Origin of the sequence: Rhodoferax mekongensis (genome assembly GCF_032191775.1) — a bacterium.
In the GTDB taxonomy this organism is placed as follows: Bacteria; Pseudomonadota; Gammaproteobacteria; order Burkholderiales; family Burkholderiaceae_C; genus Allorhodoferax; species Allorhodoferax mekongensis.
In genome coordinates this window covers 2916941-3032283 of the sequence record NZ_CP132507.1, presented here as the reverse complement: position 1 = coordinate 3032283, position 115343 = coordinate 2916941, and the positions used below count along the sequence as shown (strand labels likewise).

The following is a 115343-nucleotide window of genomic DNA, read 5'->3' as shown; positions in this document are numbered from 1 at the left end:
AACAGGTTGATGCCTTCTTCGGCCAAAAGAATGGTGCCTTTGAGCTGCAGGGCCTGTGCCCGGGCCAGCAAAACCTCGCGCAAGGCCGCAGCATCCGGAAGTGGGACGAATTTGTAGGAGGAAATGTTCAGTACGGTGTTCACCGTCTGATTTTAATTGCCTGCGTCCGGGCCAGCGACATCCGGCAATTGCAGCTGGGTCTGTATCCAATCCTTGGCGCTTTGGCTGTCGGTAAAAACGCGGGAGGCGATCACGCCATCCAACAGGGTGTCAAACCGGCTGCGCAGTAATGAGGCTCCTTCCACGTGCGGTGCGATCACAAAGGCCACCGCTTTGAGGCGGGAGCCGGCCGGGCGGTTGGCGTAGTCCGCACGGGTCTGGGCATAGATATCCGGCCCATAGACCAGCGTGTCATGCATGTGGTTGATGATGCCCCAAGGACCTGCGGCGTTCAGCGCGGCCACCTTTTCCCGCATTTGAGCGGCAATGAGGGCCCGCATCTCGGCATTCCAGTCTCCGTGCATGTGCGCGATCAGCATGCCGGGCGCGAGCTCGACCAGGGCGGATCCATGCGGATTGAATAAATGGCTTGTCACGGGGTTCGAAGAGCTTTTTTCAGCGTACCAATGCAGTGCTTCCATTGTGGCGCAGAAGCAGACCCTTCCCCAAGGTCTGCCGTCAATCGAAAACTACAATGACCGGATGTTTGTACACCTGCGCCTTCACACTGAGTTTTCTGTCGTCGACGGAACCACCCGGATCGACGATGTCATCAAGATGGCGGCCAAAGACGGCCAGCCTGCGTTGGCCATCACGGATCTGAACAACCTGTTCGGAGCGATCAAGTTCTACAAAGGCGGCCGCGGCAAGGGCGTCAAGCCGGTCATAGGCGCAGAAATTATTCTCGAAGGCTTGGGCGGCGATGCCACAGCCGTCACCCGCATCATTTTGCTGGTGCAAAACAAACAGGGCTACCTGAACATCTCGGAGCTCATTGCCCGCGCTTTCACGCAAAACGTGGTGAAGAACCAGGCCGTCATCAAGATGGCGTGGCTCAAAGAGCTGCATGAAGGCCTGATCGTGCTCTCGGGTGCGCAAGCCGGGCCGGTGGGGCAGGCTCTGGTTCAGGGCGACACCGCCCGCGCGCACGATGTGGCGTTGCAATTGGCGGGTGTTTTCCCGCATCGTTTTTATATCGAGCTGCAGCGCGCAGGCCGCGCCGACGATGAGGCGCATGTGGTCGCCGCAGTAAAGCTGGCCGCCCGCATGAAGCTGCCGGTGGTGGCAACGCACCCCATCCAGTTTGCGGAGCAGGACGACTTCGAGGCCCATGAGGCCCGCATCTGCATTGCCGATGGCGAGATTCTGAGCAACCCCAAGCGCGTGCGCCGCTTCACCCGGGAGCAGTACTTCAAGAGCGCAGCCCAGATGGAGGCGCTGTTTGCTGACATTCCGTCTGCCATTGCCAACACCATCGAGATTGCCAAGCGCTGCAGCCTGACGCTGGTGCTGGGCAAGCCGCAGTTGCCCGCCTTCCCCACGCCCTTGGTCAACGGCCAGCGCATGACGCCGGAAGAATACTTCCGCTACGCGTCCTTCGAAGGGCTCAAAGAGCGCATGGTGCACCTCTACCCCAACGAACAGGAGCGTGATGCCGAAATGCCGCGCTATGTGGAACGCTTGGAGTTTGAGCTGGGCACCATTTTGAAAATGGGCTTTCCGGGCTACTTTTTGATCGTGGGCGACTTCATCAACTGGGCCAAAAACAATGGCTGTCCGGTAGGTCCAGGGCGCGGCTCCGGTGCCGGCTCGCTGGTAGCCTATGCGCTCAAGATTACCGACTTGGACCCCCTGCGCTACAACCTGCTGTTTGAGCGATTCTTGAATCCCGAGCGGGTCTCCATGCCCGACTTCGACATCGACTTTTGCCAGACCAACCGGAACCTGGTGATCGACTATGTGAAGGACAAATACGGCAAAGACGCAGTGAGCCAGATTGCCACCTTCGGTACCATGGCCGCGCGCGGTGTGGTGCGCGATGTGGGCCGTGTGCTGGACATGAGCTACACCTTCTGTGATGGCATCAGCAAGCTCATCCCCAACAAGCCGGGCACCAACGTGACCTTGCAGTTGCCGCCCACGGACGGGAAGAAAAGCGACAAATACGTTTACGCCACCGAGGCTGAGCCGATTTTGGCAGAGCGCGAGGCCAAGGAAGAAGACGTCAAAACCCTGCTGGAGATGGCCCGCAAGTTGGAGGGTATGACCCGCAACATCGGCATGCACGCCGGGGGCGTGTTGATCGCGCCGGGCAAGCTCACCGATTTCTGCCCCCTCTACCAGCAACCCGGCAGCGAGTCTGCGGTCAGCCAGTATGACAAGGACGATGTGGAAGCCATTGGCCTGGTGAAGTTCGACTTTTTGGGCTTGGCCACCCTCACCATTCTGGAAATTGCCGCCGAGTTCATCCGCAAGCGCCATCCGGGGCAGGAGAAATTTGCCTACGAGAACCTGCCGCTGGACGACCCAAAGGTCTACAAACTGTTCAGTGAAGGCAAAACTGAGGCGGTGTTCCAGTTTGAAAGTCGTGGCATGCAGGGCATGTTGCGCGATGCCAAGCCCAGCCGCCTCGAAGACCTGATTGCCCTGAACGCCTTGTACCGACCTGGTCCCATGGACCTGATTCCGAGCTTCGTGGCACGCAAGCACGGGCGCGAGCAGGTGGAGTACCCGCACCCTGCGGTGGCCGAGATGCTGTCCGAGACCTACGGGATCATGGTGTATCAGGAGCAGGTGATGCAGACGGCCCAGATTCTGGGTGGCTATTCACTCGGTGGCGCCGACTTGCTGCGCCGCGCCATGGGCAAGAAAAAGAAAGAGGAGATGGACCAGCACCGGGACATCTTCCGGGCAGGTGCTTTCAAAACCCATGGCATTTCCCAAGACAAGGCCGATGAGGTCTTTGACTTGATGGAGAAGTTCGCTGGCTACGGTTTCAACAAGTCGCACGCTGCCGCCTATTCATTGCTGGCGTACCACACGGCCTGGATCAAGGTGCACTACACCGCCGAGTTCTTCTGCGCGAACATGACGGTGGAAATGGACGACACCGACAAGCTCAAGGTCTTGTTCGAGGATGCTGAAAAGATGGGCCTGAGCTTTGAGCCGCCCAACATCAACCGCGGCAACTACCGCTTTGAGCCGATCTCCAACAAGGAAATCCGTTACGGCTTGGGCGCCATCAAAGGCACGGGCGAGCAGGCAATTCTGGCCATCGTGGCCGCGCGCGAGGGCAGGGGACCGACCGAGGAGGCCGGGCCGTTCAAAAGCCTGTTTGACTTCGCCCGCCGGGTGGACCGTACCCGCCTCAACAAGCGTTGCGTGGAAGCACTGATCAAGGCGGGCGCGTTCGACACGGTGCACCTGAACCGGGCCGAGCTGGTGGCTTCCATGGACCGGGCGTTTGAATTTGCGGCTGCGTCTGCGGCGAATGCCAATCAGGTCGGCTTGTTTGACATGGGCGGGGATGATGACCATGGCTCCAGCACGCAGGAGCCTGATCTGGTGGAAGTCATGCCGTGGGGCGTCAAGGAACGCCTCACGCAGGAAAAGACTGCGGTGGGCTTTTACCTGTCAGGCCATTTGTTTGACGAAGTGGCGACTGAAGTCCGCAAGTTTGCCAAGCGTCCGATTGAAGAGTTGCAGGACTCGCGCGAGCCGCAGTTGCTGGCCGGCATCGTGACCGAGCTGCGGGTGATCAACGGGCAGCGCGGCAAGCTCGCCCTGTTCAAGCTGGATGACAAGTCCGCCATGATCGAGGCACGCGCCAGCGAAGCTTTGCTCAACACCTACAAAGACCTGCTCAAGGACGACGAACTCATCATCGTCGAGGGCAAGGCGATGCCGGACCGCTTCTCGGGCGGCATGCAACTCACGGTGCAGCAGATCTGGAGCCTGGAGCAGGCCCGCTGCCGCTTCGGCAAGTATCTGCGCGTACCTGTGCAGTTGGATAGCAAGAACCGCACGCCGGATGTGGCGGCTTTGGTGCGCGAGTTTCCGGCCGTGCGCGAGCAAACCGAACATGGCGAGCTCGTGAGGGGCTTGTCGGTCCGTTTGCAGTTGCTCTGTCAGGCCGGTGAAGACGCCGCCGTCCAGCAGGCGGCGGCTGAATTGCACTTGGGCGAAAGTGCCAAGTTCTACCCCACGGATGCGGCTCTTGCGAGCTGGCGCGCACAAGCGTCCGGGGGCGCCGCAGTCATTGCTTACGACTGAAGCTTGCCAATCTAAATGAAATACAATCTCATTTAGATTGGTCCCGGTACAACCCTGCAGGGTTGGCGGATACTTCAAAGGTCTTCCATGTTTTTGTCAGAACTGACTCACGGCCAGCGCGCCGTGGTGCGGGGGCTAGTGGCTGCCAGCCCGGATATCCACGCGTCGATATTGCGGCGACTTGCCGATATCGGTTTCATTGCCGGAGAGTCCCTGCAGTTACTGCGTCGGGGCCCCGGCGGACGAGAACCCCTGGCTGTGCAAATCGGTGAAACCATGTTTGCGTTGCGGCTGGTTGAAGCTCGCTGCATCCGGGTTGAATTGCAATGAGTGCGAACTGACTCCATGAGCGCTATCACCTACAAGACCATTGCCTTGGTCGGCAACCCGAATTGCGGCAAAACCGCCTTGTTCAACCTGATGACCGGTGCCAGACAGAAGGTGGCCAACTACGCCGGTGTGACGGTGGAGCGCAAGGTGGGCAGCCTGCGCCTGAAGAATGGCCAAACCTTGTCTGTCGTCGACCTGCCGGGTGCCTACAGCCTGAGCCCCGCTACGCCTGATGAAGAAGTGACCTTGCAGGTGATTGAAGGCCGCCGCCCCGGCGAAGCGGCTCCCGACGTGATCGTGGCGGTAGTCGACGCGACCAACCTGCGCATGAACCTGCGCCTGGTATTGGAGCTATTGCGCATGGGCCGTCCGGTGGTCGTCGCCGTCAACATGGCAGACGTCGCCCGAGCCCAAGGACTCAAGCTGGACTTGCAACGCCTGGAGCTGGAGTTGGGTTGCCCCGTGGTGGAAACCATCGCGGTGCAGCAGAAAGGCCATTTGCAATTGGTAGAGCTGCTCGAAGCCCGCTTTGAGGCCTACCTGTCCATCCAGCGGCCATCTTTGGGGATGCCTGCGCCCGCATCGCCGGAAGCTTTGCAACGGGACGTGCGTCGCATCCTGGCAGCGGTGCTCAGTGGCAATGAAAATCGTGGCCGCTTTCAGCACCGACTGGATGCGGTGGTCATGCATCCGGTCTGGGGTCTGCTGGTTCTCGCCACGGTGTTGTTTTTGATCTTCCAGGCCGTCTTCAGCTGGGCCGCCTATCCCATGGACGCGATCAAGGATCTGATGGCCGCCACGGGCGAGTGGACCCTTACCCAAATGCCGGAGGGGCCCTTGCGCAGCCTGCTGGTGGACGGTGTGATTGCCGGCGTAGGCGGTGTGCTGGTGTTCCTGCCGCAGATTCTGATTTTGTTTTTCTTCATTCTTCTGCTGGAAGACTCCGGCTACTTGCCCCGGGCCGCCTTTTTGTTGGACAACGTGATGGGCAAGGTCGGCCTTTCCGGGCGCGCCTTTATTCCCTTGCTCTCCAGCTTCGCGTGTGCGATCCCCGGCATCATGGCGACCCGCACCATTGCCAACTGGAAAGACCGGCTGGCCACCATCATGGTGGCGCCCTTGATGACATGCTCGGCACGTTTGCCTGTGTACGCGCTGCTCATCGGCGCCTTTGTGCCGGAGCGCACGGTGGGCTGGTTTGACCTGCGGGGCCTGACCCTGTTTGGTTTGTATGTCGCCGGCGTGCTCTCGGCCATGGCGGTAGCCTGGGTATTCAAGCGGGTGTGGATGAAGAGTAGCTACCAACCCTTGATGCTGGAACTGCCACCCTATCGCGTGCCGAGCATGCGCAACCTGGGCTTGGGCTTGTGGGAGCGGGCACGCATATTCATGCGCCGCGTGGGCGGCATCATCTTCACGCTGATGGTCCTGCTCTGGTTCCTCTCCACCTATCCGGCTCCTCCTGCAGGCTGGACCGAAGCACAGGGACCGGCCATTTTGTACAGCGCGGCCGGCATGATGGGCCAAGCCTTGCAGCACGTGTTTTCCCCCTTAGGCTTCAACTGGCAGATTTCCATTGCGCTGGTACCCGGCATGGCAGCGCGAGAAGTGGCCGTGGGTGCATTGGGTACGGTGTATTCGCTCTCGGCCGCTGACAACGCGATGGCGGATGCGCTCTCGCCGGTGATCGCGCAGGGGTGGTCACTGGCTACGGCCTACTCGCTGCTGGCTTGGTTTGTGTTCGCGCCTCAGTGTTTGTCGACTTTGGCTGTGGTGCGCCGTGAGACCAACTCCTGGCGCTACCCGCTGCTGATGGCGGCGTATCTGTTTGCGTTGGCTTATGCCGCAGCCTTTGTGACCTACCGCACCACGTTGTGGTTGGGAGTCTGAGGGCATGCTGTGGCAAAACTTGGTGGTGGCGTTGGTGGTGATCGTGGCATTTGTCCACACACTGCGGACCTTGTTGCCTGCGGGATGGCGCAGCCGGTGGTCTTTACTGATGCTGCGTTTGCCCTTGCCGGCGGGCGTACGTCGTTGGTTGCAGACCAGTGCTTCCAGCTCAGGGTGCGGAGGCGGCTGCAGTGGATGCGGGCCCGCAACGCCGGCCACCCCGGCTGAGAGGCCAGTTACTTTCTATCGCCGGACAAAGCGCTGATCCACTCTCGGGTATGTGTGAAAAGTGCCTCTGGCGCATGTGCAATATGCGCGAGCAGCTATAAAATTTATAGCAATTTCGAAGCTTATTGCCCGACCAAGGTCTGGGGCGAAATGACGATGATCATCGGCGACCAGACCTTGCCATCATCCAGGGGAAGTTTGCGGGTCTTGTCGATGGCGTTTTCAGCTGCGTCATCCCATGCTTTGTTGCCACTGCGCTTGGTAATCCGCTTGCTCAAAATTTCGCCGTTCGAGGCGAGCGTAACTTCTATTTCGGTTTTGGGGTTCCCGACGATGGTATCGGTGAAGGTGATGTTGGGCTTCACTGCCGCCTGAATCCGACCACTATAGTTCGCACCCGGCCCCGAGCTCTTGGCTGCGGTGCCACTTGAGCTGGCCGATCCGCTACCTGCTGCGACGGCCAAGCCGGCCAGGCGGTTGAGTTGTTGCTGGCGTTCCAGCTCTGCCCGTTTGGCTTCTTCTTTGGCGGCCTTCTCCGCCTTTTGCTTGGCGGCTTCGGCCGCTTTGGCTTTGTCCGCAGCTTCCGCCTTCCTGGCCTTCTCGGCCCTGTCCGCCTTCTCTTTGGCTTCGCGCGCGGCTTTGTCCTTGGCGAGTTTGTCTTTTTCCTGCTGTTCCTTCAGCTTGGCCTGCGCGGCGCGCTCTTTGTCGAGCTTGTCTTTGGCGGCCTGTTCCAGCTTGCGCTTTTCCAGTGCCTTGCGCTCCAGTTCCTGCTTGGCCTGCAGCTCCTTGGCTTTTTGCTCTTCGAGCAGGCGCTCTTTTTCCTTGGCTAAAGCGATGTCGGCTTTGCTCGGGGCCTCAGGCACTGCTTGCTTGACCACGGGTGGTGGCGGTGCGGGCGGCTCAGGCAAGGGTTTGACTTCGGGCTGAGGCGCAGTTTCAGGTTCGGGTGGTGTTTCTTCCAACGGCGGAGGCGCGGCCTCCTGGGGAATGGCGGACCACAATTCAGCTTCAACAGTGGCAGGGGGGAGCTCCCGCTTCCAAGCCACGCCGATGGCCAGTACTCCTACCAAGGCCGCATGGGCCAGCAATGCCAGCACCAACGCACGCAACATCCCCGGTGTATGGGGAGGAGCGAATTCCTGTCGGGTGTCTGCGGTCAGCATGGCGGTGTGCGTGATGGCGTCAGTTCGCCAACTGGACCGAGAGGCCCACACGCTGGATACCGGCGCGCTGCAAGGTGTCCATGACCTTGACCACGCTCTCGTATTTCACGTTCTTGTCTGCGCTGATGACCACGGCAGAGTTGGCGGCCGCCACACTGTCTTTGGCGCCTTGCGCTTGTTTGACGGTCGCTGCCAAGTCTTTGAGTTGCACCGTAGAGGTTTGCTCTTTGACCTTGACCTCGAGTGCCTCGGTCTTGGTCAGCACCACCTGGATGATCTGATCGGGCTGGCGTGCAGCTTTACCTACGCTGGGCAGGTCGATCATGCTCGGAGTGATCAGCGGGGCGGTCACCATGAAGATGATCAGCAGCACCAACATCACATCGATGAAAGGCACCATGTTGATCTCATTGATGGTGCGACGACCCCGTCCACGACCTGCGACTGCTGGCATGTTGCTTCCTCGGTCTGCTTAGCGGGCCGCGGGTGCGGGTTGGGCACTGACGTTGCGCTGCAGGATGTTGGAGAACTCTTCGATGAAGGTTTCCTGCTGGATGGCAATGCGGTCCAGATCGCGCGCAAACCGGTTGTAGGCAACGACTGCAGGAATGGCGGCAAACAGGCCGATGGCCGTAGCCACCAGCGCCTCAGCGATGCCGGGGGCCACGGTAGACAAAGTCACCTGCTGCAAAGACGCCAATCCGGTGAAGGCGTGCATGATGCCCCACACAGTGCCGAACAAGCCCACATAGGGCGACACAGAGCCGACCGATGCCAGGAAAGACAGGTTGCTCTCCACCTCGTCCATTTCGCGCTGGAAGCTGGCGCGCATGGCGCGGCGGGCGCCGTCCATCAAGGTGCCCACATCACTCACACGGCGTTCACGCAGCTTCTGGAATTCGCGCATGCCGCTGGCAAAAATGCGTTCCATCGGTCCACAGGTTTGGGCATTGCGGCTTGCGGCGTTGAACAGGTCGTTCAGGCTGGAGCCGGACCAGAACTCACGCTCAAAGGCCTCGTTCTGGGTTTTGACCCGTTTGAGCGAAAACAATTTGCGGAAGATGGCAGCCCAGCTGGCAATGGAGACCAGCATCAGTAGCGCCATCACGGCTTGCACCACGATGCTTGCGTTCAGAACCAGGTGCAGGATGGAAAGGTCTTGATTCATGGTGTTTTTGCTAAACGGTTGACAGCATCGCACGCAAACGCTGCACGGCTGTTTCCAATTGTTTCATGGAGCTTGCGGTGGAAAAACGCACAAACTGTGCCGTTTGTGCTGTGCCGAAATCGCGCCCGGGAGTCATCGCTACATGGGTGCGGTTCATCACTTCAAACGCGAACTCCCAGCTGCTCTTGAGCTCCAGTTTGGCACAAAGTTCCGAACAATCGGCCCACACGTAAAACGCGCCATCCGGCTCCACCGGCACGCCAAAACCCAGCTCGCGCAGGGCAGGGATGAAGTAATCGCGGCGGGCCTTGAATTCAGCGCGGCGGGCCTCGTAAAGCGCAATACTTTCGGGCTCAAAACAAGCGAGTGCTGCATGCTGCGCAATCGTGCTGGGGCAGATGAAGAGGTTCTGGGCCAGGCGTTCGATCACGGGCACCAGCGAGGGGGGCACCACCATCCAGCCCAGGCGCCAGCCGGTCATGTTGAAGTATTTGCTGAAGCTGTTGATGCTGATGATCTGGTCATCAATCGCCAGCGCGGTGTGCCCGAACTGGTCGTCGTGGCTGAGGGCCAGGTAAATCTCGTCGATCAGCGTCATGCCGCCTTTGGCCCGCACCACCGCATGAATGCGACGCAGCTCGTCCGGGTGAATAGACGTGCCGGTGGGGTTGGAGGGGGAAGCCAGCAACACGCCACGGGTACGCGGACCCCATGCGCTCTCAACTTTGGCGGCGCTGAGCTGAAAGCGTTCTTGTGCGCTGGTTTCCAGCAACACGGCCTTGCCCTCGGCAGCGCTCACAAAGTGGCGGTTGCACGGGTAGCTGGGGTCGGGCATGAGCACTTCATCGCCGGGCTCGATCAGCGCCAGGCAAGCGAGGTGCAAGGCGGCTGAGGCTCCGGCGGTCACCACAATGCGGTCTGCCGCAATGTCTACCCCAAAGCGGTTCCCGTACCAAGCGCTGATGCGCTCGCGCAATGCGGGCAGGCCGGTGGCTGCGGTGTATTGGGTGACGCCATCCCGTATGGCCTTGTCCGCAGCGGCCTGCACCAGAGGCGGCGCAGTGAAGTCCGGTTCACCGATATTGAGAAACACCATGGGCGCATCGGTGTGCGCCACTTGTGCGGCCAGGGCAGAAGCTGCCTTGGCAACCTCCATCACATAAAACGGCTCAATGTTCTGTGCGCGTGAGGAAATGTGCATGCGGGCAGTTCTGCGGATCAGGCGGGTTTTTTGTTACGTTCTGCTTCAATTTCGATAGCGCGCAGCTGCGGTGCAATGCCGTTGAGCACGCCGTTGACGTATTTGTGTCCGTCTGTGCCACCGAACTCTTTGGCTAGTTCGATGCATTCGTTCAGTACCACGCGCCATGGCACGTCCAGGCAATGCTTCATCTCGTAGGCGCCTATCCACATGACGGCGTGCTCGATGGGCGAGATCTCGCTCATGGGGCGATCCAGCGCCGGGGTGATGAGGGCATCCAGGGCTTCTGCTTCGGCTACACAGCCATGCAGCAGAGCGTCAAAGTGCACGGCGTCCGCCTTGCTGAAGCCGGCGAGATCTCGGGTGAAGGGATCAATGTCGTCTACCGCGTTACGACCTACCAGGCTCTGGTAAAGACCCTGCAACGCAAATTCGCGCGCACGGGTGCGATTGGACTTGCTGGCGGCCTTGCGTGCGCCGGTGGAGGTCAGGCCGGTACGGCTCTGACGGGGAGGGCGCTTGGCCGCAGAGTTGCTAGGGGTATCACTCATCAGATGCTCTCCAGCAGATTGGCCATTTCGACAGCGACTTGTGCCGCATCGCGGCCTTTTTCGGTCTGGCGGGCAATGGCCTGTTCCATGTTTTCGGTGGTCAGGATGGCGTTGGCCACGGGTAACTGGTAGTCCAGCGAAATGCGGGTCACACCAGCGCCGGATTCATTGGCTACCAGTTCGAAGTGGTAGGTCTCGCCGCGGATGATGCAACCCAGTGCGATCAATGCGTCGTACTTGCCTTTTTCCGCCATGGCTTGCAAAGCCACAGGCACTTCCAGCGCGCCGGGTACGGTGACGTGGTCGATGTCTTTGTCAGACACCCCCAAGGCCAGCAGTTCGGTCTTGCAGGCCTTGGCCAGCGCATCGGTGATGTCCGCATTGAAGCGGGCCTGCACGATGCCGATGTTGAGTTTTTTTCCGTTCAAACGGTCGGAGGCTGCGGTGCCTTTGTCTGCGCCAAACATGGGTGGTTCCTTGATTCGAATTATTTGCTGATGTAGCCGGTGATTTCCAGGCCGTAGCCGGTCATGCTGGGCATGCGACGGGGGCTGCCCATCAATTGCATTTTTTGCACACCGCACTTGAGCAGGATCTGCGCGCCGATACCGTAGGTGCGCAGGTCCATGCGACCGCGTTCGGGTGCCTGGGATGCGCGGGCCGTGCCCTCAAACTGGTCCAGAAGCTGAGCACCGCTTTCGCCGCAGTTGAGCAAGACCACGACACCCTTGCCTTCTCGGGCAATATGGGCCAATGCCGCATCCAGGCTCCAGGAGTGCATGCTGCGGTTGACTTCCAAAGCGTCCAGGACTGAGAGGGGCTCGTGTACGCGGGCCGGCACCACGGTCTCAGCGGTCCACTCGCCTTTGACCAAGGCCAAATGAACGCCCTGGCCGGTGCTGTCTTTGAACGCATGGGCAGTGAACTCGCCATAAGCGGTTTTCAAGGGGCGTGTACCCACCTGTTCGATCAGCGACTCCATTTGGCTGCGGTGCTGAATCAGATCCGCAATCGTGCCGATCTTCAGGCCGTGCTCTGCAGCGAACAGCTGCAAGTCGGGCAGGCGGGCCATGGTGCCATCGTCTTTCATGATCTCGCAGATCACCGCTGCAGGGCTGCAGCCGGCCATGGCCGACAGATCACAGCCCGCTTCGGTATGGCCGGCGCGCATGAGTACACCGCCGTCCACCGCTTGCAGGGGGAAAATGTGACCGGGTTGCACCAGGTCCGTGGCTACTGCGTTTTTGGCTACGGCTGCCTGCACGGTCTTGGCGCGGTCGGCTGCCGAGATGCCGGTGGTCACGCCTTCCGCGGCCTCAATCGATACCGTGAAGGCGGTGCTGTACACAGTGCCATTGCGTGCTGCCATGGGAGGCAGCTTCAAGTGTTCACAGCGCTCACGGGTGAGAGTCAGGCAAATCAGGCCACGACCGAACTTGGCCATGAAGTTGATGGCTTCTGGAGTGACATGGTCTGCCGCCAACACCAGATCGCCCTCGTTTTCACGGTCTTCCTCGTCCACCAGAATGACCATGCGCCCGGCGCGCATGTCGGCAACGATGTCTTCAACGGGGGAAATGGGCACGGGGGAGAGGGAGGTCATGCAGAAGGGCTTTCCAAAACTCGTTCTAAGGCGGGGCCCTGAGGATGCGGCGCTCCTGCAGGATGCACGGTACCTCAGTAGTAACCCCCGATTATCGCCGCTTTCACCCTTCTGCCGGCGCCGGCCTGTAGTGAGCCGACTGCAATAGGGGTATCAGTCCAGCGAGGCGCTCCAGCGCTCGTTCCAACCGGTTTGCAAGGCGCGCCGGTCCCGTTTGGTGGGGCGTCCGCCCGCAATCGCGTGTGCGGGCTCCGGACTCAGGCGCTGCTGCTCTGCGGCGGCCAGGCGTTGTTGAATGCTCTCCGGGGTTTCGGCATACATCAACTGCGCCACCGGTGCCGGCCCGCGTTGCTCACTGATCAGCAGAACTTCAACCGTCCGCTTGACTTTGCCCTGCCAGATGGTGAGGGTGTCGCCGGCTTTGACCTCTTTGGCAGGCTTGACATCCCGGCCTTCCCATTGCACCCGTCCCAGATTGACTTCATCGGTGGCGAGGGAACGGGTTTTGAAGAAGCGGGCCGCCCACAGCCATTTGTCGATCCGGGTGTTTTGCATGCAGGTGTTGTTCAGGACAGGTGGATGGGCAATCGTACACAAGCATCCAGACCTGTGCAGGCGTCACCGGAATACCGGTTGTTGAGCTGGATGGTGCCGCCCAATGCAATCACCATTTCGCGGGTGATGGTGAGGCCCAACCCCGAGCCGGAATGGGTGCTGCCGGCTGCAAAGGGCTGGAACAGGCGCATGCGCAGTGCGTCCGAGATGCCGGGGCCGCTGTCCGAAATGGTCAATTCGGCATGGCTGTCCTCCTGCTGCAGGTGGATGTGCAAACGGCCGCCCTCCGGGGTCAGTCGGATCGCGTTGTGGATCAGATTTCTGGCCATTTCCCGGAGCATCCACTCATGGGCAAGGACCGGACAGGGCTCGGTAACCAGTTCAAAGTCCAGGTTTTTTTCGGCGATCAAGGCGGAAAGGTCGAGTGCGATGGCCCGGACGGGTTCGGCCCAGTCCATGGCGGCGAAGTCTTGCTGCTGGCGCACTTGCTCGACCTTGGCGAGTGACAACATCTGGTTGGCCAGCTGGGTGGCTCGGTCTACGGTGGCTTCTATTTCTTCCAAGCCCTGGCGGGCGGGCACGTCGCCCCGCAAGGCGGATTGCACTTGCACCTTGAGCACAGCCAGTGGCGTGCGCAGCTGGTGGGCAGCGTCGCGCACAAAGCGTTTCTGGTGGTCCAGCAAATGCTGCAGCTTGTGCATGACATGGTTGGTGGCCACAGCCAAAGGCTGGATCTCGAGGGGGAGTTCTGCTGCGGGAAGGGCCGTCAGGTCGTCTTCGCTGCGTTGCTCCAGCTCTTCACTTAACTGGCGCACAGGTCGGGTTGCCCGGTCCACCATAAAAAGCACGACACCAGTGATGACGGTGATGAGGATCAACTGCCGCTGCAAGGTGTCCAAGAGGATCTGCCGTGCGAGTGTGTGGCGCAGCTCCAGGGTTTCCGCAACCTGCACCATGGCCATGGTGCGTTCCCGCCCGCTGGCAACCGGCTGCAACAACACCGCCACACGCACAGCATCGCCGCGGAAAGTGTCGTCATAGAAGTCCACCAGGGCCGCATAGGGCCCCTGCGAAGGTATCTTGCCGGTCCAGATGGCCAGGTCTTGCTCGCCATCAACCCATTGCCCTTGGGCGTTGGAAACGCGGTAACTCATTCGGCTGCGGTTATCTGCTTCAAAGGCTTCCAGTGCCGAGTAGGGCACCTGTGCTCGCAGGCGTGCATCGCTACCGTGGCCTTCAATGTCGAGCAGCTCACCAATCGCTTTGGCCGATGCGAGCAGGGTCCGGTCATAGGCCGTGTTGACAGCAGACAGGGCTTGCCGGTAAAGGCTGATGGTGTCAACCGCCACAAAAAGCAGGATGGGGATCAGAATGCCCAGCAACAGGCTTTTGCGCAGCGACGGTGTGGTGCCGGTGGCTGCCATGTCACTCCGCCTTGAGCAGGTAGCCCAGCCCGCGCAAGGTGACCAGGCTCACCCTGGTGGCGGTTAACTTTTTGCGCAGGCGGTAGACCACGACTTCGATTGCTTCGAACTGCACATCGGCCTGCCCGGGAAATACCACTTCAAACAGGCGTTCCTTGCTGACCGCATGGCCGGGACGGGACATGAGCGCGCCCATCAGTGCCAATTCTTTGGGTGTGAGGTCCATTACTTGGTGCCGGTGGTAGATGGCGCCGCTGGTCCGATCCAGACGCAGTTCGCCCACCTGCAGGTCGCTGCTTTGGGGGGGCGGGTTGTCAGCGTTGCGACGGTGCAAGGCCCGGATACGGGCTTCCAGCTCATCGAGGTCAAATGGCTTGGGCAGATAGTCATCCGCGCCGGCATTCAGGCCCAGCACCTTGTCCCCCACGGTGCCACGCGCGGTAAGGATGAGCACCGGCGTGCGCAGGCCGCTCTGGCGGGCTTGCTTGAGCACATCGAGACCGTCGACCCCCGGCAAGCTCAGGTCCAGCACCACCACATCCGGTTGCAGTTCGGTCCATCGCTGCAGGGCCACCGAGCCATTGCTGCAAACGTCTACCCGCATCTGCGCGCGCACCAGACTGCGCTGCAGCGTGATGTGCAAAGCGGGGTCGTCTTCAATCAAAAGAAGGTGCATGGAATGAAGCAGGGCGCGGGTTTTACGGGTTTCCCCTAGGGTTTTTGGACAGCCGATTGACAGCCACGGCCCGCATCATAGGGCTTGCAATCAACCATAGGAGACTCCTCATGCGTCGCGATACCTTCCTCAAATCAATGGCCGTGATGGCCGCAGCCGGTGCATTGCCCCTGACGGCACGCGCCAGTGTCAATCTGAAAATGATGATTCCTGCCAACCCCGGTGGCGGTTGGGATGGAACAGGCCGCGCCCTGGGCAAAGCCTTGATTGACGCCAAATTGGCCGAAACCGTGCAGTACGACAACAAGGGTGGTGCTGCCGGCGTGATCGGTTTGGCGCAGTTCGTCAACTCTTCCAAGGGTGACCCGAACGCCTTGATGGTGATGGGCGCCGTGATGTTGGGCGGCATCATTACCGGCAAGCCAGCGATTTCCCTGGACAAGGCAACGCCGATTGCCCGCCTGACCAGCGAGTACAACGTGTTCGTGGTGCCCGCGGACTCCCCCTTCAAGACCATGAAGGACGTGGTCGCCCAGATGCAAAAAGACCCCGGCAGCGTGAAGTGGGGCGGCGGTTCTCGCGGATCCACCGAGCACATCTGCGCATCCATGCTGGCAACCAAGGTCAACGTGGACCCCAAGAAGGTCAACTACGTGGCTTTCCGTGGCGGCGGCGAAGCAACAGCAGCCATTTTGGGTGGCAACGTGTCAGTCGGTGGCAGCGGCTACAGCGAGTTTGCCGAGTACATCGCCGCGGGCAAGATGCGTCCTATTGGCGTGACTTCCGAAAAGCGCCTGCCCGGCATCAATATCCCCACCATGAAAGAACAGGGTTATGACGTGGTTCTGGGCAACTGGCGCGGTGTGTACGGCGCGCCCGGTATCACTGCTGAGCAGCGTGCCGCCCTTACCGACCTGATCGTCAAGGTCAGCAAAACCAAGGGATGGGCAGAGGCCCTGGAGAAAAACGGCTGGACCCCTGCGCTGCTGACGGGCAAGGCATTTGACGATTTCGTCGATTCCGATTTCGCCAGTCTGCGCGGCATCATGCACCTGTCGGGAATGTTGTCATGACCCACACGCTGAAAGCGCGGCAGGAAGCTGCCGTTGCGATCGGCGTGCTGCTCCTGGCCCTCGGGCTGGGGGCAGGCGCTTGGATCATTCCCTCGGAAGCTGGCTATGCAGGCGTTGGCCCTGATTTTTTGCCTTGGGTGGTTTCTGTCTCTCTGCTACTGTGCGGTGCTGTCATGTTGTGGGAAGTGCGTACCGGTGGTTTCCGTGATCTCGAAGAGGGCGACGATGGCGAACAGCCTTATTGGCCCGGTTTTGTCTGGATGTCGGTTGGCCTGCTGGTGAATGCCGCATTGATTACCACCATCGGATTCATCTTCAGTTGCGCCTTGTGTTTTGTGTTGGCCGCTCGCGGAGCGCGTCTTTCGCAAGGCCAGGCCGCAGGCGGTGCCCGTACCTGGGTTCTGGACAGCGTGGTGGGCTTGTTGATCGCAGCACCGGTGTATTGGATGTTTACGAAGTTTTTGGCCATCGGCTTGCCGGGTCTGACTCAAAGCGGGTGGTTGTAAATGGATATCTGGAATCAGCTTTTACAGGGCTTCATCACAGCGGGTACGCCCGTCAACTTGTTGTGGGCATTCGTAGGTTGCGCGTTGGGTACCGCCGTCGGTGTGTTGCCCGGCATCGGCCCCGCGACCGCAGTGGCCATGTTGTTGCCCATCACCACCAAGGTAGACGCCACGGCCTCCATGATTTTCTTTGCCGGTATTTACTACGGCGCGATGTACGGAGGATCGACTACGTCCATCCTGCTGAATACGCCCGGCGAGACATCCAGCATGGTCACTGCCATGGAGGGCAACAAGATGGCCAAGAGCGGGCGCGCGGGCGCAGCGTTGGCAACATCGGCTATCGGATCGTTCTTTGCCGGAACAATTGCCACCATTGTGGTGACCTTGTTCGCGCCGGTGGTGGCAGAGTATGCAGTCAAGCTTGGTCCGCCTGAGTACTTTTGCCTGATGTTGCTCGCGTTCACGACAGTGAGCGCGGTGTTGGGCCAAAGCACTTTGCGTGGTTTGACCGCCTTGTTCATCGGCTTGGCGATAGGCCTTGTCGGCATGGACCAGATCACCGGTCAGGCGCGCTACACCGGCAACATGCCTGAATTGCTGGACGGCATTGAAATTGTGTTGGTGGCGGTGGGCTTGTTTGCGGTGGCTGAGGCGCTTCACTTTGTGCTGTTTGAAGGCAAGGTGGTGGAGTCTGAAAACAAGATGAGCCGCGTGACGATGACGGCCAGTGACTGGAAACGCTCGATTCCGGCTTGGATCCGTGGCACGGCTATCGGAGCACCTTTCGGTTGCATTCCGGCGGGCGGCACTGAGATACCCACCTTCCTGAGTTATGCCACTGAGAAGAAGCTGGCCAAGGGCGAGAATCTGGCCGAGTTCGGTACCAAGGGCGCCATCGAAGGTGTGGCCGGTCCCGAAGCTGCCAACAATGCCACGGTGACCACTGCCTTGATCCCGCTGTTGACCTTGGGTATTCCGGTGTCCAACACCACGGCTGTTTTGCTGGGTGCTTTCCAGAACTACGGTATCCAAGCCGGTCCGCAGTTGTTCAGCAGCTCCTCGGCTTTGGTATGGGCATTGATCGCCTCGCTCTACATTGGCAACGTCATGTTGCTGGTGTTGAACCTGCCCATGGTGGGTCTTTGGGTGAAACTGCTCAAAGTGCCCAAGGCCCAGCTGTATGCCGGCATCCTGATCTTCGCCACTGTGGGTACCTACGGCATGCGCCAAAGTGCGTTTGACCTGGTCTTGCTGTACGCCGTGGGGGTGTTGGGTCTGGTAATGCGTCGCTTCAGCTTCCCGACTGCGCCGGTGATTGTGGGCATGATCCTGGGGCCCTTGGCCGAAGCGCAGCTGCGCAACGCCATGTCCATTGGTGAAGGCAGTGCCATGATCTTCTTGCAGCGTCCGATGTCGGTGTTCTTGCTGCTGGTGGTGTTGACCGTGCTGGTGTTGCCACGCGTGCTCAAACGCTTCCAGAGCAAGGTAGTCTGAAGACCGATTTCATGCTCAATTAGGCCTTTGGCGCCCGTGCAATATGTGCGGGCAGCTATCAAATTAGTAGCAATCAAACGGGGCGCCTTGGTGCCCCGTTTTCTTTGGGCCTGAGCCAAGGAGGCTTGTTGACGGTACCTTCGCAAATTGTGCCCGCAGGATGCTAACCTCGGCCCATGGCAATGAAATGGATTTCCGCTTGGCTGCGCGTGGCGCTTGTTGCCACATGGGGCGTGACGGCCTTGGGCGCGCGCGCTGATACCGTGACGGTTGCGGTGGCTGCGAGTTTCAGCGGCACAGCGCAAAAGGTTGCTGCAGACTTCACACGCGCTTCGGGACACGAGGTCAAGCTAGTGCCAGGTGCCACCGGCAAGCTGTATGCGCAAATCAAGAACGGTGCGCCTTTCCAGGTCTTCTTGTCTGCGGATGATGAAACACCTTCGCGCTTGGTCAAAGAGGGCGGGGCGCTGGCCTCCAGCCAGTTCACCTATGCCACGGGGCGTTTGGTACTCTGGAGTGCACAGCCCGGCTTGGTAGACCACCAGGGCCAGGTGCTGAGCACCGCTTTCACGCGTTTGGCTATTGCCGACCCGAAGCTGGCGCCCTACGGCGCCGCTGCGATGGAGGTGCTTGCCAAACGGGGTCTGCTGCCGTCGGTGCAGACCCGCCTCGTGCAGGGCGAGAGTATCGCGCAGGCCTACCAGTTTGTGGCCACAGGGAATGCCCCGCTGGGCTTTGTTGCGCTCTCCCAGGTCATGCGCAATGGCCAGATAGAACAAGGTTCCGCCTGGCGCGTTCCCGCAGAGTTGCACCAGCCCTTGCGCCAGGATGCGGTGTTGTTGCAGGCAGGTGTCGGCCAGGCTGCCGCTGTCGCATTCCTCGACTACTTGCGCAGCGACGCCGCCCGCAAGGTCATGCAAAGCGCCGGCTACGAATAGGCCTCCGCGATGCCCGAATTTCCACTGACGCTGGACGATGCGCACGCCATTTGGCTGACGCTCAAACTGGCCACGGTCACGACAATCCTGTTATTGGTGTTGGCGACCCCGCTGGCCTGGTGGTTGGCCCGTTCCGGCTCGCGCTGGAGCGGCTTGGTGGGGGCCGTGGTGGCTTTGCCGCTGGTGTTGCCGCCCACCGTGCTGGGCTTCTACTTGCTGATCAGCATGGGGCCACAGGGTTGGGTGGGGCAGTTCACGCAGTGGTTGGGTGTAGGACTGCTGCCTTTTACCTTTGCGGGACTGGTTGTGGGCTCCGTGCTGTATTCGCTGCCGTTTGCGGTGCAGCCTCTGCAGAATGCGTTTGAGGCTTTGGGAGACCGTCCCTTGGAAGTCGCCGCCACATTGCGTGCCTCACCGTGGGATACCTTCTGGCATGTGGTGTTGCCCTTGTGCAAACCGGGTTTTCTGACCGCCGCGGTATTGAGCTTTGCGCATACGGTCGGGGAGTTCGGGGTGGTCTTGATGTTGGGTGGCAATATCCCCGAATCCACCCGCGTGGTGTCCACGCAAATTTACGGGCATGTGGAAGCTCTGGAATACACCCAAGCCCATTGGCTGTCCGGCGGCATGGTGGTGTTCTCCTTGGCTGTCCTGCTGCTGCTGGGCTGGCTCAATCCGCGCGGGAGCAGGTTGCGCACATGAACGTCATGCCTCACCGCATCGCGCTGCAGATGCACAAACCCGGCTTCCAACTGGACGTGGATGTGCAGCTGCCAGCCCAAGGCATCAGTGTTCTCTATGGGCCTTCCGGGTCGGGCAAGACTACGCTGTTGCGTTGTATTGCTGGGCTGGAACGTGCCAGCCAGGCGAGGGTCCACATACAGGGTCAGGCGTGGCAAGACGATGCCCAAGGCCTTTTTCTGCCGACCTGGAAGCGTCCACTGGGCTATGTATTCCAGGAGGCCAGCCTGTTTGCCCATCTCGATGTGGCCGGCAACCTGGAGTTTGCACGCCGCAGGGCCGCACCGCCGCGCCAGGGTAGCGCCCTGCTGACGACGGAGTTCGCCGTCCGCACGCTCGGGCTGGAGCATTTGCTGCATCGACGGACCCCTGAGCTTTCGGGTGGCGAACGTCAGCGTGTGGCCATCGCCCGCGCACTGGCCACCAATCCGCAACTGTTGTTGCTGGATGAACCCTTGGCATCACTGGACGAGGCGCGCCGCCTCGAAGTACTGCCGTGGCTGGAACGCTTGCGGGATGAGTTGCAGATACCCATGGTCTATGTGTCTCACGCAGCGGACGAAGTGGTTCGATTGGCCGATACCTTGGTAGTGCTGGAGCAGGGCCGGGTTCGGGCGTGCGGCCCATTGCAAGAGGTTTTGGCGCGCACCGAACCTTTGATTCGCATGGGAGGTGACGTGTCCAGCCTGGTGGTGGGACGGGTGGCCGGCCACGACAAAGCTTGGCATTTGACAGAAGTGCGCCTCACCGGTGGCAGCTTCTGGTTGCCGGATACCGGCCTTGGTATGGGGGAGACCGTGCGCCTGCGGGTGCTGGCGCGCGACGTCAGCATTGCCACGCGTAGACCCACCGACACGAGCATCCAAAACGTGGTGTCCTGTACCGTGGCTGCGGTGTTGCCTGACCAGCACCCGGCCCAAGCGCTGGTGCAGCTGGACTGCGCCGGTACACCCCTGTGGGCGCGCTTGACCCGGCGGGCCATGGACCAATTGGAACTGCAGCCTGGCCAGACTGTGTGGGCACAAATCAAGGCAATGGCTTTGGTGCGGTAAGGCCCTTCGCTTGCAAACTTTTGCAAAATTCACCCGTTTGGGGGATGACAGTTCGGGCTCGTGGACCTACGCTGTCCGGTTGACCGTTCAATAGTCTCCCAATGTCCCCTGCCGACCCTGCTCCGCTCGAAGCCCCACACAGTACCTTGTTGCACCAAGCGCAAGTGGCTTTGCAACGGGGCGATGTGGACTACAGCCAGGCCTTGTCCAAAAGCGCTTTGCTGCATGCGCAGCGACGAGGCGACGTGGGCGGGCAAGCCAGAGCTTTGCTCTATCTGGCGCAAGGGGACCGGCAGATGTCGCGCATGCGCCGTGCGCGTGAGACCGCACAGCGCGCGGTCTACCTTTTTCAAACGCAGGCCGATGCCACCGGAGAGGCCGAAGCACTGACCACCTTGTCTCATGTGCTCAGCACCATGGGCCACAGTGGTGAGGGCGTGGAGGCGGCTCTGTTGGCCATCAAACTTTGCGAGGGTCGTGATCCGATTGGGGAAGCCTTGGCGCGCAATTACCTGGGTGTGGCCTATGCCCACAGCCAGAGTTTCGACAAGGCAGCTGACGCCTTGCTCCACTCCATCCGGCTTATGGAGGCTGAGGCGTTGTGGCCTGAAAGCTGTTTGCCGCGCTTCCATTTGCGGGCTGCAGAGATACAGCGCTGTTTTTTTGACCGCTACTATCACGGAACGTTTTTGACCTTGGAGCGCTTGCAGTCCACCCGGGACTTGCCGGAGCTGGCGACTTCCTTGGGCGGCAAGGTGCGTGCCCTGCAATGCCCGTACCTGAAAACCCGTGCACTCCTGGAGTTGAGCTTCGGATTCGAGAGTTGCTGGTCTGGCGATACGGAGGACGCAGTTCGGCGCGCGGATGCTGTATGCGCCAGCGCTGAGAAAGGGGCGGACCAACCCTCTGTGCGATTGATGGAAATCTGGCTGCGCGCCGAGATTGCATGGGCGCGGCAAGACTGGCTGTCTGCTGAGGCCCATGCGCAGCGCCTGCAGCAGTTGGCTTTACGGGCTGAGAACGAGCACCTTCGCGCAACCTCACACCTGCTGTTGGCCCAGCTTTATTCGGCGCAAGGCAAGGACGCACTTGCGCAAACCCAGCTACGCCTGTTGAAGATGCAAGAGACCCATTTGCATAACGAGAACCTGCACAGCCGGGAAGAACGTGTGGATTGGCAACTGCGTACCCGTGCTATCCATGTAGCCAGTCAGCAACTTGAGCAGGAGGCGCGGCGCCTCGAGCAACTGGCTTCGCAAGATGCATTGACAGGTCTCTACAACCGCCGCCATCTGGAACAGAGGGTGCCCGGCATTCTGGCGCGCGCGCATGATCGGGGTCAGACGCCTGCGATGGTCTTTCTGGATGTGGACCACTTCAAGCGGGTGAATGACCGCTTTTCACACCGCGTAGGGGATGAGGTTTTGAAGGCTTTGGCCCATATCCTCAGCAGCTTCGTGCGCGAGGGCGACATACCGGTGCGCCTGGGCGGGGATGAATTTGTGGTGGTTTTCACCCATGTGGATGCCTACAGTGGGCAAGCCTTGGTCGCCCGCATCCACAAAGCGGTGAATGAATTCGATTGGGGTGGTCTGCATGATGACCTGGAAGTGACCGCCAGTTGCGGATTGGCTTTGGCCGAGCCCCAGGACACGCTGGAATCCTGGTTGCACCGATGCGATCTGTCGATGTACGTGGAAAAAGACTCCCGGCATCAGGACTTGGCCTGACGCCTACTCCGCATGTCGGCTCAGCTTTTGGCGGCCGCCATCAGGGCTGCAAATCCCACAAACACACCACCGGTCAGCCGGTTAAAGGCGCGCATCACGGTGGCTCGGCGCAGGTAGTTGGCCAGCTTTTGTCCGCTGGCGGCATAGACAAAGTACCAGGCCACTTCCACCACCGCAAAGGTGCTCAGCAGTATCCCGAACTGGGGCAACTGAGCCGCTTCGGGGTTCAAAAACTGCGGAAAGAATGCGGCTGCAAACAAAATGGCTTTGGGGTTGCTCGCTGCCACCAAGACGCCTTGCCGGTATTGCGCCCAAAAACTGCTGGGGCCTGTGGTTGCCGTCGCAGGCACCGTAGAGCCCACGGGCTGGTCCTGCACGGGGGAGCGCCAGCACTGCACACCCAGGTAGGCCAGGTAGGCGGCGCCCAGCAAACGCAAGGCTTCAAACACGGCCGGAAACGCCTGCAACAGCGCCCCCAGTCCGGCCGCAGACAGGCTGAGCATCAACATCAATGATGTCATGCAGCCCGCCATGTTGACGACGGCGGCGCGCATCCCGTCACGCGCGCTGGTGCTCATGATCAACAGCATGTTGGGGCCGGGCGTGGCAGACACCACAAACGTCATCATGACAAACAACCACCAGGTGTGAAGCGACATGGGGAAACTCCTATTTCAATAATGCGGGGGCAACTCATCGCGCAGGTTGCGCGCGGTGCCGGGTTCGGGTGCCTGCTGCCGCAGGTGCGTGAGCTCCCGGATCAGCAGATCGATCTGCTCCTGCTGTCGGATGATGATCTTGTCCAGCTGGTCCAGCGTGTCTTCGAGGTAGCTCGCCTTGATCTCCAGATCGTTCAGGCGTTGTTCGTGGCGGTCGTTCGGTTCCATGGAAGTATTGGACACCAAGTCTGAGGGGCTGCCGCGATTCACCTGAATGAATCGCTTTGCTCCTGATTTGATAGTGCCTTGTGCATATTCCACGGGCGCTATAGGCCAAAAATGCCTTAAATCTCCGGGCTGGTGCACCCGGGCCATTTCCGCTTTTACTGCTTGGCGCCCAATTCCAGCGCGGCCTTGCGTGAAAGCTCCCGCTCTACCGGGTCCTGCCGCTCCTGGGTGGGCCAGCCACTGAGGTGGGTTTCGGTGATCTTGCACAGGGCGGTGATCCACTCGGGGTCATCGTTGAGGCAGGGGATGTAGTGGAACTCTTTGCCGCCTGCGTGCAAAAAAGCTTCGCGGGCTTCCATGTTGATTTCTTCCAGCGTCTCCAGGCAATCGCTGGTGAAGCCGGGGCAGATCACGTCCACACGCTCCACACCGGCTTTGCCCATCTCGATCAAGGTGGGCTCGGTGTAGGGCTCCAGCCATTTGGCACGGCCCAGGCGGGACTGGAAGGTCACCTTGAACTCGTCCTTGCGCAGGCCCAGCGCCTCAGAAACCAGGCGCGCTGTCTTGAAGCATTCACAGTGGTAGATGTCGCCCTGGTGCAGGGTGCGCTCGGGCACGCCGTGAAAGCTCATCACCAGCTTGTCAGGGCGACCATGGGCCTTCCAGTGGCGCTGCACGCTGGCCGCCAAGGCGGCGATGTAGCCGGGGTGGTCGTGGTAGTGGTTCACAAAACGCAGCTCGGGGATGGAGCGGGTTTGTTGACCCCACTGGTACACCGCGTCAAACACGCTGGCGGTAGTGGTGGCGCTGTACTGCGGATAGGCCGGAACGATGAGTACGCGGGTAAAGCCTTCCGCCTTCAATGCGCTTAGCTGGGAGGGGATGTTGGTGCTGCCGTAGCGCATGGCCCAGCGCACTTTGACCTGATGGTTACGCTGGCCCAGCCAGCCTTGCAGCAGCTTGGCCTGTTTCTCAGTCCAGACCTTGAGGGGCGATCCTTCGGGCGTCCAGATGCTGGCGTATTTGGCTGCCGACTTGGCGGGCCGGAAGCGCAGGATGATGCCGTGCAGGATCAGTAGCCATAGCAGGCGTGGAATCTCCACCACGCGGTGGTCGCTCAAAAACTCGGCCAGGTAGCGGCGCACGGCCGGGGTCGTGGGCTCGTCCGGGGTGCCCAGGTTGCACAGCAGCACCGCGGTGCGGGCTTCCTGACCATGGGTGTAGGCGGGTTCGGGAGAAAAAGGAGAAGGGAGTGCCATGGGATGATTGTCCGGTAGCGGGGGGTTTCAGGCAGCGTCGGGGCTTTTGCCGGCGTCGGGTGCCTGGGGCTCTCTGGTCACCAGTTGCAAGGTCGGGTGCTGGCCGGTGAGCAGCAAAAACATGGCGAACACCGGTCCTTGCATGTTGCGATCATCGGTGGGACTTTCCAGCGCCTGCCAGGTGCGCGACTGCACACCACCCCGGCTGCCTGTTTGCAGCGAGTAGCCCATCAATTCGGCGGCCTGTGCCTGGTTCAGACCGGCGGCCAGCCGCGCGGCTTTGAGCTGTTCGCCGGAGGGAACCGGCATCGAAAGTGGAATCAACGGGGTTGTTGTGGGCATGGTGGGCAAAAGCGGGAAAGGCACAATGGGATGAATGACACTCCCGATAGTAGCTGCCTCACGCCTAGTCGTACCATGCTGAACCTGAGCCTTATCCGCGCCATTACCCTCGACCTGGACGACACCTTGTGGCCGGTCTGGCCCGCCATTCACCGGGCGGAAGACATTCTTCACCATTGGTTGTTGGCGCATGCGCCGCTCACTGCCGCGCTCTATGCCGACCCGCACCAGCGCCGCATCTTGCGGACGGATACGGAGGCCCAGTGGGCCGACCACGCGCATGACCTGAGCGTGCTGCGGCGTGAGTCCATCCGCCTGGCCTTGCAGCGCGCGGGCGAGAACGCTGCGCTGGCGGAGCCGGCGTTCGAGGTGTTTTTCGATGCGCGCATGCAGGTCGAGTTGTTTGAAGATGCCATTCCTCTGTTGCAGGCCATGTCTGAGCGCTGGCCGGTGGTGGCGGTGTCCAATGGCAACGCAGATGTGAATCGCGTAGGCATAGGGCAGTACTTTGCGGCCAGTGTGAGCGCGCGCGATGCGGGGGTGGGCAAGCCCGATCCGAAAATTTTCCACGCTGCCTGTGATGTGGTGGGCGTACAGCCCTCGCAGGTGCTGCACATCGGCGACGACGCTGCACTTGACGTGCTGGGCGCTCTGGGCGTCGGCATGCAGACGGTGTGGGTGAACCGCGAAGAGCACGTCTGGACCTACGAACAGCACCCGCACATGACTGTGGGCAGCCTGCAGGAACTGCAGGACTTGCTCAGCGGCGACGGTTTTTAAGAAGTCACATCAGCGCGCCGGGCGCAGCACCAGCGTGCTTTCGGTGTGGGCGGCGATGTCTGCTTCGTCCAGCCACATGCGCACGTATTCGCCCTTGACGTATTTCTCCGCCTGGTCCGCGTAGTGTTGGTCGGGCCACACGCCGCTCTGGCCCAGCGGATTGATGCCCACAGCTTTGCCGGAATCTGCAAAGTCAATCACCCGCCGCGTCGAAGGCCCATAGGTCACCGCCCAGGGGGCAGGGCCGATGGAGCCTGACAGGTTATTGGGAGTTTCGCGTCCGCCGGGTACCGGGAAAGGCCCCACGTTAAAAATCTTGTCCAGGGGCTTTTGGCGACCCAGAGGGTGGCCGTGCGTGAGCGTGTGGGCGGAGCCCCACCGCCAATCGAGCAGGCTGGTGCCATACAGGCCTTGCAAATGCTTGAGCGTGTTGGACCAGGCAATACGCACCGTCTCGAAATGGCTCTCTTTGGCGGGCGTGCTCACGTCGTCCCACCAGGGCGATGCGGGATCTGCCACCAGCAAAGGCAAGGCGTGGTCCAGCGCGCGGGACTGGCGCAGGTTCTCAAATTGCACCGGGCCCAGCTCATCGGCAAATGCTGCTTTGGACAGCTCGTACATCATCTGGGTGAACAGGGTGGCAGCAATGCTGTCTTCGGTGTAGGCGCCATCCCATTTGGTCAGGGGCTCCATGAAAGCCTTGTCGTTGGGGTCGGTGACCACCGCAGCCATTACGGGCAACAGATCGCGCAGAATGCGCGGTCCGTAGTTGTTGGTTACATCGAGCTGCAGCTTGCGGGCCTCTGCGCTGTTCCACTTGAGATCCGGTGTTTGGAGCAAGGCGTCCAGGCGTTGGGCGCGATCAGGCAGGTTGTAGTAGCCGGCCACCGGCACCCCGCTCTTGGGTTGGGGCTGGTGGTTGGCCGACATGATGTAGCCGCGCGCCGGGTTTTCCTCTTGCGGGTTGAACTGGAACGCGTAAAACCCGGGCTTTTGGTCTTCGCCCTTGGTGGCATCCAGGACAAAGGTGGGGTTCACCCCCTGCGGGCGCTGGGGCAGCAGGCCGGCAGCCCACCAAGCGATGTCGCCTTTGGCATTGGCCCACACAATGTTCAGGCCGGGCGCGTGGATCTTGCTGGCCGCGTTGCGGGCCTTCTCCAGCGTATCGGCGCGGTTGAGTTCATAAAACGCCTGTTGCACCGGATTCTCGGTGGACAGAAAAGCCCACCACATCGAGATGGGTGTGGCGCCCAGGCTGTCTTTGAATGCGTCGTTGATGACCGGGCCATTCGGTGTGCTGCGCAGGCTGATGCGCACCGGAGGTTCCCCCTTGACCTGGATAAGTTCGGACCGGGTACCCATGTCGACCCACCGGCCTTGGTGCCAGACCTGCTGCGGGTTTTCGGGATTGACTTTTTCGGCAATCAAATCGATGTCGTCGTTCTGGAACATGGTCAGGCTCCAGCCGAAATCCTGGTTGTGACCCAGGAGGGCCGTGGGGTTGAGCGCCTGAAAGTGGCCGAACAACTCAAACCCCGGACTGCTCAGGTGCGCCTCGTACCAGACGGCGGGTGCGGAGAAGGCAATGTGCGGGTCCCCCGCCAGCAGCGGGCTGCCGGACTCGGTGCGCTTGCCCGAAATGGCCCAGGCGTTGCTGCCTTCCAGAAGGGGAATGCCCCCCAGTTCGGTGGCTTGCAGGCTGACGGCGGCGATGCGGTTCAGGCTGTTCCAGTCGCTGTCGTTCAGGCGCGCACTACCTGCAGTGAGTGGGGTAATTACCCCCTCGGGGTGCCATTCAATATCAAAGGCACGCAGATAGTCGGGGCCCAGCTTGTCACGGATAAAAGTCATCACCGGTTCATTGCGGAAGGCGGCGGCAAAGCTGTAGGCCAGGTAGCCCCCCACGGCATAGGTGTCTTCCGGGGTGAAGGGGTGCGGGGTGATACCCAGAATGTCAAATTCCAGGGGAACGCGGTGCTTGTCCTGGTACTGGTTGATGCCGTCCAGGTAGTTCAACAAAGCCTGGTTGGCCGGCGTGCTGCGGTCCATGGCTGCCACTATTTTTTTCGCGTGCTCGCGCAAGCCCAGCGTGCGGAACAGCTTGTCCACCTCCAGCAACTTGGGGCCCAGCACCTCGGCCAATTCGCCGTTGGCAAGGCGGCGCACCATCTCGAGCTGGAACAGGCGGTCCTGGGCGTGTACGTAGCCCAGCGCGCGGTAGAGGTCGGCCTCGTTCTGGGCGCTGATGTGGGGCACGCCGCGCTCGTCATAACGTACCGTGACCTTGTTGCCCAGGTCAGTCAGCTCGATGACACCGCTGCGTACCGGTTGTTTTTGGTACAGATACCACCCGCCCAAGCCGCCTGCGGCTAGCAGCAAAAGGGCCAGCAGCAGGCCCACCAGTTTCAATGCCAGTTTCACAATCAGACTCCAGATGCTGTGGCTGCCAGTCTAGCGCGCCAAGCATTGCCCCCAGAAGAGGGTTGTCGCCCATGTGGCGGCCCCCCTGTGTTGGATCAAGCGGTGCCCAGGGACTCTGCGGCTGCCATGCCACTGCGGGTGGCACCTTCCAGCGTGGCGGGGTAGGGACCGGCTATGTAGTCACCGCAGGCCCAAAGGCCCGGGGCTACAGCTTGACCGGGGCGTTGCAGCGCCGGTGTGCAGGCAAAAGTGGCGCGTTTTTCGATCACCGTTTGTACAGGTGCGAGTTCCAGCCCCAGCTGCGTGCGGGCCTGGGCCAACACCCGACGCTCCAGCGTCTCTTTGTCGCCGTCGCTGGCGCTGACCACAAAAGCGAGCAGGCCACGGGTGCCGTCGAGCTGGCCGCGGTCAAACACAAACTGGGCCGGGTGGTCCGCGTCATCGCGCAGCGCCACCATGGGTCGGCTTAGGGCGGCGTCGGGGGCGTAGGAATAGACGGTGGCAATGGCTTCGAACCGCAAGGCTTCGGCCGTAGTTGACCACTGCCGCAAGCTATCTGCTATGGTTTCAGGAGCTGCTTGCGCAGATTCCATGAGCGCGGAGGCCGCATTGGACGATGACGTGGCCCAAATGACGGCGTCAAATGCTTCACCGTTCACCAGCCAGGTGTTGCCGTGTTGAAGGCTTGTCACCCGCACGCCGGTGCGCAGTTCTCCACCCCGGTTGACCAGCCACTCTGCCGCGGCGGCTGGAAACAGGCTGGAGAGATCGCGCGTGGGCAGCAGCAGGTTGGAGCTGCCGCGCCCGCCGAACAGCGAGTCGCGCAGCACGGTCAAAAAGACCTGGCCACAAGCCCGCTCCGCGGGGGTGTTGAGGGCCGAGACGCACAGCGGAGCTATCAACGTGGATTGGATGGTGGGGCTGAGGGTGCGGCACAGTTCCGCCACGCTGGTGCCCGGTGCGCATTGGAAGCCCGCAAGTTGCCAGCCCACCGAAGCCCGGAGCAGGCTCCAGCGGTCGGCCCAGGTCCAGCCACGGGCGGTGGCGATGCCCGCCAGCGCGTCCAAGGGGCTGGGCCACATTGGCAAGGCCAGGCCTTCACCGTCGCCAAAGCGCAAGTCCAAGGGCAGGCGCTTCAGGTGGGTGGCGGGGTCCACCCCCACGGTGCGCATCAGCTCTAGGGTGCGGGTGTAGGCGCCAATCAGTATGTGCTGGCCGTTGTCCAGCACCACGGGCGTGCCGTCAGGCAATGTGCCGCTCAGGGCTCTAGCGCGCCCGCCGACTGCGCGGGCTGCTTCAAAAACGATAGCGCGGTGCCCAGCAAGTGTCGCCGTCACTGCAGCCGCCATCCCCGCCCAGCCGGCGCCGACGATGGCGATTCTCATAATCTTCCGAGCGCCTGCACCTTCCACGCCAGCCAGAACTTGCGCAGCGGGGTGAGGCTGACGCGCTGGTGCAGCACCTGGAAGTTGTCGCGCTCAATCTCGGTGAGCAAGGCGCGGTAAATGCTGGCCATCATCAGGCCGGGCTTCTGCGTGCGGCGGTCGGCGGCAGGCAGCAAGGCCAGTGCCTCGTCATACAAGCCTTGGGCGCGCTGGGCCTGAAACTTCATCAGCGCCACAAAGCGGTCGGAGTAGCTGCGTTTGAGGATTTCATGCGCCTTCACATCGAACTGCTGAAGCTCATTGACCGGCAGGTAGATGCGGCCGCGCATGGCGTCTTCCCCCACATCACGCAGGATGTTGGTGAGCTGCAGGGCCTGACCCAGCTTGTGGGCATATTGGGTGGTCTGCGGGTCAGTCTGGCCGAAGATGCCGGCCGCCACCTCACCCACCACGCCAGCCACCAGGTGGCAATAGCGTTGCAGGCCGGGGTAGTCGAGGTAGCGGGTTTGCTCCAGGTCCATTTGGCAGCCATCAATCACGGCCAGCAAGTGGCGGGCTTCGATGTGGTAGGCAGCGGCGTGCGGCATGAGGGCTTTCATTACCGGGTGGGTAACCGTGCCGTTGAAGGATTGCTGCACTTCAGAGCGCCACCAGGCGAGTTTGGTGGCAGCCACTCCGGCGTCGACCATGTCGTCCACCACATCGTCCACCTCGCGGCAGAAGGCATAAAAGGCGGTGATGGCGGCGCGGCGCGGGGCAGGCAGGAAAAGAAAGGCGTAGTAAAAGCTGCTGCCGGACGCAGCGGCTTTTTCCTGGACGTATTGCTCTGGGGTCATGGTGGGTATTGTCGTTGAGGCCACGCGCAAACTTTTGGACGCGTCGAGTGCCCTTCTCAGGCGTATGTGGTGGCGCAGACAAGAGGCGGGCTGTGCGCTTTGCTCCGTGTCCCCCGCCCGCTGCGCGGGCTCCTCCTTGACCTACGCAAAACGCACAGCCCGCCTCTTGTCAGCATGGGCACTCATGGGTGGCAGTCAGCAGCTGAAACAGTGCCTTGCATTCACATCCACAAAGCCCGCCACACCATCACCCCGTAATCCCACGCATACAGCTTGGGGCGGCGTTCCAGGGTGCGGTAGTTCATGGAGGCGATCTTGTTCAGAATGCGCAGGCCGCCTTGCACCACTAGGCGCAACTCCCAGCCGGCGCGGCCGGGCAGGCGGTGTACCAAAGGAGCACCTTTTTGCATGCTGGCCCTGGCCTGCTGTGCGCAAGCAGCTATCAATTTGGTAACGTTTGGGGTCTGCTTGCGCGCCAGAATATCCGCCTGGTTCACGCCAAAGCGCTCACAGGCTTCCTGCGGCAGGTAATAGCGGCCACGGGGAATGTCCACACTCAGGTCCTGCCAGAAGTTGATAAGTTGCAAGGCGGAGCAGATGGCGTCGCTCATTTCCAGGGACTCCCCGTCCTGCACGCCATAAAGGTGCAGCAGCAGGCGGCCCACCGGGTCGGCGGAGCGGCTGCAGTAGTCCAGCAATTCGGCGTGGTCGCGGTAGCCGGTGCCGTCACGGGTTTTCTCGGTGTCTTGCACAAAGGCGTCCAGCAGGGCGTGCAGCAGAGGGGCGGGCAGGCCGTGGGCGTCGCGCTGGGCACGCAGCGGGCCGAAGACCTGGGGCCAGCGGGCCAGTGCCTCGGGCGCGTCATCCAGGCCGCTGCGGTACATCGCGAGCTCGGCCAGGCGCTCGTCGGCGCTGGCGTTACCTTCGTCGGCAATGTCGTCTGCAGTGCGGGCAAAGTGGTATATCGCCGCAATCGGCGCCCGCAAGTGGGGCGGGCACAACACCGAGGCAACAGGGAAATTCTCGTAATGCGTGATGGGGACGGCGACTGGGGCCAAAGGAGCAGCGGAATCGGGCAGGGCGGGCATGGGCGGCATTGTGCCTGCAGCTTGACAAAGCCCCGTACGCCGCTTAAATTACTAACCAACTGGTCATTAACTTGTCATGCAAGCTTTTTGGCCCCTCCGTCCAACTTCACTCCGCTGTCACCATGTCTCCTCACAAACTACTTTTTGCCACGCCGGTTTTGCTCAGCGCCTTGCTGTTGACCGCCTGTTCCAAGCCTGCGCCTTCGGAAGAGCCGGTTCGTGCTGTCAAGCTGATGTCGGTGGGCGTGGGCAGCATTCAGTCGAGCCTTGAGTTTTCTGCGGATGTGCGGGCGCGTGTGGAATCCCGGCTGGGCTTCCGGGTGGGCGGCAAAGTGGTGCGCCGCGCTGTGGAGCTGGGGCAGACGGTCAAAGCCGGGCAGGTGATCGCCCAGCTGGATCCGCAAGATTACAAGTTGGCGGCGGACGCCGCGCGCGCCCAGGTGGCCGCAGCCCAGACCAACCGCGACCTCGCAGCCGCTGACTACAAGCGCTACAAAGAGTTGCGCGATCAGAACTTCATCAGCGGTGCCGAGTTGGAGCGCCGTGACACGGCCCTCAAAGCCGCCCAAGCTCAGCTTGAGCAGGCGCAGGCCCAGCTCAACAGCCAAGGCAACCAAGCTGGCTACACCACGCTGGTGGCCGATGTGTCGGGCGTCGTAACGGCAGTCACCGCAGAAGTCGGCCAGGTGGTGGCTGCAGGTACGCCGGTAGTGCAGATTGCACAGGATGGTCCGCGCGATGTGGTGTTTTCTGTACCTGAAGACAAAGTGGCTTTGATCAAGCAAGGCTCCAAGGTGGATGTGCGCGTGTGGGCGAGCAAAACCCAGGTGGAAGGCACGGTGCGCGAAGTCGCTGCCAGCGCCGACCCGGTGACCCGTACCTTCACCGTGAAAGTGGCACTGGAGGCCAAAGATGCCCTGCCCTTGGGCAGCACCGTGTCGGTGTCACCCAAAGCCCTGGACCGCAGTGCGGCGCAAGTGATCAAGCTGCCGACCTCGGCGCTGCTGAAGGCGGGCGAGGGAAGCAGCGTATGGGTGCTGGACAGCGCGACCATGACAGTCAAACCCCAGCCCGTAGTGGTGGCGACAGCTGACGGCAATGACGCCGTCATTACCCAGGGCCTGACGCCCGGCATGCAGGTGGTGGTGGCAGGGGTGCACGTGCTGTCACCGGGACAGAAGGTCTCCATCTACAAGGAAAAAGGCGCGGTAGCGCCCGCCCCATCTGCGCCAGCAGCTATGGATTCTGTAGCGCCTTCCGCCGCAGCGGCCTCTGCTGCGGGCAAGTGAGGTCGCCATGAACCAAGAACCAAGCAAGGGGTTTAACCTCTCCAAATGGGCGCTGGACCATTCCGCGCTCACCCGCTATTTGATGATCGTGCTGATGCTGTTGGGCGCCGCCGCCTACTTCCAGCTCGGCCAGGACGAAGACCCGCCATTCACCTTCCGAGCCATGGTCGTGCGCACCTACTGGCCCGGTGCCACCGCCCAGCAAGTGGCGGAGCAGGTGACCGACAAGATCGAGCGCACGCTGCAGGAAGTGCAGTACGCCGACCAGATCCGCAGCTACTCCAAGCCCGGCGAGTCCCAGATCATTTTCCAGATCAAGGACTCCAGTAAAGGCAGTGATGTTCCCAACGTCTGGTACACGGTGCGCAAGAAGATCGGCGACATGCGCGGCACCTTGCCGGGCGGTGTGGTCGGTCCATTTTTCAACGACGACTTCGGCGACGTGTATGGCGTGATTTACGCGCTGGAAGGTGATGGCTTCAACTACGCCGAGCTCAAGACCTTTGCTGACGATGTGCGCCAGCGCCTGCTGCGCGTGCCCGATGTGGCCAAGGTGGAGCTGTTCGGCGCGCAGGACGAAAAGCTTTACATCGAGATCTCCCAGAAGCGGCTGGCCCAGTTGGGGCTGGATTTCAACCAGGTGCTGGCGCAACTCGGGCAGCAGAACGCGGTGGAATCCGCCGGCGCGGTGCAGACCCCGCTGGACGTGGTGCAAGTGCGCGTAGGCGGCCAGTTCAATGCGGTCGCGCAGTTGGCTGACATGCCGATTCGCGGCGCCAGCGGCAACCAGTTCCGACTGAAAGACATTGCCACCATCGCCAAGGGCTATGTGGACCCCCCGTCCGTCAAAGTGCACCACCAGGGCAAGGAAGTGATTGCGCTGGGCGTATCCATGGCCAAGGGGGGCGACATCATCGCCCTCGGCCACGCGCTGGAAAAAACGTTCGCAGGCATCGAGAAATCCTTGCCTGTCGGTATCAAGCTGGTGCAGTTGCAGGACCAACCCAAGTCGGTCTCCACCTCGGTGAACGAGTTTGTGCGGGTGCTGATAGAGGCGGTAGTGATTGTGCTGGCCGTGAGCTTTATCTCGCTGGGCCTGCACAAGCGGCCCGGTAACCACCCCTTGTGGAGGCGCTGGATCCTGGACGTGCGGCCCGGGTTGGTGGTGGGCATCACGATTCCTTTGGTGTTGGCCGTGACCTTCCTTGGCATGTACTACTGGGGCATCGGCCTGCACAAGATTTCGCTGGGCTCGCTCATCATTGCGCTGGGCCTGCTGGTGGATGACGCCATCATTGCCGTGGAAATGATGGTCCGCAAAATGGAAGAGGGCTACGACAAGGTGCGCGCGGCGACTTTTGCCTATGAAGTGACCGCCATGCCCATGCTGACCGGCACCTTGATTACGGCAGTGGGTTTCCTGCCCATCGGCCTGGCCAAGTCGGTGACCGGCGAATACACCTACGCCATCTTTGCGGTGACAGTGCTGGCGCTGATCTTGAGCTGGTTTGTGTCGGTGTACTTTGTGCCTTATTTGGGCAACTGGTTGCTCAAGAGCCAGCCCCACCATGCCGGCGAATCTGTCCATCAGGAGCACTTTGACACTCCGTTTTACAACGCTTTCCGTCGCACTGTGAACTGGTGCGTGCAGCATCGCTGGACCACGATTGGTGCCACCATTCTGGTATTCGCATTGGGTATCGTGGGTATGGGCAAGGTGCAGCAGCAATTCTTCCCGGACTCCAGCCGCCCTGAGGTGTTGGTGGATATCTGGTTCCCCGAAGGAACCTCCTTTGCCAACAACCAGGAAGTTACCCAGCGCGTAGAAGCCCGCCTGATGCAGGAGGCCGGTGTAGCGTCGGTGAGCACCTGGATCGGTTCGGGTGTGCCGCGTTTTTACTTGCCGCTGGACCAGGTGTTCCCGCAAACCAACGTGTCGCAGTTCATCATCATTCCGGTGGACTTGAAAGTGCGTGAGTCCTTGCGGGTGAAGCTGCCTGCCTTGTTGGCCAGCGAGTTCCCCGAGGTGCGTGGCCGCGTCAAGCTGCTGCCCAACGGTCCGCCCGTGGCCTATCCGGTGCAGTTCCGGGTGGTAGGCGGTGATCCGCTGGTGCTGCGTGATCGGGCCGACGAAGTCAAGGCCGCCATGCGCCAGAGCCGCAACACCCGGGGTGTGAACGACAACTGGAACGAGTCCGTCAAGGTTTTGCGCCTCGAGGTTGACCAGGACAAGGCCCGTGCATTGGGTGTCAGCAGCCAGAGCATTGCCCAGGCCGCCAAGACCTTGTCCACCGGCACGACCGTGGGTCAATACCGTGAGGGTGACAAGCTGATCGACATCGTGTTGCGCCAGCCACAGGATGAGCGCAACGCCATCACCGATATCGCCAATGCCTACCTGCCCACCAGTAGCGGAAAGTCCATCCCGATCACCCAGATCGCCAAGCCGGTGTTCACGTGGGAGCCGGGTGTGATGTGGCGTGAAAACCGGGATTACGCGATCACGGTGCAAAGTGACATCGTTGAAGGCATGCAAGGCGCAACCGTGACCGCGGAGTTGCTGCCCCAGATGAAAGCGCTGGAAGCGCAGTGGGCCACCAAAGGTTTCAATGGCTATCGCATTGAAGTGGCCGGCGCGGTGGCAGAAAGCTCCAAGGGCTCTGCATCCATCGTGGCGGGTGTTCCCATCATGCTGTTCCTGACCTTTACGCTGCTCATGCTGCAGCTGCAGAGCTTCAGCCGGTCGCTGCTGGTATTCATTACCGGGCCTCTGGGCATTGCAGGTGTCGCCGGTGCGCTGATCTTGCTGGGGCGTCCGTTCGGATTCGTGGCGTTGCTCGGGGTGATTGCCTTGATGGGCATGATCCAGCGCAACTCGGTGATCCTGATTGACCAGATCGAGCAGGACAGGGCTGCGGGCATCCCGGCTTGGGACGCCATTGTGGAATCCGCCGTGCGCCGTCTGCGACCCATCGTGCTCACGGCAGCAGCCGCGGTGCTGGCCATGATTCCGCTGTCTCGCTCTGTGTTCTGGGGCCCGATGGCGGTTGCCATCATGGGGGGCTTGATCGTGGCTACCGTGCTCACATTGCTGGCTTTGCCGGCCATGTATGCAGCGTGGTTCCGGGTCAAACGCGAGATTCCTGCCGCAACTTGAAAAGAAGGCACCCGCTTGCAGGTTAAAATAGCGGGTTGACCGATTTCAAACGGGAAGTCGGGGCTTGGCAGACGGGTTCTGCAGGGCTCTCGGCTCCCGTGTTTTGTTTTTAGCGCGGGTGGCGAAATTGGTAGACGCACCAGGTTTAGGTCCTGACGGTGGCAACACTGTGGGGGTTCGAGTCCCCCCCGCGCACCAACCTTACATGGCATCCCAGCGATGTCGCAGGTGAAATCCCTGCCATACCAACATTAGGAGTGAACGATGGCCGTTACTGTAGAAACTCTGGAAAAGCTGGAGCGCAAGATTACGTTGACACTGCCCGTGGGCGTGATCCAGACCGAAGTTGACAGCCGTCTGCGCAAGTTGGCCCGCACCGTGAAGATGGACGGTTTCCGTCCAGGCAAAGTTCCCATGAATGTCGTGGCCCAGCGCTATGGCTATTCGGTCCACTACGAAGTGATGAACGACAAAGTGGGCGAGGCTTTTGCCACTGCCGCTAACGAAGCCAAGCTGCGTGTCGCTGGCCAGCCCAAGATTTCCGAGAGTGAAACCTCTCCTGAAGGTCAAATGGCGTTCGACGCGATTTTCGAAGTCTTCCCCGAAGTCAAGATCGCTGATTTGGCGGGTGCCGAAGTCGAAAAATTGACTGCGGACGTGACTGACGAAGCCATCGACAAGACCATTGAAATCCTGCGCAAGCAGCGCCGTACCTTTGCCCAGCGCGCACAAGACACCGCGGCCCAAGACACCGACCGCGTGACCGTGGACTTCGAAGGCAAGATCGATGGTGAACCTTTTGCCGGCGGCAAGGCTGCTGACTTCCAGTTCATTCTGGGCGATGGCCAGATGCTCAAGGAGTTCGAAGACGCTACCCGTGGCATGAAGTCCGGTGAAAGCAAGACTTTCCCCTTGGCGTTCCCTGCGGACTACCATGGCAAAGACGTGGCCGGCAAGACCGCTGACTTCCTGGTTACCCTGAAGAAGCTCGAAGCCGCCAACCTGCCTGAAGTGGATGGCGCATTGGCCAAGTCCCTCGGTATCGCCGACGGCACCGTGGAAGCGCTGCGCGCAGACATCCGCAAGAACCTGGAGCGTGAGGTCAAGCACCGCCTGCTGGCTCGCAACAAACAAGCAGCGATGGATGCCTTGGTTGCCAAGGCCGAGTTGGACTTGCCCAAGTCCAGCGTGCAAGCTGAACTGGACCGCATGGTGGAAAATGCGCGTGCTGACTTGAAGCAGCGCGGTATCAAGGACGCCGACAAGGCTCCGATTCCTGACGATATCTTCCGCCCACAAGCAGAGCGCCGTGTGCGATTGGGTCTGGTGGTGGCAGAGCTGGTTCGCTCCAATGACTTGGCCGCCAAGCCCGAGCAGATCAAGGCCCATGTGGAAGAGTTGGCTGCCAGCTACGAGAAGCCCGCTGACGTGATCCGTTGGTACTACGGTGACAACCGTCGCATGGCTGAAGTCGAGGCAGTGGTCATTGAAAACAATGTGACCGAATACATCCTGTCCAAGGCCAAAGTGACTGACAAGTCCGTGTCCTTCGACGAATTGATGGGCCAGAACTAAAGCAAAGCGCAGGCGCAAACTTTGCGTCGCAGCGAAATGGGGCTTGCGCGGGACTTGCAGTCCTGCGTTTAAGCCCCATTTGCATTTTTGTCTGTCTTTTTCTGTACAGTTACACCCTACATTTTGGAGAGCTTATGAACGTGAAATACGGAATGTCCGGCGCAATGGAAACCCAGGCTCTGGGAATGGTGCCCATGGTCATCGAGCAATCGGGACGTGGTGAGCGTTCATACGACATTTATTCCCGTTTGTTGAAAGAGCGGGTGATTTTTCTGGTGGGGCCCGTCAATGACCAGACTGCCAATCTCGTGGTGGCTCAGCTGTTGTTTCTGGAAAGCGAAAATCCTGACAAGGATATTTCCTTCTACATCAATTCGCCCGGCGGCTCTGTGAGCGCGGGTATGGCGATTTACGACACCATGAACTTCATCAAGCCCGACGTGTCTACCTTGTGCACCGGCATGGCCGCGAGTATGGGGGCATTTCTGTTGGCTGCCGGTGCCAAGGGCAAGCGCTTTTCGCTGCCGAATTCCAAGGTCATGATTCACCAGCCTTTGGGTGGTACACAAGGCCAGGCCACGGAGATTGAAATTCACGCTCGTGAAATCCTGAAGACCCGCGAACAACTGAACAAGATTCTGGCGGAGCGCACCGGCCAACCTTTGGAAAAGATTGAGCGCGATACAGAGCGGGACTATTACCTGTCTGCAGACGAGGCCAAGGAATATGGCCTGGTCGATCAGGTGATTGCAAAACGCCCCTGATTGCGGCGGGCCAAGCGCCCACCTGAACGGTGCCTTTCCGACGGACAGGCACCGTTTTCATTTGGTTATCATTGCTTAACTTAGCGAAAAGAGGCAGACATCCATGGCCGAAAAAAAAGGCTCAACCAGCGAAAAAACCCTGTACTGCTCTTTCTGTGGCAAGAGTCAGCATGAGGTGAAGAAGCTTATCGCTGGTCCGTCCGTGTTTGTGTGTGATGAGTGCATCGATTTGTGCAATGAGATCATCCGTGACGAGCTACCGGCGACCACCGAAAACAAGGAAGGGCGCAGTGACCTGCCCACGCCAGCAGATATCAAGGCAAACCTCGATAACTATGTCATCGGCCAGGAACCTGCCAAGCGCACTCTGGCGGTGGCGGTGTACAACCACTACAAGCGCCTCAAGCACAAAGAAAAAGCCAAGAAAGATGATGTTGAGCTCGCCAAGAGCAACATCCTGTTGATCGGCCCCACTGGCTCGGGCAAGACGCTGTTGGCCCAGACACTGGCGCGCATGCTGGATGTGCCCTTTGTGATGGCTGATGCAACCACCTTGACCGAAGCGGGTTATGTAGGCGAGGACGTGGAGAACATCGTTCTGAAGCTGCTCCAGAGCTGCAACTACGACGTGGAACGCGCCCAGCGCGGCATTGTCTACATCGATGAGATCGACAAGATTTCACGCAAATCCGACAACCCCTCCATCACGCGCGATGTGTCGGGCGAGGGCGTTCAACAAGCTCTGCTGAAGCTGATTGAAGGCACCATGGCCAGTGTTCCGCCGCAGGGTGGACGCAAGCATCCGAACCAGGATTTCGTGCAAATTGACACGACCAACATCCTGTTCATTTGCGGCGGTGCGTTTGCGGGCTTGGAAAAGGTGATCGAGAGCCGCACAGAGTCTTCGGGTATCGGTTTTGGCGCTGCGGTAAAGAGCAAGCAACAGCGTGCATTGACCGAAGTTTTCAAAGAGGTTGAGCCTGAGGATTTGATCAAGTTCGGCTTGATTCCCGAATTAGTGGGGCGTATGCCTGTGGTGGCAACCCTCGCTGAGCTCACTGAAGACGCCTTGGTTCAGATCTTGACTGAGCCCAAGAATGCCTTGGTCAAGCAATATGCCAAGTTGTTGGCAATGGAGGGCGCGGAGCTGGAGATCCGTCCTGCTGCCCTGAAGGCCATCGCCAAGCGGGCCTTGATCCGCAAAACGGGTGCCCGAGGCTTGCGATCCATCCTTGAGCAATCGCTCATTGACACTATGTATGAGTTGCCCAATGCGGGCAACGTTGAAAAAGTAGTGGTGGATGAATCCACCATCGAAGAAAACAAGCCTCCATTGCTCGTTTATCGCGAATCTGCCAAGAAGGCGTAGCCGGAATGGCCCCCAATAGCCTGATAAGCAAGGGTTTTGGGGGTATTCAATCCCACTTGTGGGGTGGCCCGGTTTTTCATAATCGGGTTGTGCTTGAAATCCGGGCTTTGCAGTCCATATTCCACAGGTAACGTAAAGGTTTTCCTATGTCCGGCCATATTCCCTTGCCTGCAATCCCCTTAGAACTGCCTCTATTGCCTTTGCGCGATGTGGTCGTCTTTCCTCACATGGTGATTCCGCTATTCGTCGGGCGCCCCAAGAGCATCAAAGCCTTGGAAGCAGCCATGGAGGCAGAGCGCCGCATCATGTTGGTGGCCCAAAAGGCGGCTGCCAAGGATGACCCGGTAGTTTCAGACATGTTCGACGTGGGTTGTGTATCCACCATCCTTCAAATGTTGAAGCTGCCTGATGGCACTGTCAAAGTGTTAGTCGAAGGGCATCAGCGCGCTACCGTCAACCAGATCTCTGAAGGTGAACTGCATTTCACAGCGAACGTTACCCCCATTGAAGTGCCTGCTGAGGCGACGGACGTAAGCCGTAAAGCCGGTAGTGAAGTGGAGGCGCTGCGTCGTGCCGTAATGCAGCAGTTTGACCAGTACGTCAAACTCAACAAAAAGATTCCTCCGGAAATTCTTACTTCCATCTCCAGCATTGACGACCCTGGTCGCTTGGCTGACACCATTGCTGCGCATTTACCACTCAAGCTGGACAGCAAACAAGCCATTTTGAGTCTGCCTGAGGTCAAAGACCGCTTGGAAAATTTGTTTGAGCAGATCGAACACGAAGTCGACATATTGAATGTCGACAAGAAGATCCGTGGTCGGGTCAAGCGCCAGATGGAAAAGAACCAGCGCGACTTCTATTTGAATGAGCAAGTCAAGGCGATTCAGAAGGAGTTGGGCGAGGGTGAAGATGGCGCAGACATCGAAGAGATCGAAAAAAAGATCAAGTCTGCCAAGATGCCCAAGGAGGCGTTGAAGAAGGCCGAAGCCGAGTTGAAGAAACTCAAGCTGATGTCTCCAATGTCTGCGGAGGCGACGGTGGTACGCAACTACATTGAAGTGCTGACCGGCCTGCCTTGGACTGCCAAAACCAAGATTAAACACAACCTGGCGAATGCCGAGAACGTGTTGAATGAAGATCACTATGGCTTGGACAAAGTCAAGGACCGCATTTTGGAATATCTTGCTGTTCAACAGCGAGTCGACAAAGTTAAGGCGCCAATCCTGTGTCTGGTAGGCCCGCCCGGGGTAGGTAAGACTTCTTTGGGCCAAAGCATAGCCAAGGCCACGGGCCGAAAATACGTACGTATGGCCTTGGGCGGTATGCGCGATGAGACGGAGATCCGCGGTCATCGGAGAACTTACATTGGAGCGATGCCAGGAAAGGTTCTTCAAAGCCTTTCCAAGGTTGGCACACGTAATCCCTTGTTCCTGCTCGATGAAATCGACAAGCTGGGCACGGACTTTCGTGGCGACCCCAGCAGTGCGTTGTTGGAGGTGTTGGATCCGGAGCAGAACAACAAGTTTGGCGACCACTACGTAGAAGTGGACTACGACTTGAGTGACGTGATGTTTGTGGCGACTTCCAACTCTATGAACATCCCACCAGCGTTGCTGGACCGTATGGAGGTGATTCGTCTGTCGGGTTACACCGAAGACGAGAAGACCAACATTGCCATTACGTATCTGTTGCCCAAGCAGATGAAAAACAACGGTGTGAAGGATGCGGAACTGTCTGTCTCTGAGGATGCTGTGCGAGACATCGTTCGGTACTACACGCGTGAGGCGGGTGTCCGCTCTTTGGAGCGCGAGCTGTCGAAAATCTGCCGCAAGGTCGTCAAGGGCCTTTTGCTCAAGAAAATGCAGGCACAAGTGGTCGTGACCGCGGAGAACTTGAATGATTTCTTGGGGGTGCGTCGCTACACCTATGGTCGCGCTGAAGAGCAAAACCAGGTAGGCCAAGTGGTGGGACTCGCATGGACTGAGGTCGGCGGTGATCTTTTGACGATTGAAGCTGCTTTGACTCCCGGTAAGGGCGTCATTACCCGCACCGGTTCATTGGGCGATGTGATGAAGGAGTCTGTGGAGGCTGCGCGCACTGTCGTTCGCAGTCGCGCCCGTCGGCTGGGAATCAAGGATGAGACTTTCGAAAAGAAAGACATCCATATTCACGTACCTGATGGCGCGACACCTAAAGATGGACCAAGCGCTGGCGCAGCGATGGCTACTGCTTTTGTATCTGCTTTGACAGGCATCCCCGTTCGGGGTGATGTTGCCATGACCGGAGAGATCACCTTGCGAGGTGAAGTCACCGAGATCGGTGGCTTGAAAGAAAAGTTGCTTGCTGCTTTGCGAGGAGGCATCAAGACGGTTTTGATCCCTGAGCAGAATGCCAAAGACTTGCAGGACATTCCCGAAAACGTGAAGAATGGACTCGAGATCGTGCCTGTACGTTGGATTGACCAAGTGCTTGAGTTGGCATTGGAGTCCCAACCTGTCTCTTTGCCAGACGAAGATCCGGTCCCAGTTGCGGTTCCAGGGGTCGCCTCAGATACAACCACCTCAGCTGTGAAGCATTGAAGTCCGTCGGGGCAATGCAAAAAGATTTTTTGACCTTGCCCCGACCGCCTAAATTGGCGCTATAATTTGAGGCTTGAAACGCGGGAATAGCTCAGTTGGTAGAGCGCAACCTTGCCAAGGTTGAGGTCGAGAGTTCGAGACTCTTTTCCCGCTCCAATTCCGAGAAGGGAAGCGCCTGCTTCCCTTTTTTGTTCCTCTCCTTAGGTTGAGGAATCTGAAAACTCGGCGCGGTAGCAAAGCGGTTATGCCCCGGATTGCAAATCCGGTTAGTCCGGTTCGACTCCGGACCGCGCCTCCAGATTTATCTGGTCGAAATGCCCTGTCAGCCTCGGTTGGTGGGGCATTTTTGTTTGACAATAGACACCCGTGCCTGAGTGGTGAAATAGGTAGACACATCGGACTTAAAAGTGCGCCCGTAGAGGGCTCCAGAACGAAGAAGCTTTAGCAAGCTTCCTCTTTATCAGATTAGGAGTAAATCAGCATCTTACCTAAGGGGGAAATCCCCGAGGGGACCGTAGCATGATGCGAAAAGTTGCCGAAACATGAATCAACAGATTGCTAGGCAGCAGATACAGTAGTTATGGCAAAAGTTGGATTACCTGAACTCAAGTTCTGAACGGGTTACCGCACCGGAGGGGAATAGTTGATGAGACCCCTTTCACGCTAATGTTCACTAAGATTTTAAGAGTGGACATACTGTTTGGCGTGATTCACCCTCAATGAGAGGGTCAAGGAACGAAATGAGTGCCTAAGACTACAGCTACGTTCTGGAGTTAACGCGGGGATGACCTAAATTGCGCAAGCAACATGGTCACGGAGTGGTCGTAGTAGAGAGATGTCACGGTGGCGTAATTGGTAGCCGCAAGGGACTTAAAATCCCTCGACGCAAGTCGTACGGGTTCGAGTCCCGTCCGTGACACCACTAGCTCCCCTAATAGGGACGAACTTTTTGGGCGGCAACGCTCAACTCGTTAGAAGGGCCACAGGTAGTAGTGACAGTTCTGAAAATGATTGTGTTGGAGAACACTTGAAAATCACGGAAAGACTGGAAACTCTAAGAAAGTTGAACCGTAACCCAGCATGGGTGAACGACGACCTGTTTAGATTAGTAAGTTCGCCGCAATTAGCGGTGCTAGCCTACGAAAGACTCAAGTCCATAGCGGGCAATATGACCAAAGGAGCCGATGGCTCCACTCTAGATGAAACATCTCTCGAATCCCTCAAGGCACTCTGCAGTGCAATTAGGGACGAAAGGTATTCTCCGGTAGCTGTAAAGCGAAAGTTTATTCCTAAGGCGAATGGAAAACTCAGACCTCTGGGCATCCCTTCTCCTAGAGACAAAATCGTCCAAGAGATGGTCAGGTTGATACTGGAATGCATCTACGATGCAGAACTTCCGGTGTTCGACGACGCTAGCCACGGATTTCGAGCCAATCGCGGGTGTCACTCCGCTCTGCATGAATATTCCAAATGGAACAGCCTCAAATGGGTTATTGAAGGAGATATCGTCGGGTTCTTCGACAATATCGACCATCACATTCTTATATCCATTCTTCGGAAGAAGATAAAAGATGAAAGATTCATCAGGCTCATCTGGAAATTCTTAAGGACTCCTATCCTGCATGACGACGGTAAGCTGGAAAATCCTACTAAAGGTACGCCTCAGGGAGGGGTGATAAGCCCATACCTCGCGAACATTTACCTCCATGAATTCGATATTTGGGTTCGGTCTCTACAGACTCTTCTCAACAAAGGCGATTCAAGGAGAGGCCCTAATCCGGCTTGGAGAAAGCTCACCAGACGGCGGCTGTACATACTAAAGAAGAATGGCGGAGTCGAGACGCAAGAGACGAAGCAGCTGAGAAATGAGGCGGACATGCTTCCCTCAGTGAACCCAATGGACCCAGGCTTTTGTCGTGTGTACTACGTACGCTACGCAGACGACTGGCTAATTGGCATCTCAGGGGATAAATCACTTGCCTTGGATTTAAAGTCCAAAGCAGAGACTTTCCTTCGAGATACGCTCAAGCTCACGCTGTCGGAGGAAAAAACACTCATCACCCACGCAACTACTGAAGTGGCAAAGTTCCTTGGTTTTCGCCTCTCCGTCTCCGACGGTAACAGAGCTGGAACCCGAAGAATGGCCATTCACAACGGCTTTCGTGTGTCCCTAAGACGCACGGTTAGTTCCAAGATTAGGATAATTGCTCCTGTTGTAGAACTATTGGACAGATTGAAACTTGGTGGCTTTTGCAGGACTAGAGGCGATAACCCTTTCTTCCCCTGCTCAAAGAAGAACTTCGTGGCGTTAGAGGACCATGACATAGTGATGCGGTTCAACTCTGTTTGGAGAGGAATCTATAACTATTACGCGGTTTCCAACAACGCCTCGGACCTTAACCGAGTGAAGTATGTCCTTCAGTACTCATGCTTAATGACGCTCGCGCACAAGCACAGGATGAGATTACCTAAAGTTGTGGCGAAGTATGGAGTCTACGCAAGCGTGAGGTATCGCAGCAGCAAGGATGAGGAAAGAGAAGTCTCCTTTTGGAGGCCTTCTGGAAATTGGCAACTGCCACTTCTAGGCTCTGACCCGCCCGACCCTGAGGACATCCTCGCCTCCCAAAATAGGAGACTGACTCGAACCAGTCTCACTAGGAACTGCGTAGTCTGCAACACTTCAGGAGTGCAAATGCACCACATACGTCACCTGAGAAAGGGTAATAAAACCATCACTCAGGGGTTCAATCGAATAATGAGTGCCATCAATCGCAAACAGGTCCCGCTCTGCAGACCCTGCCACGGCAGAGTACACAGAGGCGAATACGATGGGCTAAGTCTCAAAGACCTCGCTTACATCCCGACCTGATTGGGTAAAATGATGGAAATACTGCTGGAAAGCCGGATGCGATGAAAGTTGCACGTCCGGTTTGGTGGGAGCCTGTTGATACCTGCAGTAATGTAAGGGTTGGCTGGCGACCCAACTCCGCCGCTTCGTGAATAACGGGCGTACCGGTTCGATTCCGGTCTCAGGCACCATCCAAATAGAGTCTTATGTCACGATTCAACGCCACGTTTGAAATTCACGTTCACGGTCAGATCGTGTTGCGTCCCGAAGTCACCTATATCCAGCTCCAGGATGCGCTTAAGCCGCTTTGGCGATACGCTGGAGCCAAGTCTTTGGCAGAGGGTGCAAAAAGTAGCTACGAGGATGAGCCAGGCATTCAAATGGATGCCCAGGAGCATGTTTTGCGTATGTGCTGGACCGTTCCCGGTGACGATGATTTCCGTCAGACCCTGGATGAGGTTTGTATGAACCTCAATGAAGTCGCCTCGTCAGGTGCTGCGATTGAAATCACTTTTTACGATGCTGAATTCGACGAAGAGGACGCTACGCCAGGCACGGAGTCTCGCGACGATTTCGTGATGCTATTTGTCGGACCGGATCCGGCCGCCATCATGCAAGTCCAGAGGGACATTCTTGTTCAGGATATGGTGAATTTGATGGAGCGGCATTTCGATGGTTCCGAATTGGGAGGGGTCGTTGCGGAGATCGACAAACTTTTCTCCCAGCGTTTTGACGATTTGGTGAACTCACTGGAAATTGGAAAGCCACCCCGTGGTTCCGGCGGATCATCGAGTGGACGCGGTGGCGGGCGTAAACCTCGACATTTGCATTGAAGCACATCATGTGCGACCTGTGTTTATCAGTGCATAGCCTATACTGAAACCCGGCGGAAGCAGTTGTCGAAACAACGCTCAATCGCATATTCGTTGGTGCACTAGCAGGCCTTTATGCTTAAGAAAATTGCAGTGGAGCAGCTCGTCGTAGGAATGCACCTGAAGGAGTTTTGCGGCTCTTGGATGGAGCACCCTTTCTGGCGGTCTGGCTTCGTTATTACTGATCCTAAAGACATCACCACCATTCGCGCAAGCGCCATTCGCGAGGTTTGGATCGACTCCAGCAAAGGGCTTGATGTTGCGGTAGGTGAAACTGCAGTTTCCGAATCGGACTCCGAGGAACTGGTCGAAGCTGAGCTGCGTGAAGCGGTTGCATCCACTCGGGACGTGGCGCCTCTGTCAGTGCAAGAAGAGTTGGCGCGGGCGGCAAAGATTTGTCATCAGTCCAAGCAGGCGGTGCTTTCGATGTTCCAGGAAGCCCGGATGGGGAAAACGGTGGATACGGGTGGAGCGAAACAGCTCGTGCAGGAGATCTCGGACTCAGTGACCCGCAATCCAGGCGCGTTGATCAGTCTCGCCCGCCTGAAGACTGCTGACGACTACACGTACATGCATTCTGTGGCTGTCTGCGCCATGATGGTGGCGCTGGCCAAACAGTTGGGTTTGAGCGAGGAGGAAACCCGCTCTGCAGGGATAGCCGGCCTCATGCATGACCTAGGCAAAGCCGCCATGCCCATGGATGTCTTGAACAAGCCGGGCAAACTGACCGATGCCGAGTTCGCAATCATCAAGAAGCACCCTGAAGAAGGTTATCGATTGCTGCAAACTGGCAATGCCGTGGATCCCATGGTGCTGGATGTGTGTCTGCACCACCACGAGAAGGTGGACGGGTCTGGCTACCCGAAAGGCCTGAAGGGTGAGCAGATCAGCCTGTTTGCCAAGATGGGTGCAGTGTGCGACGTCTACGATGCAATTACCTCCAACCGTCCCTACAAGTCGGGGTGGGATCCTGCTGAGTCCTTGCGGAAGATGGCGGAGTGGGCGAGCGGCCACTTTGACAGCAAGGTCTTCCAGGCGTTTGTCAAAAGTTTGGGTATCTATCCCATCGGTTCATTGGTGCAGCTGAGTTCCGGTCGCCTGGGGGTGGTGGTAGAGCAGACGGCCAAATCTTTGACGACGCCCTGTGTCAAAGTCTTTTACTCCACCAAATCCCATATGCGTATCGTTCCCGAGATCGTGGACCTGTCCCGCCCGGGAATTACCGACAAGATCGTCAGCCGTGAAGACCCGGCGAAATGGAAGTTCCCTGATCTCGATGAGCTGTGGTCCGGGATGCCCAATTCGCCTTGGTAATTCGACATCAAATTGCGTTCTAGCGCCCGCGCGCTGTGCGTGGGCAGCTATAAAAAAAAGAGCATCCGGAGTTGGATGCTCTTTTTGTTTCAGCAGCCTCGGGTAATGGGCATTTCCACCGGCTTGGGATTCACTGCGTATTTCCCCAACTCCAGTTTCGCAATGGCATTGCGGTGCACTTCGTCCGGGCCATCGGCAAAGCGGAGCGTGCGCGCACAGGTGTAGGCATATGCGAGGGGGAAGTCATCGCACATGCCACCGCCGCCATGTGCCTGCATGGCCCAATCAATGACTTCGCAAGCCATGTTGGGAGCGACGACTTTGATCATGGCTATTTCATTTTTGGCGAACTTGTTGCCGCCCATGTCCATCATCCAAGCGGCCTTCAGTGTCAACAGCCGCGCCATATCGATCTTGCAGCGGGCCTCTGCAATGCGCTCCTGCGTTACCGTCTGGGCTGCTACTGGCTTTCCGAAAGCAATCCGGCTGCTGGCGCGTTTGCACATCAGCTCCAGCGAGCGTTCGGCCAAGCCGATCAAACGCATGCAATGGTGTATGCGACCGGGTCCGAGGCGCCCTTGGGCGATCTCAAAGCCGCGTCCTTCACCTAGCAAGATGTTGCCGACCGGCACACGAACGTTGTCGAACACCATTTCCATGTGGCCGTGTGGTGCGTCGTCGTAGCCAAAAACGTTCAATGGGCGCAAAATTTTGATGCCCGGGGTGTCTGCTGGCACCAGCACCATGCTTTGCTGCGAATGGCGTGGTGCGTCAGGGTCTGTTTTTCCCATCGTGATGTAGATCGAGCAACGTGGATCACCAGCCCCGGAAATCCACCATTTACGCCCGTTGATGACGTATTCATCGCCTTGGCGTTCGATGCGCGTCTCGATATTGGTGGCATCGCTGGACGCGACTGCCGGTTCGGTCATGGCAAATGCCGAACGGATTTTTCCGTCCATCAGCGGTTTCAGCCAGCGCTGTTTGCTCTCCTCCGAGCCATATCGGGCAATCGTTTCCATATTGCCTGTGTCAGGTGCCGAGCAGTTGAACACCTCGCTGGACCACATGACCCGTCCCATGATTTCGGCCAACGGGGCGTATTCCTGGTTGGTGAGTCCAGCACCATGAAAACCGGCTGCTTCGGCACTGTCGACCGGCAAAAACAGATTCCACAGCCCCGCTGCCTGCGCTTTGGGTTTGAGTGACTCTATGGTTTGCAGCGGTGTCCATCGTTTGCCTGCGGCAGAGTTGGCCGCGATTTCAGCGTGGTAGGCGCTTTCGGCGGGATAGATGAACTCATCCATGAAGCGCAGCAATCGTTGTTGCAGCTCTTTGGTTTTGGGCGAATAGTCAAAGTCCATGGTGTCTCCATTGGGAATCTGTCGGGGGTAGTTTGGGTTTTAGCCGCGGGAGGCAAAGGTCCAAGCCAGTTGCGCCAGGGGCTTGGCACCGGCTGCGGAGCTCACGGCTTGTGCACTGGATGCTGTTCCCGCTTCAACGCGTTTGGCGATGCCTTGCAGGATGGCTGCAATGCGGAACATGTTGTAGGCCATGTAGAAGTTCCAGTCCGCCTTCAATTGATCAGGAGTAGCCAGACCCGTGCGTTCACAGTACTTCGCGATGTAGTCCGACTCAGAGGGGATTCCGAGGTCTGCGTGATCCAGTCCACCAATGCCCCGGAAGGCGCCGGGTGGAATGTGCCATGTCATGCAGTGGTAGCTGAAATCTGCCAGTGGGTGGCCCAGAGTGGAAAGCTCCCAGTCCAGCACCGCCAAAACCTTGGGCTCTCCAGTGGAGAACATCAAGTTGTCCAACCGGTAGTCACCGTGAACAATACTGACGATGGATTCATCCCTAGCCATGGGCGGAATATGAGCAGGGAGCCACTCCATCAAACGGTCCATTTCCGGAATGGGCTGCGTGATGGATGCGACGTATTGCTTGCTCCACCGGCCAATCTGGCGTTCGAAGTAGTTTCCGGGTTTGCCGTAACTTGTCAACCCTTTTTCGTCAAAAGGCACGGTGTGAAGCGCCGAGATCACCCGGTTCATTTCGTCGTAGATGGCAGCGCGTTGCGCACGGGTCATGCCGGGCAGCGATTGGTCCCACAGTACCCGGCCCTGCATGAACTCCATGACGTAGAAAGCTCGCCCGATGACGCTTTCGTCTTCACACAAACACAGCATCTCCGGAACCGGTACAGCGCTGTCCTTAAGCCCCTGCATCACCGCAAATTCACGTTCGATGGCATGGGCCGAAGGAAGGAGCTTTGCTGAAGGCCCGGGTTTGGCCCGCATGACATAACTTCGCTGCGGCGTGTTGAGCTTGTAGGTGGGATTGGATTGGCCCCCCTTGAACATTTCGATAGCCAAGGGTCCGGCGTAGCCCGGGAGATGTTGAAGCAGCCATTGATGCAGGGCTGTCTCGTCCAAGGCATGCGAGCCTGACACACTGCGTGTGCCTACAAAATGATCGAATTCACTCATGCACGTGCATTGTGTAGTTGATAGAGGAAAGGTTTAACTGTCGGACTCGATGACCCGCATGAGCGCAGCCCGATCCCGGATGACCAAGCCGCCTGGTTCTATACGAATGGCCTCTTCGCGTTCCATGGCTTTGAGCTCCTGGTTGACGCGTTGACGTGATGCACCCAGCAACTGCGCAAGTTCCTCTTGGGCCAACTGAAGACCGATGCGAACCTCGCTGCCGTCGCTCAGCGAAGGAACGCCATAGCTGCGCACCAAATGCAAAAGCTGTTTGGCGAGCCTGGCCCTGAGTGGCAGGGTGTTCAGGTCCTCGACCAAGCCGTACAGTTGCCTGATACGTCGAGCGTGCAGCCGTAGCATTGCCTCGTACAGTTCCACATGGGTCGCCAGAATCTTTTTGAAGTCGGCCTTGGCGACACACAGAATCGTAGTGTCCCCGTGTGCGTAGGCATCGTGCGTGCGCCGGTCTCCATCGAAGATCGCCACGTCGCCAAACCAGATGCCCGGCTCGACATAGGTCAACGTGATTTGCTTTCCAGAGATGGAAGTCGAACTCACCCTCACAGCCCCTTTCGCGCAGGCGATCCACTCTTCCGGTGGTTCCCCGCGAGCAGCGATCAGGTCGCCGTCTTTGAAGCGTTTGACAAATGCGCATCGAAGGATGTCGTGTTTAAGTGAAGGTGAAAGCGTTGAAAACCAGCGTCCACCATTGATGGCAGAGCGTTCTTCGATAGTAAGAATGGGTTCGTCCATAGCCTGTCTTTTGCGTGACTGAATTCGGAAGCTGCAGGTAGGAATTGTCACCCCGGGGACCATCGCGCGGAGCATTTGTTGTCTCGTTGGCGTCTGGGGGGATATTCCGCTCTGCCATTCGCCCCGACTTTGTTTTTTGGGCATCTCGTTTTTTGAACGCGGGCCTGCTTGAAGAACCAGCGTTGTGGGGTGGTTTTCCCTCTTATTTCATGGCGCGAACCTTGCAGGGAGATGTGCGAGAATCATTTGTCACAATGAAGCCCGTTTTCAAATTCAATTCTTGCGCATTCGCGGCCATGTTGCTTGTCTTGTCGATGAGCAGCAACGCACTCACATTAGGCCGTGCGAAAGGAGCGGCCATCGTTGCTCAGCCTCTCAATCTCTCCGTCTCCCTATCAGCGGCCCCTGACGAGGATGTGTCTGATCTTTGCTTCGAGGCAGATGTCTTTTATGGCGAAAACAAAGTGGAAGGCGGCAAGGTATCTGTCAATGGTGAGCCCGCTGTGGCAGGGCAAACATGGCAGGTTCGCATCAGTTCCAAGCTCCCCGTCGATGAGCCGGTAGTTACTGTTTATTTGCGCTCAACCTGCGGTGCAAAAGCGTCACGTCGATATGTATTGTTGGCTGATGTGGCGTCAGAAATCTCAACTGGTTCCTCTGTTACCAACGCAACTACCGCGTCAAGTCCTCCCGCAAGACCTGCGCAAACCGATATCCTTCCCCAAACTCCGGTCAGTAACTCGTCTGCGCCTTCGGTGGGCAAAGAGGGGGTGAGATCAGCTCCCAAGGCCCAAGTCAGCGCAAGTAGGTCGGCTCCTCCGTCCACGGCGCTGGTAGCCAAGCCAAGCCCTTCCGGTAAAGCAAGGCTCAAGCTTGCCCCGCTGGACCTTTCGGTGGAGCGTGATCCCACATTGAAGGCGACTCCAGAGCTGCTCAGCACACCGACGGAGGATGCGCAGAGGCGCGGCGAGGCCGCTGCCCTCTGGCGCGCGCTCAATCTCACACCGGAGGATGTGCTTCAAGACGCTGCGAGACTCAAAAGTTTGGAGGCCAGCATCCAGAATTTGAGCGAGGCTTCTGGGCAGAACCAACGCCAGGTCAAAGATTTGAGCGAGCGCTTGCAGCGCGCAGAGAGCGAGCGTTATTGGAACCCCGTGGTGTTCGGGCTTGGCGCCTTGATCCTGCTGATGGTTGGTGGGGGCTTTTGGATCATTCGCCGTCAGCAACGGGCGGCAGAGGGTAGTCCTTGGTGGCGGGGTGAGGCGGGGGCGATTTCGGGCCCCGAGTCTGCGTTCAAGCCGGATGCTGAAGTTGCCCAAGGACTGGATGCCGTTCCAGAGGCCATCAGTAAAGCCAATGTGAGCGTCGATACCGCTGTTCCCAAAGTCACTGTACCACCGAAGTCACTCAACGTAGATCTTGAGCTTGATTTTGACTTGCCATCAGGAAAAACCGTGCAGGGGTCTGTTTCTCAGGATGTGGCGGCTACACCAGTGTTGCAAAGCCCCAGGTCATCGCGGTTGATGGGGTTGCGTGATTTCTCCAACAGCCTGTCGGGTAGCCTCCGCGCGATAAACACCCAAGAGATGTTGGACATCCGCCAGCAAGCCGAGTTCTTCATGACCTTGGGGCAGTACGAGGATGCCATTGAACTTTTGGAGGGGCATGTTGCTGATTCGGTCGACTTCAATCCGCTGGTGTGCCTGGATCTGCTGAAGATATTCCACACCTTGAGCCGGAAGGACGAATTCGACCGCTACCGCGAAGAATTCAACGCCGTGTTCACCGGGCAAGTTCCGGGTTACAGCGACTTCCTGAAGTCAGGTGAGGGCCTGGAGGCCTATCCTGAGTTATGCGCGCACCTGGTGAAGCTATGGCCTTCTCGCGAGGCTCTTGACTTCCTGGAAAATTGTATGGTGCGTCTACCCGATAGTGCGGCCCATCTGGAGTTCGAGCTCGACGCTTTCAAAGAGTTGTTGTTGCTTCACGCAATTGGTAGCCGTCTGGTCAATGCATTGGACGGTGCACCAGCCGCATTCAGTGCGAGCAAGGTTGCAGCCAAGGACGTTCCGGCCCAAGCTACCTCCACGGGTCCGATTGAGGTTGCGTTGCCTACCATTCCGCAACCTTTCCAGGAAGTGGACCTTGAGTTGGACGTGCCGGACATGGTCCAAGTACCGGACAGCCCAGCGGCGGACAACCTGATTGACTTTGATATCTCCGGAATTGCACCTGCGACGGGCAAGCCTCCGCGTTGAGTGAATCCTTGGGCCAGCCGTTGCCTTAACGACGGACCTGTAATGCGCCGGGATTGATGATGTTGGAAGGTGTTCCCTTGATGTAGTTGACTACATTGTCAAAGGCGGCGCTGAAGTAGAGCTCATAGCTGTCCTGCTCCACATAGCCGATGTGTGGAGTGCAGATGCAGTTTTCCAGCCTCAACAATGCGTGGCCCTGAAGAATGGGTTCTGCTTCAAATACGTCGATGGCGGCCATTCCAGGGCGTCCCCGGTTGAGGCCGCTGATCAAGGCATCGTTTTCGATCAGCTCGGCGCGCGAGGTATTGACCAGCAAGGCCGTCGTTTTCATGCAAGCGAGATCTGCGGATGTCACGATGCTTCGCGTTTCGTCGCTTAAGCGCAAGTGTAAAGAGACGACATCGCAATGAGAGAAAAAAGACTCCCTGTCCAAAGCCGCCGCGTAACCATCTGCTGCGGCCTTCTCGCGAGAGTTTTCACTTCCCCAAATGACGACTTGCATTCCAAATGCTTTGCCATATCCGGCGACAAGTTGGCCGATACGTCCATAGCCCCAGATTCCCAACGTTTTTCCCCGAAGGACACTGCCGATACCGAAGTTGGGCGGCATGGAGCCAGCCTTCAAACCGGACTGTTGCCATGCGCCATGCTTTAGGTTGCCTATGTACTGAGGCAGTCGGCGCATCGCCGCCATGATGAGTGCCCAAGTAAGTTCTGCAGGTGCGATGGGCGACCCGACGCCCTCTGCAACGGCTATGCCCTTTTCGGTGCATGCTTGCACATCGAGATGAGCGCCTACCTTACCTGTTTGGGCGATCAGTTTGAGTCGGGGAAGTTTGTCGATCAGGGCGCGGGCAATCTGAGTGCGTTCACGGATAAGAACGATGATATCTGCGTCCTTCAAGCGGACGGAGAGCTGGCCCAGTCCCTTGACGGTGTTGGTGTACACCTTGGCTTGGTAGGCGTCGAGCTTGGCAGCGCAATTCAGCTTGCGCACTGCGTCTTGGTAATCGTCAAGAATCACTATGTTCATAGACGACATTGTGCCTTGCGGCGACGTGAGAGAGCGGGATTACCCGCCCCGCTTATTAAGCAGCTTCGCAGGCTGCAAGTCGATCAAGCTCTGCGCATACGTCTGCCATACGCCCGGAAATTACCATGCGGCCTACGTGGGTGCGGGATTGCCCCCGTTCAATGACCCTCACGATACGCAAAGGCGTTGGCTGCAAGGGTTGGGAGGCTTTGGCGCACGTGCGGTATGCGTCAGCTGCTACAAAAGGGGTAGCATTTTGTGCCGCATGTGTCGGGCTTTTGTGATTTACGGCTGTGTGGTACCGGGATTTTGGGTGATTTCCGGCGAGCCACTTCAACGGAATAACGCATTCCAAAAGGCTGAAGGCGAGGGTACTGATGGTCATGGTTCGCGCCCGTTTACATCAACATGGTGTTACGAATCAGGCCTACGGCGAGACCTTCAACTTCAAATGGTTCGCCCGGTTCAACCACGATGGTTTGGTAGTCCGGATTTTCTGCATGGAGCTCGATAAGATGCTTGTTGCGGCGGAAACGTTTGACCGTTACTTCTTCCCCCAAGCGAGCCACGATGATTTGCCCGTTCTTGGCATCCTTCGTAGCCTGCACCGCCAGCAAATCGCCGTCCATGATGCCGGCATCGCGCATGGACATGCCGCGTACCTTCAGCAGGTAGTCCGGTTGACGCTGAAACAGGCTGTTCTCCACGTAGTAGGTTTGATCCACATGCTCCTGGGCAAGGATGGGTGAGCCGGCTGCTACACGTCCGACCAGAGGAAGCGCCAATTGCGCAAGGCCTGGCAGGGGCAGTGAGAATTGCTTCAGCCGTGATTCCTGAATGGAGCGCAACGCATCGCTCTTGAGCCGGATACCGCGTGAGGTACCACTCACAAGTTCGATAACACCTTTGCGCGCCAGGGCCTGCAAATGCTCTTCGGCCGCATTGGCAGATTTGAATCCGAGCTCACTGGCAATCTCTGCACGCGTGGGCGGCGCACCCGTTCGGGCGATAGCGCTTTGGATCAGATCAAAAATCTGTTGCTGGCGGGCAGTGAGTTTCGGACTTTCAAGCATACTGGCTCCTTGAGTTCTGGATGGGCTGTGTGTCTATACACACTGTTTTCTTATCCAGTAACTGTATTTTCAACCAGTTTTTTGATTTTGGCAAGCGAGGATGTATGACTTCCAGAAAAGTCGTGGTTTTGGGCACAGGCGGCACGATTGCCGGTCGAGCGAGCAGTGGTTCAGACAATGTGGGTTACAAAGCTGGCGAGGTGAGCGTTGCCGACTTGCTGGGGGCTGTGCCGGGGATGTCCGACCGCCTGCAGGGCTGTGATCTCGTGAGCGAGCAAATTGCGCAAATAGATAGCAAAGACATGGAGTGGTCCGTGTGGTTGGCTTTGCAGCAGGCCTGTGTGAAGCACCTCTCCGATCAGTCTGTAGCCGCCATCGTGATCACCCATGGAACGGACACCCTGGAGGAAACGGCTTTTTTCCTTCATCTCTGCCTCTCCGGTGTGGGGCGTGGCAAGCCCGTGGTCTTGACGTGTGCCATGCGACCCGCAACTGCGTTGACTCCGGACGGTCCGCAAAACATTCTGGATGCTGTCACGGTAGCTTTGGATTCCCGCAGTACTGGAGTGCTAGCGGTTTGTGCGGGTGCTGTGCATGCGGCACAACATGTCCAAAAAGCCCATACCTACCGCGTCGACGCTTTTGATTCCGGTGATGCGGGGCCATTGGCATGGGTGGAGGAGGGGCGTGTGCGCTGGTGTCAGTCCCCTTTGCCTGCGGAAGGAAAACCCAAGTCGGTGTTTGCAGTCGATACAGGGGCAGTGCAGGCCCCGCGGGTTGAAATTGTGATGAACTATGCCGGCGCGGGTGATTCACTCGTGAATGCATTGTGCGCAGCGTCTGCAGCTGCAACGTCGCCTTTGAAGGGCATTGTGGTTGCAGGCACAGGCAATGGCACGGTGAATGCAAGCATGCAATCTGCCTTGGAGCATGCTGCGGCAAGTGGCATTCAGATCGCGCTGGCCAGCCGGTGCTCCAAGGGTGGGGTCGTACGCAGCGGCGCATTGTCGCAGGGTTTCAGGACCTATCCCGGCCTTTCGGCGGTCAAGGCAAGGGTGCAATTGATACTGGAGCTGATGACGTAAAAAAAGCCGCATGAGCGGCTTTTTCCTTGGAAGAGTCCATCCTATTTGGACAACGCTTCCAGAACGCGTGAGGTGATATCGCCTACATCGCCCACACCGCTGATGGCACGGTAGCGAGGCGCAGCCGCAGGCTCGTTTTTGGCCCAAGCCGAGTAGTACTCCACCAAAGGTCGGGTCTGCGCGCTGTAGACATCCAGGCGCTTTTTGACAGTTTCTTCCTTGTCGTCATCGCGCTGGATCAGGGGCTCTCCGGTCACGTCGTCCACGCCTTCCACCTTGGGCGGATTGAATTTGACGTGGTAAGTACGACCCGAAGCCGGGTGGGAGCGGCGGCCGCTCATGCGCTCGATGATGGCCTCGAATGGCACATCGATTTCCACCACGTAGTCCAAGGCAACACCGGCTGCCTTCATCGCGTCGGCTTGGGGAATGGTGCGGGGGAATCCGTCAAACAGGAAGCCTTTGGCGCAATCGGGTTGGGTCAGACGCTCTTTCACCAGGTTGATGATGAGTTCATCACTGACCAGCCCGCCAGAGGCCATGACGGCTTGGGCTTGCAGGCCCAAGGGCGTGCCGGCTTTCACGGCGGCACGCAGCATGTCGCCGGTAGAGATTTGGGGAATCCCGTACTTTTGGCAGATGAAAGTTGCTTGCGTACCTTTGCCAGCGCCTGGTGCGCCCAACAGAATCAGTCTCATGAATACCTCGGATTGAATGAAAAGCCAGCGCGTCTCCGTGGGCGCCTTGTTCAGCGCGCTCTTTTATGACGGGCGATTAGCTCAAGAGAATATCACGCCCTCACCGGCATCAAACTTACAGACGCTACACAGCCATGGAGCCTTTGTCTTGGATCAGGCGGCGTACCCGCTCCAGGTCTTCCGGGGTGTCCACACCGGGGCCGGGTGCCGTAGGACTGACGTGCACCGCAATGCGGTGGCCGTGCCACATGGCACGCAGCTGCTCCAGCGCCTCCACCACTTCGATGGGGGCCTGGGGAAGGGTGGGAAATGTCTTCAAAAAGCCCACGCGGTAGGAGTAGATCCCCACATGGCGCAGCGGAGCCGGATCGGGCAAAGTGTCAATGCCATTGGCAAAACGATCACGCCACCAAGCGATAGGCGCGCGGCTGAAATACAGGGCCAAGCCGCTGGCGTCGGTGACCACCTTCACTACATTGGGATTCTTGAAGTCGGCAACGTCGTGGATGGCATGCGCGGCGGTGCCCATGGTGGCATGCGGGTGGGCCTGGAGAAGGTCGGCCACTGCGGAGACCAAGCCGGTGTCGATCAAGGGCTCATCCCCCTGCACATTGACGACGACAGCGTCATCTGAGAGCCCCAGCAAGCTGCAGGCTTCTGCCAAGCGGTCACTACCGGAGGGATGATCCACCCGCGTCAGCAGGCATTCAATCTGGTGGGATTCACAGGCCGCAACAATGCTGGCGTCGTCGGCGGCCACCACCACACGGATGGATGCATCGAGTCCCGCTTTGACGCGCTGAGCCACGCGCACCACCATAGGCAGGCCGGCGATGTCCACCAGAGGCTTGTTGGGCAGCCGTGTAGACGCCAAGCGGGCGGGGATGAGGACCGTGTAGGTCATGCTCAGGCGTCCAGTTCCGCGTCAGTCAGCACCCGCGCTTCGTTTTCCAGTAGTACGGGAATGCCATCCCGTACCGGGTAGGCCAAGCGGGCGCTTCGCGAAATCAGTTCTTGCTTCTCGCGGTCAAATTCCAAAGGCCCTTTGGTGACGGGGCAAACCAGCAATTCAATGAGTCGTGTGTCCATGGGGGGATGATACCGGTGGAGTGTGCTGGGGCAGGAGCGCTTGGTTCAGTGCCGCCAGAAACGACGGGGGCAAGGTTTGTAACAAAGGTACGGCCCATGCGTCCGGACGGTGTCGCCACAGTTTGGTCGCGTCCTTCTCTGTGCAAATAAGCACTTCTCGCCCGTCAAATGTGCGCGAGTAGCTATCAAAATCATAGTGATCTGGTAGTGCTTCTGTCGTGTGCAGAACGCATCCTCTTGCTCGCAGCATGTTGAAAAAATTGTCGGGCTGCGCAATCCCTGCTACGGCGTGAAGAGGCGCCCCGGATTGCCGGAGCGCATCGAGCGGCGTGGCTTGTCCGTGTCCATTGACGGCGGTTTCTGACAGTGCACGCGTTGCCAAGTGCCCGTCCAGGTCGGACTGACCGGTTTTCAACACCATCAGTCCTTGGGTGGATTGCCCGACTGCGGTCACCGGTGTGCGGGGCCATGGTTGCCGCAACATGCCTGCGGGAAGCAAACGTCCATTGCCCAAGCCGCGGGAATCAAATACGCAAATTTCCAAGTCACGATAGAGCCGGTAGTGCTGCAAGCCGTCGTCACACACGATGTGGGTAATGTCCGGATGGGTCTGCAGGAGCAGCTTGCCAGCTGCGACGCGGTCTCGCCCCACCACCACAGGAACACCGGACGATCGCCACAACAGCAAGGGCTCATCGCCCACATCGTGCGCTGTACTGCCGTCTGCGACCACGGTGGGTGACTGGTGACTGCCGCCATAGCCTCGAGAAATCATGGCGGGCTTCAACCCCAGGTTTTGAAGGTGGGCAACTACGCCCAGCACCGTGGGGGTTTTGCCGGCTCCGCCCGCGATCACATTGCCTACCACGATAACGGGAACCTGCAGCTTTTCACTGCGTTTCAGACCGGTGGCGTAGGTCCAGCGATGCACCGCCGTCAGCGCTCCGTAGATCCATGAAATGGGCAGCAAGGCAGTACTCAGTACGCCGCGGCCTTGCCAGGCCCGGGTGATGGCTGCTTGCAGCGCTGCTGCCATGCTCTATTTGCCGGCGTTGCCGGAAGACTGGGTTGCGAAAGTGATTTGGTTCAAGCCCGCGCGGCGTGCCGCCTCCATCACCGTCACCACGGCTTGATGCCGTGCGCTGGCGTCGGCGCTGATGATGATCACGGTGTCTTTGCCTGCCTTTGCGTTTTCAGTGAGCGCGGCAGACAGGCTGTCCAGACTGCGACCGGCCAGCAACTGGCGGTTGATGCTGTAAGCACCGTCAGCGCTGACCGCCACGATCAGCTCTTTGGGGTAATCGCGCTGGGCATCCGCATCAGCCACGGGTAGCTTGAGCTGCAGTTCTGTGAATTTGCTGTATGTGGTGGAGAGCATCAAAAAAATGAGCACCACGAGCAGCACGTCAATGAACGGGATGAGATTGATCTCGGGTTCCTCTTGATGTCTGCGGCGAAAGTTCATGGCTTGGCCTTACTTGCGCAGCGACTTCAGGTGTCGGACCAGATGCTCTGAGCTCAACTCCAGAGTGAGCAGGTAGGCGTCCACCCGCCCGCGGAAGTAGCGCCAGAAAATCAGGGAAGGAATGGCGACCACCAGGCCGAAAGCGGTGTTGTAGAGGGCAATCGAGATGCCATGTGCCAGTTGCGCAGGGTTGCCGCCGCCTGTGCTGCCAGGTGCTTGCGAGCCAAAGATTTCTATCATGCCCACCACCGTGCCGAACAGGCCCAGCAACGGCGCTGCGGACGCGATTGTTCCCAACGCAGTCAGGTAGTTTTCGAGTCGCTGCGCAACCAGGCGGCCTGCGCCTTCCATGGTGGCGCGAAGATCGTCCTCTGAGCAATGTGGGTCGCTATTGACGGCACGCAGCCCAGAGGCGAGCACTTCGCCCAAGGCGGAATTCTTCTCCAGTTGACTCACCACATCCGGGCCCGGTACCGATGTTTTGGTCACGCTCAGTACTTCATCCAATAAGCGGGGAGGCGCCACTTTGGCCGTTTTGAGGCTGATAAAGCGCTCGATGATGATGGCCAGAGAGAGGATGGAGCATGCAATCAGGGGCCATATCGGCCAGCCGGCAGCTTGAATGATGGAAAACAAAAGGGGATCTCCGCGCAGTTGAAAGCTTGCGGATTATGGCCCAGTGCCTGGGCTTGCTGTGGTTTGGCAATGGCCAAAGTGTGTCAACTGGAGGGCCTGCGGGTGGGATGCTGCTGCAGAGGGCATACTCCCGCGCTTATGAGGTGCACGTTCATGACATTTTTGCAGCATCGCTCCGGGGCGCTCGCCCTGTTATTTGCCATGGAGCGACCATGATGGAAGACGCCAACCCATTGCGCCGTGTTTGGCGGGTGGAAGCACTTTGCAGGGCACTGGCAGACACGCTGAATGCCCGGTTCAACCCCGTGCGCGTGACCGGTGAGATATCCGGCTTTTCGCGCGCGGCCAGCGGACATTGCTATTTCTCCTTGAAAGACCAGGACGCGCAGATCCGCTGCGCCATGTTCAAGCGTGCTGCCACAAACCTTGACTTTGCGCCTCGGGATGGAGAGTTGGTCGAGGTTTCCGGACGTTTGGATATCTACGGCCCGCGCGGCGACCTTCAGTTGATCGTGGAGAGCATGCGTCGCCAAGGGCAAGGAACCTTGTTTGAGGAATTTGTGCGCCTCAAGGCTCGCTTGGAGGCCCAGGGGCTGTTCGACCCGGCCCGCAAACGTCCCTTGCCAGCCATGCCGCGCAGTATTGGTTTGGTGACGTCTTTGGGTGCGGCCGCATTGCATGATGTGGCAACCGCTTTACGTAGGCGGGTGCCGCACATCCCCGTGTTTCTTGCTCCAGCTGCGGTGCAAGGGGACGCGGCACCTGGTGAGTTGGTGCGGTCCCTGCAGGCCTTGATGTCGCGCGCGGTCGATATTGACGGCCTGGGCACACCGCTGGATGTCATTCTTTTAGTGAGAGGTGGCGGCTCCATGGAGGACCTGTGGGCCTTCAATGACGAACAACTGGCATTGACGATCAGTGGAAGCCCGGTGCCCGTCGTCAGCGGGGTGGGGCATGAGACTGATTTCACCATTGCTGATTTTGTGGCGGATGCGCGCGCGCCCACTCCTACTGCAGCGGCAGAGTTGGTGGCAACCCCTGGCGCGGTGTGCGTAGCGGCTGCGAACATGCTGATGGACCGCTTGGCGAGTGCGACACACCGGGTGTTGGACACGCAATCCCAGCGCTTGGACCGGGTGGCGGCGCGGGCCGGACGCCCTTCCGGGTTGGTGGCAGCCCATGCCATGCGCTTGCAAAGTTTGGGGCATGGTTTGCGCAGCGCTTCGTTTGCGAAAGTCAGGGCAGAGTCTGCGCGAGGTCAAGCCCTGGGCTTGAAGTTGCCGAGCGTTCGGCAGGCATGGTCGCGGGACCAATCGGAGCGTTTGCAGCGAGCCGAACTGCGGCTCGGCCTCTTGGATCCCTCTCTGGTTTTGAAGCGCGGCTACGCTTGGTTGACCGATAAACAAGGCGTGGCTGTCACAGAGGTCAAAAAATTGGAGCCCGGCCAGCAGGTGCATGCAACCCTCTCCGACGGTACGGTTGATCTGTCGGTTCAAGCAACCCGTCTCAATTAGTTTCTACAATCAGTTTTGTCATTAACCCACCCACTACGAGGATTTCATGGAACACACCTTGCCCCCACTGCCGTACGCGATTGATGCACTGGCACCCGCCTACTCCCAGGAAACGCTGGAGTTCCACCACGGCAAGCACCACAACGCGTATGTTGTGAACTTGAACAATTTGCAAAAAGGCACTGAGTTCGAGAGCATGTCTCTGGAAGAAATCATCAAAAAGTCCAGCGGTGGCGTTTACAACAACGCAGCCCAGATCTGGAACCACACTTTCTTCTGGAACTGCATGAAGCCTCAGGGCGGCGGCGAACCCACAGGTGCATTGGCTGCTGCCATCAACGCGAAGTGGGGTTCCTACGCAGCGTTCAAGGAAGCGTTCGTAAAGTCTGCAGTAGGAAACTTCGGTTCCGGCTGGACCTGGCTCGTGAAAAAGGCCGACGGATCTGTGGACATCGTCAACACCGGCGCAGCGGGCACTCCCCTGACTACGGCTGACACTGCCTTGTTGACCGTCGATGTTTGGGAACACGCCTACTACATTGACTACCGCAATATGCGCCCCAAGTTTGTCGAGACATTCCTCGACAAGCTGGTCAATTGGGATTTCGCCGCCAAGAATTTCGCCTGATTTTCTTGCATTCCAACAAAGGCTCGGAGGGCAACCTTCGGGCCTTTTTTATGGCGATGCTGCGCTGCACAAGAAAAAAAAATTTCCTTGAAGTGGTATTAAATTTCACATTGCGGTAACACATTGCAAAAATTGCAATTTGGGTCAGACCACTGAAAGCACAATCACGCACTATCCGGCGATTGCTGCCAATTTCCATACATGGGGCAGCAACAAACATCATTTTTTGGAGATAAGAGATGAGCACCCAGCAACCGACCATCATCTACACATTGACCGACGAAGCCCCCCGTCTGGCCACTGCTTCCTTTTTGCCTTTGATCCGGACATTCACTGCGCCCGCCGGGATCAATGTGGTGGTGTCTGATATCTCCGTGGCGGCCCGCGTATTGGGTGAGTTTTCTGACTTCCTCAAGGACGACCAGAAAGTACCGAACACCTTGGCTGAATTGGGCAAAAAGACGCTGCAGTCCGATGCCAACATCATCAAGCTGCCCAATATCAGCGCCTCAGTGGGTCAGTTGGTAGCTTGCATCAAGGAACTCCAAAGCAAAGGCTACGCGATCCCTGATTACCCGGAAGCTCCCAAGACAGACGAAGAGAAGGCTATCCGTGCCCGCTACTCCAAGTGCACCGGCAGCGCCGTGAACCCGGTTTTACGCGAAGGCAATTCCGACCGCCGCGCTCCCAAGGCTGTCAAGGAATACGCCCGTAAAAACCCCCACAGCATGGCCGAGTGGAGCCAGGCATCACGCTCACACGTGTCCCACATGCACCATGGTGACTTCTACCATGGTGAAAAATCTATGACTCTGGACCGCGCACGGGACGTGAAGATGGAATTGATCACCAAGAGCGGTCAGACCATTGTGCTCAAACCTAAAGTGTCTTTGCTGGATCGCGAAGTGATCGACAGCATGTTCATGAGCAAGAAGGCATTGCTGGAGTTTTACGAACGTGAAATTGAGGACGCACGCAAGACCGGCGTGATGTTCTCCCTGCACGTCAAGGCGACCATGATGAAGGTGTCCCACCCCATCGTGTTCGGTCATTGCGTCAAGATTTTCTACAAGGATGCGTTTGAAAAACACGGCGCGCTGTTCAAGGAACTCGGCGTGAATGTGAACAACGGCATGGCGGACCTGTACGGCAAGATCGCCACATTGCCCCAAAGCAAGCAAGACGAAATCAAGCGTGACCTGCATGCATGCCACGAGCACCGACCTGAGTTGGCCATGGTTGACTCAGCCAAGGGCATCACCAACTTCCACTCCCCCAACGACATCATCGTGGACGCTTCCATGCCCGCTATGATCCGTAACGGCGGCAAGATGTGGGACGCCAACGGTCGCCTGAAGGACGTCAAGGCTGTGATGCCTGAATCCACCTTTGCCCGCATCTACCAGGAGATGATCAACTTCTGCAAGTGGCATGGTGCATTCGACCCCAAGACGATGGGTACTGTACCCAACGTCGGCTTGATGGCCCAGCAAGCCGAAGAATATGGTTCTCACGACAAGACCTTTGAAATCACCGAAGACGGCATTGCCAACATCACGGATCTGGCCACAGGCGAAGTGTTGTTGAGCCAGAACGTGGAAGCGGGCGATATCTGGCGCATGTGCCAAGTGAAAGACGCTGCCATCCGCGATTGGGTCAAGCTCGCGGTCAACCGTGCCCGGAACTCCGGCATGCCCGTGGTGTTCTGGCTGGACTCTTACCGTCCTCACGAAGCCCAGTTGATCACCAAGGTCAAGATGTATTTGCACGAGCACGACACGACCGGTTTGGACATCCAGATCATGAGCCAGGTACGCGCCATGCGCTACACATTGGAACGCGTCATCCGCGGTCTGGACACGATCAGCGCAACCGGAAATATCTTGCGCGACTATTTGACAGACCTGTTCCCCATCATGGAGTTGGGTACCTCGGCCAAGATGTTGTCCATCGTGCCTTTGATGGCGGGTGGAGGCATGTACGAAACGGGCGCGGGCGGATCAGCGCCGAAGCATGTGCAGCAGCTTGTGGAGGAAAACCACTTGCGTTGGGACTCTTTAGGTGAGTTCCTTGCTTTGGCAGTTTCCCTCGAAGATTTGGGTTTGAAGACGGGCAACGCGAAGGCCAAGGTTTTGGCGAAAACGTTGGACGCTGCCACAGGAAAATTGCTGGACAACAACAAGAACCCATCCCCCAAAACGGGCCAATTGGACAACCGCGGAAGCCAGTTCTATTTGTCTATGTACTGGGCACAAGAATTGGCAAGTCAGACCGAAGACGCTACTTTGGCCGCTCAGTTCGCACCCTTGGCGAAAGAACTTGCTGACAAAGAGTCTGTCATTGTTGCCGAATTGGCTGCGGTTCAAGGCCATCCAGTTGATATCGGCGGATACTACCTTCCCGATGCGGCCAAGTTGGATGCCATCATGCGTCCCAGCGCAACTTTGAATGCAGCACTCAGTTCCGTTGCAGCGTAAGCACTAAACTTGCTTGTGAGTCTGATGGCTCACATCAAAAAGAGGGGCGGCAGACTCAGGTCTGACGCCCCTCTTTGCACTTTGAAGCTATTGAGCGTGCCTGTCTATTGAACGCGGGATTCGAATGGTGTACCTGTCAACTTGGCACCAGCTTTTAATCCGCGTTTGGAGAACCAGCCCTGGTTCATTTCGAGCACATAGCGCACTGGGCGCAGGGCACAATGGGAGTCGGTGGTTTGAGGCTTCATGTCCGCAAGATTTACGATGGTGCCATCATCTGCAATAAACGCGGCAGTTAAAGGTATCAATGTGTTTTTCATCCAGAAACACAGCCCGGAAGGTTGCTCAAAGACGAAGAGCATGCCTTCGTACTGTGGCATTTCTTTGCGGTACATCAGGCCGGTGGTGCGCTGGTCTGAAGTGCGGGCTACTTGGGCTTCTATCTGGTACATGCCTGCACCCAATTTGATGCGGGGCAAATCCATTTGAGGGGCCTCTTGCGCCCCGGAGAAAGCGGTTGCGGCAAGCAATGCCGCCGCAAGTAACAGTTTCAGATGTTTCATTCGGCAGAGGCCATACAAATTGGCAATTGGTTGAGGCCTGATTGTGGGCCATGGATGAATTACGGCCGCTTACTTTACAACTAGAATGAAATCTCAATTTGCACTTGGAGGCCGCAAGGCCCTGAGGGTGTTTCATTCTTCGACGACATCCAGGGAAACCGGAGCTTAGTTCTTATGTATCAGCATATTCAGGTACCGTTGCAAGGTCAAAAAATAACTGCCAATGACGATAAGACATTGAATGTGCCCGATCACCCGATCATTCCTTACATCGAGGGTGACGGCATTGGTGTGGACATTACGCCCGTCATGTTGAAGGTCGTTGATGCTGCGGTGGAAAAAGCCTACGGTGGCACTCGCAAGATCGAGTGGATGGAAATCTTTGCAGGCGAAAAGGCAACGCGTATTTATGGTCCTGATGTGTGGCTGCCTCAGGAAACATTGGATGTTGTGCGCGACTACCTGGTCTCTATCAAGGGTCCGCTGACAACCCCGGTCGGTGGGGGTATCCGTTCATTGAACGTGGCGCTGCGTCAAGAGTTGGATTTGTATGTGTGCCTTCGTCCGATCCAGTATTTCAAGGGCGTTCCCAGCCCCCTGAAGGAGCCGGAGAAGACCAATATGGTTGTTTTTCGTGAGAACTCTGAAGACATCTATGCCGGTATTGAGTTTGAGGCGGGCTCAGAGAAAGCTAAACGGCTGATCAAGGTATTGAGCGAGGACTTCGGTATCCAGAAAATCCGGTTCCCCGAGACCTCGGGTCTGGGTGTAAAGCCAGTGTCTCGTGAAGGCACCGAGCGTTTGGTCCGCAAAGCAATTCAGTATGCAATTGACAATGACAAACCCAATGTGACCATTGTTCACAAAGGCAACATCATGAAGTTCACTGAAGGCAGCTTCCGTGATTGGGCTTATGCCTTGGCGCAGCGTGAATTCGGCGCCCAGCCGATTGATGGCGGCCCGTGGTGCCGGTTCAAGAACCCGAACACGGGTAAAGACATCATCATCAAGGACAGCATTGCCGATGCATTCCTGCAGCAAATTCTGTTGCGACCAGTGGAATACAGCGTGATTGCGACTTTGAACCTGAACGGAGACTACATCTCCGATGCCTTGGCTGCCCAGGTGGGCGGTATCGGAATCGCACCGGGCGCAAATCTCTCAGACACCGTTGCGATGTTTGAAGCGACCCACGGTACTGCCCCCAAATACGCAGGTAAAGACTATGTCAATCCCGGTTCAGAGATCCTCTCCGCAGAGATGATGTTGCGCCATATGGGTTGGAAGGAAGCAGCAGACCTGATCATCCGATCGATTGAAAAGTCGATAGCAAGCAAAAAAGTGACTTACGACTTTGCCCGATTGATGGACGGTGCCCAACAAGTGAGCTGCTCCGGATTTGGCAAAGTCATGATCGACAACATGTAAGCGCAACGGTTCCTTGACCTATAGCCCTAAAAACCGCGTACAGCGCACGTTGTACGCGGTTTTTTCATTACCCATTGAAAACACATGTTTACGCCTCATTTGTCCGACAACGGCGGGGCTTGCTGCCTTGCTCGATAGAATCATTTCATGGCTACAAACATCCCCAAACCTCCCGCTGTGAAGCCGCCCCCTGCTGGTGGCGATGATGGAACGGTCGTACTGGAGCGCTTGTCCCAGCGCGTTCAACCCCCCTCCATGTACCAAGTGGTCATGTTGAATGATGACTACACACCCATGGAGTTCGTGGTGGTGGTCATCCAGGAATTTTTCGGCAAAGATTTGGAAGCGGCGACGCAGATCATGCTCAAGATCCATTTGGATGGGAGGGGTGTCTGTGGTGTGTACCCTAAAGATATTGCGGCAACCAAGGTGGATCAAGTTCTCGAAGCGGCCCACAAAGCTGGGCACCCATTGAAATGTGTCAGCGAGCCCGTAGATCTGTAGGGGAAAGCGAAAACTTCGGTCCAGAGCCCCAGAAATCGGATTACAGTTAATCAACACAAGGCAAAAAAAGGAATTCATATGATTGCCCAAGAATTGGAAGTCAGCCTGCACATGGCTTTCGTGGAAGCCCGTCAGCAGCGCCATGAGTTCATTACCGTAGAGCACTTGTTGTTGGCCTTGCTGGACAACCCCAGCGCGGCGGAAGTACTGCGTGCGTGCGCCGCAAACATTGACGATTTGCGCAAATCGTTGACCAATTTCATCAAAGACAATACGCCTCAAGTTGCAGGCACGGATGAGGTGGACACCCAACCAACCCTGGGTTTCCAGCGCGTCATCCAGCGCGCCATCATGCACGTGCAAAGTACCGGCAGTGGCAAGAAGGAAGTAACCGGCGCCAATGTTCTGGTGGCGATCTTTGGTGAGAAAGATTCCCATGCGGTCTACTACCTCCATCAGCAGGGTGTGACCCGTTTGGACGTGGTGAATTTCATTGCTCATGGCATCAAGAAGACCGATCCGCCAGAGGCTACCAAGTCCAATGAGAGCCCCGCTGAAAGCGAAGAGGGTGTGAGCGAAAAGAACGAGAAAGCCTCGCCCTTGGAGCAGTACACACAGAACCTGAATCAACTGGCCAAAGAAGGCAAGATAGATCCCCTGATTGGTCGCGACTACGAAGTGGAGCGTGTCATCCAGATCCTGTGCCGTCGTCGCAAAAATAATCCCTTGTTGGTGGGTGAGGCGGGTGTCGGCAAGACCGCGATTGCTGAGGGTCTGGCATGGCGCATTTCCCAGAACGATGTACCTGAAATCCTCGCGGACTCCGTGGTGTATTCGCTCGACATGGGCGCACTACTAGCAGGAACCAAGTACCGCGGCGACTTTGAACAACGCCTGAAGGCAGTGCTCAAATCCCTGAAGGAAAAACCCAATGCAGTGCTATTCATTGATGAAATTCATACTTTGATTGGTGCGGGCGCTGCATCGGGCGGCACTTTGGACGCCTCCAACCTGCTCAAGCCTAGCTTGAGCTCCGGGCAACTCAAGTGCATCGGCGCGACCACCTTCACCGAATATCGCGGCATCTTCGAAAAAGACGCCGCGTTGTCCCGTCGTTTCCAGAAGGTCGACGTCGTCGAGCCGACCATCGACCAGACAGTGGAAATCCTCAAGGGCCTGAAATCCCGCTTTGAGGAGCACCACAACGTGAAGTACGCAGTAGCTGCGCTGCAAGCGGCCGCTGAACTGAGTGCAAAGTACATCAATGACCGCCACCTGCCTGACAAGGCGATCGATGTGATTGACGAAGCGGGTGCTGCCCAACGTATCCTGGCACCGAGCAAACGCAAGAAGACCATCAGCAAGACAGAGGTCGAGGAAATTGTGGCGAAGATCGCCCGCATTCCCCCGGCCAATGTGTCGAATGATGACCGCAGCAAGCTCAAGACCTTGGAGCGTGACCTCAAGAGCGTAGTCTTTGGTCAAGACAAGGCTTTGGACGTATTGGCCTCGGCGGTCAAGATGGCACGCTCTGGTCTGGGCAAAGGCGACAAGCCGATTGGTTCATTCCTGTTCAGCGGCCCCACGGGCGTCGGCAAGACAGAAGCGGCCAAGCAGTTGGCCTACATCATGGGTATCGACCTGATTCGCTTTGACATGAGTGAATACATGGAGCGTCATGCTGTCAGTCGCTTGATCGGTGCGCCTCCTGGCTACGTGGGTTTTGATCAAGGCGGCTTGTTGACCGAAGCCATTACCAAGAAGCCGCACGCGGTGCTGTTGCTGGATGAAATCGAAAAGGCGCATCCGGACATCTTCAACGTGCTGTTGCAGGTCATGGACCATGGCTCGTTGACAGACAACAACGGCCGCAAGGCAGACTTCCGCAACGTGATCATCATCATGACCACGAATGCAGGCGCCGAGACCATGAACAAGGCCACCATCGGCTTTACCAACCCCCGCGAAGCCGGTGACGAAATGATGGACATCAAGCGCTTGTTCACGCCGGAGTTCCGTAACCGCTTGGACGCGATCGTCGGATTCAAGGCTTTGGACGAAGTCGTGATCCTGCGTGTTGTCGACAAGTTCTTGCTGCAACTGGAAACCCAGTTGGCCGAAAAGAAGGTGGAAGTGACCTTCACCGACAAGTTGCGCAAGCACCTTGGCAAGAAGGGCTTCGATCCACTGATGGGCGCCCGCCCCATGCAGCGTTTGATCCAGGACACGATCCGTCGTGCTTTGGCTGACGAGTTGCTCTTTGGGCGTTTGGTGGACGGTGGTCGCCTGACAGTGGATCTGGATGAGAAGGACGAAGTGGTGCTCGACATTCAGCCCTTGCCCAAGAAAGAGGGCAAATCCAAGCCTGAAGAGGCTACTGCCGGCTGATCGCTTAGAAAGCTGAAAGCCCGCTGCGCAAACGCTCAGCGGGCGACAAGGGCTCAGTTCTGCTGGAACTGGGCCCTTATGTTTTCTACACGGGTACGGTTGGCAGCAAAGTCTTTGCGACCGATTCGACTTGCCGAGCGCACGTGAATCACGTTTTCTGCAGGGCTTAACCAGAACTCCACATCATCTGTGAACTTCAAGGTCGGTGTGGTGCTCTGAGCGTATAGGTAGTCCGCAGTTTCAGTTACCAATACTGTTTTAGGCATGCTACGCAGAATCCCGGCGAGTTTCTTTAGTGCCGCTTGGCCATCACCACTGAAAGTGAAAGGTGCAATGTCTGCATACCCACGTAACGGGTGATCCGGGTAGAGCTTGGCCTGGCTGCTCACACTGTTTGGCGTATTCGAAGGTGGTTTCAATCGCCCGTCTTTCACGCCAAGGTCCTGCGGTACTTTCCCGGTGAGAAAGCCGAGCTGTCCGGCAAAAAAGATCAGGGTGGGCAGTACGATTGCAATAAAACCGATGAACCAGATGGCTTTCACGAGGACTCCTTTGATGCGGTGTTTCATGGCTTGATGGTATGTGAATGTGGATGGTTTATCGAGTGGGCGTGACCGGCTGGTGACAGTGGTCGTGTGCAGAGGTTCTTCAAGGTGTTGTTCGATGTTGATATTAAGAAAAATACGTCTGTCCTGGGCATTGCTCCCGGTCGTACTGTTAGCAGGGTGTGCATCAGTGCCTTCCGCAGACAAGGGCACCGCGGTAGTCGGCCCGGATATGGCCGTGCCGGCGGGCACGATTCCCAAGCCACCGCCCAAAATCGGTCTGGCGTTGGGTGGAGGAGCCGCGCGCGGCTTTGCCCATGTAGGCGTCATTCAGGTGTTGGAAGAGAACGGCATCAAGCCCACGCTGGTCACCGGCACCTCGGCGGGTAGTCTGGTCGCTGCCATTTACGCCAGTGGCAAAAATGGGACTCAGCTTCAGCGCGTGGCGGAAACCATGGAGGAAGCCGCTATCGCAGATTGGACTTTGCCCATCTTCAGCCGTGGCATGCTGCGTGGTGATGCCTTGGCCAAGTATGTCAATGGCCAAGTGAGCGGTAAGCTGATTGAAGAGTTACCCATGCCCTTGGGTATCGTTGCCACTGACCTCAACAATGGCAACGATGTGCTGTTCCAGCGGGGCGATACCGGCACGGCCGTGCGGGCATCCAGCTCTGTGCCCGCAGTGTTTCAGCCCGTCAAGATCAACGGGCGTGAATATGTGGATGGAGGATTGGTGTCTCCCGTGCCTGTAGCTGCAGCGCGGCGGATGGGGGCGGATTTTGTGATTGCGGTGGATATTTCCAGTCCGCCAGAGGGCAGCCTGACAGGCGGAACCTTGGACATCCTGCTGCAGACCTTTTCCATCATGGGCAAGAGCATCAACCGGTTTGAGCTGAGGGAAGCTGATGTGGTGGTGCGCCCGGCACTGCAGGGCATCAGCAGCTCTGATTTCGGCGCTCGCAAACGTTCTATCGAAGCCGGCCGCCAGGCCATGCTCAAGTTGATTCCTGAGCTGAAAGCCGCATTGGCAGCCCGCGGCAAATAAAAAAAAGGCCCCGTTTTACAACGAGGCCTTGAAGGGATCCCTGAACCTGAAGGTTTCGAAAGGACCCGAGGAGACAACCGGTAGAAACAAGGAAGTTTCTGATAATTGAATTATCTCAGGGTTTTCCCTTGGTAGCTAGTGGTTGGGACAAAAAACCTCAATTGTTTTAGTGCCCCGTACCCAAATTAGCGCTTTTTCGCAGTAGCAGCCTTGGTAGCGTTGGTCGCAGTAGCGGCCACAGCATTGAAGTTGGCTTCGGCAACTTCAGTCGCTTGCTTAACTGCTTTTTGCACAGATTCCAAAGCATTGTTGGCAGCAGCCACAGAGCTCTTCATGATGGCGACCACAGATTCAGAACCTGCCGGGGCATTTTTGGCAGCGCTGTCGACCAGGCCGGCAAACTTTTTCTGAGCTTCAGCAGCTTGTGCTTCAGCATTCTTGGTGAATTCAGCGCCAGTGGAGGTAGCGATGTCGTAGAGGTGACGGCTGTAAGCAGCAGTCTTCTCAGCCAGAGGCTGCAGCAGGCCGGATTGCAGGGCCAACAGCTCTTGGGCGTCTTTCACGCTCAACATGGTTTGTGTGTGGGTAGCGGCTTCTGCCAGAGCTGCTTTGGAAGCAGTCAGGTTCAATTCCACAATCTTTTCCACGCCTTCGAAAGCTTTGTTGGTCAAGCCAAATAGGGTTTCGATGTTGGCTTTGTGGGAAGCGATAACTTGTTCAACGGTCAGCATAGAGATCTCCAAGAGTTAAGGTAAAAAATCACCATCTGCGCCGTAAGCATCTGTCCCTGTGGACTTTATGTTGCAGTGCAGCATGGTTCGAATTATAGGGAGCTTGTTTGTCAATGCAAGCACTTTTTGTTGCACTGCAACAAATTAGTGCAAATTTCCTAATTCGGGCTGGGCGAGGCGATTTTTCACGGGCGCGTCATGAAATGTTGGGGAGCATTTTTTGGATATATCCATCTTGCACACCCCAGTAACGGGTGCTGCGGCTGACCGTGCCGGTATCGCTGGCAAAATGGTTCACATGCAGCTGAACGCGCCCCTGAAGCCCCACGCCGAGCCGCGAAGTGCCTACCGGGTACTTCGCACCATCCCCACCCGCTGGAGCGACAACGATGTCTACGGCCACGTGAACAACGTGGTGTACTACAGCTGGTTCGACACAGCCGTCAACGCTTACCTGATGGAGCAGGGCGTGCTCGATATCCATGCGGGCAACACCATTGGCCTGGTGGTGGAAACCCAGTGCAACTACTTTGCTTCTGTGTCCTTCCCCGAGGTGGTGCAGGCCGGCATTCGGGTTGCCAAACTCGGTACATCCAGTGTGCGCTACGAAATCGGCATTTTTGGCGAGGGTGAGACCACCGCCGCCAAAGGCCACTTCATCCATGTCTATGTGGACAGGCTTACCCGCAAGCCGGTCCCGCTTCCTGATGCTTTGAGACAACTACTGGAGACCTTGCAATGACCGCAGCTATCGTCGATGACGCCATTCGCTCCCGCATGTCCGTCCGGGCCTTTCTGCCCAAGGATGTTGCCCGGGAAGATATTGAAGCCATTCTGGACGTAGCCAGCCGCGCGCCTTCGGGTACCAACTGCCAACCTTGGAAGGTCTATGTGCTGCAAGGAGCGAGCCGCGATGCGCTGGTGGATAAAACCTGCGCCGCGCACGACGCGATCCGCGCCAACCCCGAGCTGGCTGCGCAGTACCAGGAGGAGTACGACTACTACCCCGCCCAGTGGGTCAGCCCCTATATAGACCGCCGTCGCAAGAACGGCTGGGGGCTCTATGGCTTGTTGGGCATCGGCAAGGCCGACAAAGACAAAATGCACGTCCAGCACCAGCGCAACTTCCGCTTCTTCGATGCGCCGGTGGGTCTGATGTTCACCGTCGACAAGGTCATGGGGCGCGGCTCATTGGTGGACTACGGCGCGTTTCTGCAAAACATCATGGTGGCCGCGCGGGGTCGTGGTCTCCACACCTGCCCGCAGGCGGCGTGGAACGGCTTCTCCAGCATCATCCTTCCGCACATCGGTGCAGGCGAGGGGGAAATGCTGGTCTGTGGCATGTCGCTGGGTTACGCCGACCCGGATGCGCCGGTCAACACTTTCCACACTCCCCGCGTTCCGGTGGCCGACTTCACCCGCTGGATGGAATAACGGAGATGTGAATGAAAATGGCTGCTGGCGCACACTCTGTATGCGCGAGCAGCTCCTGAATTGATAGCAACTTTCCCCGCGGCCACGCATGGCCACTTGAACGCCTCATGATCATTACCAGTCTGCTGGACACCGACCTCTACAAATTCACCATGATGCAGGTGGTGCTGCACCAGTTTCCCGGGGCGCAGGTGGAGTACCGCTTCAAATGCCGCAACCCGGGCATGGATCTGGCAGCCCATTCGGCTGAAATCCGCGAGGAAATTCGCTCTCTTTGCAGCCTGCAGTTCCAGGAGAGCGAGCTGGCCTATCTGCGGTCCATGCGCTTTATCAAGAGTGATTTCGTCGATTTTTTGGGGCTGTTCCGCCTGAATGAGAAGTACATCACCGTCACCCCCCTGGCCGATGGCGAGCTCGACATCAGCATCGTCGGTCCGTGGCTGCACACCATCCTGTTTGAGATTCCGGTGCTGGCCATCGTGAACGAGGTGTACTTCCGCAACACCCAGCGTGTGCCGGATTTTGTGGAAGGGCGCAAGCGCCTGGAAACCAAGATCGAGCAGTTGCGCGCAGAGGGCTTGGAAGACCTGAAGATTGCCGATTACGGCACCCGCCGCCGCTTCTCCCGTGCCTGGCATGACGAAGTGCTGCGCGTGCTCAGCGCCAAGCTGGGCACCCTGCAAAGCCCCGGCAATGCGGTGGGGCGCCCTGGTCAGTTGGCCGGTACCAGCAATGTATTGCTCGCCATGAAGCTGGGGCTCACGCCACTGGGCACCATGGCCCACGAATACCTGCAAGCCTCTCAGGCTTTGGGCCCGCGCTTGCGGGACAGCCAGATATTTGCCTTCGAGTCCTGGGCCCGGGAGTACCGCGGCGACTTGGGCATTGCGCTCAGCGATGTGTATGGCATGAACGCCTTTCTGCGCGACTTCGACATGTACTTCTGCAAACTTTTTGATGGCGCGCGCCACGACAGCGGTGACCCGTTCACCTGGGGCGAGCGCATGATCGACCACTACTTGCGCAACCGGGTCAACCCGCGCACCAAAACCTTGATCTTCAGCGACGGCTTGACCATTCCTCGCACCATCGAGCTCTACCAGCAGTTCCGCGGGCGCTGCCAGCTGGCCTTCGGTATCGGCACTAATCTGACCAATGATCTCGGCTACACGCCGCTGCAAATCGTCATCAAGATGGTGCGTTGCAACGGCCAGCCGGTCGCCAAGCTCTCCGACACACCGTCCAAGAACATGTGCGATGACGAGAAATACCTGGCCTACCTGCGCCAGGTGTTTGAAATCCCGAGTCCGGTGGAAGCCCCCGCCGTGCCCGCCACCCAACCCCCTGTTTCAGCATGACATCATCCAGCTCCAAGCCCCGCATCCTGGTCAGCCGGGCCATCTTCCCGGAAGTGCTCGCCCAGTTGGAGGCGGTGTTCGAGGTAGAACACAACCAGGCGGACGCTGTCTGGTCTGCCCAGGACTTGACCGCCCGCCTGCAAGGTAAAGACGGGGTGCTCACCACCGGTGGCGAGCGCATCAGCGCTGAGCTGCTGCAGGCCTGCCCGCAGCTCAAAATCTGCGCCAACATGGCCGTGGGCTTTAACAACTTCGATGTGCCGGCCATGACGGCCAGAGGTGTGCAGGGCACCAATGCACCGGATGTGCTCACGGAGACCACCGCCGATTTCGGCTTCGCGTTGATGATGGCCACCGCCCGCCGCATGGCCGAGAGCGAACACTTTTTGCGTGCCGGTCTGTGGAAGCGCTGGAGCTACGACATGTTTTGCGGCAGCGACATCCATGGCGCCACACTCGGCATTCTGGGCATGGGGCGCATCGGGCAGGGCATAGCGCGGCGCGGCTTCCACGGCTTCGGCATGAAGGTGATTTATCACAACCGCAGCCGGTTGGATGCAGGGCTGGAAGCGGCTTGTGGTGCGCAGTATGTAGACAAATCGACGCTGCTCGCGCAAGCGGACCATCTGGTGCTGTTGCTGCCGTACTCGGCTGAGTCGCACCATAGCATCGGTGCTGCGGAGTTGGCGCTCATGAAGCCCACCGCCACCCTGACCAACATTGCGCGCGGCGGCATTGTGGATGATGCGGCCCTGGCCCATGCCCTGCGCAGCGGGCAGATTGCTGCGGCCGGGCTGGACGTGTTTGAAGGCGAACCCCAAGTGCACCCGGACTTGCTCACCGTGCCCAACGTGGTGCTGACCCCGCATATTGCCAGCGCGACCCTGAATACGCGCCGCGCCATGGCCCAGTTGGCCGCTGACAACCTGCTGCGCTTTTTTGCGACCGGCGAGGTGCTAACCCCGGTGAACACACTGGGCGCCGTGCGGCGTTGAAGCTTGGGCGGAGGGCACGTTCAAGCAAGCGCGCATCATGCCTTGTGTTTGGATTTGCTATTGAATTGATAGCTGCTTGCGCATATTCAATGGGCGCTAGAGGCTGAAATCATGCACAACTAGAAGGAATCTATGACGGAATGGATGGTGGTGGCGGGAGTGGTTTTAGGCCTGTTGCAACTCGTGTTGCTGGTGCTGCTGTTGCGTGGTCGCGCGGGTACTGATCCTCAAGCCCATGCCCAAGAACTGGCGCAACAGGAGACCCAGCGCCAGGAGCTGTTGGCCCGCCTGCAAAGCAGCAGCGAGCGTGTGGAGCGCGAGCTGCGTCGCGAGGTGCAGGAGAGCGCGCGCAGCGGCCGCCAGGAGCTTGCACAAAACCTCGCCACGTTCCAGCAAAGTCTGGTGCAGCAAACTGCAGAAGCCACCCGCACCCAGAACACCCAGATCGACGCCTTCGGCCAGCAACTCGCACTCTTGCAGAAGACCCTGTCCGACACCCTGGCCAACCAGCTAAGCGCGTTGAGCGAATCCAACGCCCGCCGCATGGCCGAGGTGCGCCAGACCCTCGAGGCCCAATTGGCCCAGCTGCAGACCACCAATTCCGCCAAGCTCGACGAGATGCGCGCCACGGTGGATGAGAAGTTGCAGACCACCTTGCAAGCCCGTTTGGGCGAGAGCTTCAAGCAAGTGGCTGAGCGGCTGGAGCAGGTGCACAAAGGGCTGGGCGAAATGCAGTCGCTAGCCCAAGGCGTGGGCGACTTGAAGCACCTGCTCACCAACGTCAAAACCCGTGGCATGTTCGGTGAGGCCCAACTGGCATCCCTCTTGGAGCAGGTGTTTGTGCCTGACCAGTACGCCACGCAGGTCGCCACCCGTCCCGGCAGCAAGAATGTGGTCGATTTCGCCATCAAGCTGCCCGGCAAATCGGACAATGGTGAGCCCTTGTGGCTGCCGATTGACGCCAAGTTCCCCAACGAAGACTACGAGCGGCTGCTCGACGCGCAGGGCAGGGCGGATGCCGCCGCTGCCGAGGCCGCCGGCAAGGCGCTGGAAATGCGCATCCGGCTGGAGGCCAAGTCGATTTCCGAGAAGTACGTGGAGCCCCCGCACACCACCGACTTCGCCATCCTTTTCCTGCCGACCGAAGGTCTGTATGCCGAGGTGCTGCGTCGCCCCGGCCTGATGGAGGCTTTGCAGCGCGAGCACCGCATCACCCTGGCCGGGCCCACCACCTTGCTGGCCATGCTCAGCTCCTTGCAAATGGGCTTTCGAACGCTGGCCTTGGAAAAGCGCTCCAGCGAGGTGTGGCAAGTGCTGGGTGCTGTCAAAACCGAGTTCAGCAAGTTCGGCGATGTGCTGGCCAAGGTCAAGTCGCAAACCGAGACCGTGCTCAAAACCCTGGACAGCGCCGAAGTGCGCAGCCGCGCCTTGGGGCGGGCACTCAAAAAGGTGGAGGCCCTGCCGGACACCCAGGCGCAGGCTTTGTTGCCCATTGATCGCGATGTAGACCGTGATGCTGACCTTGATAGGGACCGAGATGCCGACGGCGCCGGCCTATGAGCGGCCTGCACGCCCCTGCGCATTCCGCAGCTAGCACCCCCCAAAGCCCCTGGGCGTTACTGCGCCTGATCAGTGGCCATGTGTGCCTGCATGCCAGCATGGCGGGCATGCGACTGGCTGCGCCGCTGTGGGCCTTGCAGCAGGGCTACGGGCCGTTTGCGGTGGGTTTTTTGCTGGCCTTGTTTTCTTTGTCGCAGGTGTTTCTGGCGTTGCCGGCCGGGCGCTTTGCGGACCGGCATGGCTTGCGCAAGCCGGTGTCCTGGGCGGTGGTGGCTTCCATTGCCGGAGCCACTGCGGCTGCCCTGTATCCGCATTTCGCCGTGCTGTGTTTTGCGGCGCTGATGATGGGCGGTGCTACCGGTTCTGCCGCCATTGCCTTGCAGCGCCACGTGGGGCGGGCGGCCGCGGACGCCACCGATTTGCGCCGCGTGTTCAGCTGGCTGTCCATCGGGCCCGCGATTTCCAACTTTCTGGGCCCGGTGTGCGCGGGCTTGTTGATTGACCACGCCGGTGTTTGGCTGGGCGGCAAGGTGGCCGACCACAACGGCTTTGTGGCCGCATTTGCGCTGACGGCGCTGCTGCCATCACTGGCTTGGATGTGTGTGCGCACCACGCGGGAGCTGGAACCCGTGGTGCATGCGGGTGGCGTGCCCCCCAGTGCCTGGCCCCTGTTCAAAGAGCCGATGATGCGTCGCCTGTTGCTGGTGAACTGGTTGCTTTCCAGCTGCTGGGACGTGCACACCTTTGTGGTGCCGGTGCTGGGGCATGAGCGCGGCTACAGTGCTTCGGTCATAGGCACCATCCTCGGTGCTTTTGCGGTGGCTGCCGCGGTGGTACGGGTGTTTCTGCCGCTGCTGGCGTCGCGCCTGCGTGAATGGGCGGTGGTCACCACGGCCATGGTGGTGACGGCGCTGCTTTTCGCCGTCTACCCCTTGATGCCCAGTGCCTGGGCCATGGGCGTGTGCTCCGTGTTGCTGGGGCTGACGCTGGGCACGGTGCAACCCATGATCATGAGCACCCTGCACCAGATCACGCCGCATGCGCTGCACGGCCAAGCGATTGCGCTGCGGCTGATGACCATCAACCTCTCCAGCGTGCTCATGCCCATGCTCTTTGGCACGGCGGGCGTGGTGGTGGGGGTGTCGGTGGTGTTCTGGACCGTGGGTGCCCTGGTGGGGCTGGGTTCACACGCGGCCTGGCGCTTGCGGTCTGAGGATTATTTGTCGCCGGGCCGCCCCAAGGCAAATTAGCTCCCTTGGGGGGCAGCGGCCCGCCAAGCGGCAGAGCGTGGGGGCCTTACGTCGGAAGTCCGTAAAAGTTGCGGATGGTGTCCCAGGCGTCCTGCGGGTCGTCGGTGTAGTGCAGCAGGTCCAGGTCTTCGGGGGAGATGGCGCCTTCCTCCACCAGCACGTCCATGTTGATCAGGCGTTTCCAGTAGTCGGTGCCGAACAGGATGATGGGCACCGGCTTGGCCTTTTTGGTTTGCACCAGCGTGATCACTTCAAACAGCTCGTCCAGGGTGCCGAAGCCGCCGGGAAAAGCCACCAGCGCTTTGGCACGCATCATGAAATGCATCTTGCGGGTGGCGAAGTAGTGGAACTTGAAGCTCAAGGACGGCGTCACGTAAGGGTTGGCCCGTTGCTCATGCGGGAGGGTGATGTTCAGGCCGGGGGTGAGTGCACCCATTTCGTGGGCACCCCGGTTGGCCGCTTCCATGATGCCGGGGCCGCCACCGGTGCAGATGAACAGGCGCTCCTCACGGGGTTTGCGGGCGCTGTGGCCCGCGACCAGGCGGGCAAACAGGCGGGCATTGTCATAGTGCTTGGCGTTGCGCAGATGGCGCTTGGCGAGCCTCATCTGCTCGGCATCACCGGAGGCTTCTGCTTTTTCGGCAAAGGCTTGTGCCTCCTCGGGAGAGGGAAATCGCGCACTGCCGAAGACCACGATGGTGTTGTCCACGCCCTGTGCGGCCTGGTCCAGATCTGGCTTGAGCATCTCCAGCTGGATGCGGATGCCACGGGTCTCGCGGCGGAGCAGGAATTCAGGGTCTGCAAAGGCCAGACGGTAGGCGTCCTGGTCCAGGGCGCCGCCCTGGTCAGAATGGTTTTGCAGGTCCGCCCAGGCGTTGGCGATACGGCTTTCGTTGAGGTTTTGCGTGTTTTCCATGGCTTCATTGTGCGGCAGTTTCGTGGCACTCTGAAGGCAAGAGGCGTGCCGTTTTTTGCGGCTTGTTTGCGGCCATAAAAAAAGCTCCCGAAGGAGCTTTTTCCGGAGGGCCCCTAAGGGCCAGTGCAGTGCGTGGATTAGACGCGCTTGCGATATTCGCCGGTACGGGTGTCGATTTCCACCTTGTCGCCTTGCGCCACGAAAATTGGCACACCGATTTCAAATCCGGTGGCGATCTTGGCGGGCTTGAGCACCTTGCCGGAGGTGTCACCCTTCACAGCAGGCTCGGTCCATGTGATTTCGCGCACCACGCTGGTGGGCAATTCGACGGAGATCGCCTTGCCTTCGTAGAACACCACTTCGGTGGCCATGCCATCTTCGAGGTAGTTCAGTGTGTCGCCCATATTTTCGGCTTCCACTTCGTACTGGTTGTAGTCAGCGTCCATGAACACGTACAAGGGATCGGCAAAGTACGAGTAGGTGCACTCTTTCTTGTCCAGAATGATCTGGTCCATTTTGTCGTCCGCCTTGAACACGACTTCGGTACCGAAGTTGGCGATCAGGCTCTTGAGCTTCATGCGCACGGTGGCAGAGTTGCGGCCGCCGCGGCTGTATTCGGTTTTCAGGACGACCATGGGGTCTTTACCGTGCATGATCACATTGCCGGCGCGGATTTCTTGTGCGATTTTCATAGGATTGCGATGACGTTTGTCGCGTACAGCGACTGTAGGCCGCATTCTGCGGCGGGGCATGATTTGCCCCCCTTAAACCTTCGCAGTTCAGGCGGCAAATTCAGCAAAGCCTCGTATTTTATCGCCTTTTCTCTACAAAACTGAGCAGACCGCTCACCAAGTCGGGCTGCTGGCGCAGCCGGTCACGCCAGCCTTGCATCTGTAGACGCCAATCTCTCAAGGGCAAGCGACTCCAATCCAGCGCCGGTTGCTGGCCCGAGGCGCCGTGGTTCAGCGGCATTCCGTTCCATGCGGCATGGACCTGGCGCACGGTGGCGTCTGCGCCCATGCAGTCCAAAAATGCAGCGAGTTTTTCGCCATGTGCGCCATCGTCCTGGGGGTAGATGTGCCAGACAAAGGGCTGGCCGGCCCAGAGCGCGCGAACCAGGGAATCTTCCCCACGCACGAAGTTCAGGTCGCAGCAGTGCAGCAGGGCGTCGAAGTCTGGTTGGCTCATGGCTTCGAGGTAGTGAAGGCGCAAAGGGCTGTTGGGAAGCCCCAGCCCTGCCAAAGATTGCGCTTCGGGCAGCGCTTCAGTTACTGCACGCGTTGCCCGCCCCGGCGTCACCAGCAGCAAGGTGGGTGCGTCTGAGCGCATCCAGTCGGCCAGGGCCTGCGCCAGGGCGGCTGGCTCATAGCAAAAGAGGCTGATCAGGCGCTCGCCCGACCATGCCACGCCATGGTCTGCCAGCCAGGCGCCGCGCCAGGTGCTATCCAGCCCGTGTTGCGATTCTTCAAAGCTCGGCTCGCGCAAGAGGCCACCGGTGCCTGCGGTGAAGCCAGGGTAATAAAAGTGCTTGGTCCAACCTTTGGCGGGCCCTTGCATCACTGGCGAGGGCAGGGCGTGGCAGCGCTCCACATAGTCTTCGGCAGACAGGTACTCGAGATTGATCCACACCGGAGGTTTGGTGCCATTTATGGCTGTGGCGCTTATCGAATCTGCGCGAGCTGCTATAAATTCAGGAGCAATATGGCATCCGAAACCTTCAATCCACACATCGGCGGGCGGGAGATCGTGCAGCTTTGCAGCGTCCGCGGCTTCTTCCCATGCCCGCACGCTGATGCCGGACCATTGGCCTTGGCGGGCTCCGGGCGCCATCCAGTCCAGCGCGCTGCTGTCGTCCACCCATAGGCGTACGGTGTGGCCGCGTTGCGCAAGGTCCGCGCACAAACGCCAGCACACGCCGATGTCACCGAAGTTATCGATGACTTGGCAGAACACATCCCATAGCCATGCAGGGGCTGGGGTGTGTGGCTCGGGGAGCGGGCTTGCTGGCTGGGAGGACATACGCCCGATTGTGCACAAGGGCGCTGCGTGGGCCGACAATAGCGCCCCATGAGTGATACCCATCCTGAAGAGTTGTTGCGCGAAGTGGCAGCGCTCCCGTCCCTGCCCGGCGTGTACCGCTATTTCGATGCCGACGGACAGGTGCTTTATGTCGGCAAGGCCATCAACTTGAAAAAGCGGGTCAGCAGCTATTTCCAAAAAAACCATGGCGGCACCCGCATCGGGCACATGGTCAGCAAGATTGTGCGCATGGAGACCACCGTGGTGCGCTCCGAGGCGGAGGCGCTGCTGCTGGAAAACAACCTCATCAAGACGCTGAACCCCAAGTACAACATCCTGTTTCGCGACGACAAGAGTTACCCGTACTTGAAGATGACGGGTACTCCGCCGGTGCCCAAGAACATGACTCCCGCCGATGCTGCTGCTCCGGCGCGCGCGCCACAGCCAGTGGAGTTCGCCCGCGTGTCCTACTACCGCGGCGCGGTGGAGAAAAAGCATCGCTACTTTGGCCCTTACCCCAGCGCGTGGGCGGTCAAGGAGGCCATCCTGCTAATGCAGAAGGTGTTCCGCCTGCGCACCTGTGAAGATTCGATTTTTGCGAACCGCACCCGGCCCTGTTTGCTGTACCAGATCAAACGCTGCTCCGGACCGTGCGTCGGCCATATCCAGCCGCTGGACTACGCGCAGGATGTAGCGAATGCAGAGCGCTTCCTGCGGGGAGAAGCCCAGGATGTGATGCGCGGGCTGGAGTCCCGCATGATGGCGCACGCCGAGAAGCTGGAGTTTGAGAAGGCAGCTGAGTTGCGCAACCAGGTAGCCGCTTTGTCGAATGTGTTGCACCAGCAGTCGGTGGACAACGTGTCGGACCGGGATGTGGACATCCTGGCTGTCAAGGTGCAAGGCGGCAAGGCGTGTGTGAACCTCGCCATGGTGCGTGGGGGCCGCCATCTGGGCGACCGGCCTTACTTTCCGGTGCATGTTGAAGACGCCTCGGCCATGGAGTCTTCGGAAGAGGGCGTGGCCACTGCATCGGTAGAAGTGCAGGTACTCGAAGCCTTTATTGCCCAGCACTACATCCAGGTGCCCATGCCCTCGGTGTTGGTGGTGAGTGAGCCGGTGAGCAAGGGCTTGATGCAGGCACTGGCAGAGCAAACCGGCGTGAAGGCCTCAGCGATTCATCAGCCCCGCGAGCAGCGGCGCGCCTGGCTGGAGATGGCGCAAACCAACGCCGGCTTGCAGCTGGCACGCTTGTTGGCCGAAGAGGGTTCGCAGCAGGCGCGCACCCGCGCCCTTGCAGATGCCCTGGATCTGGCGCTCGAAAACCTCGACGAATTGCGTATCGAGTGCTTTGACATCTCCCACACCGCGGGCGAGGCGACGCAGGCCTCTTGCGTGGTCTTTCAGCACCACAAGATGCAAAACGCCGAGTACCGGCGTTTCAACATCGACGGCATTACCGGCGGGGACGACTACGCCGCCATGCGGCAAGTGCTCAGACGCCGTTACAGCAAGATGGCCGAGGCGATCCGGGAGGCCAAGCACAGCGGCACCCCGCCCAGCAATAGTACGCGCCTACCTGACTTGGTGTTGGTGGATGGCGGCAAAGGGCAGGTGTCCATGGCCAAAGAGGTTTTTGAGAGCTTGGGGCTGGACCTGTCGCTGATTGTGGGTATTGAAAAAGGCGAGGGCCGCAAGGTCGGGCTGGAGGAGCTGGTGTTTGCCGATGGGCGCGACAAGGTCTATCTGGGTGCCGATTCAGCGGCCCTGATGTTGGTGGCGCAAATCCGCGATGAGGCCCACCGCTTCGCGATTACCGGAATGCGCGCTGCGCGGGCCAAGGTACGCACCGGCGGCAGCAAGCTGGAAGACATTCCCGGCATCGGCCCCAAAAGGCGCGCCAGGCTGTTGCAGCGCTTTGGTGGCGTGCGCGGGGTGGAGCAGGCCAGCGCACAGGACATCGCATCGGTCGAAGGCATATCGCGTGAACTTGCAGAGGAAATCTACCGGGCGTTGCACTAAGGCGTGCCACAATCCAGCCATGTTTACCACCATCCCCACCATCATGACCTGGACGCGAATTTTCGCGATCCCCCTCATCGTGGGCGTGTTCTATCTGCCCGATAGCATGGCCAGCATCCACGAACGTAACCTGGTCGCTACGGTCATGTTTGTGCTGTTTGCGCTGACAGATTGGTTGGACGGCTACCTGGCGCGCAAGCTCAACCAGACTTCGTCTTTCGGAGCATTCCTCGACCCGGTGGCAGACAAGTTTTTGGTGTGCGCCTGTGTGCTGGTGCTGGTGCACCTGCAGCGAGCCGACGTGTTTGTGGCGCTCATCATCATCGGCCGGGAAATTGCCATCTCCGCCCTGCGTGAGTGGATGGCGCAGATCGGCGCCAGCAAGAGTGTGGCGGTTCACATGATCGGCAAACTCAAGACCGTGGTGCAGATGGTGGCGATTCCGTTCTTGTTGTTTGACGGCATGTTGTTCGGGCTTATCGACACACACATATGGGGTGTTTGGTTAATCTGGATTGCTGCGGTGCTCACGGTGTGGTCCATGGCCTATTACCTGCAAAAAGCGCTGCCTGAGATTCGCGCCCGAGCCCAGTGAGCGCGCCGGTTTTGTGGACTTGTCAACCGCATTCGGCATGACAATCGCTCACAAATAAAAATCTTTGAAGAGTGCGGGATGAACACAGATTTACGTCTAGAATTCGCCTCCGCGCTGCTTTAAATGCAGCGGCCGCAGGGTGTGGATTCCGTTAAAGATTTGTGCGTTGCGCAAACCCTCCGGAAAAAGCACCTCAGAATTTTGAAGAGACATCGTCTAACTCCGCTTCCGACTAAGGGGTCCTTGTGAATAAAACAGAATTGATCGAGCACATTGCCAAGCACGCTGACATTTCCAAAGCAGCTGCTACTCGCGCTTTGGAATCCACCATCGGCGCAGTGAAGACCACCTTGAAAAAGGGTGGCACAGTGTCCCTCGTGGGTTTTGGTACATTTGCGGTTGGTAAGCGCGCTGCTCGCACAGGTCGCAATCCACGCACCGGCGCTGCGATTAAAATCAAGGCTGCCAAGGTTCCAAAGTTCCGTCCAGGCAAAGCATTGAAAGATGCCCTGAACTGAAATCCGGTTTTCGGGGGGGTGATTAGCTCAGTTGGTAGAGCGGCGCCCTTACAAGGCGTAGGTCGGCGGTTCGAGCCCGTCATCACCCACCACCCCCACCCAGCAAAGGCGAACAAATTGTTCGCCTTTTTTGTTGTTCACATGGAGAGTTAGCGCATGTTTGATTTTGTTCGCAAGCACACGAAGGTCTTGATGTTCCTCATGTTCTTGCTGATCATCCCCGCCTTCGTTCTGGTCGGTGTGGACGGCTACAAGAGCATGGCCGGTCGCGGGGCAACAGTCGCAACCATTGGCAACGCCAAGATCACGCAAGAAGAGTGGGACTTTGCCCACAAAAATGAGGTGGATCGCCTCCGTGCCTCCGTGCCGAATTTGGACCCCAAATTGCTGGATTCCGCCGAAGCCCGCTACGCCACGCTGGAACGCTTGGTTCGTGAAAAGGTCATGGCCGAAGCGGTGCAGACCGCCCACATGACGACCAGCAACGCCCGATTGGCGCGCGAGCTGCAGCAAAACCCCACGATCGCCAGCTTGCGCAAACCCGATGGCACCTTGGACATGGAGCGCTATCGCCAATTGGCTGCGAGCCAAGGCCTGACCCCGGAAGGTTTTGAGGCCCGTGTACGCCGTGATCTGTCTTTGATGCAGGTGGAGTCCGCTGTGACGGGCACCGCGTTTTCTCCCAAGGCACTATCGGACTTGGCGCTGAACGCATTTTTTGAGCGCCGTGAAGTACAGGTTTTGCGTTTCAGTCCTGCGGATTACGCCAGCAAAATCAATCCGTCAGATGCCGATATCGATGCTTACTTCCAAGCGAATTCGGCTCTGTTCCAGTCCACTGAAACCGCCAACGTGGAGTACGTGGTGCTGGACTTGGAAGCCGTCAAAAAGACAGTGTCCGTGAATGAAGCTGACCTCAAGACCTACTTTGAGCAGAATGCCAGTCGCTTGAGTGCCAAAGAAGAGCGTCGCGCCAGCCACATCCTGATCAACGCTCCCAAGGACATGCCGGCCGCTGACCGCGCCAAGGCCAAAGAGCGTGCGACAGCTTTGCTGGCTCAAGTGCGCAAGGCTCCCGACTCCTTTGCCGAGGTGGCCAAAAAGAATTCTCAAGACGCAGGATCCGCACCTCGCGGTGGAGACCTGGATTTCTTCGGCCGTGGCGCGATGGTCAAGCCCTTCGAAGATGCGGCGTTCTCCATGAAGAAGGGCGAAATCAGCGACTTGGTGGAGTCCGACTTCGGCTTCCACATCATCAAGTTGGTGGATGTGAAGGGTGCAAAGCAGCCCACATTCGAAGAGGCCCGGGCCAGCTTGGAGCCTGAGCTGCGCGCCCAATTGGCGCAGCGAAAGTTCGCCGAAGTCGCAGAGGCCTTTACCAATGGTGTATACGAGCAATCCGACAGCCTGAAGCCTGTGGCTGAGCGTTTGAAGCTGGAAGTCAAAACGGCCACCAATGTGCAGCGCCAGCCTCTGCCCGGCGCAGCTGATCCCTTGGCGAATCCCAAGTTGTTGGAAGCCATTTTCAGCACTGATTCCCTGGAGAAGAAGCGCAATACCGAAGCTCTGGAGCTGGGCGCCAATCAACTGGTTTCTGCCCGTGTGGTGGCATATAGCCCGGCGCGTCCCCTGGCACTCAATGAGGTGAAGGCCCAGGTCCGTGAACGTTTGGTGGCAAGCCGCGCTCTGGAGCAGGCCAAAAAGGAGGGCACCGAGAAGCTGGCCGCTTTGCAAGCCAATCCCTCTGCCGTGACCATGCCCGCTGCTGTCACGCTGTCTCGCGACGCCGCGCAAGGACTGGCGGGTGCTGTGGTGGATGCTGCATTGAAGGTCAATCCGGCCAAGCTGCCCGGCTTTGCCGGTGCCGATGTGGGCGCTCAAGGCTACGTGGTGGTGCGCGTCAACAAAGTGTTGCCACGCAATGCCGTGGAGGAAGCCAAAGGCAAGCAAGAGCAAGCTCAGTATGCGCAATGGGTTGCTGCGTCCGAGAGCAGCGCTTACTACGAAAGTCTGAAGCAACGCTTCAAGGTGCAGATCAAGGTTCCGGCCCCCGGTGCTGCCAAAACAGCGCAGAATTGATCTGGAGCCTGAAATTCAGGTTATAATTTTTGTCTACGGTGGCTGTAGCTCAGTTGGTAGAGTCCAGGATTGTGATTCCTGTTGTCGTGGGTTCGAGCCCCATCAGCCACCCCAAAATATAAAAAATCGAGTGTAAGTTGTTGATTCTCAAGGGAATCAATAACTTGCACGAGAATATAAACTGAGGTTGATACACAGCTTTGTACACTTAAGTGAGCAAAGCATGAAAGCAATCTCGGAACATCTCTACATTCACGGCAAACACTGCACAGCGTATTACCGCCGTCGCATCCCAAATTCGCTCCGCCGGGCGTACCCCTCCAGCAAAACGCACATCACCCTCAGTCTGCACACCTCAGATTTGCGGGAAGCCAAGAGGCGCGCTGAACGCGAAAACGTCAAAGTTGAGGCTGAGTTTGAGCGTATCGCTAAGGAACTGCGCGCGCAGATGGCTCAGAAGGAGTCTCGGCGTCTGCAAAGTCTCTCCGATGAGCAGCTCCAAGGATTGGCCCAGTATTGGGTCCAACAAGTTCTTGAGACAGACGACCGCACGCGAGAGCAAGGACTCGATGATGATGAGTTCGAAGAACTGGGCAAAGATTTAACCCAGCAGCGTCAGGATTTAGGTCGGATGCTCAGCCAGGGCCAGGCACATCGGATTCAACCGGCACTGCAAAGCTTTCTGTTCATGTGTGGCCTGGAGGTGGATTTCACTCCTGAAGCGGCGAAGAGAGCAGGGCGAATTTTTCTGCAGTCCGTAGTGACGGCGCTGGATCATCGGATAGCCCGCCAGGAAGGGCAGGTCGTTCCTGTTCCCACTATTGCCCCACAAGGACAGTCTCCACGCGAGGTGGGAAGCTCTATTGCTCCACAAAACAAAACATGGGAAGAGGTTTTCGTGGTTTGGCGGGACTATGTCAAAGACCGTCCTAAGTCCACAGCTATTGCCACCCAGACCCCCTGGAGAGCCCTTGAAGCCTTCGCAAAGGAGTCTGGCATCCTTTCCCCAGCCGAGATGACGGAAGACACCATACGCGGCTTTGTTGGCCGGATGAGTAAAAGGGCTTGGCCACAGTTACCCTCAACGCAAGGCTCGACAAAATCAAGGCGCTGTTAAGAGTCGCCCGCTCGAAGGGTGTGGTCCCTCATAACCCTGCAGAGCACATCATCGGTTTGAAAGAGAGCACCCGGGCAAAGCGAGTGGCTAGGCGTCTGCCGTTCGAACAGGCAGACATTCAAAAGATTTTTTCGTCGGACATCTATAACGACAAACAGCTGCGCTCGTCAGGGCAATCTGCCGAGGCAACTTACTGGTTGCCGCTCATCATGTATTACACAGGTGCACGTCCCGAGGAGATCGCCGGATTGGCGGTTTCTGATGTGGTTTGTGATGAGCAGTTTGGTTGGTACTTCAACATTACAGACAGACCTGAACCCGATACGGACCTCTTTGAGTCATCCAAGGAGCTTGCAGAAAAGCAGAAAGGGAATAGTCGCTTCGTAAAGAACGTGATGTCTATCCGAGTTGTACCCGTTGCTCCTGAACTCATTCGCTTAGGCTTTATTCGATACATTGAGTTCGTCAGACAAGATGGGAATTTCATGCTGTTCCCGGAACTTAAGAAGGACTGGCACGGTAAGTTTTGCGGCGCATTCGGAAAGTTCTTCGGACGATTTAAGAAAGACATGTTGGGCATTTCTAATCCCAAAAAAGTCCTGTACTCATTCCGTCATACTTTCAAAGATTTTATGGTTGCCGTCAACCTTGAAACCAAGATGATTCATCGAATCATGGGACACGCCAGTGGAGACGGCGCCATCACTGATGGCTATGGGAAGCAAGACATTCCTTTGGAATTCATTGTCCGTGAGTTCAAGAAAATCAAGTACTTTGAAATTGAGGCTCAACCATGGACCGTCGGCAGAGGAACCATTCGTACATCCAAAGGAAAGCAATTGGACTGAGTAAGTTTTAGGCAGTGCGATCAGTGGACGACTTCATCTGTGATTGTCCAGCTTTCGAATCAGGGGCTCAATTGTTCTATCAGCCGATGTAGCTATGTAAACAATAGTTTCCACGTGGAAACTATTCAAGGTGAGGCTATCCTAGTTGCCGCAAGTAGTTGCTTGGATGTGCTTGGGGCTGATTTGGAGCTGAGCGAGCAGAAAGTTTCCACGTGGAAACTTTTCCCTTGACGTTTTCTAGTTGCCGCAAGTAGTTGCTTGGATGTGCCTGGGGCTGATTTGGAGCTGAGTGAGCTGAAAGTTTCCACGTGGAAACTTTTCTGGACTCGATCCAGATTAGAGCTCGGCGGCAGCTGATCGATTAGAGATGTTTGAAAAAGTCAGGTTATGAAGAAAGTTTCCACGTGGAAACTTTTCCGTATACGCCTTCGTGCGTATTCCGGTTGACTTGACCATCTGCTCCGGATATTACTGACAACCAACAGCTGGTTTTTTTGTGTTGATCAGAGTGAGTTGATCTGGAGGCGATCAATGTCATTTGTGGGCCAGATGCGGCTATTGGTCAATGTCCGCTTTCCAGCACCCGGATGAATCAGACTCTCTTCAAGATCCAACAGTGGGCGCAGTTCAAACCTCCGTTTGCTCTGCCATCTCTAGAGCGTCCTCCACCTCAATCGCCAGATAGCGAACCGTGCTCTCTAGCTTGGTGTGCCCCAGTAGCAACTGCACCGCTCGGATGTTCTTGGTGCGGCGGTAAATCAACGATGCCTTTGTTCTTCGCATGCTGTGGGTCCCATAGGCAGAAGGGTCCAATCCGATTTCATTGATCCAACCATCAACGATGCGGGCGTACTGCCGCGTCCCGATGTGCGGTGAGTCATGGACCCGAGAGGGAAACAAGTAGTCTTCAGATTTCAAGCCCGCTTCCTTGATCCACTCCAAGACAGCCTCTCTGGTTGGTTGCGTGATTTCGAACTGGACAGGAAGTGAAGTCTTCTGTTGCATCACGATTGCACGGGCACTGATGTGATCCCCATGGGCGATGTCCCGCAGTCTCAGTTTCACCAAGTCACAGGCGCGCAGCTTGCTGTCCAAAGCCAGGTCAAACATGGCCAACTCACGAGTCCGGTTACCAAGTTGAAGGCGGATTCGGATGGCCCAGATGTCTTTGAGGCGCAGGGGCGCCTTTTGGCCAACGATCTTTCCCTTGTTCCAAGGCTCCCTGTGTGCTGTGTCCGAGTAGGTTTCCATGATGAACTCCTTTAGTTGAGGGGTTCAAACTCTGGTCACAGACCGGGCGAAGTTCAAGAGCTTCGTCAAAACGCATCTACTCGATGCCCGGAAGGAAGAATCACTCGAATGAGGGATGGTTTGACACAGTAAACAGCGCCAGAATTGCGGCGGAAGCGGGCCCTCGCGAAATCACCCAATTAGGGGGTTATCAGGCTCGACTAAGACAATGACAATGCGCCGAACTCGACGGGCATTTCACGCCCAGCTTTGGACATTCGAAATGAGTTCACTTAAACGACATGAGCATGAAGTTTTTGCAGTTCACTCGTGAGTCGGTCAAGTCACAATGGCATCGAGCACGTTGGCGTTGGCCGTTGCTGCTGCTTACAGTAATGAGCATGCTTTATTCGGTGCCCGAAGTACGCCGAGAACTGCATGCGTCAGTGTTTTCGACGAATGAGAATGCATCCGGTGATCAAGACATAGCAATACAGGTCAAGGGTCAGCAGGCGTTGGAATTGTGGAAAAAAGGTGGGTTAGAGGGTTTCAAAAGAGCCTATGCACTATTTGCGGAGTTGGCGAGAGCCAACGAGCCAGATGCACAGTTCATGCTAGGTGTCATGCACATGAAAGGGCAATTCGTTTCAAAAAGCGATGCCGTTGCAGCAGTCTGGTTTAAGAAAGCTGCGGAACTAGGCCACCCCGATGCTCAGTTCAATTTAGCGCAAATTTTGCAAGACGGTGATGGCGTTACATCTGACGATATACAGGCGGCCAAGTGGTTCAATGAAGCCGCAAAAAATGGACATAAGACGGCAGCTTACAACCTGGGTCTTATGTTTCACAAGGGTCAAGGTGTTGAAAAAAGCGATGCCAAAGCAGCCGGCTATTACCAGCAGGCTGTTAACGGCGGTCATATCGCCGCTCACCACAACCTAGGTCTGCTTTACAAAAATGGGCAAGGTGTTCGGGTTGACTACGAGCGCGCATTGGAGCTTTTTCAATTTGCTGCGGATTCCGGCTACGTTCCATCGCAAACTGCGCTAGGGGCCATGTACGCAAAAGGTATTGGCGTACCGAGCGATGTGAACAAAGCAAGACATTGGTTTGGTAAGGCTGCCGCGGGAGGTGACACTCTTGCATCCGAAATCATTGAAAGAATGAATTCCAAGCGATGATGAAACAAACAGCATCGTGGGGAATGCCATGACTGCTTTCAGCCTGAAGACGTCTCAGCTTTGCAGCGGAAGCGGACCCTTGCGATATCACCCGAAAAGGGGATGTTCACAGGTCAATGTGAACGTGAGTATCGATTAATGTTCACTCAATTCCAAGACTTACAACATGCGGAGTTTGTCGGAATTTCTATATCTGTACGAATGCACATGAAAATTTTCGACAACGCGACTGAGAGAGGCTTCGCCGCGCAAATTGCTCCTAGCTTTACCCGCAGCCGCCAGAATATCCCGCAGGTTCTGCGGAGTCCATTACGTTAGGCACGTATGAATCGCACTCTATCTGTAGTTGGCATAAGTGGAACAGCCATTTATCTGCTGGCGGTAGCACTTCTTTGCCTTGAACGCCTTCCCGAACTTCAGAGCATGCCACTGAATAATCTCGGCGACTTCTTGGCTGGAGCATTTGGCCCTGTTGCAATTCTTTGGCTCGTTCTTGGGTTCTTTCAGCAGGGCGTTGAACTTCGCCAGAACACAGAAGCGCTTCGCCTGCAAGCTGAAGAGCTTCACAAGTCCGCTGAGCAACAGCGCCAACTGGTCGAAGTCTCGCGATCTCAAGTTGAAGCCGAACTTGAGGTGATCCGCTATGAACGCGACCGAGCAGCGAAGGCAGCAAGACCGCAACTAATTGCTCAAGGCGTCGGCGCTGGGTTCAATGGAGTAGAGGCTCGCTACGAGACGAGTATCAAGAACATGGGAAACCATGCAACCGAAGTCTCGTTCACGTTCGACCCGCCAATGAAGTCTCAATCGCGCGAACGGTCGCCCACGTGGAGCCATGGCGAGACCTTAGGTTTGTCTTGGACGTACACAACTGGAGTTGCAAGGAGCCCTTCCACCCTTACGATCTCGTTTATTGATGCCGCCGGGACTTCAGGTTCACAAGCGTATCTATTGAAGCCTGTGCCTGGACAGCATCACCCCATGGTTGAGCTGGTGCCGCATTAGGCCTAACCCCTCATTCAACCGGGCACACTACGGCAGGCCGGTTAATTCGAACGTTCGGCGTCAAAGGAAAAGTATGAGCGATGCTTGGTTTGGTTTTTTGGGTGGGGTACTAGCAACGCTTGTGGGGGCACTCATTGCAAGCATTGTTCAACGTCATCACGAGTTCAACAAGCGAAAGCAAGAAGCTCATGTTGATGCCTACTTCCACCTATTAGATTTGCACAACTGGTATTTCTGGGTAGCAAGCGCAGAATTACGAGGCGAAAGCCCCCCCGGTGAAGTTGTCTCACATTGCAGGGAACTGGCCCTCAAGCTCAATGACAAGCTCAGAACTTTCGACAACGTCAAGAAGATCGAAGAAATTCTTATGATTTTGTTTAGCGAAACAATGACCGCTAATGAACGAGCAAATAGATTACAGGCGCTCCTAGACAATTACGGACAAACCGTAAGCCCAAAGCATCTGGAAGCTATGAAACGGATCGGTATGGAAAACATTCTTCGCTATGGTCTAGGCGAAGCGCCAAAGAACAATGCGCCCGGATCTTGGCGGTAAAGCGGGTGCCGCCTAACCCTTCACTTGACCTGACATTTTGCGATATGGAAGCCACCGCTTGGAACGAGATCATGTCTGCCTTAGATACACAAAGCGTAGAAGCGTGTGTAGCGGCGGCGGAGAGGCTGTAAGCAGAATCTGATGCTGACGACGTTCCGAAGCTGCTGGCATTAGTAGAGACAGGTGATTGTTTCGCGCGCGAAGCTGCGGCTTGGCCGGTCCGGCGGTACTTGCTGAACTGCTCAAAGCGTATCAGCGCGGCTTCGACGAGGGTCACGACAACGATGGATTTAAGGCCGCATTGTTGGAAATTTCCGCTTTGTTTCCCGACCATATGAGGGCATCGCTTGAAAGTTTTAGCGCAACAGCTTTGGAGCCCACTAGGGGTTATGCGTTGTGGCTTCTGGAATTCTGCCAACGGGAAGCCAGGCAATGCGCATGTTGTTTAACTGGTCGGCAAACACTGCACCACAGATGCAGGAAGCGGGTTCGCCGCGTGGGGGTGAGGCCCAGTTGCCATCAACGTTATCGACTGTTTAGGATCGCAGCGAATGTCCGCTTTCAGCCTGATTCAGACATGACCGCAACAGGCTGATAGCAGTAGTTAACGTTTAGCGAATCGAGAGGCCAAGGCAGGACGCCAAGCTCTGACTGGAGACAATGTACCGCGTACCGCCAGGTCGTGCCTAGTGGCCTGCTGTTGGCTTTCCGGTTGAACGAATCGTTAGACGTCGTTGCTGCGATTGAGGGAGTCAAGTATCTCTCTTCGCGTGAGCGTGCGGGCGATGGTGGGATTGGTACCCCGTCGCCATGTCATAGATCCTACGCCCGGGGAGTGATCCCAAGCGCTCAGGAAGTTCTTTGAATCCTCTGGTCTAAGAAACTTACAGTCTGAGGCAGCGAAGTTGTTGACGATGCGGAGCGCACTGACAACGTTATTGATGGAAATGTAGGTGGCTTGGTTGAGAAGCACTATCCGCTCCAGAGACCAGTTGACGGATTGCTCAGCGAGAACCAGGCTCCGTTCGCCCTTGCACCCCGACAACGGCTCGATTTTGAAAAATGTGCTTCCGAAGTCGGACTTGCCAAGCCCCTGAAAAGCTTCAGGCGCTGGCGCGACGCCGGGCGAACTTTCGACCGCAACAGCAAGGCCAAATCCACCGCTTCGGACTCTGAAGCCGTGCTTGATTGAGTTGTACTCGTCAATGTGCTCAATGGCTAGAAATTCACGGGCCATACGCTGCCACAGCTTTGCGAATCCATCCACCGTCTCCGCTTGGCGCTCGGTACCTGGCATATAGGTGTGGTGAACACAGCGGGCAATCTCGCGCCAACTTGGCTCCGAGATGTTGAGCTTAGTGAAGAGTTCCTTATCGCCTTTGCCTATTCGTTCCACAACCGAACGAAGCGCGGCGGTGGGGCACTTCGACAGCCAGGCGAAGGGACAATCGGGAGCTTGAACGAATGCACCGACAAGCGAGAAGAATGCCTCGAGGCCGTGGTGGAGACTGAGACGTAGGGCAACTGACGCCCTCTTCTCGTCTTCCGTTTCGAGATGTGCATTGAACGCGTACTGAAAATAATCTGGATCGAGACCCTTCAAGAAGCGCGTGCAACTGTCTTGCAGTTCTGGGTCCCAGATGCAATACGGCTCGTTGTCGACAAGGAAGGTGGACGACTGCATGGTGGAATACGAAGCCTAACGTTTGACTTGAGCGACTGGCCGGCGGCCAGCCCGCTCGAAGGAAGGATTGGACGTCACGGCTATGGCCTAGCCTTAGCTCCGGACTTTATCTCGGCTAGGTGTTGCCGATAGCCGGACACAAGCTTCTTTGGGATGAAGACGTACTTCACCAACTCGTCCAGCATTTCTGGGTAGAGGTAAAGAAGTGGATTCTGTGCGCTCAAATGACTCTTTGCTCGGACTGTATCTCGCTTTCGGACGCCATAACAAGGGTTGTTCCAGAGCAGTGCTGAACGACTCGGATGCTTCTTGTCATTCAGGATCTGTTCCAGAAGGCCGTTCTGTAAACGAAACTTGTGCCGGGGTTCCGCCTTACTATCGGCCAAGGCTAACAGTGCTGCGTCAAGCAGCTTCTGTTCTCCAAGCGGAAGCACTTTTCCGAAGACGTTGAGGACTTGGCAATAGCGACGAACCTCCCAAACAGCCAAATCAAGGTCGATCAATATGTGGCCGTGGACGTGAAAAGGAATGTCGATGTATCGGAATTCACCGACCTCCGCTAGATGGGTAAGGAACTTACGGCTTCTAGCGGAGAGTTCGATCTGGAAAGGCAGCGCCTCTGTGAGTGACAGCGCGAGAGCCAAATCGTGACCCACCTCAGTTGCCTTTACGCGGTTGTAGAGAAGGATGGCCTTCAGGTACTTCTCTATCGCTTGATGCGCAGCCCAAAGGAACTGCGGAAATAGTTCATGGCGACAGGCCAATCGAGCGGCGATGTAGTCCCGGTCCGCTTGATCTCGGAAAGATTGCGTACCGAACGAGTTGACAAATCGATCGAGCTTGTCCTGCTCACTCGTGTAGGGGGCGAATGACATTTCATCGACCTCTATGACGGCAGAGTTTGTGACACCCAGCGTAATGTGTGCCGTAAAACCTGCGGGATATTCTGGAGGCTGCGGGATAAACTCGGCGCCAAATGCGCTGGAAAGCCTTTCGCAGTCTCAATGTCCGGAATACTCATGTTCGTTTGTACAGGTGTAAAAGTTTCGACCAACCCCGTGCTTTGTAAGAAATGGAGTGCGCCAGTTATTTCACAATTTTTGCGCCTCGGAACCAGCTTGAACATCCCCCAATCGGGTGTTTTTTGAACGTCGGTTTCCGCTGCAAAGCTGAGACGTCTTCAGGCTAGAGGCAGTCCCTCGTGGAAGAAATGCAACTTCACACAATCGACCCAAAGCGATCTTTCGATGGAATATTGGCAAAGCCAGAATGCGGACCCTCCCGCTTTATGGAATGCGTCTCGACATTTGAAGTAAGCTGTTTCCTAAGCTAACAGGAGTCAATTTGCACGGTCGCATTCAAGCCCGTATCGGCTCGCCCTTAAACCGACACCGCTGCAACAATGGATTGCTCTTGCTCCTTGAGTGTTTTGCTGAATCGGATGTCTTGAATTGGAGTCGCCATGCTGGCAGATCTGGATGAATTGGTTATGCGGTGCCGCGATGAAAGGGCAAGAAAATACATCGATGAAGCTGTAAGGTGCTATCGGTCTGGTGCCTATAGAGCCGCTGTTGTTGCTACTTGGATAGCGGTTTGTTTTGACTTTGTAGATAAGCTCCGAGAATTGGCGGCAGCCGGAGACAGCCACGCTGAAAAGATCACAGCGGACTTGGAAAAACACCAAGCAGCAGGTGATTTCCAGTCGGCGATGAAGTTTGAAGCCACCATTCCAAGTCTCGCGCTCCAATTTGAATTTGTCTCACATACAGAGAAAATTGACTTGGAGAGATTAAAGGAAGATCGCAATCGCTGTGCGCACCCTTCTCAAAACAAAACAATGACTCTGAAGTCTTTGAGGTTGCCTCTGAGCTATCAAGATTGCATATTCGAAACGCCGTATGTCACTTACTCCAACACGAGCCAGCTCAAGGTAACGGAGCGCTGGATCGGCTGCTGGAGGACGTCGGGTCCGTGACGTTCCCTTCTTCGTTTGAAAAAGTGATGGCGCGCTTAAAAGAGGGGGCTCTCCCTAAGGCTAGAGAAGCATTGATTCGCAATTTTTTGGTGGTGTTACTGAAGTCAATTTTTCTTGAAAAAGTCGATTACAAAAAACGAAACAAGTGCCAACAAGTGCTGATGTGCGGTCGTCAAATGCATCCACAAATATGGGAAAAAACTGTCGTTGATGTTTTCGGTAAGCAATTGGAACGTGCAACGAGTGATGAGATGCTACTGGTCGCTGTATCTGGCTTCAACAACGGATGCGAGATGCTCTGGACAGCGCTGTCTGAACCGCAAAAAGAACGACTGCTGAATTTTGTAAAGAATTCTCCGTCAAGCGTGTTCGACGAACTCTATACTTTGAATGACAATATTTTTGATATAGCTAGAAACGCTCGGTATTCAGCGGCTACTTTCAAAGAAATCACCGATAACTTGTGGTTTGACTTCCCGCCAATATTGCAGGAGCGAATGACGATGTTTGTAAGGCACGCCCCAAACTATGCCTCAGCGAACAAATATTTTCAGTGCATCGCATCCAATGCCACTGACTTTAGCCAAATCACCGTGACCAAACTTATAGTTGCTGCCTCGATGAATTCTCAGGCATATGACGCGGGGGGATTTGCAACTGTCCTGCAGAAATTTCGTGCTGCTAATCATATCGGCGCTGATTTTGTAGACAAGTGCTTAGCTTCAAATGGGCTTGAACAATTGATTCATTCCGATGACGACTTGTAACTCGTATCCGGGGTCACAAAGGTTCGTGTTTATTTTTTGTGCAAGATAAGCGGCGAGGTTCGGGGTGTCAGACGTGCTTGAAAGCGGCCACACCCCCGCGACGGCTTGTATGGCCCAGATCTGTCGTTCAGCGACTTAACGTCAATGACCGCAATCGCTACATAGGCGACCACTACAAGCCCGCCTGATTTGTAACAGATCGGATGTCCGCTTTTGGGCAGGAATTCCAGGGACTCAGAAGTCCGCTTTGGGTCGATAGCTGCCGGTGGTCATGACCAGCGTACTAGTCACCAATTGCCGTAATGATGGTCAGTGAATTCCGGCCTACGCACCTTCGCGCTGCCACAAATGTTCATCGAGATAGAGCTCGGGACTCGATTGAATTTGAGTGAGCTGAAAGTTTCCACGTGGAAACTTTTCTACACCCAAGCCATTTCAGAATCGTCATGGACGGTAGATCGGGCAACGATTGAGTGTGAATAGGCAGGGAGTTTCCACGTGGAAACTTTTCCACGGACGCCTTTTAGCTGCCAGAAGTGGTCACCGCGACAGAGCTCGAGACCCGTATGAATTTGAACGAGTTGAGAGTTTCCACGTGGAAACTTTTCGGGATCGAGCCAGTTCAGACCTTAGCTAAAGCAGAGCGAATTGAAGTGTTTAAGAATAGGTCAAGTTATGGTGAAAGTTTCCACGTGGAAACTTTTCTGCATTCATGCCAATTCAGTCCCGTCATGGATGGTTGATTGGGGACCGATTCAAAATTCAAAAGGCAAGAAATTGGACAGTGCAGGTTTTGATGGTGTCTTTGGTCGGGTATCTAAAGGTACACAGGTTTAGCCTTTCGCTTTAGGTATTAAATCCTCTGTCAGCCGTATTGCCGACTGATTCAAAAGTTTCCATGAGGAAGCTTTTTATACATTGAATCGCATACGTTGCGATAGTTCAACAAGATTAGCTTTGGAGACGTTGCGAAGAGAATCTACTCAAAGTTTCCACGTGGAAACTTCTTTGCAGTCAATTTGATCGCTTCAGACTATCACCTGATTGATAATTTAGACTCAAATTTTGGTTTGTGAGGACTTCACTGTCCATTGATGTACCAAGAGGCCAAAGGCCACACCGAACACAATTCGGTGAGTATTCCTTTAATACTGAGCATCTGTGATGGTTTAGGTCGACCACGACCTTGGAGATGAGCACTCCTGTGATAGCAGCTTTAGGCGAGGAGCGGTTGCTCACGACAGGTAGTTTTCTGGCAGGCCAAATCACCTCCAGCTAACGGTATTGAGGCTGTCAGCATCTGCCTTCCGTTGGCGCTGTAAGCGTCGACGGTAACGCCGTAAATCATTTAGATGCGCCACGTTCTTAGGACGAATCTCGATAGGTGCATACCAATGCACTGATGCGAGATTGCCTTTTGGTTTCAGCGATATGTGGTCAAGATCTGAACGCCTTTTAGCTTGTTGGCTTGCAAAGGGTTGTAGTTGCTGAAATCCCGCATCACCTCGGCGTGCGGGTGCGGCTCATAAGGCTTCTTTGCGAGATTAGAAGGGCTAGAACTTTTGCCTGTGTTCTTCAGTTTATTCCCGCGCTCCGGATCTGAACTGAAGACGCTTACCATCGGACGAACCAAACTGGCGAAACCTGGGAACCAGTTACCTCGAGCACCATGGTGCATCACCTGAAGGGCAACGAGACAACCAATCCTCTGGTCGCCAAAATGGCGTCTTAGATCTTGCCAGCGACTTGGCTTATTCATGTATCCGTCGCCGGTGTATAGCACGCCGCTAGCCCGATCTGTCCGTGGCAAACACCCTGCGTCAAACCATATTCTCCAACAAACTGGGCAGGCCCACATACAGTCTCGAGCCACTGTTTTGAGAGCTTGCTCGCCTATCAATAGAGTATCCAAATGCTGCCCGATTGGCCCTGAGTACAGAAACAGCGATATGACGTTACGGGCTTTGGGGGAGTCGCCGAAGTGTGCGTCGTATGCTTTCTTGAGATCTGCGATGGCAACGTTTCTCGCAGTGAGAGAAGTAGACGAGAGAAGTGTGAGGCGTTTGGCCTCGACCTTCCGAAGAAAGTCGACGCTAGCTTTGCTTCTACTCTTGGGCTCGTTGTACGGAACAAACTCCCAGACGCCGTCATACGTTGCCGCGGAATCAGCTTTCATTAGGCGAAGAGGTACATGTCGCGGTGCTGCAGATTTTTGCATTGCGTCGAGCTCATCACGATCATTTGCTTCGTAGACATTACCTTCTTCGAACATGAGTTCTTCGCGCTCTTGACGACTGTCATCACCTAACTCTCGCGGTGGCCTCGGAGCGATTGGTCGATCTGGCTGATCTGGGACCGATTCACCAGTGGATGGCGGCACTAGCACGATTTGGCCAATATCGACAGCTTTCATCGCAAGGATCGTCCCAATCGGGTCGATGTAATACGCTCGGTCCGCCCTAGCAGTGTAAGGTCGCTGCGAAAACATGTGCCGCAGTCGCTGGGCTAGATGTGTGAACGGCAGCATGAGGGTCTCGACGCGAAATCGCGTGAGCAGATCTGCTAGCCCACTCAAATGGTCAACGTCAAAATGAGAAATCACGACTAGATCCAGCGAAGGCTTGCCAGAACTCTGGCTTTTGACGTCGGTCTCAAGTCTTTCCAGTCCCTTCTCAAGTAAAGCTGACTCTGACAGCGTCCCGCAGTCGTACACCCAGCGAAACCGCGGAACCTGGTCATAGGCTTGGCCTAGATTGCCCGTAGCGAAGAGTCCTTGGCCCACTGGCATGAACTCATATTCGGCAAACGTGGTCATGTTTCCCTCCCTTCTAAATAAGAACTCTGCATTGTGATCTGGGTCCGATACTAGCTAGATCAGTTACGCGCCCCGTTCGAGACCCACGCCTCGTGACGTTGCGTTTAATCCGACTCGGTGAAGACACAGCGACCAGAGGACATACATTGGTGTCACATCTAACGGAAAGCTGATCCGCATGAGCAGGAGTTCTTGGCACTTGGGTGCGGTTCACTTTGAAGAGCTGCGCAATACATGGTCGCCTATTGAAACCTGCTTACTAACGGCAGTTTCAGAGCGGACAAATTGCGAATCTCTAAAACTGCTAACGCTGCAATCCAGCTGCTCGTTGGCACGAGCGGTACTGGTTGTTCGTAACCGGTGATGTTCAACGTTTCTAGATAGAAGAACTCAGCTTACCGACTTTTGGATTGCTAAAAATATGAATTGGTGTTCACAGCTCATCAGATTGACGACGCACGCTGCTAATCAAAGATGGCGCTCTGTTAAGGCTTTTTCCTAAAGCCGCCCACCATGACAGGCGCAAGTGTTATCACTCGCATTTAAGTTAGATGGTCGGCAAGGTGACATAACCGCTTCTAGGTCAGCCAAGGAAACGCTATTTGCTCTGGAGCTTAAATGGACGAGTCTACGTACAAAGAATTGTTTTGAAACGTGGTCGCTGTCCCCGCAGTTGAGACCTTCGAGCACCGTCGGAATCAGACCACGAGCGCGTTTGCATTGTCTGTACAACTTCAGATAGAGCTACCGATTTGTTTTCAAACACTCGGCCTTCCTTAGGTCTGCGGATTATCCGCAAAGCTTGACACCGTATCCACCAAAACTTACATTGTAAGTTTTGGTGGATACGCATGTAAAAAACTAAAGATAACGCTGTCGTCAGCAATTTGTTCATCGGGTTTTTGGCCGCTTCAATCGCAACGGCTGCAACTCCGACCCATCAGTTTCTTCTTGATGGAAACACCAGAGAAGACATGGGCGGAAGCTCACTAATAGCTTCCGGTGGAGCCATCGGCGGAGAAAGTTACTCGTTTGGCATGAACCTAGGATTGACCCTAACTGTCTACCTCGGCCCAATCTAAACAAACGATTTCCAGTAACCGTTCGCCAGTCACTGACGCGTTGATGACTGGGGAGTCATTGGCCATCCAAATAATTGGAGTAGGCATTTTTCAGCATTGAAGGCTATTCAGTTTTGTCAGGTCTTCATGAAAGCAACAAAAGTAAATAGGGAGAAGAAATGTCGGGTAGTTCATCGTCGGGAAACAGCTGGAGAGCAGCGCCACTGCCTGCTCAGGATGGAAAAAATTCTCAACAAACGACTTCCATCGGAGGGGGCGCAGATCCTTGCGTTCTGGAGGAAATAACCACTTTGAATTCAGCTTCATTAAATGGTCTTCGAAATGTCCGGGTGGGGGATGACCTTGATGTCGCTTTCATCGAGGGGCCACCGAGAAGGCTATTAGTGCTAGATCAAGAGGGCGAAGCATTGGGCACCATCACTTCGCGCTCAATGCTCCAAATCATTGAGTGCATTCAAGCTGGACGTAACTACAAGGCTCGCGTTCTATCAGTCAACGGTGGAGCATGCCAAGTTCGGGTGCATTTGTCATGATGCAAACTTCAATCGCAGTGGTTGGTGGCGTTTATCAAGAGTACTGCCTTTGGCCTGAATGGGATCAGGTCTTTGGGTCTGCTGGGCGCGCAGCCGCGGCGCTCTCCAGTCACATAGACGAAGTAAGGTTGTTTACCGCGCTCGCACCTTCATTGGAACAAAGAGCTAAGCAGTTGGCCAATGTGTATGGATTTGAGTTAATCATCCACAGCTCAAATGCACCGATCTCATTTGAGTACGTCCATTGCATGTCAACGCCGACCATTCATCCTCCCCCTTGGAGAATTCATCGAAACCCAACTTTGGAGGTTCATGGAGATGTGGTTCTTCGTTTTGGAATGATGGATGGTGATGCGAAAGTTCAGGCCGAGTGGTGTGTCTACGATCCTCAGTCAGCCTACTCTCCAGAGAGCTTTTGGAAGAACGGTAGTAAAGCTACTCATTTGGCGATAGTCGCGAACAGAAGTGAAATCTGCGCAATGGCGTCTGAATCGGACGTAGATTTGGCTGCCTCTAAGTTATTGAATTCAGGCGCGGAAGTTGTTGTAGTCAAGTCAGGTGCCGTTGGTGCATTCGTGTTTACACACGACGGCGGCAAGTCAATAGTTCCTGCGTTCCAAAGTGAGAATGTTTGGACCATAGGTTCAGGTGACGTTTTCGCAGCAATTTTTACGGCTGGTTGGGCCGTCCATAAGCTCACACCAAAAGAGGCTGCTCTTCAGGCCTCGGTTGCAGTGTCATGCTACGCTGAGAGCTTTAGCTTGCCTTCGCCCACACGACCTGAACTGGCCAAGATTGACAGAACACCTGTATCGGTCGTTCCAGGGCGCGTCTATCTTGCCGGACCTTTCTTCAATTTGGCGCAGCGCTGGATGATTGATGAGGCGAGACGCGGCCTTACAGAGGTAGGGCTTGACGTCTTTTCTCCCGTTCACGATGTAGGCCCGGGTCCTGCCTGGGAAGTGGCGCCAAAAGATCTCGAGGCACTTGATAGCTGTGATCGCGTCTTCGCACTTTTGGATGGTATCGACACTGGGACTGTCTTCGAAATCGGTTATGCACGCGCTAAAGGTATACCGGTGTACACATTGGCACAGTCTGTCAGTGAAGAGGACATGAAGATGGTTGTTGGTTCAGGCTGCAAGGTCTTTTACGACTTTGTGACTGCGATGCACCATTGCGCATGGCACAAATGAAATCGGCACTCCTCCTATCTGGAGGCATGGACTCAGTTGCGATCGCTTTTTGGATTCGTCCGGCTTTTGGAATAACTGTCCTTTACGGTCAAAAGGCTGCTGAAGCTGAACTCTACGCTTCTAAAGCGGTTTGCAACTCCTTAGGTATAGAGCACCATGTCATAGAAACAGACCTAAGTGCACTCGGGAGCGGCGACATGGTTGGTCGCACAGCTGATCCTCTGGCGCCAGCTAGTGAGTGGTGGCCGTTTAGGAATCAAATGCTCATTACGCTTGGCGCAATGAAAGCAATTCAAGTCGGTGCCAAGGAGTTGCTAATCGGTTGCTTGCGCACTGACGGCTTTCATGCTGACGGAAGAATGAGCTTTGTCTCGGATATGAGCAGATTGTTGAGCATGCAAGAAGGTGCGCTAACAGTACGGGCACCCGCTATTGAGTTCAGTGCGGCTGAACTTATAAAAGTCTCAGGTGTTCCTATAGACATCCTTGCATGGGCTCATTCATGCCATGTATCCAGTCACGCTTGCGGAATGTGTAGAGGTTGCCGCAAACATTACGAGACCTTAGAGGAGTTAGGTCATGCTCCTTACTGAAGAGCCGGTGCCACTGTCTTTGAAGGCTTACAGCGACTTTCGTTGGCCTGTGGAATTTAGCTCTGGCATTGAACGGTACAAAGTTCCGCATGGACGTTCATTTGTTGATGTGTTCGAAAGCCGTAGGTCTATTCGAGAGTTGAAGCGTGTGCCTCTTGACCTTTTGGCGGGCGCACTCCTTTTCGCGCTGGAACCTAGGTGGCTGAATGACGCTGACGCCCTCAAACGTACCAAACGACCTTCGGTTTCAGCTGGTGCACTACATCCGATTTCGGTAATTCTGTTTTTCGAGTCGGATGTCTATCTCGTCAATGCCGAGCGTGCTGAGCTTGAGCGCTTACTATTCCCTGAACAAAAAAGGCGTCACTGGATTGAAAAATGTCACCAAGTACTGCCAAAAGCTAACGGAGCCTTTCTAGTCCTCATTGCTGACATTGCTCGACCTGAAATCGCTTATGAAAACTTTGAGTCTTTGCTTCTACGAGATGCCGGTGCATTGTTGCAGACAATAGGACTGGTCGCAGAGTTGTTTGGACTTGGCTTTTGTCCCATGGGAGTTTTGGGGACTGAAGTGGCTAATAGCTTTGACTCCAACAACAAACTATGGGCTGTAGGAACAGGTGCAATAGGCGGGACAGTGTAGTCAACCAATATTCTTCTTAGTCGTATCCCGTTGGAAAACGTCAGTAGAAGCAATATTAATGACCAGGCTATAAGAGACCTATCAAGTCCCTTTGCAGGTCTACTGCAGTTAGATTGCACCGAGTATGGCGGATCCATTGACGGAATCAACGTAGAGATATGTATGTCATTCTTTAAATTCATGGAGAAAAACTAGATGAATGATAGTTTTCCAAAAAGTGATCAACAGCCTCTGGAAGAACTAAAGAACGAAATAGGCGCAAGACTTGCCGACGCTGAAAGGCGGGCCCAATCCATAGTCGAAGAGGCAAAAGAAAGAGCAATGCAGGAGGGCGAAAAAATCATCCAAGCCGCAGCAACAGAAGCTCGCGCGACAATGTTGCGTCATGGAGAAAACGTAACGCGAGACGGTGGAATTCAACGACTAATTGAATTCCCGGCTGAACTCAAGCAAGCGGGAATTGCGTTACTTAGCTACTTCTCAGAAGTACTAAAACAGAAGTATCCGGATCAAGAGATGACTGTCCGTATCGAGCAGTTTGGGACATTGGTTCGAATGACTATAAATAGTCCAGCCGGATGGCGTGAAGTGGTGGAGAGGGATCTGGCTACATATGGTGACGTTGTGATGGGCATAAGTGGCCCGGAGAAGCTACTCAGCAGTGAAATAGATATCATGAGACTGAACAACAAGCTCGGTATCGCAAAAGTGGAGCTTGAATTTGAAAAACGGTTGACCGCGCTGACGGTCGCGAATTCAAATGATCGAATTTCCTCACTGGAACATCAGCTGAATCGTTTGCACCAGGTCATTGCGATGAGCCTGACACCAAGGGACGACTCAATACGTGAAATGGCTGATTTGCTCAGACAGCATAGCTCCAACGAAATGGTTCAGCAGGCACTGAAACTCCTCAGTAGCCAGCTTTCAAATCCTTCTGCTCTGGCGGATAGAAAAGAAATTGAGGCGGCAGCGAAAACTATTTCTGACAGCGATCCCACCCTGTTTCGCAAGGTATACGACATCCTCTCCTCTACGGCGTCTGGTGCGGCAGGAACACTGCTTGCATCTTGGATTGAAGCCCTACACAAGTAATCCAAGACTCTATTGCTACCCTTGTATGCGTATTCCGGTTGACTTGACCATCTGGGGGAGCTGCCAAATATGGAGACTTTGGTCTATATGACAAACGTCTTTTTGATTGCCTATGCCAGAACTACTTCTAATTTCGAGCGGACTTCTATCCTTCGAATGATGTTCGAAATCCGGCGCATATGGTCCCACATTAGTCCATCTAGAGTGGCTGCTGAGACATCAATCGCATTGGCAAAAGCTACAAATTTACTTTCTAATTCTCTGTAGTGTGTCGCAGGTTGCCATGTCGTGGGGAATAGTCCCAAGTGCTCCCCAACTCGCAATATGTGTATGTCCAGAATAGCTACTTCGCTATTTGGCCGAAGATTTCTCACAATCCATGAAGCAGTTTTCAAACCTATTCCCGGAAAATCGTTTAAGCGGTCCCGAAACTCTATATCGCAATCTGGAGGTACAAAGTCAGATAGACGTTCAAGACAGGCACTCAAGTAATGGGACTTCTGGCTGATAAATCTGTACTTGCGATGACGGCCATTAATCAAAAAAGGTTCTTCCAAGAGTGACTCAATTTCACTCGCAGTTGTTCCCGGAAGCAAAAGTCCGCTGTCCCTCACACGAGCAAAAGCCGCGAGGGCAAGCTCTGCAGGCATGCCCCATCCTCCCAAAAGGCACGCTGCAACCTCTTCATTTAGTGTATTGCCAAGCCTAAAGTCACGAAATGCTCCTGACTCTGTATGCTGCCAGGCTTGTCCGCGCCAATATGCAGGCGTCATGAGTTCATCAAAGGCCCCCCATTGAATCCCTGGGAGGACTTCCGCGTCTTTAGGTGGCAGCTGAAGTTCGCGTACTTCTCCAGCAATGAAAGCGTACATGGTTTGCATGTTATGTATAGACACCTTTATTCAAGGTCTGTTCAATTAAAACACCATGAAGTCCATACTAATTTGAAGAAGATAAGGCTCATGCATTTTTTTACTTTTGACGGATTAACTAGGACCATTAAACGCAATCTGCGACATTGTAAAAAGTGATATTCAAACTTCGTGTGAAAATCACCAATGGTTGTATTATTTTGGCGAGGGAGACCTTGAATTTTTTCCCGAAATCAGCAACTTAACTCATGCATTCTGCATGGTATACCTAGATCTTGCAGAACTTACGTTCAATCTGAGAGGTTGATAGGATTTCCATTGCCGCTTTGAGATTGCAGTTGATAATTTTTCAAGCGAAGCCAATCAGTGTCGTATTGCGTTTCATGGACTAATTTGTTGTGGCGGTCTAAATTCACTTGAAATGTGAGTATTGCACTGGTCAGTGATTTGCTCAAAGAATTTGAACTAAATTCTTTAGATGCCAACTAAAACTGTGGCACCTTGTGTGTGATCTGAGATTTCATGTTCGAGGTTTTTGAGGATACTGGGTTGATGTTGGCCTCTATGTGCTAAGGCATAAGACTTTCAATAGGCGCAGATTATCCAGACTTAACCAGCGCAAGAAGGAGCTTAGGTGTACTTCATTTATTCATTAGCTGGTCTTTTGGCTAAATGCTCAGGAATTAAGGAAATCTAAAGGCAGTCTTGATTATTGCGAAAGGTCCTGCGTTATCCTAGGCCAGTAGTTGTACTGTATTGTGAAAGTGCTTTCTCAATATGAGAGACGGCGGGAAATAATGCAGCCTACGAATCGTGATCAATACACGAAATCGGATCATGAATCTAGGAGGATAGAAATGAAATTTGAAGCGGATTCACTCTACTGTCTTAAAAAATCAGAATACATATTGAATCGTTTAGAGGAGAAGTTTATAGAATTTCAAAAGGAGTTGAATTCCTTTGCAAGTTCTTCAAGCCCGTTGAAAGGTGTGTTGATTGAGCCGGCTGCTGACCTGAAATCAGTCGCTGTGAGGTATAGAACTGCTGCAATCATTTTGCGTCTGTATCTACAGTTTAACGGACAGAATATGCCATCTGCCCGTATTGAAGCCACGATTGACAAATCTACAAATTGCAAGGATTTAGGAATTCTTGGTGTCGTGGTATTTGATGCCCAGGGTTCTATTGACTTGGATCCGGGGAATGAACAATATAGAGTGCATCTCATAGAGAGCGCCCAAGTTATTGTTACTCATTTTCTTATGCTTGCCCTTAAGCATAATGTGAGCCCACTTTCCAATATGGCGCATTAACTACGAACGCCACCTCTAATTGAGGAATGGGCGAGGCGAAGAAAATGCTAAGAGTCTAGAGATTCATCGTATTGGATTGTTAACGAGCTATAGAGCTTGTGATGTGTGGTACCTATTTTATAAAGAAGATTGTTTTTTCAGAGAGTTGTAAGCTATGTATGTATTTCATTGGCGTTGGGTAATTCTCCTCTTTATAAGCTCTCTCGCAGGCTGCGCACCATCTTTACATCCGGGAGAAAACTATTTTCCGTGGAGTTTGCTAATTAGAGATAATCCGGATATTTCAATAAATCTTCATGATAATCAGTGGTCTATTTGGGTGAATGGACAAGATAGAACGAAAGATATTGGATTTTCGGTTAAGGAAAATAATAGACTAGAAAATGTTTATTTTGATATTGCTATTGAGCGTCCTGGAGATCTGCCACTGCTACCGGAATTTCGAATTCAATCAGTTGGCGGAGTTAAATGCACGCCATGTCATGAGCGCACAGGAACGTGGTGGCATTCATATATCGAAGCTAAGGGCCCATGAGTTCACATTATTCGGAGAACAGACAAGATGTCCGATGCAGGAATTTTCACCGGCTTATTCCGATAGACCCATCGCCCATACCAAGTTTCCCATCGAGGATAGGCGTCGAAAGAGCCATCTATATTGCGCACTCCAGAAGCCATTACAAAACACTCATCCTGCTCATTCGTTCGGATATTTCCAGTTGAAATATTCTGTCCTACTAGAAGTCCTGTTCTGGCACAAATGAAGTCTGACTGTCGGGTTTCCTCATGTACTAACTGCAGCATGTAAGACCCATGCGGTAGAGCAAATAAGGTGGCCAAGTCACTTAATGCCATTCCTAAAATAATTCCGAAGATGATTATGAATGTTGTTGATAGTTTTGTGACTAGATTGGTTAAGCGTGAGATTGGTTTCATTATTGACTGAAGTTGATTTTCAGTTGTGTAGCTCCTTATTTTATATTTTCAAAATTTTGGCAGATTTAACGTCATTGCCGCTATCCATTTTCCTTCACTGCCATCCGCATCAATTTGAGCTTCATGATGTCAACACAATTCGCCGGAATGGTGCCATCAATCCCATTTGCACTGCATACTTCTTTTGCACATAAAATACTTTAGGAGTAAAAGTGTCTCTTCGGGAGGCTCAGCACAGTTGGCCGCTTATGCGCATTGGTGTCTTGGCATGAACTGCAAAGCGGTTACTCAGAATTAAATGCCTCCCAAGCCGCCATTGAGTTCATTAATCGTTAGCTTTTACTGGTGTGCTTATCTTCCACAGAAGCCAACATCAGACTTGAACAAAGAAAATCGCTCTTTAACTCAGTTGTTTCCAGAACTCTCGTCTTTGTAATTTGGGCTGTAAGGGAGAGGCTCTGCATATGAATGATCTTTATGCTGAATGAAAGATGAATTTGAATAGCCAGGACAAGAGTGCCATTCTTGTTGGATGAAAGTTTTTAGTTCGTCTTTTTTTGAATAGGGCTCAAATTAATCTTGATATTTGAAGTGAATGGATCAATCAAATCGACATCTTTTGATTGAGGAAGAAAAAAATTCAACCTTAAATTTTGCTAAAGACCACCCAATTGAGGGATGTCTGTTACTTCAAGTCAGCTTTACCATGCATTACGGGTGCTGGTTGGCATCTATTTTTAGTAATTCGACTCTTGGAGTGATAAATGGCATTGGTTCCCAAGCAATGGTACGCGAGTACGAGCCCCAACGAACGCAACAACTATGTGGAGATCTTGGCGCGGAAGTCTGGCTTTATCGCTTGGTTTCTTGCCCTTATTAAGGTCGATCCGACCTTTTTCATGTCGGTGAGCCATAGACAGGTTGTCTATCAGGCATCAAACTTAATGGGCTATCAGAAGATTATTCTTCCAATTGACTCAATCAGCTCGAGCTTCTTTGGTTATCACAAGCCATGGAAGGCAGCAATTGCGATCTTTTTTGTATCCATAGCGGTCGGATCAAGCATCATCGACGCTACCCATTCCGCAATGGGCGGCATGACTGCAATGTTGATTGGCTTGATCATTGCTGTGACCTACTACTTTTTAAACAAAGAGCTTTTTATTGGCATCACAGATAACAATGGCGAAAAATTCGCATTGATTCTTAAGCGGTCAGTCTTGGAAGGACAAGATATCAACGAGCAACAGATGGAATTGGTCACCAGGATTGTGCTGACTGTCATTGATAACCAGAAATCTCAGAAGTTAATTTCGTCTTCTATTTCCAGTTGAGGAGACTCAGATGTTGAGTCTCAATGATCCAATCTCAGAGGAAATAAACTTACATGCGAATTCGATTGCCCAAGTACTTCAATTGACTCTTGCGCATGCGCAAGAGTTGGTTATTAGTCAACCTATTGGAGTCACACTAAAGTTGCCACCGTCGACTGGACTAAGTCGTTCGGATGAGAAGACAAAGACTCCACTTGCTTTCTTAATCGCAGGGTCACTTTTTTCACTTGCAGTTGTAACGGCTAGTGGGTACGTCGCATATCAGTATGCAATGCGTGAGCGTGCCTCGACAGCAATAGTGACCGCTGGATTTGAGTTGGGTCCGAATGGATTGATTCGGGCTATCAGTGGACGTCATCTGGAGCTTATACCGGCATATGCTCGTTTGGGTTTTTCTTTGAGTGCCACCCCGCGGGTGATTGAGGCGGCATTCATTTCCGGATCAAGCGCAGTTGTTGATGCGGTATTGGCTGGTGGAGCCACACTAGCGCACGAACCTAACCTGGGATCCTTCCTACAGTTTGCAGTGGATTCCGATGACCCCGCAGTGGTAGAAGCGCTAATTGGCCTGCAACCTTTGAGTTCGAATGATGTGTTGCCGCAGATCAGGCATGTCATTGAGTCGGGTAAATGGAAGGCCTTTGAGCGGCTGGCACTTGAAGAAGTCTATTTAAGCTTTGAGTCCAAAAATGGAGAAACTATTGCTCATGTGGCAGGCCTGTCTGACTCGGCCAGCCTAATTCAGGCGCTTCAATTATCCGGGAGAGTTGATTGGACAGCACGTAACGCGCAAGGGCAAACAGCTCTTCACTTTGCGGTCCACAACGACAAAGCGACAGCAGCAGCGGCACTTGTAGCTCTTGGGCTCGATCCATTGCAGGAAGACAGTGAAGGTAGAACCCCCTTAATGATCGCTTGGGAAAAGGGTCGAGATTCTGTCATCGCCGCAATCACGAATGGCAGTAAGGTAGCTTTGGAGCAACTTCTAAAGAGTGATTTTTCTGCAGTATTTCGTAGTGATGCTGTTCTGACAGCAAGGACCCTGATCGCAGGTGGAATTCAGTTAGACGCAGTTCAACCAAATGGTCACACGCCCTTGTTTGATGCAGTTCAGAGTTCAAGGTTGGAGATGGCAACACTATTGCTTGGCGCCGGTGCAAGCGCTGATGCGATAAGTGATATGCGAGACGTACAAGGAGTGACGCCGTTGATGATGGCCAGTGCGAATGGACACATACCGCTGATCAAATTGCTGTTGGAGAGAGGGGCGAGTACGACCATCAGAGCCTCAAACGGTGCAACTGCATTGTCGATTGCTAAGGGGCGCGGTAGAGACGACGTTGTCTCTCTCCTAGGCAGTACGGTCAATTAAGCGACCTTTAGTACCCCTTTAGATGAAAAGAAACGCACTACCGACTCTTTGTGAGTCTTACCACGTTGTGCAAGCTTGGGATTGTGAGAATTTCAGCGGTACATTGATTACCGCTTTTTAGGGAGCTTCCGACTTGATAGATGTCGGAGGAAGTTTTAAAAAATAGAAAGGTCTTAGATGAGTGTGCCTGAAGATGGCCAAAATTGGCAACATAGAGACGCCTATAACGCGTTTCTTGCACTTGACAGGGGAGCTCGGTATGCAACCCTTTCGATACCACACACCGAAAGTGGGCATGTACCGGATGAGGTTGTTTTGACTGTTTCCTTGGAAGCGGAACAAGGTAAATGGCCTGACAAGAACAAGTATGTTCAAGCATTAGTAGGGCGCTGCTACAGACACATACGTGCACATGTAAGTAGAAATTCCGAACTTCAAAAGAGAGGTGGAGGAATTGATGCAGTAACAGATGATGCAGTTGGATTTGTTTTGCAAAAAATACTCTTCAACGGTAGCGACCAAGCTTATGCCAAAAATTTATTTGGTAGTCTACTTCGCAAGAGGTTTCTTGATTTTGTTGATTCCAATTATTCAAGTTATAACAAAAGTAAAGCTGAAGCTTCAGATGAAGATCTTGAGTTGGCGCTGAACTCTGAGATTGATAGTGAAACTTTTGGTCAGGTTGGATATGTCGAATCTTTGACTGAGCGCCTTAAAGTTGAGACTAAAGAGGATAATGACTTTGAAAGAATTCGTTCACTATTAAGTGACCCTGATTTTCTGAATGAGTCAGAAAATTTTGCATTTACTCTTCATTGGATCGCGGGTATTCAAATACGTTCAAAGAATGAAGAGGCGGTTACTGTTTGCAAGTTAATGAATAGATCCGACAAGCAAGTTCGTCTGTATATTACTTCTGCAATCATTAAACTAAGAAAGAAACTAAAATGACTTATGCAATTAAAGAAAATCTAAAGTCTGTGGATGAAGTGCTACATGCATTTAGCATGGCATCGGAGGACTTCGATGCAACGCTGCTGGCTGAGTTTCTAAATATCTATCCACAGTACAAAGATAGGCTGCTCGCTTATGCTGCTACCTGGCTCAATTGTTCTGTGGCGAGTGAAACTGATATTGCGAATCTTGAAGTTCCGCCATTGGCACTTTTGAAGGCTCAGAGTAAGTTGCTGCAAATATGGGACAAAGCATTTTCTGTTAGTCAGACTGAAAGTTTGGAGAAGGCAGAAAAGACTTTGTCAGGATTTGTGGGCGCATCAGGACTTCGTGACTTTAGTTTTGGTCTGTTTAAGTATCACGATGAGGAATTAGAGCCTCTCGCCATGGAACTTCTGGACGGAGGAATATCAGATATTCCTCTCAGGTACCTGAATAACCTTGGTGAGACACTAGGTTGCCAACCGTCTGATGTGAGTCGAGTCTTCACCAAGTACCACTCACAAAGTGCTCAGCAGACGTACCACAGCTCAAGTGCAAAGCCCAAAGTGAGTGCTCCAAGAACGTGGAGCGATGTCGTGAATGAACTTGATATCAGCGTGGCCAAGAAGGCTGAGCTATTGAAGTCGGAGTAGCAATGAGTCCATTTGAGGTCGCCAGGCTCAAAGCTAGGGAGTTGCATACATCACACTCAACAAACGGCGACCTCTATACGAATGCGTTCGCATTAGTGAACGCAGTTTGTAGCGATAACGACATTGTCGTCAGGCAGCTGGCCGCGGGGCACCCGTTACTGAATGCCTCTGATGCGGTAATCCGGGTCGAGCAAAAGCGAGTCGTGGTGCGCAAAGACTTGGATGTGGCCACTAAGGCCTTTCTGATAGCGCATGAACTCGGTCACTTTTTCTTACACCAAGGTACTGGTGCTTCATTTGAGCTCAGTGCCTCAGAGTCCACTGGTCAAGCAGCCAGTTCTGCCGCTGAACGTGTCGTTGATGCCTATGGTCCGCGTGAGCGACAAGAATTGCAGGCAAATGTCTTTGCGCGAGAGCTGCTGCTACCTAGAGAACTTGCCGTTAAGCTTTTCCAAGCTGAGCGACTGACAGCTTCATCGATTGCCTCAAAGCTTGAAATCCCGTTAGAGGTGAGCCGACTTCAACTTGTCGATGCTCTGTTGCTTCCAGATATGGCTCCCAGGCAGGACTATCAATTGCCTGCGCAACCTACGGAAGATCAGTCGCTAGCAGTCAATAGTCCCCATCGATTCACACTTGTGGAAGCTGGGCCAGGTACGGGGAAGACTACTGCTCTTTTATTCAGAGTCAAAAAGCTTCTAAATGAAGGTGTCAGTCCGTCTGGGATTGTCGTCCTCACATTTTCAAATAAGGCTGCGGGCGAGTTATTGTCTCGACTTAAGTCTTCGGGACTGAAAGATGCGCAGCGGATGTGGGTGGGTACCTTTCATGCTTTTGGACTGGAGTTCTTGAGGAAGTTTGGTAATCGCTGTGGCTTAGATACCAATATCCAAGTCTTGAACGACCTGGGGGCCATCAACATCTTGGAGAGTGTGCTACCTACCTTGGAATTGACCGCGTACGACGTGCTTCGGGACCCTATAGGCTGGTTGCCTGATGTTCTGAAAAACATTAGACGTTGCAAAGACGACTTGATTGACTCTGAGACCTTTGCTCTTGCTGTTGAGTCTGCGACGGGTGACGTGCATAGCGCCAAGAGAACAGACACAGCACAATTGTTTCGTGTTTACGAGAAAGAGCTCAGAGCGAAGTCCTGTGTTGACTTTCAAGATCTCATAAGCTTGCCAATCCAAGTTCTTGCAGGTGGGTACTCCGAGGTTGAGTCTTTCGCTCGGTCTATCACGCATGTGCTGGTGGATGAATATCAGGATGTCAATCGAGCCAGCGCGACATTGGTGAAGTCATTGGTCCAGAGGGGCAGTACCTTGTGGGCAGTGGGCGATGCGTTTCAAGCTATCTACGCCTTCATGGGGGCATCGAGTCGAAACCTAAAGGCCTTTGAGGTTGACTTTCCAGGTGCTGAGCGCATACCACTTGGTGCCAATCACCGCAGCCACAAAGAGCTTACTGATGTTTTTCACAAAATCTCTACCAATGCAAACTCAAGAGCTGGCGCAGTCCTACTTCATGCCGTCAAGGGGGAGTCTGGACTGGCCCCTACCGTTTTTGAACACACTAAAAATGGAGGTAGTTCGCTATCCCTCCCGTCAGCCATCAAAGAGGTTTCCGAGGAAGTGAGATTCGGTCAGCAGGCGGTGCTTGTTATGACAAATGAAATGGCGGCCCAGTGCGCTCAGAGTCTCGAGCGCCAAGGGATTCCGGTACTTTTTCTTGGTAAGGTCCACGAGAGGCCTGAAGTTAAGGATCTGATGCGCCTTATGCAACTCTCAGTGGATGAGAAGGGGGCAGGCCTAGGCGGAGACTGGGACTCGGTTGAGCTGCGACTCTCTCAAGCTGATCTACAAAAAATCGGTGAGCGAAGCGCTGACTTATCTTGGTGGGATGCAGATGGCTCTTGTCTTTCAGCGCCAGGTCAGTCCACATTGAGTCGATTGAAGATGATCGTAGGTCCTTTGAGAGCAATGACCTCTCCTTGGGAAGCTTTGTGCCACCTGTTATTTGAAGTGCACTGGTTCTTGAGCAGGTTTAACTCAGCGGGGGGGCAAAGCAGCATCAACGCGAAGCTAGCACTGTGGCAATTTGTTCACTCCAGCCGCTCTCCGGACGGTTTATCGAGTTTCGCCACCATACGCAGCTTTAGAGACAAGGTACGCAAGGAAATCAAGCTTGGATTGGTTGGACAACTGAGCAATGTCCCCCCGGAAGCTGAACATTTGAATGCTGTTCATATTCTGACAATTTACAAGAGCAAGGGATTGGAGTTCGATTGCGTCCACTTGTTAGAAATCACAAAGAAGAGGTTTGATAAGAGTTCTGCGAACAATTGGCCACTCATACCCAGTCCTCTATTGAACGACATGCTCCAACAGAGCGAAGAAGACGCGTTTCGTGAGCAGTACTTAAATCTTTTGTATGTCGCGTTCTCCAGGGCACGTAAGCACCTCTTTGTCCACAAAGATGTTGAAGTAGAACTGCCATCTAGCATTTCGAGTCTGGGCCTACCTGTTGAGAAAAAGTATTACCTGCTACAAGAGGTGCCTGACAAGAACGAGGCCGAACCATTTAGGTTGAAGGAAATCACTCTCGAAGATCTAGTGATGTACCGGAGTTGCCCACGGCAGGTGCTTCTGACACATACCGTCGGACGAGTGCCTCGAGGTCAATGGACTATTGCCGCCTTGACGGGAGCGCTGGAGAAGCAAGTTCTGAGCTCTTTATATGCAACTTCAGAGGCGAGGTCTACTGAAGCTGTCGGTGGGCTAATTTTTCAAGGAGCGCAGGCGCTGGGTCTAGCAGACAACATAGCCTTGGGAAAGATTACAAGTCGAATTCAAGCACTAGCTACTCAAGCGACTCGCTTGCTAGCTGAGCCGTCTGAGGTCAACGTAAGGGTGTCTCTCGCATTCCCCGGAGGTGAAGTTCATGTGCTAGCCAATCAGATGCTGACAACTTCCCAACCGAAGTTTCGGTTGATCAGGCGCAAGGAAGCAAACGTCGACGAACTGAGACAGGCTCTGGGAGCGCTTTTGAAAATCCACTCAGAAGAGACCGGAAAAGAAGTCATTTTCGAGCTGG

General features: G+C 56.1%; 100 protein-coding genes and 6 tRNA genes (2 of these 106 running past the window's edge). 64 read left to right on the top strand and 42 right to left on the bottom strand.

The window, feature by feature from the left end; translation table 11 throughout:
* Positions 1–143, bottom strand: partial view of a sulfurtransferase gene (locus RAN89_RS14440; RefSeq protein ID WP_313866953.1) — the start only. It extends 613 nt beyond the left edge of the window; 143 of the gene's 756 nt are visible here — the first part of the coding sequence; it begins with the start codon at positions 141–143; its stop codon lies beyond the left edge, outside the window.
* A 9-nt stretch (positions 144–152) separates the two neighbouring features.
* Positions 153–596: a hypothetical protein gene (locus RAN89_RS14435; RefSeq protein WP_313866952.1), complete on the bottom strand. Its 444-nt coding sequence runs from the start codon at positions 594–596 to the stop codon at positions 153–155.
* A gap of 106 nt (positions 597–702) precedes the next feature.
* Between RAN89_RS14435 and dnaE the strand changes: the two genes are divergently transcribed.
* The 4 genes from dnaE to RAN89_RS18635 all read left to right on the top strand — a co-directional run bounded on the left by dnaE (position 703) and on the right by RAN89_RS18635 (position 6757).
* Positions 703–4272: a DNA polymerase III subunit alpha gene (gene dnaE / locus RAN89_RS14430; protein WP_313866951.1), complete on the top strand. Its 3570-nt coding sequence runs from the start codon at positions 703–705 to the stop codon at positions 4270–4272.
* An 87-nt stretch (positions 4273–4359) separates the two neighbouring features.
* A complete protein-coding gene (locus RAN89_RS14425) occupies positions 4360–4602 on the top strand; it encodes a FeoA family protein (RefSeq protein ID WP_313866950.1) in 243 nt (80 codons plus the stop codon).
* Between the two features lie 15 nt (positions 4603–4617).
* Positions 4618–6492 (top strand): ferrous iron transporter B, encoded by a 1875-nt coding sequence (gene feoB, locus RAN89_RS14420; protein WP_313866949.1) that lies wholly within the window; start codon positions 4618–4620, stop codon positions 6490–6492.
* 4 nt (positions 6493–6496) lie between these two features.
* The gene (locus RAN89_RS18635) at positions 6497–6757 is read left to right on the top strand and encodes a DUF6587 family protein (RefSeq protein ID WP_428984455.1); all 261 of its coding nucleotides are present in this window, start codon (positions 6497–6499) and stop codon (positions 6755–6757) included.
* An 85-nt stretch (positions 6758–6842) separates the two neighbouring features.
* Here the strand turns inward: RAN89_RS18635 and tolA are convergent, their stop codons facing one another.
* From tolA to RAN89_RS14370, 10 genes are all read right to left on the bottom strand, one after another.
* Positions 6843–7883, bottom strand: coding sequence for a cell envelope integrity protein TolA (tolA, locus tag RAN89_RS14415; RefSeq protein WP_313866948.1), 1041 nt, complete (start codon positions 7881–7883; stop codon positions 6843–6845).
* Between the two features lie 19 nt (positions 7884–7902).
* Positions 7903–8337 (bottom strand): biopolymer transporter ExbD, encoded by a 435-nt coding sequence (locus RAN89_RS14410; RefSeq protein ID WP_087494291.1) that lies wholly within the window; start codon positions 8335–8337, stop codon positions 7903–7905.
* Between the two features lie 18 nt (positions 8338–8355).
* On the bottom strand, positions 8356–9051 hold the full coding sequence (tolQ, locus tag RAN89_RS14405) for a protein TolQ (protein ID WP_313866947.1): 696 nt from the start codon (positions 9049–9051) through the stop codon (positions 8356–8358).
* Between the two features lie 10 nt (positions 9052–9061).
* Entirely contained in the window at positions 9062–10252 is a 1191-nt protein-coding gene (locus tag RAN89_RS14400) for a pyridoxal phosphate-dependent aminotransferase (protein WP_313866946.1), read from the bottom strand.
* A gap of 17 nt (positions 10253–10269) precedes the next feature.
* Positions 10270–10803 (bottom strand): transcription antitermination factor NusB, encoded by a 534-nt coding sequence (gene nusB, locus RAN89_RS14395; protein WP_313866945.1) that lies wholly within the window; start codon positions 10801–10803, stop codon positions 10270–10272.
* Positions 10803–11270: a 6,7-dimethyl-8-ribityllumazine synthase gene (gene ribH, locus RAN89_RS14390; RefSeq protein WP_087494287.1), complete on the bottom strand. Its 468-nt coding sequence runs from the start codon at positions 11268–11270 to the stop codon at positions 10803–10805. The genes nusB and ribH overlap by 1 nt, the downstream gene beginning before the upstream one ends.
* Before the next feature lie 20 nt (positions 11271–11290).
* A complete protein-coding gene (gene ribBA, locus RAN89_RS14385) occupies positions 11291–12406 on the bottom strand; it encodes a bifunctional 3,4-dihydroxy-2-butanone-4-phosphate synthase/GTP cyclohydrolase II (protein WP_313866944.1) in 1116 nt (371 codons plus the stop codon).
* Between the two features lie 153 nt (positions 12407–12559).
* Positions 12560–12961 carry an RNA-binding S4 domain-containing protein gene (locus RAN89_RS14380; RefSeq protein WP_313866943.1) on the bottom strand — a complete coding sequence of 134 codons (402 nt, stop codon included), beginning with the start codon at positions 12959–12961 and terminating at the stop codon, positions 12560–12562.
* Between the two features lie 11 nt (positions 12962–12972).
* On the bottom strand, positions 12973–14385 hold the full coding sequence (locus tag RAN89_RS14375; protein WP_313866942.1) for a sensor histidine kinase: 1413 nt from the start codon (positions 14383–14385) through the stop codon (positions 12973–12975).
* A gap of 1 nt (position 14386) precedes the next feature.
* Entirely contained in the window at positions 14387–15061 is a 675-nt protein-coding gene (locus RAN89_RS14370; RefSeq protein WP_313866941.1) for a response regulator transcription factor, read from the bottom strand.
* Positions 15062–15171: 110 nt separating this feature from the next.
* On the opposite strand from RAN89_RS14370, the gene RAN89_RS14365 reads away from it, so the two are divergent.
* The 7 genes from RAN89_RS14365 (at position 15172) to RAN89_RS14335 (ending at position 22598) form a co-directional block, all read left to right on the top strand.
* Positions 15172–16134, top strand: coding sequence for a Bug family tripartite tricarboxylate transporter substrate binding protein (locus tag RAN89_RS14365; RefSeq protein ID WP_313866940.1), 963 nt, complete (start codon positions 15172–15174; stop codon positions 16132–16134).
* The gene (locus tag RAN89_RS14360) at positions 16131–16640 is read left to right on the top strand and encodes a tripartite tricarboxylate transporter TctB family protein (protein WP_313866939.1); all 510 of its coding nucleotides are present in this window, start codon (positions 16131–16133) and stop codon (positions 16638–16640) included. Before RAN89_RS14365 ends, RAN89_RS14360 begins: the two co-directional genes overlap by 4 nt.
* Positions 16641–18137, top strand: coding sequence for a tripartite tricarboxylate transporter permease (locus RAN89_RS14355; protein ID WP_313866938.1), 1497 nt, complete (start codon positions 16641–16643; stop codon positions 18135–18137).
* 182 nt (positions 18138–18319) lie between these two features.
* Positions 18320–19075, top strand: coding sequence for a molybdate ABC transporter substrate-binding protein (gene modA, locus RAN89_RS14350; RefSeq protein ID WP_313869405.1), 756 nt, complete (start codon positions 18320–18322; stop codon positions 19073–19075).
* A gap of 9 nt (positions 19076–19084) precedes the next feature.
* Entirely contained in the window at positions 19085–19777 is a 693-nt protein-coding gene (modB, locus tag RAN89_RS14345; RefSeq protein WP_313866937.1) for a molybdate ABC transporter permease subunit, read from the top strand.
* On the top strand, positions 19774–20868 hold the full coding sequence (modC, locus tag RAN89_RS14340) for a molybdenum ABC transporter ATP-binding protein (protein WP_313866936.1): 1095 nt from the start codon (positions 19774–19776) through the stop codon (positions 20866–20868). The genes modB and modC overlap by 4 nt, the downstream gene beginning before the upstream one ends.
* A gap of 101 nt (positions 20869–20969) precedes the next feature.
* On the top strand, positions 20970–22598 hold the full coding sequence (locus RAN89_RS14335; RefSeq protein ID WP_313866935.1) for a diguanylate cyclase: 1629 nt from the start codon (positions 20970–20972) through the stop codon (positions 22596–22598).
* A gap of 20 nt (positions 22599–22618) precedes the next feature.
* Here the strand turns inward: RAN89_RS14335 and RAN89_RS14330 are convergent, their stop codons facing one another.
* The 4 genes from RAN89_RS14330 to RAN89_RS14315 form a co-directional block, all read right to left on the bottom strand.
* Complete coding sequence (locus RAN89_RS14330) at positions 22619–23257, bottom strand: LysE family translocator (RefSeq protein WP_313866934.1); 639 nt, start codon at positions 23255–23257, stop codon at positions 22619–22621.
* A gap of 15 nt (positions 23258–23272) precedes the next feature.
* On the bottom strand, positions 23273–23485 hold the full coding sequence (locus RAN89_RS14325; protein WP_313869404.1) for a SlyX family protein: 213 nt from the start codon (positions 23483–23485) through the stop codon (positions 23273–23275).
* A 155-nt stretch (positions 23486–23640) separates the two neighbouring features.
* The gene (gene hemH / locus RAN89_RS14320; RefSeq protein ID WP_313866933.1) at positions 23641–24744 is read right to left on the bottom strand and encodes a ferrochelatase; all 1104 of its coding nucleotides are present in this window, start codon (positions 24742–24744) and stop codon (positions 23641–23643) included.
* A 27-nt stretch (positions 24745–24771) separates the two neighbouring features.
* Entirely contained in the window at positions 24772–25086 is a 315-nt protein-coding gene (locus RAN89_RS14315; protein WP_313866932.1) for a helix-turn-helix domain-containing protein, read from the bottom strand.
* A gap of 30 nt (positions 25087–25116) precedes the next feature.
* On the opposite strand from RAN89_RS14315, the gene RAN89_RS14310 reads away from it, so the two are divergent.
* Positions 25117–25866, top strand: a complete 750-nt coding sequence (locus RAN89_RS14310; protein WP_313866931.1) for an HAD family hydrolase — start codon at positions 25117–25119, stop codon at positions 25864–25866.
* A gap of 9 nt (positions 25867–25875) precedes the next feature.
* Here RAN89_RS14310 and RAN89_RS14305 read toward each other — a convergent pair whose 3' ends face one another.
* The 4 genes from RAN89_RS14305 to hpnC form a co-directional block, all read right to left on the bottom strand.
* Entirely contained in the window at positions 25876–28287 is a 2412-nt protein-coding gene (locus RAN89_RS14305) for a penicillin acylase family protein (RefSeq protein ID WP_313866930.1), read from the bottom strand.
* Between the two features lie 95 nt (positions 28288–28382).
* Positions 28383–29672 (bottom strand): hydroxysqualene dehydroxylase HpnE, encoded by a 1290-nt coding sequence (hpnE, locus tag RAN89_RS14300; RefSeq protein ID WP_313866929.1) that lies wholly within the window; start codon positions 29670–29672, stop codon positions 28383–28385.
* A complete protein-coding gene (gene hpnD / locus RAN89_RS14295; RefSeq protein WP_313866928.1) occupies positions 29669–30508 on the bottom strand; it encodes a presqualene diphosphate synthase HpnD in 840 nt (279 codons plus the stop codon). Before hpnD ends, hpnE begins: the two co-directional genes overlap by 4 nt.
* A gap of 221 nt (positions 30509–30729) precedes the next feature.
* Positions 30730–31596: a squalene synthase HpnC gene (gene hpnC / locus RAN89_RS14290; protein WP_313866927.1), complete on the bottom strand. Its 867-nt coding sequence runs from the start codon at positions 31594–31596 to the stop codon at positions 30730–30732.
* 122 nt (positions 31597–31718) lie between these two features.
* On the opposite strand from hpnC, the gene RAN89_RS14285 reads away from it, so the two are divergent.
* The 13 genes from RAN89_RS14285 to RAN89_RS14225 all read left to right on the top strand — a co-directional run bounded on the left by RAN89_RS14285 (position 31719) and on the right by RAN89_RS14225 (position 47366).
* The gene (locus tag RAN89_RS14285; RefSeq protein WP_313866926.1) at positions 31719–32885 is read left to right on the top strand and encodes an efflux RND transporter periplasmic adaptor subunit; all 1167 of its coding nucleotides are present in this window, start codon (positions 31719–31721) and stop codon (positions 32883–32885) included.
* Between the two features lie 7 nt (positions 32886–32892).
* A complete protein-coding gene (locus RAN89_RS14280) occupies positions 32893–36042 on the top strand; it encodes an efflux RND transporter permease subunit (protein ID WP_313866925.1) in 3150 nt (1049 codons plus the stop codon).
* A 112-nt stretch (positions 36043–36154) separates the two neighbouring features.
* Positions 36155–36240 (top strand) — tRNA-Leu (locus RAN89_RS14275).
* A 66-nt stretch (positions 36241–36306) separates the two neighbouring features.
* On the top strand, positions 36307–37617 hold the full coding sequence (gene tig, locus RAN89_RS14270; RefSeq protein ID WP_087494268.1) for a trigger factor: 1311 nt from the start codon (positions 36307–36309) through the stop codon (positions 37615–37617).
* A 134-nt stretch (positions 37618–37751) separates the two neighbouring features.
* Positions 37752–38381 carry an ATP-dependent Clp endopeptidase proteolytic subunit ClpP gene (clpP, locus tag RAN89_RS14265; RefSeq protein ID WP_255413700.1) on the top strand — a complete coding sequence of 210 codons (630 nt, stop codon included), beginning with the start codon at positions 37752–37754 and terminating at the stop codon, positions 38379–38381.
* Between the two features lie 103 nt (positions 38382–38484).
* Positions 38485–39750, top strand: coding sequence for an ATP-dependent Clp protease ATP-binding subunit ClpX (clpX, locus tag RAN89_RS14260; protein WP_313866924.1), 1266 nt, complete (start codon positions 38485–38487; stop codon positions 39748–39750).
* Positions 39751–39896: 146 nt separating this feature from the next.
* Positions 39897–42332, top strand: a complete 2436-nt coding sequence (gene lon / locus RAN89_RS14255; RefSeq protein WP_313866923.1) for an endopeptidase La — start codon at positions 39897–39899, stop codon at positions 42330–42332.
* An 80-nt stretch (positions 42333–42412) separates the two neighbouring features.
* Positions 42413–42488, top strand: a tRNA-Gly gene (locus tag RAN89_RS14250).
* A gap of 68 nt (positions 42489–42556) precedes the next feature.
* Positions 42557–42630, top strand: a tRNA-Cys gene (locus RAN89_RS14245).
* Between the two features lie 539 nt (positions 42631–43169).
* Positions 43170–43254 (top strand) — tRNA-Leu (locus tag RAN89_RS14240).
* A gap of 105 nt (positions 43255–43359) precedes the next feature.
* Entirely contained in the window at positions 43360–45201 is a 1842-nt protein-coding gene (locus RAN89_RS14235; RefSeq protein ID WP_313866922.1) for a reverse transcriptase domain-containing protein, read from the top strand.
* Positions 45202–45386: 185 nt separating this feature from the next.
* Complete coding sequence (locus RAN89_RS14230; protein WP_313866921.1) at positions 45387–46013, top strand: DUF6806 family protein; 627 nt, start codon at positions 45387–45389, stop codon at positions 46011–46013.
* Positions 46014–46127: 114 nt separating this feature from the next.
* Positions 46128–47366 carry an HD-GYP domain-containing protein gene (locus tag RAN89_RS14225; protein WP_313866920.1) on the top strand — a complete coding sequence of 413 codons (1239 nt, stop codon included), beginning with the start codon at positions 46128–46130 and terminating at the stop codon, positions 47364–47366.
* An 89-nt stretch (positions 47367–47455) separates the two neighbouring features.
* Here the strand turns inward: RAN89_RS14225 and RAN89_RS14220 are convergent, their stop codons facing one another.
* From RAN89_RS14220 to RAN89_RS14210, 3 genes are read right to left on the bottom strand one after another with little or no spacing between them, the layout of a single operon-like run.
* The gene (locus RAN89_RS14220) at positions 47456–48730 is read right to left on the bottom strand and encodes an acyl-CoA dehydrogenase family protein (protein WP_313866919.1); all 1275 of its coding nucleotides are present in this window, start codon (positions 48728–48730) and stop codon (positions 47456–47458) included.
* Between the two features lie 39 nt (positions 48731–48769).
* The gene (locus RAN89_RS14215) at positions 48770–49855 is read right to left on the bottom strand and encodes a phosphotransferase family protein (RefSeq protein ID WP_313866918.1); all 1086 of its coding nucleotides are present in this window, start codon (positions 49853–49855) and stop codon (positions 48770–48772) included.
* A gap of 33 nt (positions 49856–49888) precedes the next feature.
* Entirely contained in the window at positions 49889–50608 is a 720-nt protein-coding gene (locus RAN89_RS14210; protein WP_313866917.1) for a Crp/Fnr family transcriptional regulator, read from the bottom strand.
* Between the two features lie 152 nt (positions 50609–50760).
* On the opposite strand from RAN89_RS14210, the gene RAN89_RS14205 reads away from it, so the two are divergent.
* Positions 50761–52866, top strand: a complete 2106-nt coding sequence (locus RAN89_RS14205) for a type IV pilus assembly protein FimV (protein ID WP_313866916.1) — start codon at positions 50761–50763, stop codon at positions 52864–52866.
* A gap of 25 nt (positions 52867–52891) precedes the next feature.
* Here the strand turns inward: RAN89_RS14205 and RAN89_RS14200 are convergent, their stop codons facing one another.
* On the bottom strand, positions 52892–53899 hold the full coding sequence (locus tag RAN89_RS14200) for a D-2-hydroxyacid dehydrogenase family protein (RefSeq protein WP_313866915.1): 1008 nt from the start codon (positions 53897–53899) through the stop codon (positions 52892–52894).
* A gap of 398 nt (positions 53900–54297) precedes the next feature.
* Complete coding sequence (lexA, locus tag RAN89_RS14195; RefSeq protein WP_296507587.1) at positions 54298–54972, bottom strand: transcriptional repressor LexA; 675 nt, start codon at positions 54970–54972, stop codon at positions 54298–54300.
* Positions 54973–55076: 104 nt separating this feature from the next.
* Here lexA and RAN89_RS14190 point away from each other — a divergent pair, with 104 nt between their 5' ends.
* Positions 55077–56057 carry an asparaginase gene (locus RAN89_RS14190; protein WP_313866914.1) on the top strand — a complete coding sequence of 327 codons (981 nt, stop codon included), beginning with the start codon at positions 55077–55079 and terminating at the stop codon, positions 56055–56057.
* A 41-nt stretch (positions 56058–56098) separates the two neighbouring features.
* Here the strand turns inward: RAN89_RS14190 and adk are convergent, their stop codons facing one another.
* From adk to RAN89_RS14160, 6 genes are all read right to left on the bottom strand, one after another.
* On the bottom strand, positions 56099–56755 hold the full coding sequence (adk, locus tag RAN89_RS14185; RefSeq protein WP_313866913.1) for an adenylate kinase: 657 nt from the start codon (positions 56753–56755) through the stop codon (positions 56099–56101).
* Between the two features lie 124 nt (positions 56756–56879).
* Entirely contained in the window at positions 56880–57659 is a 780-nt protein-coding gene (kdsB, locus tag RAN89_RS14180; protein WP_313866912.1) for a 3-deoxy-manno-octulosonate cytidylyltransferase, read from the bottom strand.
* 2 nt (positions 57660–57661) lie between these two features.
* Positions 57662–57844, bottom strand: a complete 183-nt coding sequence (locus tag RAN89_RS14175) for a Trm112 family protein (protein WP_087494237.1) — start codon at positions 57842–57844, stop codon at positions 57662–57664.
* Positions 57825–58880 carry a tetraacyldisaccharide 4'-kinase gene (lpxK, locus tag RAN89_RS14170; protein WP_313866911.1) on the bottom strand — a complete coding sequence of 352 codons (1056 nt, stop codon included), beginning with the start codon at positions 58878–58880 and terminating at the stop codon, positions 57825–57827. The genes RAN89_RS14175 and lpxK overlap by 20 nt, the downstream gene beginning before the upstream one ends.
* Positions 58881–58883: 3 nt before the next feature.
* Positions 58884–59309, bottom strand: a complete 426-nt coding sequence (locus tag RAN89_RS14165) for an ExbD/TolR family protein (RefSeq protein WP_313866910.1) — start codon at positions 59307–59309, stop codon at positions 58884–58886.
* Between the two features lie 9 nt (positions 59310–59318).
* Positions 59319–59945: a MotA/TolQ/ExbB proton channel family protein gene (locus RAN89_RS14160; RefSeq protein WP_313866909.1), complete on the bottom strand. Its 627-nt coding sequence runs from the start codon at positions 59943–59945 to the stop codon at positions 59319–59321.
* Between the two features lie 212 nt (positions 59946–60157).
* Between RAN89_RS14160 and xseA the strand changes: the two genes are divergently transcribed.
* From xseA to RAN89_RS14145, 3 genes are all read left to right on the top strand, one after another.
* Positions 60158–61459, top strand: coding sequence for an exodeoxyribonuclease VII large subunit (gene xseA, locus RAN89_RS14155; RefSeq protein WP_313866908.1), 1302 nt, complete (start codon positions 60158–60160; stop codon positions 61457–61459).
* 46 nt (positions 61460–61505) lie between these two features.
* Complete coding sequence (locus RAN89_RS14150) at positions 61506–62087, top strand: superoxide dismutase (protein WP_087494233.1); 582 nt, start codon at positions 61506–61508, stop codon at positions 62085–62087.
* Positions 62088–62326: 239 nt separating this feature from the next.
* Positions 62327–64564, top strand: coding sequence for an NADP-dependent isocitrate dehydrogenase (locus RAN89_RS14145; protein WP_313866907.1), 2238 nt, complete (start codon positions 62327–62329; stop codon positions 64562–64564).
* Between the two features lie 104 nt (positions 64565–64668).
* Here the strand turns inward: RAN89_RS14145 and RAN89_RS14140 are convergent, their stop codons facing one another.
* Positions 64669–65127 (bottom strand): DUF192 domain-containing protein, encoded by a 459-nt coding sequence (locus RAN89_RS14140; protein ID WP_313866906.1) that lies wholly within the window; start codon positions 65125–65127, stop codon positions 64669–64671.
* A 174-nt stretch (positions 65128–65301) separates the two neighbouring features.
* Between RAN89_RS14140 and icd the strand changes: the two genes are divergently transcribed.
* The 3 genes from icd (at position 65302) to clpA (ending at position 69447) form a co-directional block, all read left to right on the top strand.
* The gene (gene icd, locus RAN89_RS14135; protein WP_313866905.1) at positions 65302–66555 is read left to right on the top strand and encodes an NADP-dependent isocitrate dehydrogenase; all 1254 of its coding nucleotides are present in this window, start codon (positions 65302–65304) and stop codon (positions 66553–66555) included.
* A gap of 147 nt (positions 66556–66702) precedes the next feature.
* Positions 66703–67059 carry an ATP-dependent Clp protease adapter ClpS gene (gene clpS / locus RAN89_RS14130; protein WP_087494229.1) on the top strand — a complete coding sequence of 119 codons (357 nt, stop codon included), beginning with the start codon at positions 66703–66705 and terminating at the stop codon, positions 67057–67059.
* A 78-nt stretch (positions 67060–67137) separates the two neighbouring features.
* The gene (gene clpA, locus RAN89_RS14125; protein WP_087494228.1) at positions 67138–69447 is read left to right on the top strand and encodes an ATP-dependent Clp protease ATP-binding subunit ClpA; all 2310 of its coding nucleotides are present in this window, start codon (positions 67138–67140) and stop codon (positions 69445–69447) included.
* A gap of 53 nt (positions 69448–69500) precedes the next feature.
* Here clpA and RAN89_RS14120 read toward each other — a convergent pair whose 3' ends face one another.
* The gene (locus RAN89_RS14120) at positions 69501–70016 is read right to left on the bottom strand and encodes a DUF1499 domain-containing protein (protein ID WP_313866904.1); all 516 of its coding nucleotides are present in this window, start codon (positions 70014–70016) and stop codon (positions 69501–69503) included.
* Positions 70017–70110: 94 nt separating this feature from the next.
* Between RAN89_RS14120 and RAN89_RS14115 the strand changes: the two genes are divergently transcribed.
* Entirely contained in the window at positions 70111–71037 is a 927-nt protein-coding gene (locus RAN89_RS14115; protein WP_428984454.1) for a patatin-like phospholipase family protein, read from the top strand.
* Positions 71038–71222: 185 nt separating this feature from the next.
* On the opposite strand, the gene RAN89_RS14110 is transcribed toward RAN89_RS14115, so the two are convergent.
* Complete coding sequence (locus tag RAN89_RS14110) at positions 71223–71768, bottom strand: phasin family protein (protein WP_313866903.1); 546 nt, start codon at positions 71766–71768, stop codon at positions 71223–71225.
* Positions 71769–72057: 289 nt separating this feature from the next.
* Here RAN89_RS14110 and RAN89_RS14105 point away from each other — a divergent pair, with 289 nt between their 5' ends.
* The 6 genes from RAN89_RS14105 to RAN89_RS14080 all read left to right on the top strand — a co-directional run bounded on the left by RAN89_RS14105 (position 72058) and on the right by RAN89_RS14080 (position 78365).
* Positions 72058–72510 (top strand): acyl-CoA thioesterase, encoded by a 453-nt coding sequence (locus RAN89_RS14105; RefSeq protein WP_313869402.1) that lies wholly within the window; start codon positions 72058–72060, stop codon positions 72508–72510.
* A complete protein-coding gene (locus RAN89_RS14100) occupies positions 72507–73202 on the top strand; it encodes a nitroreductase (RefSeq protein ID WP_313866902.1) in 696 nt (231 codons plus the stop codon). Before RAN89_RS14105 ends, RAN89_RS14100 begins: the two co-directional genes overlap by 4 nt.
* Positions 73203–73309: 107 nt before the next feature.
* Entirely contained in the window at positions 73310–74560 is a 1251-nt protein-coding gene (pncB, locus tag RAN89_RS14095) for a nicotinate phosphoribosyltransferase (protein ID WP_313866901.1), read from the top strand.
* On the top strand, positions 74557–75555 hold the full coding sequence (locus tag RAN89_RS14090) for a 2-hydroxyacid dehydrogenase (protein WP_313866900.1): 999 nt from the start codon (positions 74557–74559) through the stop codon (positions 75553–75555). The genes pncB and RAN89_RS14090 overlap by 4 nt, the downstream gene beginning before the upstream one ends.
* 132 nt (positions 75556–75687) lie before the next feature.
* Complete coding sequence (locus RAN89_RS14085) at positions 75688–77115, top strand: DNA recombination protein RmuC (protein WP_313866899.1); 1428 nt, start codon at positions 75688–75690, stop codon at positions 77113–77115.
* Positions 77112–78365: an MFS transporter gene (locus tag RAN89_RS14080; protein WP_313866898.1), complete on the top strand. Its 1254-nt coding sequence runs from the start codon at positions 77112–77114 to the stop codon at positions 78363–78365. The genes RAN89_RS14085 and RAN89_RS14080 overlap by 4 nt, the downstream gene beginning before the upstream one ends.
* 46 nt (positions 78366–78411) lie before the next feature.
* Here RAN89_RS14080 and RAN89_RS14075 read toward each other — a convergent pair whose 3' ends face one another.
* The 3 genes from RAN89_RS14075 to earP form a co-directional block, all read right to left on the bottom strand.
* On the bottom strand, positions 78412–79281 hold the full coding sequence (locus RAN89_RS14075; RefSeq protein WP_313866897.1) for an LOG family protein: 870 nt from the start codon (positions 79279–79281) through the stop codon (positions 78412–78414).
* A gap of 137 nt (positions 79282–79418) precedes the next feature.
* Entirely contained in the window at positions 79419–79973 is a 555-nt protein-coding gene (efp, locus tag RAN89_RS14070; RefSeq protein WP_313866896.1) for an elongation factor P, read from the bottom strand.
* A 118-nt stretch (positions 79974–80091) separates the two neighbouring features.
* Positions 80092–81300, bottom strand: a complete 1209-nt coding sequence (gene earP, locus RAN89_RS14065) for an elongation factor P maturation arginine rhamnosyltransferase EarP (RefSeq protein ID WP_313866895.1) — start codon at positions 81298–81300, stop codon at positions 80092–80094.
* A gap of 48 nt (positions 81301–81348) precedes the next feature.
* Between earP and uvrC the strand changes: the two genes are divergently transcribed.
* The 8 genes from uvrC (at position 81349) to RAN89_RS14025 (ending at position 88476) form a co-directional block, all read left to right on the top strand.
* A complete protein-coding gene (uvrC, locus tag RAN89_RS14060) occupies positions 81349–83319 on the top strand; it encodes an excinuclease ABC subunit UvrC (RefSeq protein ID WP_313866894.1) in 1971 nt (656 codons plus the stop codon).
* 19 nt (positions 83320–83338) lie between these two features.
* Positions 83339–83914 (top strand): CDP-diacylglycerol--glycerol-3-phosphate 3-phosphatidyltransferase, encoded by a 576-nt coding sequence (gene pgsA / locus RAN89_RS14055; protein ID WP_313866893.1) that lies wholly within the window; start codon positions 83339–83341, stop codon positions 83912–83914.
* Positions 83915–84159: 245 nt separating this feature from the next.
* Positions 84160–84432, top strand: a complete 273-nt coding sequence (locus RAN89_RS14050; protein ID WP_066709320.1) for an HU family DNA-binding protein — start codon at positions 84160–84162, stop codon at positions 84430–84432.
* Between the two features lie 16 nt (positions 84433–84448).
* Positions 84449–84524, top strand: a tRNA-Val gene (locus RAN89_RS14045).
* Positions 84525–84588: 64 nt separating this feature from the next.
* Positions 84589–86511 carry a peptidylprolyl isomerase gene (locus tag RAN89_RS14040; RefSeq protein WP_313866892.1) on the top strand — a complete coding sequence of 641 codons (1923 nt, stop codon included), beginning with the start codon at positions 84589–84591 and terminating at the stop codon, positions 86509–86511.
* Positions 86512–86549: 38 nt separating this feature from the next.
* A tRNA-His gene (locus RAN89_RS14035) sits at positions 86550–86625 on the top strand.
* Between the two features lie 109 nt (positions 86626–86734).
* Positions 86735–87628, top strand: coding sequence for a DUF6538 domain-containing protein (locus RAN89_RS14030; RefSeq protein ID WP_313866891.1), 894 nt, complete (start codon positions 86735–86737; stop codon positions 87626–87628).
* Entirely contained in the window at positions 87577–88476 is a 900-nt protein-coding gene (locus RAN89_RS14025) for a site-specific integrase (protein WP_313866890.1), read from the top strand. The genes RAN89_RS14030 and RAN89_RS14025 overlap by 52 nt, the downstream gene beginning before the upstream one ends.
* Before the next feature lie 627 nt (positions 88477–89103).
* On the opposite strand, the gene RAN89_RS14020 is transcribed toward RAN89_RS14025, so the two are convergent.
* Complete coding sequence (locus RAN89_RS14020) at positions 89104–89727, bottom strand: tyrosine-type recombinase/integrase (protein WP_313866889.1); 624 nt, start codon at positions 89725–89727, stop codon at positions 89104–89106.
* A gap of 287 nt (positions 89728–90014) precedes the next feature.
* On the opposite strand from RAN89_RS14020, the gene RAN89_RS14015 reads away from it, so the two are divergent.
* The 3 genes from RAN89_RS14015 (at position 90015) to RAN89_RS14005 (ending at position 92448) form a co-directional block, all read left to right on the top strand.
* Entirely contained in the window at positions 90015–90887 is an 873-nt protein-coding gene (locus RAN89_RS14015; protein ID WP_313866888.1) for a tetratricopeptide repeat protein, read from the top strand.
* Positions 90888–91211: 324 nt separating this feature from the next.
* The gene (locus RAN89_RS14010) at positions 91212–91892 is read left to right on the top strand and encodes a hypothetical protein (protein ID WP_313866887.1); all 681 of its coding nucleotides are present in this window, start codon (positions 91212–91214) and stop codon (positions 91890–91892) included.
* Between the two features lie 73 nt (positions 91893–91965).
* On the top strand, positions 91966–92448 hold the full coding sequence (locus RAN89_RS14005; protein ID WP_313866886.1) for a hypothetical protein: 483 nt from the start codon (positions 91966–91968) through the stop codon (positions 92446–92448).
* Between the two features lie 724 nt (positions 92449–93172).
* Here the strand turns inward: RAN89_RS14005 and RAN89_RS14000 are convergent.
* The gene (locus RAN89_RS14000; protein ID WP_313866885.1) at positions 93173–94132 is read right to left on the bottom strand and encodes a hypothetical protein; all 960 of its coding nucleotides are present in this window, start codon (positions 94130–94132) and stop codon (positions 93173–93175) included.
* 80 nt (positions 94133–94212) lie between these two features.
* Entirely contained in the window at positions 94213–95007 is a 795-nt protein-coding gene (locus tag RAN89_RS13995; protein ID WP_313866884.1) for a HEPN domain-containing protein, read from the bottom strand.
* Positions 95008–95594: 587 nt separating this feature from the next.
* Here RAN89_RS13995 and RAN89_RS13990 point away from each other — a divergent pair.
* Positions 95595–96107 carry a hypothetical protein gene (locus RAN89_RS13990; protein WP_313866883.1) on the top strand — a complete coding sequence of 171 codons (513 nt, stop codon included), beginning with the start codon at positions 95595–95597 and terminating at the stop codon, positions 96105–96107.
* Positions 96104–96874 (top strand): hypothetical protein, encoded by a 771-nt coding sequence (locus RAN89_RS13985; protein WP_313866882.1) that lies wholly within the window; start codon positions 96104–96106, stop codon positions 96872–96874. Before RAN89_RS13990 ends, RAN89_RS13985 begins: the two co-directional genes overlap by 4 nt.
* A 1423-nt stretch (positions 96875–98297) precedes the next feature.
* Here the strand turns inward: RAN89_RS13985 and RAN89_RS13980 are convergent.
* Positions 98298–99689 (bottom strand): MBL fold metallo-hydrolase, encoded by a 1392-nt coding sequence (locus tag RAN89_RS13980; RefSeq protein ID WP_313866881.1) that lies wholly within the window; start codon positions 99687–99689, stop codon positions 98298–98300.
* A 1611-nt stretch (positions 99690–101300) separates the two neighbouring features.
* Here RAN89_RS13980 and RAN89_RS13975 point away from each other — a divergent pair.
* The 4 genes from RAN89_RS13975 (at position 101301) to RAN89_RS18630 (ending at position 104831) form a co-directional block, all read left to right on the top strand.
* Complete coding sequence (locus RAN89_RS13975) at positions 101301–102500, top strand: PfkB family carbohydrate kinase (RefSeq protein ID WP_313866880.1); 1200 nt, start codon at positions 101301–101303, stop codon at positions 102498–102500.
* The gene (locus tag RAN89_RS13970) at positions 102488–103093 is read left to right on the top strand and encodes a 7-cyano-7-deazaguanine synthase (RefSeq protein WP_313866879.1); all 606 of its coding nucleotides are present in this window, start codon (positions 102488–102490) and stop codon (positions 103091–103093) included. Before RAN89_RS13975 ends, RAN89_RS13970 begins: the two co-directional genes overlap by 13 nt.
* Positions 103080–103736, top strand: a complete 657-nt coding sequence (locus RAN89_RS13965) for a nitroreductase family protein (protein WP_313866878.1) — start codon at positions 103080–103082, stop codon at positions 103734–103736. Before RAN89_RS13970 ends, RAN89_RS13965 begins: the two co-directional genes overlap by 14 nt.
* Before the next feature lie 195 nt (positions 103737–103931).
* A complete protein-coding gene (locus RAN89_RS18630) occupies positions 103932–104831 on the top strand; it encodes a F0F1 ATP synthase subunit B family protein (RefSeq protein ID WP_428984453.1) in 900 nt (299 codons plus the stop codon).
* A gap of 110 nt (positions 104832–104941) precedes the next feature.
* On the opposite strand, the gene RAN89_RS13955 is transcribed toward RAN89_RS18630, so the two are convergent.
* A complete protein-coding gene (locus RAN89_RS13955) occupies positions 104942–105712 on the bottom strand; it encodes an 8-oxoguanine DNA glycosylase (protein ID WP_313866877.1) in 771 nt (256 codons plus the stop codon).
* An 848-nt stretch (positions 105713–106560) separates the two neighbouring features.
* On the opposite strand from RAN89_RS13955, the gene RAN89_RS13950 reads away from it, so the two are divergent.
* The 7 genes from RAN89_RS13950 to RAN89_RS13920 all read left to right on the top strand — a co-directional run.
* The gene (locus tag RAN89_RS13950) at positions 106561–107016 is read left to right on the top strand and encodes a hypothetical protein (protein ID WP_313866876.1); all 456 of its coding nucleotides are present in this window, start codon (positions 106561–106563) and stop codon (positions 107014–107016) included.
* Positions 107017–107170: 154 nt separating this feature from the next.
* On the top strand, positions 107171–107551 hold the full coding sequence (locus tag RAN89_RS13945) for a hypothetical protein (RefSeq protein ID WP_313866875.1): 381 nt from the start codon (positions 107171–107173) through the stop codon (positions 107549–107551).
* Between the two features lie 1165 nt (positions 107552–108716).
* A complete protein-coding gene (locus RAN89_RS13940) occupies positions 108717–109286 on the top strand; it encodes a hypothetical protein (RefSeq protein WP_313866874.1) in 570 nt (189 codons plus the stop codon).
* 10 nt (positions 109287–109296) lie between these two features.
* Positions 109297–110658, top strand: a complete 1362-nt coding sequence (locus RAN89_RS13935; RefSeq protein ID WP_313866873.1) for an ankyrin repeat domain-containing protein — start codon at positions 109297–109299, stop codon at positions 110656–110658.
* Between the two features lie 177 nt (positions 110659–110835).
* Positions 110836–111609 (top strand): hypothetical protein, encoded by a 774-nt coding sequence (locus RAN89_RS13930; RefSeq protein WP_313866872.1) that lies wholly within the window; start codon positions 110836–110838, stop codon positions 111607–111609.
* Positions 111606–112247 carry a hypothetical protein gene (locus RAN89_RS13925; protein WP_313866871.1) on the top strand — a complete coding sequence of 214 codons (642 nt, stop codon included), beginning with the start codon at positions 111606–111608 and terminating at the stop codon, positions 112245–112247. The genes RAN89_RS13930 and RAN89_RS13925 overlap by 4 nt, the downstream gene beginning before the upstream one ends.
* Before the next feature lie 2 nt (positions 112248–112249).
* On the top strand, positions 112250–115343 hold the 5' portion of the coding sequence (locus RAN89_RS13920) for a UvrD-helicase domain-containing protein (protein ID WP_313866870.1). It continues 173 nt past the right edge of the window; 3094 of the gene's 3267 nt are visible here — the first part of the coding sequence; it begins with the start codon at positions 112250–112252; its stop codon lies beyond the right edge, outside the window.

Coding starts and splice junctions, on each gene's coding strand:
- dnaE (WP_313866951.1), top strand. CDS start 703: ATGTTTGTACACCTGCGCCTTCACACTGAGTTTTCTGTCGTCGACGGA.
- RAN89_RS14425 (WP_313866950.1), top strand. CDS start 4,360: ATGTTTTTGTCAGAACTGACTCACGGCCAGCGCGCCGTGGTGCGGGGG.
- feoB (WP_313866949.1), top strand. CDS start 4,618: ATGAGCGCTATCACCTACAAGACCATTGCCTTGGTCGGCAACCCGAAT.
- RAN89_RS18635 (WP_428984455.1), top strand. CDS start 6,497: ATGCTGTGGCAAAACTTGGTGGTGGCGTTGGTGGTGATCGTGGCATTT.
- tolA (WP_313866948.1), bottom strand. CDS start 7,883: ATGCTGACCGCAGACACCCGACAGGAATTCGCTCCTCCCCATACACCG.
- RAN89_RS14410 (WP_087494291.1), bottom strand. CDS start 8,337: ATGCCAGCAGTCGCAGGTCGTGGACGGGGTCGTCGCACCATCAATGAG.
- tolQ (WP_313866947.1), bottom strand. CDS start 9,051: ATGAATCAAGACCTTTCCATCCTGCACCTGGTTCTGAACGCAAGCATC.
- RAN89_RS14400 (WP_313866946.1), bottom strand. CDS start 10,252: ATGCACATTTCCTCACGCGCACAGAACATTGAGCCGTTTTATGTGATG.
- nusB (WP_313866945.1), bottom strand. CDS start 10,803: ATGAGTGATACCCCTAGCAACTCTGCGGCCAAGCGCCCTCCCCGTCAG.
- ribH (WP_087494287.1), bottom strand. CDS start 11,270: ATGTTTGGCGCAGACAAAGGCACCGCAGCCTCCGACCGTTTGAACGGA.
- ribBA (WP_313866944.1), bottom strand. CDS start 12,406: ATGACCTCCCTCTCCCCCGTGCCCATTTCCCCCGTTGAAGACATCGTT.
- RAN89_RS14380 (WP_313866943.1), bottom strand. CDS start 12,961: ATGCAAAACACCCGGATCGACAAATGGCTGTGGGCGGCCCGCTTCTTC.
- RAN89_RS14375 (WP_313866942.1), bottom strand. CDS start 14,385: ATGGCAGCCACCGGCACCACACCGTCGCTGCGCAAAAGCCTGTTGCTG.
- RAN89_RS14370 (WP_313866941.1), bottom strand. CDS start 15,061: ATGCACCTTCTTTTGATTGAAGACGACCCCGCTTTGCACATCACGCTG.
- RAN89_RS14365 (WP_313866940.1), top strand. CDS start 15,172: ATGCGTCGCGATACCTTCCTCAAATCAATGGCCGTGATGGCCGCAGCC.
- RAN89_RS14360 (WP_313866939.1), top strand. CDS start 16,131: ATGACCCACACGCTGAAAGCGCGGCAGGAAGCTGCCGTTGCGATCGGC.
- RAN89_RS14355 (WP_313866938.1), top strand. CDS start 16,641: ATGGATATCTGGAATCAGCTTTTACAGGGCTTCATCACAGCGGGTACG.
- modA (WP_313869405.1), top strand. CDS start 18,320: ATGAAATGGATTTCCGCTTGGCTGCGCGTGGCGCTTGTTGCCACATGG.
- modB (WP_313866937.1), top strand. CDS start 19,085: ATGCCCGAATTTCCACTGACGCTGGACGATGCGCACGCCATTTGGCTG.
- modC (WP_313866936.1), top strand. CDS start 19,774: ATGAACGTCATGCCTCACCGCATCGCGCTGCAGATGCACAAACCCGGC.
- RAN89_RS14335 (WP_313866935.1), top strand. CDS start 20,970: ATGTCCCCTGCCGACCCTGCTCCGCTCGAAGCCCCACACAGTACCTTG.
- RAN89_RS14330 (WP_313866934.1), bottom strand. CDS start 23,257: ATGTCGCTTCACACCTGGTGGTTGTTTGTCATGATGACGTTTGTGGTG.
- RAN89_RS14325 (WP_313869404.1), bottom strand. CDS start 23,485: ATGGAACCGAACGACCGCCACGAACAACGCCTGAACGATCTGGAGATC.
- hemH (WP_313866933.1), bottom strand. CDS start 24,744: ATGGCACTCCCTTCTCCTTTTTCTCCCGAACCCGCCTACACCCATGGT.
- RAN89_RS14315 (WP_313866932.1), bottom strand. CDS start 25,086: ATGCCCACAACAACCCCGTTGATTCCACTTTCGATGCCGGTTCCCTCC.
- RAN89_RS14310 (WP_313866931.1), top strand. CDS start 25,117: ATGAATGACACTCCCGATAGTAGCTGCCTCACGCCTAGTCGTACCATG.
- hpnE (WP_313866929.1), bottom strand. CDS start 29,672: ATGAGAATCGCCATCGTCGGCGCCGGCTGGGCGGGGATGGCGGCTGCA.
- hpnD (WP_313866928.1), bottom strand. CDS start 30,508: ATGACCCCAGAGCAATACGTCCAGGAAAAAGCCGCTGCGTCCGGCAGC.
- hpnC (WP_313866927.1), bottom strand. CDS start 31,596: ATGCCCGCCCTGCCCGATTCCGCTGCTCCTTTGGCCCCAGTCGCCGTC.
- RAN89_RS14285 (WP_313866926.1), top strand. CDS start 31,719: ATGTCTCCTCACAAACTACTTTTTGCCACGCCGGTTTTGCTCAGCGCC.
- RAN89_RS14280 (WP_313866925.1), top strand. CDS start 32,893: ATGAACCAAGAACCAAGCAAGGGGTTTAACCTCTCCAAATGGGCGCTG.
- tig (WP_087494268.1), top strand. CDS start 36,307: ATGGCCGTTACTGTAGAAACTCTGGAAAAGCTGGAGCGCAAGATTACG.
- clpP (WP_255413700.1), top strand. CDS start 37,752: ATGAACGTGAAATACGGAATGTCCGGCGCAATGGAAACCCAGGCTCTG.
- clpX (WP_313866924.1), top strand. CDS start 38,485: ATGGCCGAAAAAAAAGGCTCAACCAGCGAAAAAACCCTGTACTGCTCT.
- lon (WP_313866923.1), top strand. CDS start 39,897: ATGTCCGGCCATATTCCCTTGCCTGCAATCCCCTTAGAACTGCCTCTA.
- RAN89_RS14230 (WP_313866921.1), top strand. CDS start 45,387: ATGTCACGATTCAACGCCACGTTTGAAATTCACGTTCACGGTCAGATC.
- RAN89_RS14225 (WP_313866920.1), top strand. CDS start 46,128: ATGCTTAAGAAAATTGCAGTGGAGCAGCTCGTCGTAGGAATGCACCTG.
- RAN89_RS14220 (WP_313866919.1), bottom strand. CDS start 48,730: ATGGACTTTGACTATTCGCCCAAAACCAAAGAGCTGCAACAACGATTG.
- RAN89_RS14215 (WP_313866918.1), bottom strand. CDS start 49,855: ATGAGTGAATTCGATCATTTTGTAGGCACACGCAGTGTGTCAGGCTCG.
- RAN89_RS14210 (WP_313866917.1), bottom strand. CDS start 50,608: ATGGACGAACCCATTCTTACTATCGAAGAACGCTCTGCCATCAATGGT.
- RAN89_RS14200 (WP_313866915.1), bottom strand. CDS start 53,899: ATGAACATAGTGATTCTTGACGATTACCAAGACGCAGTGCGCAAGCTG.
- lexA (WP_296507587.1), bottom strand. CDS start 54,972: ATGCTTGAAAGTCCGAAACTCACTGCCCGCCAGCAACAGATTTTTGAT.
- RAN89_RS14190 (WP_313866914.1), top strand. CDS start 55,077: ATGACTTCCAGAAAAGTCGTGGTTTTGGGCACAGGCGGCACGATTGCC.
- adk (WP_313866913.1), bottom strand. CDS start 56,755: ATGAGACTGATTCTGTTGGGCGCACCAGGCGCTGGCAAAGGTACGCAA.
- kdsB (WP_313866912.1), bottom strand. CDS start 57,659: ATGACCTACACGGTCCTCATCCCCGCCCGCTTGGCGTCTACACGGCTG.
- RAN89_RS14175 (WP_087494237.1), bottom strand. CDS start 57,844: ATGGACACACGACTCATTGAATTGCTGGTTTGCCCCGTCACCAAAGGG.
- lpxK (WP_313866911.1), bottom strand. CDS start 58,880: ATGGCAGCAGCGCTGCAAGCAGCCATCACCCGGGCCTGGCAAGGCCGC.
- RAN89_RS14165 (WP_313866910.1), bottom strand. CDS start 59,309: ATGAACTTTCGCCGCAGACATCAAGAGGAACCCGAGATCAATCTCATC.
- xseA (WP_313866908.1), top strand. CDS start 60,158: ATGATGGAAGACGCCAACCCATTGCGCCGTGTTTGGCGGGTGGAAGCA.
- RAN89_RS14150 (WP_087494233.1), top strand. CDS start 61,506: ATGGAACACACCTTGCCCCCACTGCCGTACGCGATTGATGCACTGGCA.
- RAN89_RS14145 (WP_313866907.1), top strand. CDS start 62,327: ATGAGCACCCAGCAACCGACCATCATCTACACATTGACCGACGAAGCC.
- RAN89_RS14140 (WP_313866906.1), bottom strand. CDS start 65,127: ATGAAACATCTGAAACTGTTACTTGCGGCGGCATTGCTTGCCGCAACC.
- icd (WP_313866905.1), top strand. CDS start 65,302: ATGTATCAGCATATTCAGGTACCGTTGCAAGGTCAAAAAATAACTGCC.
- clpS (WP_087494229.1), top strand. CDS start 66,703: ATGGCTACAAACATCCCCAAACCTCCCGCTGTGAAGCCGCCCCCTGCT.
- clpA (WP_087494228.1), top strand. CDS start 67,138: ATGATTGCCCAAGAATTGGAAGTCAGCCTGCACATGGCTTTCGTGGAA.
- RAN89_RS14120 (WP_313866904.1), bottom strand. CDS start 70,016: ATGAAACACCGCATCAAAGGAGTCCTCGTGAAAGCCATCTGGTTCATC.
- RAN89_RS14115 (WP_428984454.1), top strand. CDS start 70,111: ATGTTGATATTAAGAAAAATACGTCTGTCCTGGGCATTGCTCCCGGTC.
- RAN89_RS14110 (WP_313866903.1), bottom strand. CDS start 71,768: ATGCTGACCGTTGAACAAGTTATCGCTTCCCACAAAGCCAACATCGAA.
- RAN89_RS14105 (WP_313869402.1), top strand. CDS start 72,058: ATGGTTCACATGCAGCTGAACGCGCCCCTGAAGCCCCACGCCGAGCCG.
- RAN89_RS14100 (WP_313866902.1), top strand. CDS start 72,507: ATGACCGCAGCTATCGTCGATGACGCCATTCGCTCCCGCATGTCCGTC.
- pncB (WP_313866901.1), top strand. CDS start 73,310: ATGATCATTACCAGTCTGCTGGACACCGACCTCTACAAATTCACCATG.
- RAN89_RS14090 (WP_313866900.1), top strand. CDS start 74,557: ATGACATCATCCAGCTCCAAGCCCCGCATCCTGGTCAGCCGGGCCATC.
- RAN89_RS14085 (WP_313866899.1), top strand. CDS start 75,688: ATGACGGAATGGATGGTGGTGGCGGGAGTGGTTTTAGGCCTGTTGCAA.
- RAN89_RS14080 (WP_313866898.1), top strand. CDS start 77,112: ATGAGCGGCCTGCACGCCCCTGCGCATTCCGCAGCTAGCACCCCCCAA.
- RAN89_RS14075 (WP_313866897.1), bottom strand. CDS start 79,281: ATGGAAAACACGCAAAACCTCAACGAAAGCCGTATCGCCAACGCCTGG.
- efp (WP_313866896.1), bottom strand. CDS start 79,973: ATGAAAATCGCACAAGAAATCCGCGCCGGCAATGTGATCATGCACGGT.
- earP (WP_313866895.1), bottom strand. CDS start 81,300: ATGTCCTCCCAGCCAGCAAGCCCGCTCCCCGAGCCACACACCCCAGCC.
- uvrC (WP_313866894.1), top strand. CDS start 81,349: ATGAGTGATACCCATCCTGAAGAGTTGTTGCGCGAAGTGGCAGCGCTC.
- pgsA (WP_313866893.1), top strand. CDS start 83,339: ATGTTTACCACCATCCCCACCATCATGACCTGGACGCGAATTTTCGCG.
- RAN89_RS14040 (WP_313866892.1), top strand. CDS start 84,589: ATGTTTGATTTTGTTCGCAAGCACACGAAGGTCTTGATGTTCCTCATG.
- RAN89_RS14030 (WP_313866891.1), top strand. CDS start 86,735: ATGAAAGCAATCTCGGAACATCTCTACATTCACGGCAAACACTGCACA.
- RAN89_RS14020 (WP_313866889.1), bottom strand. CDS start 89,727: ATGGAAACCTACTCGGACACAGCACACAGGGAGCCTTGGAACAAGGGA.
- RAN89_RS14015 (WP_313866888.1), top strand. CDS start 90,015: ATGAAGTTTTTGCAGTTCACTCGTGAGTCGGTCAAGTCACAATGGCAT.
- RAN89_RS14010 (WP_313866887.1), top strand. CDS start 91,212: ATGAATCGCACTCTATCTGTAGTTGGCATAAGTGGAACAGCCATTTAT.
- RAN89_RS14005 (WP_313866886.1), top strand. CDS start 91,966: ATGAGCGATGCTTGGTTTGGTTTTTTGGGTGGGGTACTAGCAACGCTT.
- RAN89_RS14000 (WP_313866885.1), bottom strand. CDS start 94,132: ATGCAGTCGTCCACCTTCCTTGTCGACAACGAGCCGTATTGCATCTGG.
- RAN89_RS13995 (WP_313866884.1), bottom strand. CDS start 95,007: ATGTCATTCGCCCCCTACACGAGTGAGCAGGACAAGCTCGATCGATTT.
- RAN89_RS13990 (WP_313866883.1), top strand. CDS start 95,595: ATGCTGGCAGATCTGGATGAATTGGTTATGCGGTGCCGCGATGAAAGG.
- RAN89_RS13980 (WP_313866881.1), bottom strand. CDS start 99,689: ATGACCACGTTTGCCGAATATGAGTTCATGCCAGTGGGCCAAGGACTC.
- RAN89_RS13975 (WP_313866880.1), top strand. CDS start 101,301: ATGATGCAAACTTCAATCGCAGTGGTTGGTGGCGTTTATCAAGAGTAC.
- RAN89_RS13970 (WP_313866879.1), top strand. CDS start 102,488: ATGGCACAAATGAAATCGGCACTCCTCCTATCTGGAGGCATGGACTCA.
- RAN89_RS13965 (WP_313866878.1), top strand. CDS start 103,080: ATGCTCCTTACTGAAGAGCCGGTGCCACTGTCTTTGAAGGCTTACAGC.
- RAN89_RS18630 (WP_428984453.1), top strand. CDS start 103,932: ATGAATGATAGTTTTCCAAAAAGTGATCAACAGCCTCTGGAAGAACTA.
- RAN89_RS13955 (WP_313866877.1), bottom strand. CDS start 105,712: ATGCAAACCATGTACGCTTTCATTGCTGGAGAAGTACGCGAACTTCAG.
- RAN89_RS13950 (WP_313866876.1), top strand. CDS start 106,561: ATGAAATTTGAAGCGGATTCACTCTACTGTCTTAAAAAATCAGAATAC.
- RAN89_RS13945 (WP_313866875.1), top strand. CDS start 107,171: ATGTATGTATTTCATTGGCGTTGGGTAATTCTCCTCTTTATAAGCTCT.
- RAN89_RS13940 (WP_313866874.1), top strand. CDS start 108,717: ATGGCATTGGTTCCCAAGCAATGGTACGCGAGTACGAGCCCCAACGAA.
- RAN89_RS13935 (WP_313866873.1), top strand. CDS start 109,297: ATGTTGAGTCTCAATGATCCAATCTCAGAGGAAATAAACTTACATGCG.
- RAN89_RS13930 (WP_313866872.1), top strand. CDS start 110,836: ATGAGTGTGCCTGAAGATGGCCAAAATTGGCAACATAGAGACGCCTAT.
- RAN89_RS13925 (WP_313866871.1), top strand. CDS start 111,606: ATGACTTATGCAATTAAAGAAAATCTAAAGTCTGTGGATGAAGTGCTA.